This window comes from Actinosynnema sp. NPDC050801 (genome assembly GCF_040673975.1).
GTDB lineage: Bacteria > Actinomycetota > Actinomycetes > Mycobacteriales > Pseudonocardiaceae > Actinosynnema.
In genome coordinates, this window is sequence record NZ_JBFAQZ010000001.1 from 632,831 (window position 1) to 746,725 (window position 113,895).

Annotated in this window: 111 protein-coding genes, 1 tRNA gene, 1 pseudogene and 2 riboswitches (2 of these 115 only partly in view); of the genes and pseudogenes, 40 read left to right on the forward strand and 73 right to left on the reverse strand. The window is 71.5% G+C overall.

Going from position 1 to position 113,895, the window contains the following annotated elements; all coding sequences use genetic code 11:
* From AB0K14_RS03165 to AB0K14_RS03240, 16 genes are all read right to left on the reverse strand, one after another.
* On the reverse strand, positions 1-278 hold the 5' portion of the coding sequence (locus AB0K14_RS03165) for a peptidoglycan-binding domain-containing protein (RefSeq protein ID WP_360454137.1). The gene continues 418 nt to the left of window position 1, outside the view; 278 of the gene's 696 nt are visible here — the first part of the coding sequence; its start codon is at positions 276-278; its stop codon lies off the left edge, out of view.
* Between the two features lie 3 nt (positions 279-281).
* Entirely contained in the window at positions 282-425 is a 144-nt protein-coding gene (locus tag AB0K14_RS03170) for a hypothetical protein (RefSeq protein ID WP_360454135.1), read from the reverse strand.
* An 82-nt stretch (positions 426-507) separates the two neighbouring features.
* Positions 508-1,035, reverse strand: coding sequence for a hypothetical protein (locus AB0K14_RS03175; RefSeq protein ID WP_360454132.1), 528 nt, complete (start codon positions 1,033-1,035; stop codon positions 508-510).
* 1 nt (position 1,036) lies between these two features.
* Positions 1,037-4,312, reverse strand: a complete 3,276-nt coding sequence (locus AB0K14_RS03180) for a hypothetical protein (RefSeq protein WP_360454130.1) — start codon at positions 4,310-4,312, stop codon at positions 1,037-1,039.
* Positions 4,309-5,178: a hypothetical protein gene (locus AB0K14_RS03185; RefSeq protein ID WP_360454127.1), complete on the reverse strand. Its 870-nt coding sequence runs from the start codon at positions 5,176-5,178 to the stop codon at positions 4,309-4,311. The genes AB0K14_RS03180 and AB0K14_RS03185 overlap by 4 nt, the downstream gene beginning before the upstream one ends.
* The gene (locus AB0K14_RS03190; RefSeq protein ID WP_360454124.1) at positions 5,178-7,139 is read right to left on the reverse strand and encodes a hypothetical protein; all 1,962 of its coding nucleotides are present in this window, start codon (positions 7,137-7,139) and stop codon (positions 5,178-5,180) included. The genes AB0K14_RS03185 and AB0K14_RS03190 overlap by 1 nt, the downstream gene beginning before the upstream one ends.
* 526 nt (positions 7,140-7,665) lie before the next feature.
* Positions 7,666-8,160 (reverse strand): hypothetical protein, encoded by a 495-nt coding sequence (locus AB0K14_RS03195; protein WP_360454121.1) that lies wholly within the window; start codon positions 8,158-8,160, stop codon positions 7,666-7,668.
* On the reverse strand, positions 8,157-8,678 hold the full coding sequence (locus tag AB0K14_RS03200; protein ID WP_360454117.1) for a hypothetical protein: 522 nt from the start codon (positions 8,676-8,678) through the stop codon (positions 8,157-8,159). Before AB0K14_RS03200 ends, AB0K14_RS03195 begins: the two co-directional genes overlap by 4 nt.
* A 10-nt stretch (positions 8,679-8,688) precedes the next feature.
* Positions 8,689-9,270: a hypothetical protein gene (locus tag AB0K14_RS03205; protein WP_360454114.1), complete on the reverse strand. Its 582-nt coding sequence runs from the start codon at positions 9,268-9,270 to the stop codon at positions 8,689-8,691.
* An 18-nt stretch (positions 9,271-9,288) separates the two neighbouring features.
* Entirely contained in the window at positions 9,289-9,723 is a 435-nt protein-coding gene (locus AB0K14_RS03210; protein ID WP_360454111.1) for a minor capsid protein, read from the reverse strand.
* Entirely contained in the window at positions 9,720-10,088 is a 369-nt protein-coding gene (locus tag AB0K14_RS03215) for a hypothetical protein (protein ID WP_360454108.1), read from the reverse strand. The genes AB0K14_RS03210 and AB0K14_RS03215 overlap by 4 nt, the downstream gene beginning before the upstream one ends.
* 14 nt (positions 10,089-10,102) lie before the next feature.
* Entirely contained in the window at positions 10,103-10,426 is a 324-nt protein-coding gene (locus tag AB0K14_RS03220) for a hypothetical protein (RefSeq protein WP_360454105.1), read from the reverse strand.
* 106 nt (positions 10,427-10,532) lie between these two features.
* Positions 10,533-10,931 carry a hypothetical protein gene (locus AB0K14_RS03225; RefSeq protein ID WP_360454102.1) on the reverse strand — a complete coding sequence of 133 codons (399 nt, stop codon included), beginning with the start codon at positions 10,929-10,931 and terminating at the stop codon, positions 10,533-10,535.
* A 5-nt stretch (positions 10,932-10,936) separates the two neighbouring features.
* The gene (locus tag AB0K14_RS03230) at positions 10,937-11,206 is read right to left on the reverse strand and encodes a hypothetical protein (protein ID WP_360454099.1); all 270 of its coding nucleotides are present in this window, start codon (positions 11,204-11,206) and stop codon (positions 10,937-10,939) included.
* Positions 11,203-12,081, reverse strand: coding sequence for a P22 phage major capsid protein family protein (locus AB0K14_RS03235; RefSeq protein ID WP_360454096.1), 879 nt, complete (start codon positions 12,079-12,081; stop codon positions 11,203-11,205). Before AB0K14_RS03235 ends, AB0K14_RS03230 begins: the two co-directional genes overlap by 4 nt.
* Before the next feature lie 2 nt (positions 12,082-12,083).
* Positions 12,084-12,695, reverse strand: coding sequence for a hypothetical protein (locus AB0K14_RS03240; protein ID WP_360454093.1), 612 nt, complete (start codon positions 12,693-12,695; stop codon positions 12,084-12,086).
* A 142-nt stretch (positions 12,696-12,837) separates the two neighbouring features.
* On the opposite strand from AB0K14_RS03240, the gene AB0K14_RS03245 reads away from it, so the two are divergent.
* From AB0K14_RS03245 to AB0K14_RS03255, 3 genes are read left to right on the forward strand one after another with little or no spacing between them, the layout of a single operon-like run.
* Complete coding sequence (locus tag AB0K14_RS03245; RefSeq protein WP_360454090.1) at positions 12,838-13,086, forward strand: hypothetical protein; 249 nt, start codon at positions 12,838-12,840, stop codon at positions 13,084-13,086.
* The gene (locus AB0K14_RS03250; RefSeq protein WP_360454087.1) at positions 13,083-13,370 is read left to right on the forward strand and encodes a hypothetical protein; all 288 of its coding nucleotides are present in this window, start codon (positions 13,083-13,085) and stop codon (positions 13,368-13,370) included. Before AB0K14_RS03245 ends, AB0K14_RS03250 begins: the two co-directional genes overlap by 4 nt.
* 9 nt (positions 13,371-13,379) lie before the next feature.
* On the forward strand, positions 13,380-13,949 hold the full coding sequence (locus AB0K14_RS03255; RefSeq protein ID WP_360454084.1) for a hypothetical protein: 570 nt from the start codon (positions 13,380-13,382) through the stop codon (positions 13,947-13,949).
* Here AB0K14_RS03255 and AB0K14_RS03260 read toward each other — a convergent pair.
* The 19 genes from AB0K14_RS03260 to AB0K14_RS03350 form a co-directional block, all read right to left on the reverse strand.
* The gene (locus AB0K14_RS03260; protein WP_360454080.1) at positions 13,934-14,206 is read right to left on the reverse strand and encodes a hypothetical protein; all 273 of its coding nucleotides are present in this window, start codon (positions 14,204-14,206) and stop codon (positions 13,934-13,936) included. The two genes, AB0K14_RS03255 and AB0K14_RS03260, sit on opposite strands and share 16 nt — an antisense overlap.
* On the reverse strand, positions 14,203-16,095 hold the full coding sequence (locus AB0K14_RS03265) for a phage minor capsid protein (protein ID WP_360454077.1): 1,893 nt from the start codon (positions 16,093-16,095) through the stop codon (positions 14,203-14,205). The genes AB0K14_RS03260 and AB0K14_RS03265 overlap by 4 nt, the downstream gene beginning before the upstream one ends.
* 638 nt (positions 16,096-16,733) lie before the next feature.
* The gene (locus AB0K14_RS03270) at positions 16,734-18,269 is read right to left on the reverse strand and encodes a phage portal protein (protein ID WP_360454073.1); all 1,536 of its coding nucleotides are present in this window, start codon (positions 18,267-18,269) and stop codon (positions 16,734-16,736) included.
* Between the two features lie 18 nt (positions 18,270-18,287).
* Positions 18,288-19,544 carry a PBSX family phage terminase large subunit gene (locus tag AB0K14_RS03275; RefSeq protein ID WP_360454070.1) on the reverse strand — a complete coding sequence of 419 codons (1,257 nt, stop codon included), beginning with the start codon at positions 19,542-19,544 and terminating at the stop codon, positions 18,288-18,290.
* A complete protein-coding gene (locus AB0K14_RS03280) occupies positions 19,537-20,031 on the reverse strand; it encodes a hypothetical protein (RefSeq protein ID WP_360454068.1) in 495 nt (164 codons plus the stop codon). The genes AB0K14_RS03275 and AB0K14_RS03280 overlap by 8 nt, the downstream gene beginning before the upstream one ends.
* 113 nt (positions 20,032-20,144) lie before the next feature.
* Positions 20,145-21,005: a hypothetical protein gene (locus AB0K14_RS03285; protein ID WP_360454065.1), complete on the reverse strand. Its 861-nt coding sequence runs from the start codon at positions 21,003-21,005 to the stop codon at positions 20,145-20,147.
* A gap of 784 nt (positions 21,006-21,789) precedes the next feature.
* Positions 21,790-22,299, reverse strand: a complete 510-nt coding sequence (locus AB0K14_RS03290) for a WhiB family transcriptional regulator (protein ID WP_360454062.1) — start codon at positions 22,297-22,299, stop codon at positions 21,790-21,792.
* Positions 22,280-22,477 (reverse strand): hypothetical protein, encoded by a 198-nt coding sequence (locus AB0K14_RS03295; RefSeq protein ID WP_360454059.1) that lies wholly within the window; start codon positions 22,475-22,477, stop codon positions 22,280-22,282. The genes AB0K14_RS03290 and AB0K14_RS03295 overlap by 20 nt, the downstream gene beginning before the upstream one ends.
* Positions 22,474-23,727 carry a DNA (cytosine-5-)-methyltransferase gene (gene dcm, locus AB0K14_RS03300; RefSeq protein WP_360454056.1) on the reverse strand — a complete coding sequence of 418 codons (1,254 nt, stop codon included), beginning with the start codon at positions 23,725-23,727 and terminating at the stop codon, positions 22,474-22,476. Before dcm ends, AB0K14_RS03295 begins: the two co-directional genes overlap by 4 nt.
* Entirely contained in the window at positions 23,724-24,167 is a 444-nt protein-coding gene (locus AB0K14_RS03305) for a hypothetical protein (RefSeq protein WP_364337254.1), read from the reverse strand. The genes dcm and AB0K14_RS03305 overlap by 4 nt, the downstream gene beginning before the upstream one ends.
* Positions 24,164-24,697, reverse strand: a complete 534-nt coding sequence (locus AB0K14_RS03310) for a hypothetical protein (RefSeq protein WP_360454050.1) — start codon at positions 24,695-24,697, stop codon at positions 24,164-24,166. The genes AB0K14_RS03305 and AB0K14_RS03310 overlap by 4 nt, the downstream gene beginning before the upstream one ends.
* Complete coding sequence (locus AB0K14_RS03315) at positions 24,694-25,584, reverse strand: helix-turn-helix domain-containing protein (RefSeq protein ID WP_360454047.1); 891 nt, start codon at positions 25,582-25,584, stop codon at positions 24,694-24,696. Before AB0K14_RS03315 ends, AB0K14_RS03310 begins: the two co-directional genes overlap by 4 nt.
* Positions 25,581-25,823 (reverse strand): hypothetical protein, encoded by a 243-nt coding sequence (locus AB0K14_RS03320; protein ID WP_360454044.1) that lies wholly within the window; start codon positions 25,821-25,823, stop codon positions 25,581-25,583. Before AB0K14_RS03320 ends, AB0K14_RS03315 begins: the two co-directional genes overlap by 4 nt.
* A 93-nt stretch (positions 25,824-25,916) precedes the next feature.
* Positions 25,917-26,261 (reverse strand): hypothetical protein, encoded by a 345-nt coding sequence (locus AB0K14_RS03325; RefSeq protein ID WP_360454042.1) that lies wholly within the window; start codon positions 26,259-26,261, stop codon positions 25,917-25,919.
* On the reverse strand, positions 26,240-26,506 hold the full coding sequence (locus AB0K14_RS03330) for a hypothetical protein (protein WP_360454039.1): 267 nt from the start codon (positions 26,504-26,506) through the stop codon (positions 26,240-26,242). The genes AB0K14_RS03325 and AB0K14_RS03330 overlap by 22 nt, the downstream gene beginning before the upstream one ends.
* The gene (locus AB0K14_RS03335) at positions 26,503-26,889 is read right to left on the reverse strand and encodes a hypothetical protein (protein ID WP_360454036.1); all 387 of its coding nucleotides are present in this window, start codon (positions 26,887-26,889) and stop codon (positions 26,503-26,505) included. Before AB0K14_RS03335 ends, AB0K14_RS03330 begins: the two co-directional genes overlap by 4 nt.
* Positions 26,886-27,725 carry a recombinase RecT gene (locus tag AB0K14_RS03340; RefSeq protein ID WP_360454033.1) on the reverse strand — a complete coding sequence of 280 codons (840 nt, stop codon included), beginning with the start codon at positions 27,723-27,725 and terminating at the stop codon, positions 26,886-26,888. The genes AB0K14_RS03335 and AB0K14_RS03340 overlap by 4 nt, the downstream gene beginning before the upstream one ends.
* Positions 27,722-28,627, reverse strand: coding sequence for a lambda-exonuclease family protein (locus AB0K14_RS03345; protein ID WP_360454031.1), 906 nt, complete (start codon positions 28,625-28,627; stop codon positions 27,722-27,724). Before AB0K14_RS03345 ends, AB0K14_RS03340 begins: the two co-directional genes overlap by 4 nt.
* Positions 28,624-28,860 carry a helix-turn-helix domain-containing protein gene (locus AB0K14_RS03350; protein ID WP_360454029.1) on the reverse strand — a complete coding sequence of 79 codons (237 nt, stop codon included), beginning with the start codon at positions 28,858-28,860 and terminating at the stop codon, positions 28,624-28,626. The genes AB0K14_RS03345 and AB0K14_RS03350 overlap by 4 nt, the downstream gene beginning before the upstream one ends.
* A gap of 749 nt (positions 28,861-29,609) precedes the next feature.
* Between AB0K14_RS03350 and AB0K14_RS03355 the strand changes: the two genes are divergently transcribed.
* Positions 29,610-29,697 (forward strand) — tRNA-OTHER (locus AB0K14_RS03355).
* A gap of 806 nt (positions 29,698-30,503) precedes the next feature.
* Here AB0K14_RS03355 and AB0K14_RS03360 read toward each other — a convergent pair.
* Entirely contained in the window at positions 30,504-32,096 is a 1,593-nt protein-coding gene (locus AB0K14_RS03360; RefSeq protein WP_360454026.1) for a vWA domain-containing protein, read from the reverse strand.
* A 171-nt stretch (positions 32,097-32,267) separates the two neighbouring features.
* Between AB0K14_RS03360 and mgrA the strand changes: the two genes are divergently transcribed.
* Complete coding sequence (gene mgrA, locus AB0K14_RS03365) at positions 32,268-33,296, forward strand: L-glyceraldehyde 3-phosphate reductase (RefSeq protein WP_360454024.1); 1,029 nt, start codon at positions 32,268-32,270, stop codon at positions 33,294-33,296.
* Between the two features lie 43 nt (positions 33,297-33,339).
* Here mgrA and AB0K14_RS03370 read toward each other — a convergent pair whose 3' ends face one another.
* From AB0K14_RS03370 to AB0K14_RS03380, 3 genes are all read right to left on the reverse strand, one after another.
* A complete protein-coding gene (locus tag AB0K14_RS03370; protein WP_360454021.1) occupies positions 33,340-34,776 on the reverse strand; it encodes a HAMP domain-containing sensor histidine kinase in 1,437 nt (478 codons plus the stop codon).
* Positions 34,773-35,471, reverse strand: a complete 699-nt coding sequence (locus AB0K14_RS03375; RefSeq protein ID WP_360454018.1) for a response regulator transcription factor — start codon at positions 35,469-35,471, stop codon at positions 34,773-34,775. The genes AB0K14_RS03370 and AB0K14_RS03375 overlap by 4 nt, the downstream gene beginning before the upstream one ends.
* Positions 35,472-35,820: 349 nt before the next feature.
* Positions 35,821-36,861, reverse strand: coding sequence for an ADP-ribosylglycohydrolase family protein (locus tag AB0K14_RS03380; protein ID WP_360454015.1), 1,041 nt, complete (start codon positions 36,859-36,861; stop codon positions 35,821-35,823).
* 213 nt (positions 36,862-37,074) lie between these two features.
* Here AB0K14_RS03380 and AB0K14_RS03385 point away from each other — a divergent pair, with 213 nt between their 5' ends.
* Entirely contained in the window at positions 37,075-39,867 is a 2,793-nt protein-coding gene (locus tag AB0K14_RS03385; RefSeq protein ID WP_360454012.1) for a BTAD domain-containing putative transcriptional regulator, read from the forward strand.
* 284 nt (positions 39,868-40,151) lie between these two features.
* Here the strand turns inward: AB0K14_RS03385 and AB0K14_RS03390 are convergent, their stop codons facing one another.
* The 7 genes from AB0K14_RS03390 to AB0K14_RS03420 all read right to left on the reverse strand — a co-directional run bounded on the left by AB0K14_RS03390 (position 40,152) and on the right by AB0K14_RS03420 (position 47,796).
* Positions 40,152-40,916 (reverse strand): SGNH/GDSL hydrolase family protein, encoded by a 765-nt coding sequence (locus AB0K14_RS03390; RefSeq protein ID WP_360454009.1) that lies wholly within the window; start codon positions 40,914-40,916, stop codon positions 40,152-40,154.
* A 196-nt stretch (positions 40,917-41,112) separates the two neighbouring features.
* Entirely contained in the window at positions 41,113-42,135 is a 1,023-nt protein-coding gene (locus AB0K14_RS03395; protein ID WP_360454006.1) for a BadF/BadG/BcrA/BcrD ATPase family protein, read from the reverse strand.
* On the reverse strand, positions 42,132-43,409 hold the full coding sequence (locus AB0K14_RS03400; protein WP_360454003.1) for a 6-phospho-beta-glucosidase: 1,278 nt from the start codon (positions 43,407-43,409) through the stop codon (positions 42,132-42,134). Before AB0K14_RS03400 ends, AB0K14_RS03395 begins: the two co-directional genes overlap by 4 nt.
* Complete coding sequence (locus AB0K14_RS03405; RefSeq protein ID WP_360454000.1) at positions 43,406-44,263, reverse strand: carbohydrate ABC transporter permease; 858 nt, start codon at positions 44,261-44,263, stop codon at positions 43,406-43,408. Before AB0K14_RS03405 ends, AB0K14_RS03400 begins: the two co-directional genes overlap by 4 nt.
* Positions 44,260-45,240 carry a sugar ABC transporter permease gene (locus tag AB0K14_RS03410; RefSeq protein ID WP_360453997.1) on the reverse strand — a complete coding sequence of 327 codons (981 nt, stop codon included), beginning with the start codon at positions 45,238-45,240 and terminating at the stop codon, positions 44,260-44,262. The genes AB0K14_RS03405 and AB0K14_RS03410 overlap by 4 nt, the downstream gene beginning before the upstream one ends.
* A 2-nt stretch (positions 45,241-45,242) precedes the next feature.
* The gene (locus AB0K14_RS03415; RefSeq protein WP_360453994.1) at positions 45,243-46,571 is read right to left on the reverse strand and encodes an ABC transporter substrate-binding protein; all 1,329 of its coding nucleotides are present in this window, start codon (positions 46,569-46,571) and stop codon (positions 45,243-45,245) included.
* Between the two features lie 10 nt (positions 46,572-46,581).
* Positions 46,582-47,796, reverse strand: coding sequence for an ROK family transcriptional regulator (locus AB0K14_RS03420; RefSeq protein ID WP_360453991.1), 1,215 nt, complete (start codon positions 47,794-47,796; stop codon positions 46,582-46,584).
* 142 nt (positions 47,797-47,938) lie between these two features.
* Here AB0K14_RS03420 and AB0K14_RS03425 point away from each other — a divergent pair, with 142 nt between their 5' ends.
* Positions 47,939-48,571, forward strand: coding sequence for a DUF3159 domain-containing protein (locus AB0K14_RS03425; protein WP_360453988.1), 633 nt, complete (start codon positions 47,939-47,941; stop codon positions 48,569-48,571).
* 164 nt (positions 48,572-48,735) lie between these two features.
* Here AB0K14_RS03425 and AB0K14_RS03430 read toward each other — a convergent pair whose 3' ends face one another.
* Both AB0K14_RS03430 and AB0K14_RS03435 read right to left on the reverse strand, forming a co-directional pair.
* Positions 48,736-49,668, reverse strand: a complete 933-nt coding sequence (locus tag AB0K14_RS03430) for a BadF/BadG/BcrA/BcrD ATPase family protein (RefSeq protein WP_360453985.1) — start codon at positions 49,666-49,668, stop codon at positions 48,736-48,738.
* 116 nt (positions 49,669-49,784) lie between these two features.
* Positions 49,785-53,030 carry a S8 family serine peptidase gene (locus AB0K14_RS03435; protein ID WP_360453982.1) on the reverse strand — a complete coding sequence of 1,082 codons (3,246 nt, stop codon included), beginning with the start codon at positions 53,028-53,030 and terminating at the stop codon, positions 49,785-49,787.
* 115 nt (positions 53,031-53,145) lie between these two features.
* Between AB0K14_RS03435 and AB0K14_RS03440 the strand changes: the two genes are divergently transcribed.
* The 5 genes from AB0K14_RS03440 to AB0K14_RS03460 all read left to right on the forward strand — a co-directional run bounded on the left by AB0K14_RS03440 (position 53,146) and on the right by AB0K14_RS03460 (position 57,817).
* A complete protein-coding gene (locus AB0K14_RS03440) occupies positions 53,146-54,000 on the forward strand; it encodes a fumarylacetoacetate hydrolase family protein (RefSeq protein WP_360453979.1) in 855 nt (284 codons plus the stop codon).
* A gap of 62 nt (positions 54,001-54,062) precedes the next feature.
* Positions 54,063-55,397: an enolase C-terminal domain-like protein gene (locus AB0K14_RS03445; protein ID WP_360453976.1), complete on the forward strand. Its 1,335-nt coding sequence runs from the start codon at positions 54,063-54,065 to the stop codon at positions 55,395-55,397.
* Complete coding sequence (locus AB0K14_RS03450) at positions 55,394-56,143, forward strand: SDR family oxidoreductase (RefSeq protein WP_360453973.1); 750 nt, start codon at positions 55,394-55,396, stop codon at positions 56,141-56,143. The genes AB0K14_RS03445 and AB0K14_RS03450 overlap by 4 nt, the downstream gene beginning before the upstream one ends.
* A 9-nt stretch (positions 56,144-56,152) precedes the next feature.
* Complete coding sequence (locus AB0K14_RS03455) at positions 56,153-57,079, forward strand: aldo/keto reductase (RefSeq protein ID WP_360453970.1); 927 nt, start codon at positions 56,153-56,155, stop codon at positions 57,077-57,079.
* A 156-nt stretch (positions 57,080-57,235) separates the two neighbouring features.
* Complete coding sequence (locus AB0K14_RS03460) at positions 57,236-57,817, forward strand: L-2-amino-thiazoline-4-carboxylic acid hydrolase (protein ID WP_360453967.1); 582 nt, start codon at positions 57,236-57,238, stop codon at positions 57,815-57,817.
* Positions 57,818-57,991: 174 nt separating this feature from the next.
* On the opposite strand, the gene AB0K14_RS03465 is transcribed toward AB0K14_RS03460, so the two are convergent.
* Positions 57,992-58,666, reverse strand: a complete 675-nt coding sequence (locus tag AB0K14_RS03465) for a FadR/GntR family transcriptional regulator (protein WP_360453964.1) — start codon at positions 58,664-58,666, stop codon at positions 57,992-57,994.
* Positions 58,667-58,859: 193 nt separating this feature from the next.
* Here AB0K14_RS03465 and nagA point away from each other — a divergent pair, with 193 nt between their 5' ends.
* Positions 58,860-60,059: an N-acetylglucosamine-6-phosphate deacetylase gene (gene nagA / locus AB0K14_RS03470; RefSeq protein ID WP_360453961.1), complete on the forward strand. Its 1,200-nt coding sequence runs from the start codon at positions 58,860-58,862 to the stop codon at positions 60,057-60,059.
* A gap of 179 nt (positions 60,060-60,238) precedes the next feature.
* Here the strand turns inward: nagA and AB0K14_RS03475 are convergent, their stop codons facing one another.
* The 5 genes from AB0K14_RS03475 to AB0K14_RS03495 are packed head-to-tail and all read right to left on the reverse strand — an operon-like array spanning position 60,239 to position 65,894.
* Positions 60,239-61,282 (reverse strand): SIS domain-containing protein, encoded by a 1,044-nt coding sequence (locus AB0K14_RS03475; RefSeq protein ID WP_360453958.1) that lies wholly within the window; start codon positions 61,280-61,282, stop codon positions 60,239-60,241.
* A gap of 19 nt (positions 61,283-61,301) precedes the next feature.
* Positions 61,302-62,771 (reverse strand): glycoside hydrolase family 3 N-terminal domain-containing protein, encoded by a 1,470-nt coding sequence (locus tag AB0K14_RS03480; protein ID WP_360453955.1) that lies wholly within the window; start codon positions 62,769-62,771, stop codon positions 61,302-61,304.
* Positions 62,772-62,777: 6 nt separating this feature from the next.
* Positions 62,778-63,611, reverse strand: coding sequence for a carbohydrate ABC transporter permease (locus AB0K14_RS03485; protein ID WP_360454355.1), 834 nt, complete (start codon positions 63,609-63,611; stop codon positions 62,778-62,780).
* A 2-nt stretch (positions 63,612-63,613) separates the two neighbouring features.
* The gene (locus tag AB0K14_RS03490; protein WP_360453952.1) at positions 63,614-64,603 is read right to left on the reverse strand and encodes a sugar ABC transporter permease; all 990 of its coding nucleotides are present in this window, start codon (positions 64,601-64,603) and stop codon (positions 63,614-63,616) included.
* A gap of 7 nt (positions 64,604-64,610) precedes the next feature.
* Positions 64,611-65,894, reverse strand: a complete 1,284-nt coding sequence (locus AB0K14_RS03495; RefSeq protein ID WP_360453949.1) for a sugar ABC transporter substrate-binding protein — start codon at positions 65,892-65,894, stop codon at positions 64,611-64,613.
* 242 nt (positions 65,895-66,136) lie between these two features.
* On the opposite strand from AB0K14_RS03495, the gene AB0K14_RS03500 reads away from it, so the two are divergent.
* Together AB0K14_RS03500 and AB0K14_RS03505 are read left to right on the forward strand one after the other, a co-directional pair.
* Positions 66,137-66,895: a GntR family transcriptional regulator gene (locus AB0K14_RS03500; protein WP_360453946.1), complete on the forward strand. Its 759-nt coding sequence runs from the start codon at positions 66,137-66,139 to the stop codon at positions 66,893-66,895.
* Positions 66,896-67,837: 942 nt separating this feature from the next.
* Entirely contained in the window at positions 67,838-69,295 is a 1,458-nt protein-coding gene (locus AB0K14_RS03505) for an MFS transporter (protein WP_360453944.1), read from the forward strand.
* A gap of 5 nt (positions 69,296-69,300) precedes the next feature.
* Here the strand turns inward: AB0K14_RS03505 and AB0K14_RS03510 are convergent, their stop codons facing one another.
* On the reverse strand, positions 69,301-70,221 hold the full coding sequence (locus AB0K14_RS03510) for a threonine/serine dehydratase (protein ID WP_360453941.1): 921 nt from the start codon (positions 70,219-70,221) through the stop codon (positions 69,301-69,303).
* 531 nt (positions 70,222-70,752) lie between these two features.
* Between AB0K14_RS03510 and AB0K14_RS03515 the strand changes: the two genes are divergently transcribed.
* Complete coding sequence (locus AB0K14_RS03515) at positions 70,753-71,919, forward strand: S1 family peptidase (RefSeq protein ID WP_360453938.1); 1,167 nt, start codon at positions 70,753-70,755, stop codon at positions 71,917-71,919.
* A 97-nt stretch (positions 71,920-72,016) separates the two neighbouring features.
* Here AB0K14_RS03515 and AB0K14_RS03520 read toward each other — a convergent pair whose 3' ends face one another.
* Both AB0K14_RS03520 and thiE read right to left on the reverse strand, forming a co-directional pair.
* A complete protein-coding gene (locus AB0K14_RS03520) occupies positions 72,017-72,772 on the reverse strand; it encodes a class III extradiol ring-cleavage dioxygenase (RefSeq protein ID WP_360454352.1) in 756 nt (251 codons plus the stop codon).
* Complete coding sequence (gene thiE, locus AB0K14_RS03525) at positions 72,772-73,431, reverse strand: thiamine phosphate synthase (protein ID WP_360453936.1); 660 nt, start codon at positions 73,429-73,431, stop codon at positions 72,772-72,774. Before thiE ends, AB0K14_RS03520 begins: the two co-directional genes overlap by 1 nt.
* Positions 73,432-73,475: 44 nt before the next feature.
* Positions 73,476-73,587: riboswitch (TPP riboswitch) on the forward strand.
* Here thiE and thiO point away from each other — a divergent pair.
* From thiO to AB0K14_RS03545, 4 genes are all read left to right on the forward strand, one after another.
* Positions 73,573-74,580, forward strand: coding sequence for a glycine oxidase ThiO (gene thiO, locus AB0K14_RS03530; protein ID WP_360453933.1), 1,008 nt, complete (start codon positions 73,573-73,575; stop codon positions 74,578-74,580). Its footprint overlaps the riboswitch before it by 15 nt.
* Entirely contained in the window at positions 74,577-74,777 is a 201-nt protein-coding gene (gene thiS / locus AB0K14_RS03535) for a sulfur carrier protein ThiS (protein ID WP_360453930.1), read from the forward strand. The genes thiO and thiS overlap by 4 nt, the downstream gene beginning before the upstream one ends.
* A 1-nt stretch (position 74,778) precedes the next feature.
* Entirely contained in the window at positions 74,779-75,534 is a 756-nt protein-coding gene (locus tag AB0K14_RS03540; RefSeq protein ID WP_360453927.1) for a thiazole synthase, read from the forward strand.
* Positions 75,535-75,596: 62 nt separating this feature from the next.
* Positions 75,597-76,025 (forward strand): MarR family transcriptional regulator, encoded by a 429-nt coding sequence (locus AB0K14_RS03545; protein WP_360453924.1) that lies wholly within the window; start codon positions 75,597-75,599, stop codon positions 76,023-76,025.
* 8 nt (positions 76,026-76,033) lie between these two features.
* Here the strand turns inward: AB0K14_RS03545 and AB0K14_RS03550 are convergent, their stop codons facing one another.
* The 4 genes from AB0K14_RS03550 to thiC form a co-directional block, all read right to left on the reverse strand.
* On the reverse strand, positions 76,034-76,954 hold the full coding sequence (locus AB0K14_RS03550) for an LD-carboxypeptidase (protein WP_360453921.1): 921 nt from the start codon (positions 76,952-76,954) through the stop codon (positions 76,034-76,036).
* A 7-nt stretch (positions 76,955-76,961) separates the two neighbouring features.
* On the reverse strand, positions 76,962-77,585 hold the full coding sequence (locus AB0K14_RS03555; RefSeq protein WP_360453918.1) for a VanZ family protein: 624 nt from the start codon (positions 77,583-77,585) through the stop codon (positions 76,962-76,964).
* An 84-nt stretch (positions 77,586-77,669) separates the two neighbouring features.
* Positions 77,670-78,473 (reverse strand): bifunctional hydroxymethylpyrimidine kinase/phosphomethylpyrimidine kinase, encoded by an 804-nt coding sequence (thiD, locus tag AB0K14_RS03560; protein WP_360453915.1) that lies wholly within the window; start codon positions 78,471-78,473, stop codon positions 77,670-77,672.
* Between the two features lie 3 nt (positions 78,474-78,476).
* Entirely contained in the window at positions 78,477-80,126 is a 1,650-nt protein-coding gene (gene thiC, locus AB0K14_RS03565; protein ID WP_360453912.1) for a phosphomethylpyrimidine synthase ThiC, read from the reverse strand.
* Positions 80,118-80,244, reverse strand: a riboswitch (TPP riboswitch). It overlaps the preceding gene by 9 nt.
* A 101-nt stretch (positions 80,245-80,345) precedes the next feature.
* Between thiC and AB0K14_RS03570 the strand changes: the two genes are divergently transcribed.
* Positions 80,346-81,107, forward strand: coding sequence for a hypothetical protein (locus tag AB0K14_RS03570; RefSeq protein ID WP_360453909.1), 762 nt, complete (start codon positions 80,346-80,348; stop codon positions 81,105-81,107).
* A gap of 37 nt (positions 81,108-81,144) precedes the next feature.
* Here the strand turns inward: AB0K14_RS03570 and AB0K14_RS03575 are convergent, their stop codons facing one another.
* Entirely contained in the window at positions 81,145-81,687 is a 543-nt protein-coding gene (locus AB0K14_RS03575) for a DapH/DapD/GlmU-related protein (RefSeq protein WP_364337282.1), read from the reverse strand.
* Between the two features lie 33 nt (positions 81,688-81,720).
* Positions 81,721-82,305: a peptide deformylase gene (locus AB0K14_RS03580; RefSeq protein WP_360453903.1), complete on the reverse strand. Its 585-nt coding sequence runs from the start codon at positions 82,303-82,305 to the stop codon at positions 81,721-81,723.
* 111 nt (positions 82,306-82,416) lie between these two features.
* Here AB0K14_RS03580 and AB0K14_RS03585 point away from each other — a divergent pair, with 111 nt between their 5' ends.
* The gene (locus AB0K14_RS03585) at positions 82,417-82,713 is read left to right on the forward strand and encodes a DUF3263 domain-containing protein (RefSeq protein ID WP_360453901.1); all 297 of its coding nucleotides are present in this window, start codon (positions 82,417-82,419) and stop codon (positions 82,711-82,713) included.
* Complete coding sequence (locus AB0K14_RS03590; RefSeq protein WP_360453899.1) at positions 82,710-83,354, forward strand: LytR C-terminal domain-containing protein; 645 nt, start codon at positions 82,710-82,712, stop codon at positions 83,352-83,354. The genes AB0K14_RS03585 and AB0K14_RS03590 overlap by 4 nt, the downstream gene beginning before the upstream one ends.
* Before the next feature lie 78 nt (positions 83,355-83,432).
* On the opposite strand, the gene AB0K14_RS03595 is transcribed toward AB0K14_RS03590, so the two are convergent.
* From AB0K14_RS03595 to glp, 4 genes are all read right to left on the reverse strand, one after another.
* Positions 83,433-85,778, reverse strand: coding sequence for an AAA family ATPase (locus tag AB0K14_RS03595; RefSeq protein WP_360453896.1), 2,346 nt, complete (start codon positions 85,776-85,778; stop codon positions 83,433-83,435).
* A 602-nt stretch (positions 85,779-86,380) separates the two neighbouring features.
* Complete coding sequence (gene pssA, locus AB0K14_RS03600) at positions 86,381-87,352, reverse strand: CDP-diacylglycerol--serine O-phosphatidyltransferase (RefSeq protein ID WP_360453894.1); 972 nt, start codon at positions 87,350-87,352, stop codon at positions 86,381-86,383.
* A gap of 4 nt (positions 87,353-87,356) precedes the next feature.
* Positions 87,357-88,070, reverse strand: coding sequence for a phosphatidylserine decarboxylase (locus tag AB0K14_RS03605; RefSeq protein ID WP_360453891.1), 714 nt, complete (start codon positions 88,068-88,070; stop codon positions 87,357-87,359).
* A 176-nt stretch (positions 88,071-88,246) separates the two neighbouring features.
* The gene (glp, locus tag AB0K14_RS03610; RefSeq protein WP_360453889.1) at positions 88,247-89,461 is read right to left on the reverse strand and encodes a gephyrin-like molybdotransferase Glp; all 1,215 of its coding nucleotides are present in this window, start codon (positions 89,459-89,461) and stop codon (positions 88,247-88,249) included.
* Positions 89,462-89,515: 54 nt separating this feature from the next.
* Here glp and AB0K14_RS03615 point away from each other — a divergent pair, with 54 nt between their 5' ends.
* The 5 genes from AB0K14_RS03615 (at position 89,516) to AB0K14_RS03635 (ending at position 95,247) form a co-directional block, all read left to right on the forward strand.
* Complete coding sequence (locus tag AB0K14_RS03615; RefSeq protein ID WP_360453886.1) at positions 89,516-90,160, forward strand: AIM24 family protein; 645 nt, start codon at positions 89,516-89,518, stop codon at positions 90,158-90,160.
* A gap of 80 nt (positions 90,161-90,240) precedes the next feature.
* Complete coding sequence (locus tag AB0K14_RS03620) at positions 90,241-90,447, forward strand: cold-shock protein (RefSeq protein ID WP_033443686.1); 207 nt, start codon at positions 90,241-90,243, stop codon at positions 90,445-90,447.
* A 101-nt stretch (positions 90,448-90,548) separates the two neighbouring features.
* Positions 90,549-91,775 carry a serine/threonine-protein kinase gene (locus tag AB0K14_RS03625; protein WP_360453883.1) on the forward strand — a complete coding sequence of 409 codons (1,227 nt, stop codon included), beginning with the start codon at positions 90,549-90,551 and terminating at the stop codon, positions 91,773-91,775.
* Between the two features lie 216 nt (positions 91,776-91,991).
* Entirely contained in the window at positions 91,992-93,614 is a 1,623-nt protein-coding gene (gene groL, locus AB0K14_RS03630) for a chaperonin GroEL (RefSeq protein WP_360453880.1), read from the forward strand.
* Positions 93,615-94,467: 853 nt separating this feature from the next.
* Complete coding sequence (locus AB0K14_RS03635; protein WP_360453877.1) at positions 94,468-95,247, forward strand: phosphodiesterase; 780 nt, start codon at positions 94,468-94,470, stop codon at positions 95,245-95,247.
* Between the two features lie 115 nt (positions 95,248-95,362).
* Here AB0K14_RS03635 and AB0K14_RS03640 read toward each other — a convergent pair whose 3' ends face one another.
* The 4 genes from AB0K14_RS03640 to AB0K14_RS03655 form a co-directional block, all read right to left on the reverse strand.
* Complete coding sequence (locus tag AB0K14_RS03640; RefSeq protein ID WP_360453874.1) at positions 95,363-98,152, reverse strand: CHAT domain-containing tetratricopeptide repeat protein; 2,790 nt, start codon at positions 98,150-98,152, stop codon at positions 95,363-95,365.
* Between the two features lie 119 nt (positions 98,153-98,271).
* Positions 98,272-98,757 carry a carboxypeptidase regulatory-like domain-containing protein gene (locus AB0K14_RS03645; protein ID WP_360453871.1) on the reverse strand — a complete coding sequence of 162 codons (486 nt, stop codon included), beginning with the start codon at positions 98,755-98,757 and terminating at the stop codon, positions 98,272-98,274.
* A complete protein-coding gene (locus AB0K14_RS03650; RefSeq protein WP_360453868.1) occupies positions 98,754-99,359 on the reverse strand; it encodes a sigma-70 family RNA polymerase sigma factor in 606 nt (201 codons plus the stop codon). Before AB0K14_RS03650 ends, AB0K14_RS03645 begins: the two co-directional genes overlap by 4 nt.
* Positions 99,360-99,540: 181 nt before the next feature.
* Complete coding sequence (locus AB0K14_RS03655; RefSeq protein WP_360453865.1) at positions 99,541-99,753, reverse strand: hypothetical protein; 213 nt, start codon at positions 99,751-99,753, stop codon at positions 99,541-99,543.
* Between the two features lie 134 nt (positions 99,754-99,887).
* Here AB0K14_RS03655 and AB0K14_RS03660 point away from each other — a divergent pair, with 134 nt between their 5' ends.
* The 5 genes from AB0K14_RS03660 (at position 99,888) to AB0K14_RS03680 (ending at position 105,000) form a co-directional block, all read left to right on the forward strand.
* Entirely contained in the window at positions 99,888-100,541 is a 654-nt protein-coding gene (locus AB0K14_RS03660) for a copper homeostasis protein CutC (RefSeq protein WP_360453862.1), read from the forward strand.
* 106 nt (positions 100,542-100,647) lie between these two features.
* A complete protein-coding gene (locus tag AB0K14_RS03665; RefSeq protein ID WP_360453859.1) occupies positions 100,648-101,922 on the forward strand; it encodes an extracellular solute-binding protein in 1,275 nt (424 codons plus the stop codon).
* Positions 101,919-102,812: a sugar ABC transporter permease gene (locus AB0K14_RS03670; protein ID WP_360453856.1), complete on the forward strand. Its 894-nt coding sequence runs from the start codon at positions 101,919-101,921 to the stop codon at positions 102,810-102,812. Before AB0K14_RS03665 ends, AB0K14_RS03670 begins: the two co-directional genes overlap by 4 nt.
* Positions 102,809-103,654 carry a carbohydrate ABC transporter permease gene (locus AB0K14_RS03675; RefSeq protein WP_360453853.1) on the forward strand — a complete coding sequence of 282 codons (846 nt, stop codon included), beginning with the start codon at positions 102,809-102,811 and terminating at the stop codon, positions 103,652-103,654. Before AB0K14_RS03670 ends, AB0K14_RS03675 begins: the two co-directional genes overlap by 4 nt.
* Positions 103,655-103,695: 41 nt before the next feature.
* On the forward strand, positions 103,696-105,000 hold the full coding sequence (locus tag AB0K14_RS03680) for a beta-N-acetylhexosaminidase (protein ID WP_360454349.1): 1,305 nt from the start codon (positions 103,696-103,698) through the stop codon (positions 104,998-105,000).
* 21 nt (positions 105,001-105,021) lie between these two features.
* On the opposite strand, the gene AB0K14_RS03685 is transcribed toward AB0K14_RS03680, so the two are convergent.
* The gene (locus AB0K14_RS03685; protein ID WP_053718672.1) at positions 105,022-105,243 is read right to left on the reverse strand and encodes a PspC domain-containing protein; all 222 of its coding nucleotides are present in this window, start codon (positions 105,241-105,243) and stop codon (positions 105,022-105,024) included.
* A 79-nt stretch (positions 105,244-105,322) separates the two neighbouring features.
* Positions 105,323-106,132 carry an NADP-dependent oxidoreductase gene (locus tag AB0K14_RS03690; RefSeq protein WP_360453848.1) on the reverse strand — a complete coding sequence of 270 codons (810 nt, stop codon included), beginning with the start codon at positions 106,130-106,132 and terminating at the stop codon, positions 105,323-105,325.
* Positions 106,133-106,202: 70 nt separating this feature from the next.
* Between AB0K14_RS03690 and AB0K14_RS03695 the strand changes: the two genes are divergently transcribed.
* The 7 genes and pseudogenes from AB0K14_RS03695 to AB0K14_RS03725 form a co-directional block, all read left to right on the forward strand.
* Positions 106,203-107,114: an AraC family transcriptional regulator gene (locus tag AB0K14_RS03695; protein ID WP_360453845.1), complete on the forward strand. Its 912-nt coding sequence runs from the start codon at positions 106,203-106,205 to the stop codon at positions 107,112-107,114.
* A 110-nt stretch (positions 107,115-107,224) separates the two neighbouring features.
* Positions 107,225-108,139: a MoxR family ATPase gene (locus tag AB0K14_RS03700; RefSeq protein ID WP_360462416.1), complete on the forward strand. Its 915-nt coding sequence runs from the start codon at positions 107,225-107,227 to the stop codon at positions 108,137-108,139.
* Positions 108,136-109,221 carry a VWA domain-containing protein gene (locus AB0K14_RS03705; RefSeq protein WP_360462409.1) on the forward strand — a complete coding sequence of 362 codons (1,086 nt, stop codon included), beginning with the start codon at positions 108,136-108,138 and terminating at the stop codon, positions 109,219-109,221. The genes AB0K14_RS03700 and AB0K14_RS03705 overlap by 4 nt, the downstream gene beginning before the upstream one ends.
* A complete protein-coding gene (locus tag AB0K14_RS03710) occupies positions 109,214-110,320 on the forward strand; it encodes an XdhC/CoxI family protein (protein ID WP_360462407.1) in 1,107 nt (368 codons plus the stop codon). The genes AB0K14_RS03705 and AB0K14_RS03710 overlap by 8 nt, the downstream gene beginning before the upstream one ends.
* A 71-nt stretch (positions 110,321-110,391) precedes the next feature.
* The gene (locus AB0K14_RS03715; RefSeq protein ID WP_360462404.1) at positions 110,392-110,856 is read left to right on the forward strand and encodes a (2Fe-2S)-binding protein; all 465 of its coding nucleotides are present in this window, start codon (positions 110,392-110,394) and stop codon (positions 110,854-110,856) included.
* Positions 110,853-113,255, forward strand: a pseudogene (locus AB0K14_RS03720) (xanthine dehydrogenase family protein molybdopterin-binding subunit); the annotation flags it as partial. The gene AB0K14_RS03715 and the pseudogene AB0K14_RS03720, both read left to right, overlap by 4 nt.
* Before the next feature lie 215 nt (positions 113,256-113,470).
* A protein-coding gene (locus tag AB0K14_RS03725; protein ID WP_360462401.1) for a xanthine dehydrogenase family protein subunit M crosses the window boundary here: on the forward strand, positions 113,471-113,895 show its 5' portion. It continues 430 nt past the right edge of the window; only the first 425 of its 855 coding nucleotides appear in the window; it begins with the start codon at positions 113,471-113,473; the stop codon falls past the right edge of the window.

Genomic DNA, 113,895 nt, shown 5'->3' on the forward strand with positions numbered 1-113,895 from the left:
ACGCACTGCACGCCCAACTCGGCGGAGAGCGCGACGAGCCGGTCGGCGAGCACCTGCGCCCAGCCGGCGCCGACGGGCACGCCGAGGTCGGTCGCGCGTCCCTCGCCGTGCAGGCTGGTCGAAGTGCTGCCGGGGATCACGGCGCAGTTGTAGATCCCGAGGTTCCGGCCGCCCTGCGCGCTGTAGGCGCCGAGGAACCAGGACATGAGCGCGCGGGCGCCGGGCGTCGCCGAGCCGGTGCAGGAACGCGCGGGCTCGTATCCGGTGTAGATGCTCACGGGTCAGCCTTCCGGGTTGCTCGGCGTCGCGTCTGGGAACTGCTCGACGTAGTCGGGGTGTGTGGGATCGGTGATCTCCGGTCGCGTCGTGTCGGTCGCGGACGGGTCGACGACGTCGCCGGTGTCAGGGTTTTCGGGCGTGCTCATGCGGTCCTCTCATTCGTTGAAAACTGCGGGCGCGTCGCGTGTCGGGGGCGCGGAACCCGGCGAGCGGCCGGCGCGTGGTCGGTCAGGTGGTCATGGATTCGGCGAGCTGCTGCCGATAGCGCTGCCGGTCGGCGGTGATGTCGTCGACGTCGGCGAGCACCAGGGCGCGCAGCGCGGCGAGCCCGTCGTCGTCGGCGACGCGAACACCGGTCTTGATCGCGGTGACCTCGGCGTCGCGTAGGCGTCTCGCCTCGGCCTTGAGCCGCTGGGCTTGGTCGTCGACCTGGTCGACGTCGTCGGCGAGGCTGTGCGTGTCCTCGGCGGTGAGCCGTGTCCGCCCGTACTCGGCGATGGCTTGCACCTGCTGTGCCTCGGCGACCAGGCGCAGCGACGCCTCGGGTTCGGGAGCTCGGGCGCCGCGGTAGCCGTGCAGGCGCCAGTCGAGCACGTGCAGCGGGTCGTCAACGCCGTACATCTCCATGTCGGCTGCGACCGCCGAGCGCGGCAGGATGTAAAGCTCGATGCCCTGCGGTGAGCGCTGCACGATCCGGTAGCAGGGGCCGAGGCCCTGCTCGTCGGTGGTCTCGGCGCCGATGATCCTGATTTCCACGTCACGCGCTCCTGATGATCAGCCAGTGAATGTCGATCTCTGCGCCGCGTGACCAGTTGAATTGGAATCCCCGGTTGTCCCAGCGGGTGACGGCCCACGTGACGCCGTCTTGTGGTGCGCCGGTCACGAGGGTGCAGTGCGGCACAGGGGCGCCGAGGGTCACCGTCGCGCCGTGGTCGATTCGCACGGAGTAGGCGCCGGGGTTGATGTGGGTGATGCCGAACCCGAGCATCCGGGTGTTCGACATGCCTCGCGGCAGGATGCCGTCGATGAACAACTTGCCGTCACCGGGCGCGTTGAGTGATACCGAGGTGTTGACGTCGCCGAACGCTTTGCCGATCTTCCACGCGCCGCCGGGGTAGAGCAGGATCTCGGCGCGGCCGGAGCTGTTGAGCACCCGCTCGGCGCTGGAGAGCCACAGCGCGCCGACCTGTCCGCCGTCGTCGTCGGTGAAGATCGACGGTGGGTTTGGGTAGGTGGTGCTGCCGGTGTGGAACAGGATTCCGGGGCGTCCGACGGCGATGTTCGGGTCGATCACCACCCGGCGCCCGCTGGTGCCGGTCTGGAACGTGCCGGTGATCGTGGCCGTGCCGGTGCTCGACGAGACGTCGACCGTGCGTGTTCCGGCGCTGTTCCACGCGCGCAGCCCGGATGAGTCGAATTGCACGCGCGGGTCGGTCGCCGACGTGCGGATCGTGGCGCCGGTGATGGTCTTGCCGTCGATCGCGGTCGCCGAGAGTTTGTCGGCGGTGATGGCGTTCGCCCGGATCGCCGAGGCGGTGACCGAGCCGACCGCGAGCTGATCGGCCGTGATCGAGTTCGCGACGATCTTGTCGCCGTAGATCGGGCGTCCGACCAGGTCGGGCGGCACGAGCGGGCGGGTGCTGATCGTGGCCGAGGTCGATTCGGCCGAGGTGTTGCCGCTGCGGTCGGCTGCGGTGAAGTGGAACCGCCTGCCCTGGTTGTACGGCTGATCGGTGACCACGAGGGTTCCGGCGCCTTCCAACTGTCCGACCCGGCTCGCCGCGCCCGCTGCGGGTGGGTCGACGGTGAGCTGCCCGACCGTGGCGGACGGCCATTCGAGGTAGACCCCGGCGGCGGTGCCGACGAGTTCGGCGTGCTCGGATTCGGTGAGCGTGTCGGTGTGCACGACCGCGTCGTCGACGAGCACCTGCACCCTGCGGCCGAGGACGGACAGGCCGAGGGTGAGCCCGTCGACGGTCCGCCCGGCGGGCAGCGGGATCGGCGTGTTGCGCTTGCTGGTCGCGGCGTCGACGTAGAGCCCGAGGTCGCCGGTACTGCGGCGGGCGAGCACGTACACGGCGCGCTCGCTGTAGGGCCACGTCGACGACAGTCCGGGGAGGTATCGGGCGTAGACACCGGCGCGGTACTGCGTTCCGGGTGACAGGTTGCGCGCGGTGACGGTGTAGTCGCTGGCGCCGGTGTCGCGGGTGGCGAGCAGGTCGGAACCGCCGGTGATGGTCAACCGCCCACCGGTCACGGTGTAGGCAGGGGCGCCGCTCGACCCACTGACGGCCGACTGCAACACCGACCACACGTTCGGGTCGAGCCGGGCGGCGTCGGGCCAGGTCTCCGACCACAGCGTCGCCCCGGTGGCCTGCATCCACACGTCGACGTGCGAGAAGTCGCTCGGCATGGTCTCGCCCGCCGAGCCGCGCCCGTCCCACGTGACGTGGATCGTGCCGAGCCGGGTCGACAGGTTCGGCGTCGACGGGGTCGGGGGCGCGTCGGCGTCGGCGGCGATCGTGACCGCGTAGGGCGCCGACCACGAGCCGAGTACCCCGGCGCGGGAGATCGCGCGGACCTTGAACGCCCATTCGGTACCGACATCGTAGGGCGAGTTGCTCGCGGAGTTGTCCGGGTGGGTGGTCTCGGTGAGCTTCGACCACGGCAGCCCCACGACGTTGGGTCGCTGGTACAGCTCGTAGCGACTGACCTCGATGGCGGTGCCGTCGGTGGCCTTGTCGACCGTGCCCCACGTGGCGGTGACCTGCCCGCGTGCGGCGCCGTCGGAGTCCAGATAGGCCGCGGTGGCGACGATCAACCCCTGCGGCGCGGCGGGCGAGCGCGGGTCGGGTCCGTCTGGTGCCGGGCGGGCACCCGAACCACCGTCGGCGGTAGACCCTCCGACGATGCCGGCGGTTCGCTTGGCGAGCCTGATCTCACGTTCGAGGAACCGGTCGTTCAAGACCAGGTTGCCGCCGAGCGTGCCCGCCTGGTCGCGGGTGAGGGTGATCTGCCGGACGCGCAGCGGCACCAGGCCCCCGCCGTCGCCGGGGGCGCGCACGTAGTCGCCGGGCCGGTAGTGCAGGAAGGGCAACCACTTCGCAGCGGTGAACGCGAGCGCGCGGGTGACCTGCACCCGCTCACGGCCGGTGCGGTCGAGTTCGGCCTCGGCCAACAGCCGCATGGTTCCCTCGTCACGCACCCCGCCTTGGGTGATGAACGATTCCCAGCGTCCCCACGGCGCCGGTGCGTCGGGGTTGACCAGTTCCAGCCGCGCCGGTCCTTCGCCCTTGACGTAGACCGCCGAGGCGACGTCTTCCAACGTGGCGGTGTCCGGCGCGTCGACCACGTCGCGGCCGAGGCGCAGGTCGACCGGACTGTCGCCTGTGGCGAGATCGCGGGCGAGCGCGCCGTCGGCATTGAACACCCGCAGCGTGCGCCCGCGCATGGTCCAGTCGACGACGCCCTGCTCGGCAAGGTTGTCGAGCACGGCGAGCACGTCGATACCGGGCTCGTAGAAGATCGTGAGCACCTTCGCCCACGGCTGCCCCGCGCTATCGACGCTCGGCCCGAAGTCGATCGACAACCCCGGCAGGGCGCCGCGCCCGCGTGCCTCGACGAGCAGGGTCGCCAGGATCGTTCCGGCGGTCGCCGATAGGAACGGGCGCTTGCCCTCGGCGTTGTCGTGCGCCGAGGGCCACAACCGGGCCTTGCGCAGCAACCACGAGTAGGAGGGCAGCTCGAACGCGCGGGCGCCGGTGGGGTCGGTGAGGTTGCCCGAGCGCTTGATGCGCAGGAACCGCCCGCCGTCGACCTCGGCCCACTGCCCGCTGTCGGGGTCGTAGGTCTCGACGGCGACCTCGACCGGTGCGGCGAGCAGCTCGGCGCCGAGAGCGCCCAAGGCGTAGGACAGCCGCAGTGACGCGACATCGTCGAGCGGCACGCCGACCTCGACCGACAGCGGTGTCGGCAGGATGCCGAGCCGGTCGCCGTTCGGGGCGTGGGCGACGAGCCGCACGTCGAAACTCACAGGTACGCCCTCCTTGCCCGCAGCTCGACGAGCGTCGCGTCGGTGGTGTCGGTGCCCTCGACGAGCACCTGCACCCCACGGTCGTGGGCCGATGTCACCGCCCGAGGGGTGAGCGCCAGGAACCGGAACCCGGAGCCGAGTCCGCCGGTGGTGATGCGGCCGGTTGCGTTGGCGCTGGTGCCGTCCCACGCGATCGACGCGGCCTCGTGCGCGTCCATCCGGCCGCAGTGGATGCGCAGCGCCCGCCCGGCGGGCAACGTGCCCGGATGGGACACCCACCCGCCGGTGACGGTGTCGGTGATCCGCAGCCCGGTCACGGGTCCGGTGATGCGCAGCACGGCGTCGAGCACAGGCGCACTGGACCCGTCGAGGATGTTCACGCGCACGGGTGCGCCGAGGGTGGTCGTCGACCAGGTCGACGGCGCCGGATCGCGCCAGTAGGCGCCGGGGATGCGCAGCACCACGGCCAGGCGGGCGCGGGCGGCGCCGATCCACACCTGCGGTTCGGAAGCCGCGGTGACAGTGGCCTCGGCGGCAACCTCGGCCGCGCCCGGCGCCGGGGAGTACCGGACGTCGAGCAACCGGTGCCGCACCCCGAACAACCCGTAGAGCGCGGCGAGGTTGGCGTCGAGCCCGGCGGCGCCCTGGTCGACCCCGTCGGGGCTCACGCCGGTGATCCCGAGCGTGAGCCCGACGGTGGTCGCCTCGACGTCTGCGCCGACGAGCGGCAGCTCGCCCGGCCGACCGGGCACGGCCACCGACGCGGCACGCGCGCCCGGCAGCGGCCGGACCTGAGTCGCGGCGAGCAGCTTCCAGCACCCGGCGGGGTGGTCGAGCGGCACGCCGTCGACGGCGTAGGTCGCCACTAGATCACCCCCAGAGCCCCGGCGTACTGCAACGACCGGTTGACCGTCGTCGAGGTCGGCTCGGCCTGCGGGTAGTGGTTGGTCACGTGCACGACCGGCCCGCCGGCGCGGGTCGGGCCGAACGGCGCGAGGCTCGCCGCCCCGTCGCCTCCGGACGGTGCGAGCAGTCGCGGCGCGGGAATGACCACCTTCGGGATGGGTGGCAGCGCGGCCATGTCGAGGAACGCCCGGTCGACGGCGCCGGACATGCGACCGAGCCCGACGACGAGCCCCTCGCCGACGTAGCGGCCCGCTTCGGCGGCGAGCCTCGACGGCGAGCGGATGCCCAGGAACGACAGCACGGAGTCCCACGCGCTCTTGACCAGGCCGAGCAGCTTGTCACGGATGGCGCCGGCCATCGACGAAAAGCCGTTGATCAAGCCTCGGACGATGTTCGCGCCGGTGTCGTAGAGCAGCCGACCGAGGTCGCCGAGCGCATCGAGGATGCGCCCCGGCACACCTCGCACCCAGTCGACGGCCTCGGACCAGCGGGCCACCACGGCATCCTTGACCTGCACAAACCAGGCTCCAACGCGCCCCGGAAGCTGCGAGAGCCACCCGACGGCGTCGAGCACCCACTGCACGGCCGTTCGCACTCCGGCGACGATCGAATCCCAATGCTTGATGATCAAGCCGGGCAGCGACCAGTTGAGGAACAGGTCGACGAGGAACTCGGCCGCTGTCCGGACCGCGTCGACGATCCAGCCCCACGCCGCGCGCCCGGCCTCGACGAGCCACTGCCAGGCAGCGCCGACCGTCGCAACGATGGTGTCCCAGTTGGTGACGATCAGCGTGACCAGCGCAATCGTGGCCGCGATGATCAACACCCACGGGTTCAAGGCACTGATCACGTTCAGCACGCGCACGGCCGTCGACACCACGCCGAACGCCTGCGCAGCGGCGTAGAGCCCGATACCCAGCGGCCCTAGCCAACCGATGTTGCGCGCCAGGAAATCGGCTAGCCCCAAAAGAAGCGGCCCGGCGAGGGTCAGCGCAGTGACCAAAGTGGACCCGACTTGTGTTGCCAGTTGGGCAAAAGCGGGCGCCAGGGTGACGACCAGGGGCGCGAGTTGGCGCAGCGCGACCAGCAGGACCGAGGTCACGACCGACGACACGGTGCCGAGCAGCTCGCCGAGCGCGGCTAGGGCCTGCTGCCCCTCGAACGAATCGAGGAACTCGCGCACACCTCCGGTGACCCGCAGCAGCGTGTCGAGCAGCGAGGCGCCGCCGGTGTCGAGCGCACCGAACACGCTGCGCGCGATGGCGAACAGGTTGCCGAGCACCTTGCCCAGGTCGCCCAGCGTCGACAGCCCCGACGAGATCCACTCGCGTAGTTGCCCGCTCTCGCGTGCCGCGCGTACGAATTCGGCCGCGCGTTGTGCGGCGTCGCCGAACCCACCGGACAGGTTCGGCAGGAACTCCGAGCCGACGGCGACCAGGTCGAGCAGGATCGACACCAGCGCCGGAACCGCCGAGGTGGTCGCGCCGATCGACGCCCGGACCTGCTCGAAAATGCCGCTGACGGTCTGCACCTGCTGCGACTGCGACAGGAACCCGGCGGTACCGCGTGCGGCGCCGTTGAACTCCGTCGTGATGCCGGACAGCCCGGTTTTCAGCACGGGCAGGTACGCGCCGCCCAGCTCGCGCACCTCGTCGGCGACCCCGGCGAACAGCGCGTCTTGCGTGGCCTGCTGGACGTCCTTCCACGCGGGCGCCAGGTCGCGCACGGCGAGCGCGGTCTCGCGTGCCGCAGGGGAGAGCTTTTCGAGGCTCTCGGCGAACTTCGCCGGGTCGTCGATCGCGGCGAGCGCGTCGCCGAACCCGGCCATGCCGACCTTGGCGGCGACCATGCCGACCGCCACGGCGGCGCCGATCGCGGGCAGCAGCGCCAGGGCGCCGCCCATCGCGGCGACGATCGGCACGACGCCTTGCACGGTCGACGCGGCGGTCGTGACGTTGGTCAGCGACAGCGCCAGGCGCAGGAACGACGCGCCCGCCCGGTCGCCCGCCGAGGTCACCCGGTCGGCGAACCCGCCGAGGTCGCCGAGCCCGGCGGCGAACCCCTTGCCCGATGCCGCGCCAGCGGCGACGAACCGCCCATTGAGGTCACGCAACCGGCCGTTGGCGTCACGGCTGAACTCGTCGAGGTCGCGGCGGCCTCGGGTAAGCCCGCGGCGCCATCCCTCGCTGTCGAGCCGCAAGAACCCGACCAGTTCACCGATGGTGAGTGCCACGGGGGATCACCCCCGGCGCGCTGGTCAGGCGCCGATCAGTGGCGCGGCCGGTGTTGTTCGGGAGGGGCGAGCGCGCGGGCGAGTCGGGACTCGCAGGACAGCAACCCGACGATGCGGGTGCGCAGCCAGCGCCACGAGCGGGCGCGCAGGATGCCCGACTCGACGTCGACGCCGTAGACCTCGTGCAGGTCGGCCTCGACGAGTTGCCAGCGTTCTAGGACTTGCGCCCAGGTGTGGCCTTCGCCGTCTTCGGCGCTGTCTTGCGGGTGCGGGTCGTACCACTCGCGGATGCCGGTTGCCGGGTCGATCGGGCCGCCCGACGGCTCGCCCGATTCCCGGCCAACGCTTCCGGGGAGCCTGCCGCGTTCCAATACGCCTCGGCGGCCTCCCGCGACACCGCGGCGTCGAGCCACGCGGTAACCCCGGCGATCTTCAGCGCCGGCCAGGGCACCCGGTCGGCGATCATCTCGTCGTACGCGCTGCCGAGCGCGTCGCGGTAGAGGTCGACCTCGGCAGCGTCGTCGAGCACGATGCCGTCGAGCGACCCGCCGTTCTCAGTGGCGTCGGCTACCTGTGCGGCGACCTCGGCGAGCCGTTGCAGCTTGAGCCCGGTCTCGGCGTCGACTGGTGGAACGGTGTACGTCTTGCCGTTGATCGGCAGCGCGAGCCCGGCGTCGAGCAGCCCGCCCAAATCACGGAACGCCATCATGCACCCGCCTTCATGGTTTCAGCCGCAGCGGAGCCAGCGCCGCCGGCGTCGTTTACGGGGTTGGCGATCTCGACCGGGGCGCCCTGCCCGTTCAACGTGAAGTTGAACGGCTCCAACGCGGTCACGGCGCCGCCCTTGGTGAACCCGGACACGGTCGCCACACCTTCGTAGGCGTCCGGGGAACCGTCACGCCGGTACCAGCGCACGCGGATGTTGGCTGCGAATCCGACCACGCGTCCGGCCTTGCGGATGGCCTCTTGTCCGGGGTCCGGGGTGAACGCCTGCGCGTCGGTGCGCTTGCGCTTGCCCTCGGCCTCGATCGACCACGTGCGCTGAGTGACGACCGTGGAACCCCAGCCGTCGGAGTCGAAATCGCCGTCGTCCTCGGTGTTGTCGTCGGTGGTCTCGGTGAAGGATGTCAACCCGTTGACGCGCGTCCATTGGGGGACGGTGGCGCCCGCAGCGCGGGTATCCACCTCCAATGCCCAGTCTTTTGCGAGAAGTGACCTGAGTGCCACCCTTTACCTCTCATTCGTGCTTGGCCGGTTCGTTAACGGCGGTCGACTGAAGTCGGAGTTCTTTGCGAATCTGGTTCAGGATCTTTTCATGTAGTTCAGTGGTTTGCCGCTCCATGAGACGACGTTTTTCGACCGGCATAACCTCTTTTTTGACGAGGTCGAAGAACCAGGCGACCTGAAGGGCGTGCAACTGCCCCGCAAGATTGACCAGTTCTTCGGAGCCGTATATCTCGACGAGGGTGACGGCGTTGTTCAAGGAGGTATCTGCCTCTAGGAACCCTTCGTGTCCCCAGTCGCCCTGGGCCGTGTGATGCGAGGCGAGAGCTGCACCCTTTTGCCAAGCGCTTGATGCCTGCAAAAGCTCTGCGTATACGTCCGTCTTGCGGTCTAGCCAGTATTTGTCGAAGTCGTGATCTCGCGCCTTTTGATCCTTCTCGACTTCGCGTTGCCAGCGAAGGTCTTCCCGTTCCCTTTCTCGCTTCCACCGGATGTCTTCGCGCCTTGCGTTGATGAGTTGTCCTACGATGACGCCTGCAAGGCCGATAACTCCCACGACGATCGGCACCCAGATAGGCACTTGTCCGCTCTGCATAGCCAGAACTTAATGCATCTAACTCCGGTGGCGTGTCGGACGATGGGTCATGAGTTGGTAGGTGTCTGCATGTTCGTAGCGGCCGGACTGGTCGCGGCTGAGTGGCACCGACGCGGTGCGCTGCGCGAGGTGGACCAGGGCGCCGCCGAGGTTGAGGTGCGTCGCGCCTTGCAGCTCGTCGAACACGGCGTCGAGCAGGTCGAGCGCCGGGCGGGGATCGGGTCCGGCGCTGCGGGCTCGCAGCTGTAGGCCGAGCACGCTGTCGGCCTGGTCGACGTCGTCGGTGAGCGGATACGGGGTCAGCACGAGCACGCTCGGCGGCGCGGTGGGCACGATGCCGACGACGATGCCGACCTCGTCGTCGCGATAGACCCCGGTCGGCCGGTAGACGGCGACCCCGGCGTCGGCGAGCAGCTCGGCGAGCCCGTGCGCGAGCCGGGTTGTCCAGCTCACGAGCCGAGCGCCTTCCTGATCTGTGCCTGTATGAGCCGGGCGACGACGTCGCGTTCGGACGCGAGCGCGGACTCAAGGAACTTCGGCCCGCCGGTCCGGTGGTGCCAGGTCAGTTCTTCGTGTTGCCGTGCCGCGTATGGGGTGTCGTAGGAAACGGCAGCGGTCAGCGAGTCGGCGTCATGGCTTGCGGTGGCGCTGTCGCGCAGTGCTGCGGTGTCCAGTGGCGCCCGGTCGACCGACACCCCGCGCACGTGCTCGGCGCCCAACCCGAGCCCGCGCGCCGCACCCCGACGAGCGGCCTCGTCGATCTGGTCCCCGTTCCACTCGATCCGGACACCACCGTTGCCGCTGACCTCGAACGCCACGTCGCATCCCCTCGCTAGGTGAGCGAGACCTCGATGTGCGACCAGCTCGACGGGTGGTCGAACAGATTGGCCGTGATCACGTGGGCGGTGCGTTCGTGGGGTGTGCCTGCCCAGACGGTGACCAGTGATCCGACGGGGATGTGTTCGCGTGGGCGGGCGCGCACGGTGGTCTCGCTGATGACTTCCTCGCCGGTCGACGAGCGCACGAGTCGGCGCCGGTCCTCGACGAACGTGCGCCGGATGACGACCGGGTCGCCGTACACGTCGTCGTAGGGGCCGGTGCCGAGGTAGGGGCGCACGGTGATCGTGTGCGGCAGCAACACGGCGGGTATCTGCACTCGCCACCCCCTTCGACCGTCCACTCGGCTCACTGGTCGGCTGCGTAATCGGTGGCTAATCGGTGACCTAATCGGCCCTGAACAGCGGAAATAGGTCCGGCGCTTACTAGCGGGGTGCCTGGCGGTCCGGGGCGTGCGGTGCGTGCGCTAACAATCCGGCGGTGGCGAGTACGCGCACGGCGGTCGGTGCGATGTCCGGCGCCGAGCTGGTCTCGGCTCGTTTGAGCCGCAGCGTGCCGAGCGCGGCCTCGGTGAACTGCCCGCCGGCGCCGGTCGGGTCGCCGGTCTCGTGCCACCACTCGACCACCGCGCACGTCGCCCGGCGCAGTGCGTCGCGGGTCTGCTCGTCGAGCGGGTAGCCCTGCGCGTCGACGTCGTAGACGGCGGTGACGAGCAGGGAGTCGACCAGCTCGGACGCGCGGGCGAGCAGTCGGGGCGAGTCGTCGTCGACCAGGTGTTCACCGCCGTAGGCGGCAAGCTCGGCCGTGGTGGCGTAGTTGCGCACGGCGGCTACGCCTCGGCGTCCTCGTCGTCGAACAGCCGCGCCAGGTCGTCACGCGAGAGGCTCTCGGCGTCGGCGCGGGAGTGCCCGCGGCTTACGGCGAACTCGACCCACTCGGATTTGCGGGCCGCTCGTGCCGGTCGCGCCGGGGTGACGGTCTGCGCGGACTCGAACGGTTCCCACACGTCCGGCAGCGCGGCGAGCCGCTCGGCCATCCACGAGCCCGGTTCGGGCTCGTGCACTTCGCCGGTGCGGGTGTTGCGGTAGGCCACCATCACGCGCCCGCCTTGCGCTTGATCAACACGGCGCGCTTGGGGTCGAGGGTCTTCACGCCCATGAGGCAGTCAATCGACACGATGTCCTGCTTCTTGGTCATGTCGTAGCCGTAGATCACCCGCAGGCCCAAGCCCTTGTAGTTCACGATCGCGCCCTGTCCTGCGCCGATGCCTCGGGGCAGCGGCAGCGTCCGGGTTGCCAGGGCGAACGCCTCGCGCCGGAACGCGACCGACACGTCGTCCTTGATGTTCTGCGACATCACGTTGTTGAACCCGCGCTTGCGGCCGATGCTTGCCTCGCGCAGCGCCGTTCCGTCGTCGCCGACCTGGTCGGCCTGGCTGAACAGCGGGTCGGCCTGAAGCAGCTCCGTTAGCGCGGTGCTCTCGACCGCGCGCCGGTCGGCCATCGGCACGTTGGCGTCGTTGAGCACGCGGCCGGCGGCAAGCAGCACGTTGGACACGTTCGCGGCGGCGGGGTCGTACTCGACGGTCTGCGTGATGTCGGCGCGCAGGCCGAGCACGAGCCGGTCGGCATACTGCGCGATGGCCTCCATTGCCGGCTGTAGGAACTGCTCGGCGAAGTCCGAGATGCGCAACGACCAGTCCTCGGAGGTGACCGCGAACGACACGTCGGGGATCTTGTCCAGCGTGAGCGTGGCCGAGGTCTCGCGCGCTTCCTGCAATACGATCCCGGTCTGCCGGTTGAACTCGTTCACCTGGAAAATCGCCGGCTTGCGAATGGTGATCGTGTCGCCGCTGTTGCCGGTGAAGTCGCCTTCGTAGTCCCGGTGCACGAGCGCGGCCATGACGGTCTGTTCGTACAGGGTGGCGATTGCCTCGCGGGCGATCACGTCGACGGTCAAGAGCTGGTTGGGCATGATCAGTTACCCCGCTTTCGGGTGCGTGCGATGTAGTCCTCGACCGACAGCGAGCCGAGGTCGTCGGAACCGGTCGGCGAGCCACCGGTGATCTGTCCGCCGCTGCGCGGAGCGGCCGAGGGCGCGGCGGCGAGCCGAGGGTTTGCCTGCACGGTCGCGGTGATGGCGGCGGCGACCTTGTCGGCGAAGTCGGCGGCCGAGGGGTCGAGGTCGGCGACGCGCGTGCGGAAGCTCGCCGAGTCGAGCAGCGCGTCGGGGTCGGCGCCCGCAGTCGGAGCGGCGCGGTACACGGCCACGTCGACCGCGCGCTCGCGCGCCTCCCGTTGCGCGGCGGTGAGCTGCTCGGTGACCTGCTCGACGGTCGGCGCCTCACCCGCCTTGCCGAGACCGAGCGCAGCGGCGATCTTCTCGACGATGCCCTGCTGCGCACCCTCGAACCGGGTGCGCCACTCGGCGACCTCGGCGCGCAGTGCCTCGACGTCGGGTGAGCTGTCCGCCGAGCCCTGCTCGCCCTGCTCGCCGGGCGGTACGAGGTTCTCCTGTGGGCTCGGCGGCGCCGGTGGGGTGCCGGTCGGGTCGCCCGTTGGCGGCGGCGCGGGTACGGGTGCGGACATGGGCGGACCTCCTAGGACCGGTGATCACGGGAGGCGCTCGGCGGACTCGCGAGCGCACGACAAAAAGTCGTCTCGCTTCTGGACGACTTCCGACGTGGTGCCGTAAAGTTGTCGCCAACGGAGACGACTTAAGGGGTGTCAGGTGGGGGAACTGATCAGCTTGGTTGACCTGCTCGGCGAGCAGCCTGTGCAGCTCTCGATCGACGACCTGCCGATGCAGCTCACGATCGAGGACGCGCTCGACGAGATCGCGGCACCCGCTGCGGGTGATGTACTGGTCGAGGTCGACGTGCCGGTCGTGACCGATGGGGACCACGTGCGGCCAGCGGTGGAGTGGCGCGAGCCGCTCTTTATGGCACCGACCACGGCTCAGGAAGGGCTCGGCGAGTGACGCAGCACTACCTCGACATGGCGGGGTTGGGCCGGGCGCTGCGGCGCCCGGTCTCTCGTCATGCGGTCGTGAAGTGGCGCGAGCGGTACCCGAAGGGCTCCGATCACCCGTTCCCCGAACCCGACGTCGTTATCGGGTCGTATGACGTCGCCTCGGACGGCGAGCCCGTCGTCGACGATGACGACCGGGGCGTGCCCGGTTGGTTGCCTGCGCGTCTGCCCGAGGTCGAGGCGTGGCGCGACAACCTTCCGGGTCGAACGGGGCGCCCGCGCAAGTCGGTCTAGGTTGACCGCGTGGCTACTTCGGATGCCTTGGCGATCGTCGGCGCGATCACTGGCAGTGTGTCGCTCCTTTGGAATGTCTCGTCATACCTTCTGGCGGGCGGTCGCGCGTCGGTTGAAATGGGTATCGGCCTCTACAGCGGCACCGATCTTTTCACCGTGCCAACCCCCAAAGCGGGAATCAACGTCTACGACAACCCGCTCGATGCGTCGGTCGATCATGTACTCGTCATCCAGATTTTCGGCAAGGGGCGCCAGGGGTTGACGGTCGACGGGGTCAAGCTCGTCGACCGGTCGGGTGTTTCCTACCTGCCAACAAGGTTCCTGCGCGGTGGGCCACCCGCGCGCATGGACGTACACGCCTCGCACACGGTTGCTTTGCCGTTGAACGAAGTCAACGTGAACGTGCACCAAGTGCTACGGAAAACCGCGATGACTGAACTACGGTTGCGCGCTGCCGTTCGTTTCGGCAACGGCAAAGTAGTTCGGAGCAAGCCCGTTCGGTTCTACGCTGGTGATGACCCGCACCTCGTCGAACAGCCCGATGAGCCGGTCGGCTCCAACGATCACGCCGACGAGTAGTCAACCTGCGAGGCGAGTTCGAGCCCACGATCACGGGCGTAGGCGGCGAGCCCGTCGGAGTGGGCTCGCTGCCACACCCCGGCGAGGATGCGCGCGGGACGGTCGCGTTGTTCGTCGGCGCGCTGCTCGGCGGGTGTGCGCCGGTCCAGCCACACCGGCACGTGCGCAGGTGCGTAAGGGTTGGGCTGCGACGGGGCGAGCGCGTGCCCGGCGGCGTAGCCCTCGGCGTGCACCGCGCGCACTTGCTCGGCGGTCACTGGAGCCACGTCTCACCCCCTGTGCGGTAGCGCTGTTCGTTGCCGCCACTGAGAAGCGCGGCGCGGAACTCGTCGAAGGTGAGCCTACCGTTTGCGTCCCACCACTCTTTGAGTTCGTCCGACGCCCACCGACGGGCGTAAGCCTCGTTCTGCCTCCACAGGTTCCGGGGGTCGATCCCCTTGCGCTGCCCCTCTGCGGTGACCATGTAGCCGTTCGTCGCCGCCTCGGCGGCGAAATACTGTTCGTCGAGGGCCTTCGCGTAGGCGGCGCGGACCAACTCGTCGAACCCTCGGCCCTTGAACCCATCGGCGCGCAGACGGGCGATTGCGTCGTCGCGGCGTAGCCGCTCCGGATCGACCTCGAACACCTCGGCGTAAGCCTGTTCGTAGTCGTAGCCCTCGGCGACGAGCCGGTCGACCTCGGCCCACTGCTCGGCGTTTGGGTCGTCGCCCTCGACGCCGTCGGTGTCCTGCTCGTCGGTGTCCTGCTGGGCCTCGGCGTGGCGGCGATCCATCTCGGCGAGCACCGCCTCGACCGCGTCGTCGTTGTCGGCGACCTCGGCGAGCCGTTCGTCGAGTTCCTCGTCGGTCAAGGCGGTGAGGTCGACCGCGGCCTCGGCGGCGAGCCGTTCCCGTTCGCGTCGGGCGGCTTGTTCGGCGGGGACGGCGTCGAGGCGGGTCTGCTCGGCGGTGCCTTCGGCGACCTGCTCGGCGAGCGCGGCGCGGCGGCGCCGGGCGGCCGAGAGGGTGCCGTGCCCGAGGTTGAGCTGCTCGCGGTAGCTCTTGCGGTTGAGTCCGGTCGCGTCGACGTGCTCGCGGATCTCGGCTTGTAGTTCCCGGATGCGCTGCCCCGCCCGGCGACGACCGGCGGCGTCGAGCGCGCCGGCTTCCTTGCGCTTCTCCTTGCGCACCTTGCGTTCCAGCTCGCGCAGGTGCTCGCGTTCGTCCTCGGCAGCCTGGTCGTGCTCGACCGGCTCGGCGAGCCGGGTAACGCCGGGGATGAACGGTAGGAAGGTGTGCCGACAGTTCGGGTGCATGAGCCCGGCGGCGCGAGCCTCGTCGACGGTGCCGGCGACGTCGACGAGCATCGGCTCGCCGGTGAGTTCGTTCTCGACGGTGCGCTCTCCCGCGCTGCCGCTGCGGGAGAGGATGCGCCCCTGCCACACCGAGCACAGCTCGCACCCGTCGGCCGTGTTCGACACGGTGACCAGGTCGACGTTCAACTCGTCGAGGCGGGCGAGGTGCCCCTCGTTCCACGCTCGCGCGGTCGCCGTCCTGGTCGCCATCTCGACGTACGACGAGAGGTTCCACGCGCGCCCGGACCGGTCGACGAACCCGGTCACCCCGTCCGACACCAGCCGATCCCACGCGGCACGCTGCGCCGAGCGGGTCGTGCCGATGCCGAGCAGTTGAGCGGGCGCGGCAGCGGCTACCGCGACTTGGTAGGCATCCTGCGCCCACCGCAACACGCGCAGGTACAGCGCGTCGAGCCGACTGGTGAGGTCGGCCGCGAGCAGCGCGGCGGCACCCCAACCGGGGATAACGTCGCGCAGCGCGACGAGCTGCGACTCGTCGAGCGCGCCGAGGTCGGCGAGCTGCGCGAGCGCGGCGCCGCTGCCCGCCTGCCACGCGGCGAGCACGGCCTCGGCCGCGCTGGTGTCGACCTCGGCGCGTAGTTGGGTGAGCATCCGCTCGACGGCGAGCCGCAGCTCGCGCACGGCGGCGGCCTTCTGCGCCGCCCACTCGGGAATTTCGGCGCCGGCGCGGGCGCGGCGGGCGATGTCGGCGAGCAGCCGCGCCTCGGCCTGGGTGAACACGGCGAGGATGTCGCGGGCAAGCTGCTCGACGGCGCCGTTAACGGCAGTGTCAGTAAAAGTTCTCCAACCCACGGAGTTACCTCCGTGTACGGTTAGTTTATGACGCTAAAAGGTCTATATGAAACCCAATAGCGATAGAGAAAAATGCTGCCCAACGTGCTGGGTGTCCAGGTCTGTCTGCTTTGAATAACCATGCCGATACTGCCCAGGGCATGTATGCCACTCTGCGAAGCAGGTATGCGACAAACATGCTTATGATGAGCATCAACCCGGGTAGGATGAAACGTACGTTACGGGGGTTGCTGTAAAGCCAGTCTCGTGTGAAGTCGAATTTATGCACAAGTGCAAGCTGAAGGCCGCCAATGACTGCTAGATACATAGCGTAGATCACAGCTACTGTTGCATTTCCGAAAGGTAGCCAAAAAGAGTACCTTCGAGCTAGAAGCAGTATTGTACGAGGTCGCTTGGCAAATATGCGGGAGAACAGGCGCACTTTTCTCTCGGCGTTTTTTAAACGCTCGCTTCCGATGATGTCCAGTACTGCAATCAAACCTCCTGTAAATTGCATTATCTTTCCGCTTCGGCCCCACCATAGCATTGGGAAGCCCCACATTTGCAATCCGTCAACCTTCTGTCCGGACCACCAAAGCGTCCATGCTTCCCAGTATCCGATCGACTGCACGCGTATACCTCCCTAGAAGGATCGGATACTATGGTTGATCGTTACTGTTGAAGGAACGGCTTCGAAAGTTCGCTGGCTCGGGCACGCTGCGGCCGGTCTCGGCGTGGATGGCGGCGACCTCGGCGTCGACCTGATCGTCGTCCCACTCGGGGTGGACCATGCGCACCCGGACCTCGGTCGAGGCGGCCTCGGCTGCGAGCAGTGCTTGCGCGGTGCGGGCAAGCTCGGCCGGGTCCGGTTGGGCCTGGTCGCCGAAGTTCACGGCCGGTTCGGTGCCGCGTACGCCCGGCGTGCCGAACACGTGCGCGTCGACGTCGAGCAGGGCGCCGGTGATCGAGGCGAGCGCGGCCGACCAATAGCGCGACTTCTTGTCGCGGGTGGTCTCCGAGGACAGCCGGCGGTCGACGACCTCGGTCGCGGTGACCCCGGTCGCCGCGCCGTCGGTCTCGCCGAAGCTCGATGGTGAGTACCCGGCGGCGCGCAAGACGTCGTGCGTGATCTGCTCGACGGTCTCGCGGTGCTCGCGCACTCGGATCGCGAACTGCGAGGCGGTGATAGGCGGCGAGCCGTCCCCACGGCCGGTGAGCATGTTCAGCTCGTGGAAGACCTCTTGATCGTCGTCGAATGTCGCGCCCTGTCCGGGGCCGTTCGGTTGCAGGTAGCCGGTCGGCACGAGTAGTCGGGCCTTGGCGAGCCTGACGTCGCGCATCCACGACGAATAGGTCTCGTCGAGCGCGTCGAGCAGCGGCTCGACCCCGTCGAAGTCCGAGCGACCGAGCGGGCGCAGCGCCGGAATCGGCCGCCACTGCCGCGACGGTCGGATGTTCGGGGCGTAGGCGGCGGTGAGCCGGCGGGTGCCGGTGCCGATCGCGCCGTCGGCGTCGACCAACTCGGCGGCCCACGCGGTCGACGGGTGCTCGGTGAGCGGGATCGCGCGGCCGAGTTCGTCGTCGCTGCCCTCGTGCAGGGTGTGCACGATGCGGCCGGACTCGTGGCGTTCGAGGTGACGCAGCACGGTCGGCCCGTCGGCGGCGACGGTCTGCCAGAACGTCACCGCCGCGAGTTGCTTCCACCGCCATTCCGGCACGGCGGCGTCGGCGTCGACCGGGTCGAGCATCGGGTGCGAGCGCACGTCGGCATCCCAGACCACCCGCAGGTAGACCCCGCCGAGCGCGGCGGCGACCTCGGCGGCCTCCAGTAGCGAGCTGTGCACGTCCGGGGTGTTGATGACCTGATCGAGCCGGACCTGCGCCGAGTCGCTCTCGACGGTGATCCGGGGAGGCTCGGCGAACAGCAGGTCGGCGCTCGCGGTCGCGATGTCCGAGGCGAGCGGCACGTGCAACCGGGTCCGCTGCTGCCCCCGAGGGGAGACCGGGCGCCCCCAGAAGAACCGCGACACCGCGCCGACCAGCCCACCCCGGTACTGACCGGGGCGGGTGTGAACGACCGGGCCGGACCCGTACAGGGCGGCGAGCCGCTCGGGGCTGCCGGTGTACCAGGCATCCCACTCGCGCATCTTGGTCGCGGCCTGGTCGAACGGTTTCGTGGGCCACTGGTCGCCCATGCTCGCCCCCTTCGCAGGTCAGGCGGCAAGAGCCAGCGAGGAACGCCAGAGGTTTTCCGTGGTGGTGATCGCGTAGCGGGCGGCGTCGAGGCTGTGATCGGCGACCTTGACCGGGGCGTCGGTGCCCTTGGCGGTCGCCGAGTCGTTCCACGAGTAGCCGGGCGCCTCGCCGATGAAGCCGCGGCACCGATCGGCCACGAACAGCCGGCGCTCGGCCAGCAGCGACGACACGACACGGATGCCGTACGCGACGTCGTTGTCGGCGGCTTGCGTGGTCACGCCGTCGTTGTGGAGCTGCACCCGGAACGATGCGGCCGAGGGGTCGGCGACGACCCATTGCGGGCGCAGTCCGGTCGGGCTGGGAAGGTGTCCGGTGCCGAGCCAGTCGCGCAGCCCTGCCGAGAGCTGCGAGTCGGTGAGCCTCACCTGCGCGTGCGCGGGGTCGTGGCGCCACTCGTCGACCAGGTACAGCCGGTGGTCGACACCCTCGCCGAGCAGTAGGGCGGCGGTCGCGTTGGTCGTGCCGTAGTCAATCCCGACGGCGAGCAGCCGCGCCATGTCCGGGAGTTGGTCCCAGGGCAGCACGTGCTCGTCGGGCGACCACATGTCGAACACCGCGCCCTCGGCGGCGACCCACTCGCCGAGCACGAACCGTCGGAACCACAACCCGGTGTACTCGCGCCGGATGCTGTCCTTGTAGGACTGTTCAAGCGCCGGGTTGTCGTCGAGTACGAAGGAGAACGAGCGCCAGTCGGGCAGCTCGCCGAGCCGGTCGAGGTAGCGCCGTTTGAGCCAGTGGGCGGGCGAATCGGGGTTTGTCGTCGCGAAGCACTGCGCACCCGGAACGCTCATCCGGCCGAGCAACTGCGTAAAGAAGTCCTCGGCCACGACGGTCAGCTCGTCGACGTAGGCGCCGGCGACGGTCATGCCGCGCAGCACCTTCTCGGCCTTGGCATCTGAGGCGCCGAGCACGTACACGGTGCGGTCGAGAATCCGGGCGGTCGGCGCCCCGGCGGTGTAGTGCACCTGCGCGGCGAGCGGCCCGAACAGGCTCGGGTCTTGCAGCGGCGCGAACACGTTGCGCGCGACACTGTCGCGGGTGCGACCGACGACGACGAGCTGCCCGCCACGCGGCGCCGACGCGACGTAGATCAACCAGCGGAGCAGGCTCGCGATCGTCTTGCCCGACCTGATCGCGCCCGACCAGATCGATACGCGCGTCGACGACTCCCGCAGCGACTCGACCTGTTTCGGCGACAGCGGAAGATCAGCCATCGCCGAAACTGGTCTGAATCCCCAGCGCGACGGCGAGCCCGCCGAGCATCGACTTAGCGCCTTCGCTGCCCTTGTCCGCGTCGACGGCTTCGAGCCGCCCGGCAGCCGACAGGTGCGTCGACAACGCGCTCGCGAGCGCCTTCTCGTCCGGCGCCGGAACGTGGTCCAGCGTCTTGGACTCAATGCCGTTGATCGTCGTCGCGGTGAACACGTACCGGTCGGCTTCCAACCGGGCGAGCAGGTGCTCGGCACGGCCGTACAGCCGGCCGACGATCTCGGTGCGCCGCACCCGGTTGTCGATCTGTCGGGCAGCGGTCGCGGCGGCGGTCTTGCTGCGGTCGAACGACAGCCCCAGATCACGAGCGATGCCAGTCACCGTCGACGACGAGCGGCCGATCGCGCGGGCGATGTCGTTGCGGGTCTTGCCCTCGGCGTGCAGCTCCCGCACGCGGGCGCGGTCGGCGTCGGTGACCAGGTTGCGAGGCACGTCGACCACCTCGCCCTGCGCGATGTGCGACAGCCCCGAGACCAGGGGGGAGGGGTCTCGGGGCTGTCGGATTCGGCGGTGTGGGTACAGCTCACCCGCTGCGATTGAGCAGTTTAGGAAGACGCGGCACCGGCGCGGGTGACATGCGAGCGGGTCGGGGTGGCGAGCGCGACGTCGATCACCTCGCCGACCAGGTACCGGGGGCGACCGCGTTCGTCGGGCGTGCGGCGCGTGAGCTTGCCCGCGCGTGCCCACGTGCGGACGGTGTTCGCGGACAGGTCGCGGCCGAGCAGCCTCGGCAGGGCGCGGGCGACTTCGGCAGCGGTGGCGAGCTGGGCGCGGGCGGCGTCGAGCAGCGCGGCCCGAAGACCTTCGACATCATGCCGCGACTCGCACTCGCGGCAGCCGACCGTCACCCGGTCCGGGCGCGCGTACAGGTCGGCGCCGCAGTCCGGGCAAGGCCCGCAGTACAGCCGCGCCGGGGGAAGGTCGACGGCCCGGCGGGCGCGCTCGACAGCGTCGGTGATCTCGTCGACCAGCTCGCCGCCCGCCGGGTGGTACTCGACCCACGAAGGATGACGGCGTAGCCACGCGGCCATGTCCGGCAGGGTGTCGTCGACGTCGAGCGGGTCGAGTTCCGCGACCACGATCGGCGAACCGTCCGACGCGGTCTCGCCGGTGGGCACCTCGCGTCGCAAGCCGTGCGTCTCCCACAGCTCACGCACCCACGTCGACAACACGTTGCGCAGGTCGTCGCGCACCTCGGCCGCGCCGGCGTTGAACGGCAAGCCGATCTCGGTCGTACCTGAGCCGACCCGCTGACCGCTCCGGGTGAGCCGGGCGACCGTGTCGTCGAGTTCGTTGACCAACTCGTCGACCGTGACCAGGTCGCCAAGCAGGCGGCCGAGGCACAACCCGCAGACCTCACCACTAGAGGTCGGGTTGCCGCACGAGGGAACGCTGCACGTGATCACACACCCGAGCGTCTGACAGCCGCGTCACCGGGCAGGTTCGCCCGCCACTGTGTCGCATGTCATAGTCACTCAGGGTGAGTTGTGCAACTCCCCTACGCACCCCGGTACACCCTCCTACACCCCGGTGCACCCCGTAAGTCCGGCTGCTCGTGCTGATCGGTTTCATTCAGTTAGCGTGTTATATAGCGTTACATTGCGCCACGGCTCGACGTCGGCAACAATGAGGTCATTCAAGCCAGGTGGGCCAAGTGGTCCGTGGTCGGCATTTCCGCTGTCATGCCTTGCGTCCGGGGCCTCTGCGCGGCGCCGAGAAGGGAGGGTTATCGCATGATCCGTCGTCGTATACCGAAGGGGGAGCCCCCTCCGAGGCTGGCCGACCAGCTAGAGGGCCTTGCCTTGGTGGTCGACTGGCTCGGCATTTTGGCTGGTGAGCTGGGTGCAAGCGGCCTGGCGTGGTTCACCAGGCCGCTCGCCGGGCTACTCCGTCTAGCAGCGAAGATGATGCGTTAGGAGGTTGCCCAAGGCGGCGGCCGGGTCGGGTGTTGCAGCACCTGTGACTCGGTCGCCGTCTGCGTTGAGCGACATAGCGTCGGCTCAACTACAAGATACGACCTTCAATCTCTTCCTGCAATCCGCAACTTAGATCCGCGTCTCTAATCATGTTGAACATCGCGTTGTAGATTTGCGGATCAAGGTTCCTAAGTTCTTCTCGTTGGATTAGTCGTAGTTACATGTTGCGCCGTGTTGTGTGTCTAACTTCCTGCGCTGTTGCCGTTGCCGAGGTTCACGCAGCAGGGAGAGCCGATGCTGGTTCGACATCCGCCCTGGTAGGAAGCCCAGGGAGCGGAAGCAGGTACTGCCCTGTGCCTGCCCACCTACGTCCGACACGTAGCGGCTTGGCGAGCGCGAGAGGCCGCGCCCACGGGTCCGCCTGCCGCGCCCGGTTGCGCTCGCGGCGCTGCCGGTCGTAGGCGGTGTGCGCTTCCCGGCAGAGGTCGCAGCGGCACCCGTGCTTGGCGTAGCGGCTGTTCGTGCCGTGGGCGGGCTTGACCACCGGTGCGGGGTGGCCGGTCTCTTCGGCGAGCTGCTCGCGTTGGTCGGCGTCGAGTCCTCCCCAGATTCCCCACGCCTCGCCGTTGTCGAGGGCCTCGGCGAGGCACTGCTCGGCCACTGGGCAGCCGGCGCACAGCGCGCGGCACTCGGCGAGCTGCTCGGCGGGCGGGTCGATGAAGTCCAGATCGAACCGCCCTCGGCAGGCTGCCCGTGTTCGCCACTCAGGCAGACGCAGCGTCATCGAGCAGCCTCCGCAGGGTGTCGAGCGCCTCGTCGAGCGCGCGGGTGATCGGGGAGTAGGTCACGCGCGGGGAGCCGGTGAGGTCGGCGTCGTGTTCGTCGCGGCGGCGGTGGTGTGCGAGCACGCGCTCGACGGTCTCGACGACGAGCACCAGGGCGCCGCGGTGGTCGGCGGTCACGCGGCATCACCGATCGGAAGCGCGAGCGCGTCGAGCAACCACGGCACGGCGGCGCTCGCTTGCTGCGGCACGACCCCGTTGCCCAACAGCCTGAGCGCTGCGGTGCGTGAAATGCCGTCGACGCCTGTGACCCAACCCTCGGGTAGTCCCTGCATCCACTCGACAAAGGAGGGGTTCAGGACTCGTGCACCCCGGTACCCAGCGATGGTAGGGGTGGGCGCTGGCCGGTCGAGGACTCGCTCCCATCGCTGGATTGCGGGCTCGTAGCCGCCGAAATCCACGCGGCCGGCACGTCCTGCCACGTGTCGAACTCGTGCGGAAGAATCCCCTGCGCCAGTTCGAGAGCCTGCTCCAAGCTCGCCCCGGACGCCCCGCCCCGCTCGGCTGGTCGCTGTGCCCATCGCACGCTTGTGCGCTTGCGCCCCGTGCGCGGTGTCGGCAGCAGGGAGAACGCCGCCGAAGGGAGCGTGTCCCCACCCCTGCTGTCCCGGTAGTTCGCGCTGCCGCTGCGCCCGTCGGTCGCCCTCGGCGTGGGCAGTAGGTGCACCGTCGTCCGCAGGTCCGCGCCCCCGGTCCCGTGCTTGCCCGGCCCGAACCGGTCCGACGCGGTCGGGGTCGGCAGCAAGTCGACGGTCTGTTCCAGCGAGGCGCCCTTGCCGTTCGCGAGCGCTCCCTCGCTGGTCGGTCGGTTGCTCGCCGTCGGCGTGGGTAGCAGCGATGAAGATGCGGAACCGGAGGTGTGGGGCTCCCACGTCCGCAGCGTGTAGGCCACACCACGCCGTGTCGTACCCGAGGTCGGCCAGGTCGCCGAGTACGGCGCCGAGTGCCCGCAAAGCATGGTCTGCGTCGTCTCCCAGACACCACGGGCACGGTTCCACGTCGCTAGCGCCCGGTGCACTGAGCAACCCCCGAACGTTCTCGGCGATGACCAGCCGAGGACGTAGGACGCTCACGGCGTAGGCCATCTGTGACCACAACCCCGAGCGGGTGCCGGGGCGCAGGCCTGCCCGCCTGCCCGCGCTGCTGACGTCCTGGCAGGGAAACCCACCGGTGACCACGTCGACCGGCTCGACCTCCGACCAGTCCACGCCCGTGATGTCACCGAGGTTGGGCACGTCGGGCCAGTGGTGGGCGAGCACGCGAGAGGCGTCCGGGTCGACCTCGGCGTGCCAGGCGAGCGAACCGCCGAGTACGGCCTGCACCCCGAGGTCGAGACCACCAACCCCGCTGAACAGCGAGCCGACCCTCACCCCTCACCCCCGATGGGCAGCGGCTCGACGACGAGCACCAGGGCGCCACGCTCGCCGAGCACGATCTCGGGCATGTGCTTGACCATGAGCGCGGGCACGTCGTCGACGACGACCCCGGCGTCGACCAACCCGTCGGCGCACGCCTTCAACGTGGGCACGAGGTTGTCGGCGTCGCGGCGGCGCCGGTCGGTGACGGTCCACACCAGCCGTACCGAGCAGCGGCCGAGCGCGGGCACGCCGACCGAGCGGGCGAGCGTGGCGGTGGTGCGGCGTACACCGGCGGTCAGCCGAGCCCGGCGGCGCCAACCGTGACGCTGGTTGGCGGTGAGCGGCGGACGGTCGTAGGGCAGCGGCAGCAGGTAGGAGGTCGGCGCGTCGCCCGCGCGCACGCGCGGCGACGCTGCCGACCGGTCGCGACCGCTGGTGTCGAGGTTGGTCACTGGTCCCCTTGGTTGCTGGTGGCGGCGAGTGCGGCGTCGAGGCGCGCGGGGTGTGCCGGGGTCTTGGTGAGCGGGCGCCCGCCTGGTCCGGTGCACTGGTTGCCGGGGTAGGCGCGGCAGTACGGGCACGGCACGACGAGGTAGGCGCGTCGGGCGTCGGCTTCGGCCTCGGCGTACTCGGGGTCGACTCCACGGGCGACTGCGAGCGCGGCGGTGACGCGGGCGACGCCGGATCGGATGGCGCGCAGCCCGGCGTCGTCGAGCCGGCGGGTACGGGCGGTCAACTCGGCGCGGTGGCGCTGCTCGGCGGCGTCGCGGCGAACGGTGCGCCAGTGCTCGACGATGTCGGCGGGCATGATCGTCTCGGTTCGGCGCCGGTAGTGCTCGCGCATGGCGTCGGCGGCGACCTCGGCGGGCACGTCGTCGAGCACCGCGGCCCACATGTCGAGCACGTCGGCGTCGGGCGCAGGGATGCGCGGGTCGACGGCCGAGGCGGCGCCGAGCAGCGTCGCGACCTGGGCGCGGTTCACCGTGCCCCCTCGATGGCGAGCCGGTCGGGTTCGACGGCGTGGGCCTGGTCGTCGGCGAGCGCGAGCCAGCCACGTACCTTGTCGCCGCGAGTGGCTCGACCGGTCGGAGTCACCGCCTGTCGTCGGGGGCGGGCGGTGGCCTTGACCGCGTCGTCGTACAGGTGCGGCAGCAGACCGGGCCGCGCGTCGGGGCGCCGGTGCCACTCGTCGAGGGCGGCGCGCACTGCGGTCGGGTCGCCCCCGTCGCGCAACACGTCGTCGACGTGGCGGGCGAGTGCCCGCACGGTCTGCGGCCGGTAGGCGGCGCCGGTGTCGGTGCGCCACGCGGACACCAGCCGGTAGGCGTCGGGCCGGACGGCGTTCGCCGAGAGGTCGGCGAGCGTGGTCGAGCCTCGCGCGGGCGTGCGCGCGGTACGCGCGTGTGCGCTGGAGCGCGTACCCGCGTGCGCGAGGCGGCTTGGTTCCGTAGTTCGGTTCAGTAGTTCCGGTTCACCTTGGGGTGTCGCTGTGTCACCCGCGTGGGCTGTCGCTGTGACAGTCCGGGGGTGTCGCTGTGACACCGGGGGACTGTCGCTGTGACCACCGGGGGCGGGTGTCACCGTGTCCGGTCGCGGGTGGCTGTCGAGGGCGAGGCGGTACTCGTTCGACGTGTCGGCGCCGGTGCCGCGCTGGCGTCGGGCGCGGCCGATCAGACGACGCTCGGCGAGCGCGTCGAGGGCACGGCGCACGGTGCGCTCGGACGCTTCGGTTTCGCGGGCGAGGGTGGCGACCGAGGTCGTCGTGCGCCCGTCGCGGTTGGCGTGCTCGGCGAGCGCGTAGAGCACGAGTTTCGGCATGGGTCCGCCGGCGGTCTGCTCGGCGGCCCACCGCAGCGCGTGCACGCTCATCGCGCCCCCACGGCGGCGTACTGCTCGGCGATGACGTCCGGGTCGACGTCGAGCAGCTCGGCGACCTGGTCGAGCCGGTCGCGTCGACGGGCCAGGATGCGCAGCACCTCGACGGCCTCGGGCGCGGGCAGCTCGCGGAACGGGCGACGCCCGTGCAAGGCGGCCTCGACGGCGAGCGCGTCGAGCCGACGACTGGTCGACGGGCGTGCGTCGACGTGGTGTGAAGGATCGGTGATCACGATTTCCCCCGGTGGCTGCTGCGGGCGCGGGCGTGCGCCATCGCGCCCGCCGCAGAGCTGCGACGAACTTCGTCAGGTGGTGCTGTGTGGTGGTTAGGCGGCCGAGTCGGCGCTGCGGGCGATCCAGACGCGGTTACGGCTGGCCCGGCGCGAGCGGCGTCGGCTGCGGTACTCGCCGCAGGACACGATCACCCGGCGCGCGGCCCACGTGCCGAGCACGGACGGCAGCACGTTCGGCGAGTGCGCCTCGGCGGCGACCTCGTCGGGAATGGCCTTGCGCACGTCGTCGGCGGTGAACGGCTGCCCCTGGCGCACCAGCTCGGCGAGCACGGTCTCGACGGTCTCGCGGTAGCGCTTGTGCACCGCCGAGGCTGCGGCGAGGTTGTCCTGTTGGCCGGCGTGGCGGTCGGCGAACGCTAGGGCGAGCTGATCGGGCACGGCGGCGCCTCCCTTCGGATCGGGTGCGAGCGGATGTCGTTCGCCCACTCGGTGAGCGCGAGCAGCAGCTCGCGATGTGCGGCGGCGTCGGCCGCGCGCTGGTCGGGTGTGCGTGCCTGCACCACGGGGCAGGCGGGGCACTCCGGGCAGCACGGCGCGCAGTCCTCGGCGTCGCAGCAGCCGCCCGGAAGGTGTTCGCCGCAGCAGACGAGCACGCGGCCGGTGGGAACAAGCGCGGTCGTCACGACGCGACACCCCGCAGGGCGTTCCGCAGCGTCGACAGGGACCGCCCGGCACGCTCGGCGCGGCCCTTCCACCGGTCGCGGTCGACGACGAGCTGCTCGCGCTCGGCGAGCCGGGCGACGACCTCGGCGAGGGTGAGCCCGCCGAGGCTGCCGAGGTCGCCGAGCCCGCGCTCGCCGCGGTGCTTGTTCAGGTGCGGCCGGACCGACCGCATGTTCGGCGAGGTGTAGTCGCAGTGCGCACACCCGTAGACCGTCCGGCCGTCGGCAAGGCGCAGCGTGCGCGTCTGCTGCCACAGCACGGGGCTACCGGCGTTGTCGCGCATCGGCGCCGGGGTCGGCTCGTCGGCGACCACCCGCACACCGTCGACGCTGGTCGCGGTCACTGCGCACCACCCGCCGAGGTGTGGGCCTGGTCCTGCTCGCGCTGGGCCTGGTCGTCGACGATCTCGGCGTCGACGACGTCCTCGCCGCCACCATCGGGTGAACCGATCGGCACGGGCTGCTCGGCGGCGACGTCACGAGCGGCGCGCTGAGCCTCGCGCCGGTACTCCGACGACGTCGGCACCCACTTCTCAAGCTCGTGAACAGCCGACTTGAGCCACATCGACTCTTCCCACGTCTGCCACGGCGAGTCATCGCCGGTAGCGCCTCGGGCGACCGCCTTGCGCTTCATGACGTCGGCGCGGTTCATCATCACCACGCGCGAGGTGCCACCGTCGAGCATGACGGCGTAGGCGTAGACCCCGACCAGCTCGCCGCGCTCGGCGAACCAGTTCGGCCGGTGGCGCGGCCTCTCCATCACGTCGGGCTCGTAGGCGAACGGGTCGGCGGCCTTGACGACCTCGGCCTTGACCGACCGGATCGCGCCCGCCCGGTACATCCGCTCAATGACGCCCTGGTACTGCTCGATGCCGACGACCTCGACGGTGTTGTTCCTGCGGTCCTTGAACGGCACCAGGGCGTAGGCGTCGGTTCCGGGCTCGTGGCCCAACCGCGCGCACTCCAGCAGGGCGGCCAGGAACGACGCCGAGTTGCGCTCGGCGGCGTCGGCGAGCTTGCCGTTTCGCCTGAGCAAGCCCTGCGCCAGGCGCACGAACGTCTCGGCCTTGACGTGGTCGGGCAAGACCTGCGCAAAGTCGGCCCGGTACTGCTTGATCAGCGCTTGCGCGGAGGTCTCCCGCTTGGCGACGGCGCCGGTGATGGTCTGGGCGTTGCTCATGCTGCGGCGCTCACCTTCCGGGGCGTCGAACGGACAGGGGAGGGGCGAAGGGAGGGCGGCGCGTCACCGCGACCGGGCACCCGGATCGCGACCGACTCACCGTCGACCACGGCCCGGCGCCCGGTGCCGAGCGCGTCGAGCACCTCGACCGTCGCCCGCTGCTTGGCGGCCTCGGCGACCTTGTGCTCGGCGACCGCAGCCCGGTACCGCTCGGCGAGCGCCGGGTCGATCTCGACCTCGACGTCGTCGATATCCGGGTGCAGCTCGCGCACCGCCCGGTAGGTCGCCCCGTGCTCGTCGAGGTCGGGTCGCTCGTCGCGGTCGAGGCTGTCGAGGAACTCGCGCGCCTCGGTGCGCAGCACCTCGGCCTCGGCGGCGTTCCAGTCGACGACGTACTCGCGGAAGTCGAGCCGACTCGTGAGCACCGCGATGTAGGCACGCGACAGGCCCATCGTGTCGAGCTGCCACATCACCTGACACCGGTAGAAGATCGGCACCTCGTCGGTGCCCGGTGCACCCCACTCGTCGGGCTCGGTCGACGTCTTGATCTCCAACAGCGCGCGACCGGTACGGGCGTAGAGCACGCGGTCGGGCGTGGCGATCTGCCACGGTCGCCGGCGGTTCGCCCACGTGCCGGTACGGCGCACTCGGTACTCGGGGTGCTCGTCGGCGAACCATGACGCGACCACCGGTTCCAGCCGACGACCCCGGCTCATGGCGTCGTTGTCCCGCGTCGCGGGGATGATTCCCTTCTTGCGGTGCCACAGCGAGAAACGGCTCTCCCAGGGCGACAGACCAAGTACGGCGGCGATCTCCGAGCCCCCCAGCCCGGACGAACGCGCAGCGTTCCACTCAGCGGAACCGGGTTCCCAACTGCCCAACCGAGCGGCGGCGGCGGTCATGCGTCCGCCTTGACGTCGACGCACTCCGAATCGTGCTCGTAGTTCTCGACCGCGAACACGTCGTCAAAGCCGACACCGAGCGTGGCAATGGTGGCGGCGATGAACTCGTTACCCGGAAGCTGCTCGCACTTCAGTACACGGCCGACCGTCGACGGCGCCACGCCAAGCCGCTTGGCAAGCGCGTAGTTAGACCTCAGATCGTGGTCGGCCTTGATTCTCTCGAAAGCATCCACGCGGGCGTGAACACGTACAGACATCAAACCCCCCGTAGTACCTGTGCGGCGGCGGCAGCGCGCCCCACGAATCGGACACTACGACGGGAGTAGATGAGCCTTCAATGATTGCGTATGCGCAAGCACGGAGTAAATAGCCGGTCGCCCCGGCTGCACTATGTGCATGGGCGCAAGGATGGCGCCCGCCCGGCGGGACATGCGGCGCCGCGCGACCGACCAAGATCGTTGCGCAGAGTGACGCGCACGTCAGTTGCCCTATCAGTGCCTTCGGCGCACAACGCCGTTACGGGACCGTAAGATTGCGGACTCGAACACGTGGTCGACCGCTATCTGCAATGTCCGGCCTCAAGGTGTGACAGTAACGCAGCGTGTATTGCGCCCACGCAAAGCCTGTCGTAACCAAATGATCACCAAGGGTTGTCGCATGGTGAAAGTTCCGGCGTACGGGGTGATTATTCCCACTTCCGGGAATAATCCTGACCTCTCATGACAACTAGGCCGATCGGGTGACCACCGCCTGTGGTGTGCCGGTGGAGGTTTCGCAGGGTCACGTCAAATGGACTACCTGTTATTTAGATTAGCTAAGCGCTTGCTTTCGCGCAATGAAAACTTCGCGCGGGTTCCTTGGGTGAGCGGCGTCGGAATGTCCGCCGACGGGGTGTGCAGCTAGCGGCTTGAGCTGTCCATTGTGGACTTGAACCAAGATCGTTCTCTCATCCTTCAACTAGGCGATTTGCGCTCGCCGCTATGCTGGTGTTTGTCCTGGTAAGCACAGCGCTGCGCCTGGTACGCCTTGTAAGCGAAAGGTTAGGGGTTCAAGTCCCCTCACCGGCTCCACGACTACTACCCCCTGACCGGGAAAAATCCTGGTCAGGGGGTAGTTTCATGATCATAGCGGGTGCCGGTCGCCGGTCACGCCGGCATGGGGCGGGTGGGTCGAGCCGTCGGTGTCGCGCTCAGGCGGGCACGCACTGGGTCCGATAGGTCCGGTTCGGAGGCGACCCGAAGTTCCCCTCGAAGACCCATCCCGCTCCCCGTGGGCTACTCACGAACCACCAAAAGGTCCTGTAGTCGTTCTCCCTCCAGCAGTGCAGTTGGGCCAGCGTGGGCCCCCGGAAGACGACTGCGCAATGCGCGTAGATGCCGACCCGGGCGGCCTGCCCGTCGGCGACGTACCTCTCCGCATCGCTGATGGGCTGCCAATGACGAACGCCGCAGTCCACCGCGGCGTTCGCCGGCGCGGAGCCAGCGAAGGCGGTCGTCGCGACAATGGCCAAGGCCCCGAGTAACGAACCGATCGGCCGTAAACCGAATTTCATGTCTCCCCATTCGTCAATCATCGTTCGAACGAGTTGGACCCTACGGGAAGCATCCGGTTCCGACACTTCTTCCTCTGCGGGGAGCGACCGGGTATCCGTGCCCGCGCGGTACCCAATTGGTGCAGAGTGCCTACTTCGGTCACCTGAGCAGCGCAGTCGCCTCCCCGGATGCGGGTGATATTCCTAATTCCGGGGTCGGCAATCACGTCTGGCGCGTAGTTTGGAATCATTCGACCACCCGGCCGGCGGAGGTGGATGCGCCAATGAGGTGGAGTGCGGTCGCGGCCCGTGCCGAAGGGCACGGGCCGCGATCACTTCCGCTGGTTATCCGCGGTCGGTGATGACGTGGTAGGCCACGCCGCCGTGGTCCTCGCCCTCGACGAACTGGACGAGGTTCGTCAGGTACTCGCCCGGCGCCTCGGGCGTGAAGGTGAGCTCGGTGGTGAAGCGCTCACCGGGCAGCAGCGGCACGCCGAACAGCGCGGACCGCGCCGGGTCCAACTGGAACGCGGTCTCGCCGACCTGCTTCACGCCCTCGGCCTGGCCGCCGGCGGCGCGCCAGCGCTCGAACAGGCGCGGCCCGAGGTCGATCACCACGGTGCCCGCCACCGGCTTCTCACCGGTCAGCACGAGGTCGGTCTTGACCTCGCGCTCGGTCGCGTTGCCCAGGGTGAACCAGGACTTCACCGGCTGGAGCACCTTGCCGCGGACGGTCTGGAGGTTCTTCCACGCGATGTTGTTGTTGTTCTTGGTGTTCAGCGCGGTGTTCGAGCCCTCGGCGAACGTCATCGGGTCGGTCGCCGACACCCAGCGCGCCAGCAGGCAGAAGTGGCCCGGTCCCGGGATGCCGGTCCACGGGATCTTCGCCACGGTGCCGCCCACGGGCACCGAGAGCGACTGCTGGCCGATGAACACCCAGTCGCCGTTGGTGGCGTTGTTCCACGTCGTGCCGCCGCCGGCGGGCGTGCGGTAGACCTTGAGCGTGCCGGTGCTCGTGGCGGAGGCGTTGTGCATCCGCACGTGGACGTAGTTCGTCGCGCCGACGACGGGCTGGATGCCCGCGCAGTCCGCGGTGGTCGGGCAGACCTTGATGTCCGGGCTGTTCCAGACCGTGCCGTTCGGGTTGGGCTCGGCACCCGTGTCGGTCACCTGGTCGCGGATGACCACGTCGGTCTGCCGGCAGTCCGACAGCAGCTTGCGGATCGCGTCGGCCGTGCCCGCGCCCGTGGACGTCGTCTGCGTGAACACGCCGCCGGTCGTGGTGGCGTAGTTCTGCATGATCGGCGTGATCACCGAAGCGTAGGTGGACGACGTCGGGACGTACACGGGCGAGATCTTGATGCCCTTGCCGAGCGCGTCGTTCGCCCGCTGGGCGGCGTTGGCCACGTCCGCGGGCGCGTGCACGTTGTCGAACCCGCCGGGACGGGCGTCGGTCACCAGCACGACGAACTTCATCGCGTTGGACCGCCACGTGCCGCCGAAGTCGACGTTCTGCGGGCGGCCGGCCGCGGGCAGGTTGTTCACGACCGTGTTGAGGGCTTCGTCGGACGCCTCGGGCTCGCTGCCACCCGCGCCCGCGGCGAGGGTGTTGGTGACGTAGTTCGTCACCGCCGCCGCGTTGCCGGGCGCGAGGGTGTTGTGGACGGTGACGTCGTCCTTGAACGTGACCAGGCCGAGCCGGTAGTCGCCGCCCGACGCGGTGACGACGTCGCCGACGATGGAGTTGATGCCGGTCTTCAGGTTGGCGATGGCGCCGCCCATGCTGCCGGTGTCGTCGAGGACGAACGCGACGTCGAGGGGACCGCAGGGCGAGGCCGCGGGAGCGGGGGCGGCGACCGCGGGTGAGGTGAGCTGGACGGTCGAGGCGGCCAGGGCGGCGACCGCCAACAGCGTGCCGCGTCTGAGTGAGGGACTCATCTGATCTCTTTCCGCTCGCGCGTCCGGACGCAGGGGTCCGGGAGCTCGGACACCGATGTCCGGGCACACCTGGCGGATGATCGGGAGACCGGCTGAATACGGTCCGAGAAGAGCAACCCCGTCCCGGTTTCCTGCCCGGCAAACGGCAGCCGGGCGTGCCAGGGTGGGGAGGTGGCCTACCTCCCAGACGCCTCGCGGTACGACCGGATGACCTACCGACGGTGCGGGCGCAGCGGGCTCATGCTGCCCGCCGTGTCGCTCGGCCTCTGGCACAACTTCGGCGACGACCGGCCGTACGAGTCGGGCCGGGCGATCGTGCGCCGGGCGTTCGACCTCGGCGTGACGCACTTCGACCTGGCCAACAACTACGGCCCGCCCTACGGCTCGGCGGAGGTCAACTTCGGCCGGGTGGTGGCCGACGACCTGCGGCCGCACCGCGACGAGCTGGTGATCTCCACCAAGGCCGGCTACGACATGTGGCCGGGGCCGTACGGCGACCGGGGCTCGCGCAAGTACCTGCTGTCCTCGCTGGACCAGTCCCTGTCCCGGCTCGGCCTGGATTACGTCGACATCTTCTACTCGCACCGGTTCGACCCGGACACGCCGCTGGAGGAGACGGTCGGTGCGCTGGTCAGCGCCGTGCAGCAGGGCAAGGCGCTCTACGTCGGCATCTCGTCCTACTCGGCGACCAAGACCCGCGAGGCGGCGGAGCTGCTGCGCACGGCGGGCGTGCCGCTGCTGATCCACCAGCCCTCGTACTCGATGCTCAACCGCTGGATCGAGAACGACCTGCTGGACGCCCTGGGCGAGCTGGGCGTCGGCTGCATCGCGTTCTCGCCGCTCGCGCAGGGCATGTTGACCGACAAGTACCTCGACGGCGTGCCCGCGGGCTCGCGCGCCACGCAGGGCAAGTCGCTGTCCGAAGACCTGTTGACCGAGGCCAACCTGGCGCACGTGCGGGCGTTGGACGAGATCGCGGCGTCCCGGGGGCAGTCGTTGGCGCAGCTCGCGCTGACCTGGGCGTTGCGGGACGAGCGGGTCACGTCGGTGCTCATCGGTGCGAGCAGCGTGGGCCAGCTGGAGGCGAACGTGGCCGCGCTGGACGGGCCACCGCTGACCGACGACGAGATCGAGCAGATCGACGTGCACGCCGTCGACTCGGGCATCGACCTGTGGGCGGAGTCCTCCAACGCCGGCTAGCGGGCGTGCGTCACGGCCTGGAGGCTGACCTGCTGCGGCGATGTCACCGCGAGGCCGCGTCGGTAGCCGAGCCGCCGGGGCGGAGCCGCGGCAATGTGACCGTGAAGTCGGTGCGGCCCGGGCGGCTGGTCAGCTCGACCGTGCCGCCGTGGGCGGTGACCAGGGAGTGCACCACCGCCAGTCCCAGCCCGCTGCCCCCGCGATCGCGCGTGCGCGAATCGTCCACCCGGTAGAACCGGTCGAAGATGCGGCGCTGGTCGGCGGCCGCGATGCCCGGCCCCGTGTCGCTCACCCGCAGCACGGCCGATCCCGGCGCCGCGGACACCGACAGCGACACCGCGGTGCCCATCGGCGTGTGCACGGCGGCGTTGGCCAGCAGGTTGTCCACCACCTGCCGCAGCCGCAGCGGGTCGAACGCCAGCCGCACCGGCTCGTCCGGCACGGTCAGGGTCAGCGGGTGCGTCGGGCGGGCCGCGCGGAACGCGTCCGCCGCCTCCCGCGCCAACGCGGCCAGGTCGCCGTCGGCCGGCCGCAGCGGTGCCTCCACCTCCGCCGAGTCCAGCCGGGCGAGCAGCAGCAGGTCGTCCAGCAGCACGCTCATCCGCGCCGCCTCCGACCGCAACCTCTCCAGGTGGGCCTCGCGCTCCTCCGGCGCGTTCGCCGCCGCGTACCGGAACAGGTCCGCGTAACCCCGGATCGAGGTCAACGGCGTGCGCAGCTCGTGCGAGGCGTCCGCGATGAACCGCCGCAACCGCTGCTCGGCGGCGGTCCGGGCGGCCAGCGACACGTCGATGTGGTCCAACATCGTGTTGAACGCCGTGCGCAGCTCCTCGACCTCCACGCCGCCGTTGCCGCCTTCCGCGCGCACCGGCAGCCGGGCCGAGTCGGTCAGGTCGTGCGACGTGATGTCGTGCGCGGTCCGGGCCATGTCGCTCAACGGCTGCAACCCCCGCCGCAGCACCGCCCGCCCGATCACCACGAACGCGATCAGCGCGAGCAGGAACGTCGCCACCTCCACGAGCACCAGCTGCCGCACCGTGGTGGTGATGTCGTTCATCGGCGCCGCGCTGACCAGCACCACGCCGTCGGACACCGGGCAGCCGCGCAGCCGGTACGTGCCGTCGCCGTGCAGGTACTCGGTCCGGTACACCGGGTCCACGCCGTCGACGTCCAGCGCCGCGGCGGTCAGCTCGTCGGCGTCGGCGGGCAGGTCCTCCGGGTTGCGCGGCGTCGCCCGCCCGTCGCGCACGTCGTAGACGACCGAGTACCAGCCGTACGCCTTTCCCTTGAGTGCGCCGTTCTTGGCGAAGTCCTTCTTCAGCGAGGCCTGCGTGGTCTCCATCTGGGCGTCCAGCCGGTGTTCCAGGTAGTCCTGCATGCTGCGCGCCATCACCGTGCCGACGACCGCGAACACCGCCAGGGCCAGCGCGCCGAGACCGAGCGCGAGGCGCGTGCCCAGCCGCAGGCGGCGGCGCGTCACCGTGCGGCTCGACGCAGCACGTAGCCCACGCCGCGCACGGTGTGGATGAGCGGCTCGCCGCCGTCGTCCAGCTTGCGCCGCAGGTGCGACACGACCAGCTCCACCACGTTGGACCGGCCCCCGAAGTCGTACTCCCACACGTGGTCGAGGATCTGGGCCTTCGTCAGCACGGCCGGTGATCGGCGCATCAGGTAGCGCAGCAGCTCGTACTCGGTCGGCGTGAGCGTGATCAACCGGCCGCCCCGCCGCACCTCGCGGGTGTCCTCGTCCATCGCCAGGTCGGACACCTCCAGCACCGACCGCTTCCAGGTCGGCCCGGTCGACCGCCGCAGCACGGCCCGCAGCCGGGCCATCAGCTCCTCCACCGAGAACGGCTTGACCAGGTAGTCGTCACCGCCGCGGGTCAGGCCCGCGACCCGGTCGGCGGTGCCGTCACGGGCGGTCAGGAACACCACCGGCACCATCGCGCCCGCCGACCGCAGCCGGTCCAGCACGGTGAAGCCGTCCAGGTCGGGCAGCATCAGGTCGAGCACGACGATGTCCGGGTGGAAGTCGGCGGCGGTCCGCAGCGCGGCCTCGCCGCTGCCCGCCGTCACCGCCTGCCAGCCCTCGTACCGCGCCACCGTCGCCACGAGGTCCGCGATGTGCGGCTCGTCGTCCACCACGAGCAGTCGAACCGAAGCGCCCTTGTCCACGCGCCCATGGTGGGGCACCCCCACCCGGCGGGCGAGGGCATCGGCCCGGTGGGGCACCGGTCGACAGCGAGTCGACAGGATCGCGACAGGATCGCGACAGCCGAGCCGCGGCGCGCCCCGCCGCGGGTGTGGTGGTTCACAACGTTAAAGAGGTGGGCCGCCTGTGATCGCGCACACGCGCTCTGCTACGGTTCGGCCACGGGTTTCCCGCTCCACGGTCAGGTCAGCCGGGTTCCGCGCTCGGGGCGTGTCCCTGCGCAGATCGCGTGGAGAGCCGGCCTCGGTCGCACGCATTCGGGAACGTGCGTGCCGAGGCCGGCTACAACCCGTTCCACGACCGCCGGCCGGCTCACGAGTACCGGCTGTGATCGAACTCCTGCCCCGTCACCGAGCGGCCCAGGTCCGCGCCCAGCTGCGTGAGCAGGTCGACCAGTTCCAGGCCCGCCAGCCAGTCCCTCGGCAACGCGGCCGTGCCGTGCAGGGCGCCCAGCACGTTCCCGGTCAACGCGGCCGTGGCGTCGCTGCCGCCCGAGTGGTTGGCCGCCGCCCGCAGCGCGTCCACGAACTGCGACCGCTTCGGGAACACCAGGACCGTGTGCACGGCGATCGCCAGCGCCTCCGGTCCGGTCCAGCCGCTGCCCAGGCGGTCGACCCGCACCGAGTCGAAGCCGAGCGCCCGGTGCTCGTCGGCGAACACCACGGCCCGGTTCAGCGTGTTCGCCGTGTACGGGTCGTCGCGCAGCACCCGCCCGATCACCTGGTCGACGGCTTCGCGGATGGGCCGTCCTCGAACCGCCAGCAGGTGGATGAGCAGCGCGAACGCGCCGCCGGACACCCAGCCGCCGGTGCCGCCGTGGGTCAGCGCGGCGAACCTGCACCCGAGGTCGTAGGCGATCTCCGCGCTGGGCGCGAAGCCGGCGGGGGCGGTGCGGGTGACGCCGTTGCAGCCGGACGACTCGTTGTGCGGTTCCTCCGGTGTGGGCGGTGTGTCGGCGGCCAGTGCGCGCAGGCACGTCAGGCCGGGCGACCGGCTCGAGTACAGCCGCTCGTCGCCCACGAGGCCGACGGCGCCCACCTCGGGCGCGGCCACCTGCTGGGTGATCAACCACCGGCGGTAGCTCTGCCAGACGACCTCGACCGGGTCCCAGTCGCCGGTGGTCCGGCCGCGCACCCACGCCCGCAAGTAGCCGTCCGCGGTGAACAGCGTGAGCTGCGTGTCGTCGGTGACCAACGCGGGACGCGGCGGTTCCAGCACACCTTCCGGGCCGTGGTCCCGTTGGATGTCCGCCCACCCCAGGTACTGGATGGGCGCGCCGAGCGCATCGCCCAGCGCGCCCGCCAACAGGCAGGCGGCGCCACGGTCGACCACGTCCATCGGCTCGCGCGGCACTTGCCCTCCTGCACTCGCCCAGAACTCGGCCGGGACGTCCGGGGCCAAAACCCTAGCCGCCGCGCGCCCGTCCGGTCATGGGAGCACGACTAGTTGAGGAAGCAACATTTACCCACAGGTATCTAACGACGCGGTTGGCGCACCTGATCCAGTGACCAAGCCGTGAGGTCGACGGGCCCGGAAGGGCTGTAGCGCACGAGGCGGGGGAGGGGCATGGCTGACCGGAGCAAGAGCGGGCTGGAGTTCGGCATCCTCGGACCGTTGCAGGTGCTCGCGGACGGCCGCCAGCTCGTGATCGGCCGCAAGGGGATGCGCGGCCTGCTCGCGATGCTGGTGCTGGAGGCCAACCGGGTCGTCCCGATCGACGAGATCGTGGACAGCCTCTGGGCCGACGACCCGCCCGCCACGGCCAGGACGATCGTGCACGGCTACGTGTCGCGCCTGCGCCGGATGCTGGAACAGGCCGACCCGGCGGGCTCCGCGCGGATCCTCACCACCCCGCCCGGCTACCAGCTGTCGGTGGACCCGTGGCGGCTGGACTTCCACCGGGCCAGGCAGCTCGTGTCGAGCGCCCGCGGCAAGCCCGCGCCGATCCGGGCGCAGCTGCTGCGCGAATCGCTCGGCCTGTGGCGCGGTCAGGTGTTGGCGGACGTGCCGGGCGACCCGGTGACGACCGACCTGGAGGAGCTTCGGCTTGCCGCAGTGGAAGAGCGCATCGAGGCCGAGCTGGAACTGGGCCGCCACCTGGAACTGGTCGGCGAGCTGCGGCAGCTGGTGAACGAGTACCCGTTCCGGGAACGGCTCGTCGGCCACATGATGCGCGCGCTGTACCGGTCGGGTCAGCGGGCCGACGCGTTGGAGGCCTACCAGCGCTTTCACCGCCGCGTCGTGGACGAGCTCGGCATCGACCCCGGCCCCGGCCTGCGCGTGCTGCACGAACAGGTGTTGCGCGACGACCCGGCGCTGAGCTCGCCCGGCTTCGCCGAACCCGCCCTCGTGCCGCCCCGTCCCGGCGTGGTCGTGCCGGCCCAGTTGCCCGCCGCGGCCAGCGGTTTCATCGGTCGCGACGAGGAACTGGCCTGGTTGGACCGGCTGTGCGACGCGCGTGACCTGGCCGCCACCACCATCGCGGTGGTGAACGGGGCGGCGGGCATCGGCAAGAGCGAGCTGGCCGTCACGTGGGGGCACCGCCGGACCGAGCAGTTCCCCGACGGCTTGCTGTTCGCCTCCCTCAACGGTTTCGCGCCCGGCCGCGACCCGGTCGAGCCCGCCGAGGTGCTGGCCAGGTTCCTGCTGGCGCTGGGCGTGCCCGCCGACGGCGTGCCGCGCGACCTCGACGACCGGGTCGGCCTGTACCGGTCGGTGCTGGCCAAGCGGCGCGTGCTGGTCGTGCTGGACGACGCCTGGGACCCCGAGCACGTCCGACTGCTGTTGCCGCCCGGCGCGGGGTCGGTCGTCCTGGTGACCAGCCGTCGCCGCCTGGAGTCCCTGGTGGTCAGCAACGGCGCGCGGATGCTCACGCTGGACACGTTGTCCGAGGAGGAGGCCATCCGCCTGGTCGACGAGGTCGTCGGCAAACCGCTGTCCGACCAGGAACCCGCCGCCGTGCGGATGCTGGCCGAGCTGTGCGGCAACCTCCCGCTGGCGCTCCGGATCGCCGCCGCCAAGCTCGTCTTCAGTCCGGAGTGGACGGTCGAGGCGCTGGTCGCGCAGCTGTCCGACGACGCGGCCCGGCTGCGCACCCTGGACCTGGCCGACACCGGCGTGGGCGTCGAGCGGGCGCTGGCGGTGTCCTACCGCAACCTCCCGCCGGAACTGGCGGAGACGTTCCGCGCCGCGGGTCTCGTGCCGGGTCGGTGGGTGAGCCCGCACGCCATCGCCGCGGTCTGCGACATCGACCTGGGCACGGCCGCCGCCCGACTCGCCGACCTCGCCGACGCCCACCTGCTGGTGGAGCAGTGGCGCGGCGGGTTCGTCCTGCACGACCTGGTCCGCCTCTACGCCCGCGGCGTGGTGGAGGACCGCGAACGCGGCCTGCGCCGGCTGATGGAGCACTACCTGTGCGCGTGCGACCACGCCCGCCGCCTCATCCGCCCGGTGTCCGACGGTCTGGACTTCACCGGCGACTCCGCCGCACCCCGGCCCGCGACCGCCTCGCAGGCGCTGTCCTGGTTCGACAAGGAGTGGTCCAACCTCATCGCCCTCGTGCACGCCGGCGCGGAAGCCGGTCTGCACGAACAGGTCTGGCAACTCGTCCGCCTCGTGCACACCTACTGCGTGACCAGACTCGTCGGCCGAGAGTGGCGGGGCATCGCCGAGTTCGGCCTGGCCTCCGCCCGCGTCAGCGGCAACCGCCGGGGCGAGATGCTCGTCCTGCACGCGATGCACGACCTCAACAACCGGGCCGGCACCCTGCGCGGCACCCTCGACCAGGCACGATCGGCCCACCGGATAGCCGTGGAACTCGGCGAGGCCCGCTACCTCGTGATGACGCTGGACCAGCTCGCGCTGGCACTGGTGGCCGAAGGCCGGGTCGAGGAAGCCCTGGGGCACTACCGCGAAGCCGTCGACCTGGCCCGCCGGGACGGTGACGCGCTGGGCGAGGCCACCGTGCTCAACAACCTCGCCCAGGTGGAGCAACGCCTCGGTCAACGCCAATCCGCGGCCCAGCACCAGTTCGCGGCGATGGAGATCTACCACCGCCACGGTGACGAGCGCGCGTACGCGGTCGCGGTGAACAACCTGGCCGAGCTCTACGCCGAACTCGGGCTGTTACCCGAAGCGGAGGAACACGCCCGGCAGGGAGTGGAACTGGCCCGCGGCGGCTCCATGCAGTTCGAGGAGGCGTTCGGCCGCCAGGTGCTCGGATCGGTGCTGGCCAGACGGGGTGAACGCGTTGCCGCACAAGCGGAGCTGGCGGAATCGCTTCGGTTGTTCGAACGCCTCGGCTCACCCCGCGCCATGTTGGTCCGAACGGCTCTTGAAGCCTTGACCACCGAGGTTTAGCCGCTGTTTAGCAAGAGAGCACGAAGTCGTGGGAGTTTGGAGGCGCGCTGATCAAGCGAGTCGCGGTCGGCGCAGGGTGGCTCTTGGCAGGGGGACCAGGGGGGAAGCCACCCAACCGCTGGGCCGGCGTTCGGGGGAGAGCGCCGGCCCAGTGTCGCATTGCCGCTGTTCCACAGGTGGCGGGCTCGGTCGCCTGGAAGGTGCGACCTCGCGTGGTGGTCACCTGAGCGGCCACCGCCCACAACGGACCCACCACCACCGAGCCGGACCCCCGACCGCGGGGATCACTCGCGAACGGGCAGCAACTCCGGCCGCTTGGGTGCCAACCCGTCACCCATCGACTCACCCCGCAACTGCCGCCCCACCCACGGCACCACGTGCTCCCGCGCCCACTTCAGGTCACGCCGCCGCTGCGTCATCCAGTCCTCGTCGACCGACGGCGGCCAAGGGGTGTTCCACTCACCGTCCGTCTCGACGCCCAGCACCTGGGCCGCCCGCAGCGCCACGCGCCGGTGCCCCTCGGGCGACAGGTGCAACCGGTCGCCGCTCCACGCGCGCCGGTCGTGCAGGACGGACATCGACCACAGGTCGACCACCTTGCAGTGGTAGCGCTCGGCGACCGACCACAGGTGGTTGTTGTAGATCGCGATCTTCCCCCGCAGCGACCGCAGCAACGGCGTGTGCTTCGGGTCGAACCCCATGAAGATCAACACTTCCGCGCCGGCCGCCTTCAGGTCGGCCACCGCGATCTCGTAGACCTCGGCCAACGCGTCCGCGTCGCTGCCGGGCACCAGGATGTCGTTGCCGCCGCCGCACAGCGACACCAGCTTGGGTTTGAGCGCCGCCGCCAGCGGCACCTGCTCGTCCACGATCTCCTGGAGCATCTTGCCCCGGATCGCGAGGTTGGCGTACCGGAAGCCCTGCTGCCTGGCCGACATCATCGACGCGAGCCGGTCGGCCCACCCCACGTAGGTGCCGTTCGGCGCCGGGTCGTCCATCCCCTCGGTGAAGCTGTCCCCGACCGCGACGAAGCTGTCCAATCCCTCCATGCAACCCCTCCACTCCACACGGCACCCCCAGCACCGCGCAGACCAGCATGCAACGCCAAGACCGCCCTACGCCACCGTCGGTTGGCAACGCTGTTACCAAGGTGTCACTCGGTGGTGTGAACCAGTGTCGGCAATGGGTGATTCAGCAGCTTTCGACCACCCGGGTGCGTCGCAGATCACTCCGCACCCCGACACCTCACCCGGTAGCCGCGTCCGCCGACTCGTACGCCGCGCGCAGCCGCGGCTCCGCCGCCGGTGACGCGCCCAGCGCGTCCAACCCCAGCAACGCCGCCCCCACCACCGGCGGCACGTCCACCACCCGCACCCGGGCCGCCGGCGCCGACGTCCGCAGCCGCGCCGCGACCGCGTCCGCCACGACCCCGCCGGTCCCGGTCAGCACCCCGCCGCCGAGCACCACGTCCACCGGCTCCGCCAGCAGCTCCAGCCGCGTCAACGACACCCGCGCCAGCAGCTCGACCTCCTCCACGAGCCGGTCCACCACCGACCGCGCCACCGCGTCACCACCCGCCGCGACCTCGAACAACAGCGGGCACAGCGGGTGCGGGTCGAACTCGACCTCGCCGAGGTGCAGCCGCTGGACCACCTCGGCCAGCGTCGCCGTCCCGTAGTGCGCGATCAGCGCCTCCCGCAACGCCGTCGGCTCGCCACGACCGTCCTCGGCCCGCACCGCCAGCCACAACGCCTCCGACCCGATGTGACCACCGCCACCCCAGTCGCCCGAGATCCGCCCCAAGGCCGGGAACCGGTGCGTCCGCCCGTCCGGCGCGACCGCCACGCAGTTGATGCCCGCCCCGCACACCACGGCGACCCCGATGCCGTCCGCCGTGCCCGCCCTGAGCAGCGCGAACGTGTCGTTCCCGACCACCGTCGTGGTCGACCACCCGCGTGCCTCGACGGCCGCGCGCAGGTCGTCCTCCTCCTGGGGCAGGTCCGCGCCCGCCAGGTACGCCGCCGTGTGGGTGGCGATCAGCTCCCCGGCACCCGAGTCCCCGGCACCCGAGTCCCCGGAACCCAGCCCGGCACGCCGTGCCGCCTCGCGCACCAGCCCGTCGAACACCTCCAGGCTCCGCTCCAACCCCACGTTCTGCGGCGACGCGCCCGGCCCGCGCACCCTGGCGAGGACCCGACCCTCCACGTCCACCAGCGCCACGGCCGTCTTGCTGTTCCCGCCGTCGATGGCGAGCACCCGGTCGGTCACACCGTCCCCTTCACCCACGGCAGGAAGTCCGCGTTGCGCGCCACGAGCTCGTCGGCCAGCCGCTCGGCGACCGCGTGCTGCCCGATCAACGGGTGCGCCAGCAACGCTTCCGCCACCCGGTCGCGCCCGCCGCGCAGGGCCGCGTCCAACGCCAGCTGCTCGTAGCTCGTCACGTGCGAGATCAACCCCGCGATCGTCGCCGGTACGGGCGGCACGGGCAACGGCACCGCACCGCCGCCGTCCACCACCGCGGGCACCTCGACCACCGCGTCGGCGGGCAGGAACGGCAGCGTGCCGCCGTTGCGGACGTTCACCACGTGCTGCTGCGCGCCGCCGCCCCCACCACCGGTCAACGCGTGCACCAGCTGCACGGCCGCCTCCGAGTAGTACGCGCCCCCGCGCTGCGAGAGTTGCGCCGGCTTGGTCACGACCCCCACGTCCCCGTACAACCCGAGCAGCTCCTTCTCCACCGCCGCCACCACCTCGGCGCGCGGCGGTTCGACCTTCTGCGCGCGCACCACCTCGTCGTGGTCGTAGAAGTACTTCAGGTAGTACGACGGCACCATCCCCAACCGTCGCATCAACGACGCGGGCAACCCGATGTGCTCGCCCAGCGCGTCACCGTGCCGTTCCAGCAGCTCCGGCAGCCGGTCGACCCCGTCGACGAACACCCCGGTCTCCCAGCTCAGGTGGTTGAGCCCGACGTGCTCCAGCCGCACCGCCTCCGGGTCGACCCCGAGCAACGCCGACGTCCACCGCTGGAACGTGATCGCCACGTTGCACAGCCCGACCGCCCGGTGCCCCTCGGCCAGCAACGCCCGCGTCACGATCCCCACCGGGTTGGTGAAGTTCACGATCCAGGCGTCCCCGCCCGCCACCTCCCGCACCCGCCGGGCGATGTCGAGCACCACCGGCACCGTGCGCAGCGCCTTGGCCAGCCCGCCCGCGCCGGTCGTCTCCTGCCCGACGCAGTCGCAGACCAGCGGGAACGTCTCGTCCGACGCACGTGCCGCCTGTCCACCGACCCGCAGTTGCAGCAGCACGGCGTCCGCCCCGTCCGCCCCGGCCTCCAGGTCCGAGGTGGTCGTCACCCGGGCCGGGTGCCCGGCGTGCGCCAGCTGCCGCCGCGCGAACCCGCCCACCACCTCCAGCCGTGACATGTCCGGGTCGACCAGCGCGATCTCGTCCACGGCGAGGCTGGTCCGCCGCCCCGCGATCCCGTCGACCAGCTCCGGCGTGTAGGTCGACCCGCCACCGACAACGGTGAGCTTCACCCCTTGACCCCCGTGAACGTGATGCCCCGGACGAACGAGCGCTGCGCGAACGCGAACAGCACCACCGCCGGGAGCATGATCAGCAACGTGACGGCCATCGCCAGGTTCCACTGCACGTGGTGCATGCCCTTGAACGAGGACAGCGCCAACGACAGCGTCCACTGGTCCGGCTTCTCGCTCGTGTAGAGCAGCGGTCCGAAGTAGTCGTTCCACGTGTAGAGGAAGCAGAACAACGCGGTCGCCGCGATGCCCGGCCGCGCCATCGGCACGACGACCCGCACCAGCGCCTGGAACTCCGTGCAACCGTCCACCCGCGCCGCGTCCACATAGGACTGCGGGATGGTCAGGATGAACTGCCGCAGCAGGAAGATGCTGAACGCGTCGAACAGGAAGTAGGGCGCGATCAGCGGCCACAACGTCCCGGTCAGCCCCAGGCTCGACCACGTGTCGTACAGCGGCACCGCCACGACCTGCGGCGGCAGCATCATCGCGCCCACCACCAGCAGGAACACCACGTTCCGGCCACGCCACCGCAGCTTGGCCAACGCGTACGCGGCCGGGATCGAGCTGAGCAGCATCCCCGCCGTGGCCAGCAGCGAGTACACCATGCTGTTGCCCAGGTACTTCAGCAGCGGAGCCTGCTCGAACACCTCGACGAAGTTGCCCCAGTGCCACTCCCGGGGCCACAGGTCCTTGGTGAACGCCTGGCTGTCCGACATGACCGCGGTCAGGAAGACGAACGCGATGGGCAGCGTGAACATCAACCCCAGCGCCAGGCCGAGGCTGTGCACCGCGACCCAGTCCACCGTCCTCCGCCACGCGAACGGCCTCCGCGCGCCGACCGCCGCCGTCATGACTCCTCCTGGTGCGACGCCTTGCGCATCCGCTGCACCAACAACGCCGTCGCCGCGAACGAGACCACGAACAACACCGTCGCCATCGCCGCCGCGTAGCCCATGTCGAAGTACCGGAAGCCCTGCGTGTAGAGCCACACCGGGAACGTCAACGTCGAGTTCTCGGGGAACCCGAGCACCTTCGTCGACCCCGTCACGTCCGCCGACCCGCTCGCCGCCGAGCCCGCCACCACGGCCTGCGTGAACAGCTGCAACGCCAGGATGATCGAGTTCACCACCCCGAACGCCAGCACCGGCGAGATCGTCGGCAGCGTGACGTGCCACCACCGGCGCACCGGTCCCGCGCCGTCCAGCGCGGCGGCCTCGTACTGCTCCTGCGGCACGTCCAGGACCGCCGCCAGGAGGATGATCATCAAGTCGCCGGACACCCACAGCATCACCGCCGCGATGCCGGGCTTGGCCCACACCGGATCGGCGAACCACAGCGGCCCCTCGATCCCGAACCACCCCAGCAGCGAGTCCAGGGGCCCTTCATTCGGCCGCATGACCAGGAAGAACACCAACGTCGCCGCGACCGGCGGCGCCAACGAGGGCAGGTAGCACAACGTGCGCACCAACCCCACGCCCGACTTCAGCCGGGCGATCACCGACGCCACGCCCAACGCGAACACCACGCGTGCGACGGTCAGCACCACCACGAACCACAGCGTGTTCCGGACGGCGGTGTGGAACAGCTTGTCGGAGAACATGTAGGCGTAGTTCTCCCAGCCGACCCACTCCGGCGGGTTGATCAGGTCGTACCTGGTGAACGAGAACCCGATGGTGGCGATCAGCGGGTAGCCGAAGAACAGGGCGAACCCGAGGGTCGCGGGCGCCATGAACGCCAGCACGGTCAGGCGGTGACGGGCGCGGGCGCGGGACCGCCCCTTGGCCGGGGCGGCCCGCACCACGTCCACGCGCTCCAGCGTGGCCGTCATGCCTACTTGCCGCTCTTCGCGATCTGGTCGTCGATCTGCCGGTCGACTTCCTCCAGCCCCGCCATCAGGTCGGGCACCTTGCCCGCCTGCCACGACGTGGCGAAGTCGCCGATCGCCTTGATGTGCGCGTCACCGATGGGCGTCACCGGGTTACCCTGGAGCTTCCCGGACGTGGCCAGGTCGATGAACGTCCTGAAGTTCTCGTCCACCTCGAGCCGCGGGTCGGCCAGCGCGGCCTTCGTGCTCGGGATGTTCTTGATCCCGTTGGCCAGGCCGACGATCGTCTCGGTGTCGAACGACAGGTGCTTGATCAGCTCCCACGCCGCGCCGGGGTTCTTCGCGCCCTTCGGGACGCCCATGATGGTGCCGGTGGTGAAGCCGATGCCGTACAGCCCGGGCTCGACGGTCGGGAACGGCGCGGTGCCGAACCGCAGGTCCGGCGCCTGGTCCTCCAGGAACGCCGTGCGGTACTCGCCGTCCATCATCATCGCGATCTTGCGCTGGTGGAACGCGTGGTCGGTGGAGTACTCCTGGCCCAACCCCGCCCGGAACCGCTCCAGGTTCTCGTAGCCGTAGAAGTCGACGAGCTCCTTCTGGAACTCCAACATCCGCGCCCACTCCGGACTGGCCAGACCCGACTTGCCGTCGGCGGTCTCCCACTTCGCGCCGAAGTTCGGCGCCCAGATCGGCGGGCGGTTGGCGTAGAACAGCATGGTCGGCAGGAAGCCCGCGACCTCGATCGAGCCGTCCGGCGCCTTCCTGGTGGTGCGCTTGGCGAAGTCCAGCAGCTCGGCCGTGGTCTTCGGCGGCGCGGTGATGCCGGCCTCGGCGAGCATGTCCTTGTTGTAGTACAACCCGTACACGTCGCTGAGCAGGGGCATCGCACAGCGGTTGCCCTTGTACTCGGTGTAGGAGTGCACGGCGTCCGGGATCTGGCCGAGGTCGACGCCGTCGCGCTCGATGTAGGGCTTGAGCTCCTGGAACGAGCCGCTGGAGCAGAACTGGCCGATGTTGTCGGTGGTGAACGACATGGCCACGTCCGGCGGGTTGCCGCCGCGGATGCCCGCGGTGATCTTGTCGTCGTCCTGGCTGCCCTCGTGCTTGATCTCGGCGTTGGGGAACTTCTCCTTGAAGCTCTCCAGGGCCTTGGTCACCTCGGCCTGCTCGCGCCCGGAGTAGTTGCTCCAGACGGTCAGGGAGAACCTGTCCTCCTTGCCGGGAGCCGCCGCCGGCCCGGACTGCTCGGCGTTGCGGCCGGACCCCGCCGCGCAAGCGGTGAGGGACACCGCCGCGGCCACGCACAGCAACGCTGCGCGGTGCAGCTTGCGCATGTGCTCTCCTTCATCTCGACGTGCTCGGCGCGGTCCGGTTCGGACCGCGGAAGGGCTCGGTCGTGGCGGCGGGCAGACCGAACACCTGTTCCCTGACGACCGACAGCGCGGAGTGCAGTGCGCCGGAACGCACCGGTTTCCCGGTCACCAGGGCGAGTCGGACGGGGGTGCGTGGCACCACCAGGTGGCGCAGCTCGGCGGCGACGAGGTCGGCGAGCGCGGTGCCGCCCGCCTGCGCGATCCCGCCGGAGAGCAGCACCAGTTCGGGGTCGAGCACGGCGATCACGTTCGCCACGCCGGTGGCGATGCGGCGGGCCAGGTCCACCAGGAACTCGCGGCCGGCCGGTCCCTCGCTCAACGCCTTCTCCACGGCGGCCTGACCGGTGCGGGCGGACACGCCGTGCGCGCGGGCCAGGCGGGCGATGCCGGGGCTGTCCAGCAGCTCGCCGTAACGGCTGCCGGTGCGCTCGGTGCCCGTGTCGGCGTGCGCGTGATCGGGGACCTGCATGGCGTCGATCTCGCCCGCGCCGCCGGTCGCGCCGCGCAGCAGCACGCCGTTGACGACGACGGCCGCGCCCACCGCGTCGGCGGGCCAGAGGAGCACGAAGTCCTTCACCCCGACGGCCCGGCCGGCGATCATCTCCTCCAGCGCGACCAGGTTGACGTCGTTCTCGACCGTGACCGGGGTGTCGAGGAGGGTGGCCAGCTCCTCGGGGATGTTCTTGTTCTCCCAGCCCGGCATGTGCGGCGCGTAGTTGAGGCGGCCGGTCGCCGGGTCCACCGCGCCGGGGCTGCCGACGACCACGTGGTGCAGTGCGTCGGGGGTGAGGCCGGCCTGGGCCGCGGCCTTCGTGAGCGCGCTGTGGAACGCCTCCAGCACGCCGGTCTTCGGCATCGGGGCGCGGTGCTCGGTCAGCGTCGCGCCGGAGATGTCGGCGATGGCGATGTCGATCGCGTCGGGGGTGAGGTCGACGGCGGCGACGTGGGCCAGCGCGCCGTTGACCGTCCACAGCTGGGCCCGCGGGCCGCGTCCGCCGCCGCGCAGGCCGCTGCGCAGGACCGTGCCCTCGTCTTCGAGGCGGGTTAGGAGCTGGGCGGTCGCCGGTTTGGACAGGCCGATGATCCCTTCCAGTTCCGCCCTGGTCAGCGGGCCGTTGCGGAGCAACGCCTCGATCGCGGCGCGGTCGTTGATCTCGCGCAGCAGCCTCGGGCTCCCGGCTCGCATCGCCTCTCCTGCCTGTTCGGTGGTCCTGTCTGGTAACTTTCCAGACGATTTCGGGGTGACGGTAGTGACGAGGCTCACGGGGGTCAATGCCCCGAGACGGGTCCGTTACCTGGGTTAGGTTGGCCTAAGGCACCCTGGAGGCATGACCGACACGCGTCAGGAGTCGCTGGCCGCACTGCTGGGCGGGCGGGGCGGTGCGCTGGACGCCTCGTTGCCGCCGCTGGCGTTCGTGCTGGGGTGGCTGCTGAGCGGAAGTTCCATCGCCGTCGGTGCTCTGGCGGCCGTCGGTTGTGGCGTGGTCGTCGGTGTCGTCCGGGTCGTCCGGGGTGGTCGTCCCCGCGCGCTCCTGGTGTCCGTCGCCCTGGTGGTGCTGGCCGCGTACGTCGCGCTGCAGACCGGGCGGGCCGAGGACTTCTTCCTCGTGCAGATCTTCCTGAACGCGGCGTCGGCGCTGGTCTGGACGGCGTCGATCGCGGTCCGGTGGCCCCTGCTCGGCGTGGTCGTCGGCCTGGTCACCGGGCAGAAGTTCCGTTGGCGCCGCGACCCGGATCTGCTGCGCGCGTACCGCTACGCCTCGTGGCCGTGGGTGGGCCAGTACATCCTGCGGGTGCTCGTCTTCGGCGCCCTCTGGCTGGCCGGCGAGGTCGTGCTGCTGGGCATCATGCGCGTCGCCCTGACCTGGCCCCTCCAGGTCGCCTGCATCGCCGTGAGCTGGTGGATCCTCCGCCGCACCCTCCCCACCGACCACCCCGGCCTCCGCCACCCCCGCACCTGACCCCCGCGCGAGTCGAACGCTCAGGCCCCGCGAGTCGAACGCTCAGGCCCCCCGAGTTCACCACTCAGGGCACGGCGCGGCCGGTCCGGCTTGTCCTGAACGGTGAATTCGGGGGTCCTGGAGGTTCGACTCGCGGGACCTGAGGGTTCGACTCGCGCGGAGGGTCAGGTGGGGCGGGGGGCGGTGTTGCCCAGGATCTTGACGGCGGCCAGCCAGGCGGCGCCGGCGGCGCCCTCGGTGGCGACGGTGATCGGGGCTGAGGTGCGGGTGGTCAGTTCGTGCTTCAGGCGGGTGCCCAGGGGGTGGGCGTGGACCAGGCTGCCCATCAGGACGATCGGGGTGCGGTGGTCGGCCGGTCGGGCGGCTTCGGCCAGGTCGGCCAGCACGCGCACGGCGGCGGTGATGATGCGGTCCGCGGACGGCGCGGTGGCGTGAGTGGTCACTAAGGGCGCGTAGGTCGCCAGAGCGATCGGCCGGGCGCTGTTGGCCGCGGTGATCAGCTGTCGCCACTGGTCACGGCGGGGCAGGTCGGGGATCTCCGCACGCGCCAGCACGGCGGTCGACAGGTCGTCCACGGCGTCCTGCTCCAACGCCAGCAACGTGGCCCGCACCGCCTCGCGCCCCAGCCAGAACGCCGACCCCTCGTCGCCCAGCAGCCAGCCGTACCCGCCTGCGGTCGCCACCAGCTCGTGGTTCTCGATCCGGGCCGCGATCGAACCCGTGCCCGCCACCAGCACGGTGCCGTCCGGCGACGCCGTACCCGTGGCGAACGCCGCCTCGCAGTCCGTGATCACCCGCATCGCGCACCGCAGCCCCGCGCCGCTCCACGCCGCCTCGAACAACGCCGCCACCGCCGGATCGCTGAGCAGCTTGCTCGACCCGGCCATGCCGAGCACGCCCGACTCGACCTTCCCCGGGTCCAGCCCGTCCAACGCCGCCGTCAACGCCTGGCGGACGTGCGCGGCGGCCGTCTCCGGCGGGTGGGAGTTGGGGTTCGCGCCGCCCGCCACCCCCGCGCCCAGGCGGGTGCCGTCCAGGTCGAGCACCAACGCCCGGGTGCTCGTGCCGCCCGCGTCGAGACCTACCACGAAGCCCATTGGCCCGAGTATGCCCAGCACCACCGGGGGCCGGCACGCCCAACCGGGTTGACCGGACCTGGCGCAGCGTGACGACCTGCCGGAGGCGAACGTGCCGAAGGGGACGGGCCCAGGGTTCAGCGTGGCGTCAGCACCTGGGCCCGGTCGCCCGACGCGTTGTGGTGGTGCAGCAGGAGCAGGCTGTCGGCGCCGTCCGCCGCCGCCGACTCCGGATCGCGCCGCACCCGCAGCACCGCACCCGGCTCGGCGAAGAACAACACCCCGCCCTCCACCCCGAGCCCCGGCCGCAGCGGGTCGAACGACATCGGCGTGCCGATCCGGTCCACGAGCCCGTCCGCGTTGCCCGGCGCGGGGTAGTTCCCGGTCGTCCCTGCCGTGTAGGTCAGCCGGGCGCTGCCCGCCGCCGGGTCGATGCCCAGCGCCGTCAACGCCACCGGCAGCACCACCACGTCGCTGTCCATCACGTTGGTGTCCACGTCGCCGTACTGCCCGTTGAGCGGCTGCTCGTCCACCACCGCGCCGTCCGCCACCCGCACGGTCCGCGCCAGCCACACGTCCGCCGTCACCACGGCGCCCGAGGTCGGCTTCACCGCCTGCACGGCGTAGTCGTCCACGCCGTCGCCGGTGGTGTCGATCCGGATCACGGGGCTGGTCGCGACGCCCAACGTCACCCAGTTCCGCCAGGTCACGACCCCGAACGCGAGCATCCCGCCGGACGAGGCCGCGCCGACGTACCGCAGGTCACCGCCCCTGGCCGACGCGGTCACCGCGCAGTCGACCTGCACGCCGTCCGCGCAGTCGGGCAACTCCGGGCTGGCGCCCTGCAACTCGAACGCGCTGAGCAGCGACCGGTACGCCTCGTCACCCTCGCCCTGCTCCACCGTCCGCCCGGTCACCTCGACCGCGCCGTCGCCCCGGTCCACCGCCTCCACGTCCGCGACCGGTTTCGGCGCCGCGTACACCGGCACCCGCAGCGTGCGCTCGCCGCTGCGCACGAGCAGCCGCCCGGACGCCTCGGCCAGGAACTGCCTGGCCACGTCCGCCTGCCGCTTCTCCACCGTCGGGTCGGCCACCTTCCGCAGCTCGTCGGGCACGACCGTCAGCGTCACCTCGGTCGTGCCCGTGCCGCCCGGCGGTACGACGAACGTCCGCGGCCACACGTCGAACCGCGTGCCGGGCACGGTGGTGGCGGCCTCGTACGCGACCGTCACCGCACGCGGCCGGGACGACTTGTTCACCACCTCCACCGTCTTGGTCACCGACATCTCCGCCGCGGCCTCGACCGGCCCGAACGTCACGCCCACCGTGCCGGGGTCGTCCCGCACCATGGCCAGCAGTTCCGCGCCGACGGCGTCCACCGCGTCCACCCGTCCCGCGCCGACCCGCATCGGCGCCTCGGGCTTGCCGGTGGTGTGGTCGTCGCCGTCGGTCACGTCGCCGCGCGCCGTGTTCATGATCGCGGCCTTGACCTCCTCGACCGTCCACTCCGGACGCCTCTCGCGGACCAGCGCGGCGATGCCCGCCACGTGCGGCGCGGACATCGACGTGCCGCCCTGGCTCACCGCGTCGGAGCCCGTGCCGACCGCCGCGGACAGGATCGTGTCGCCGGGCGCGGCCACGTCGGGCTTGGCCGCCGAAGCGCTGCGCGCGCCCCGTGCCGACGTCGGCGTGATCGTGTCCGCGAGGGTCGGCGTCATCGTCGGCGCGGCGTTGCGCAGCGAGCCGAGCATCCGCACCTGGAGCGTCCCGTCGGCCAGCGCCGGCCGCAGCGCCTCGGTCGCGACCCGGGTGAACTGGAAGGCGGGGATGCCCGCGTTGCCCGCGATGGCCGCCTTGAAGTGGTCGTTGGTGGTGGTGAGCAGCACGCCCTCGGCGCCCGCCGCCTCGGCGTTGTCGGTCCGCGCGCCGGAGCCGCACTCGCGGCTCGCGTCGTCCTCGTCCCACTCCAGCCACACGAACCTGCCGTCGAGGTTCTCGCCGATGGGGGCGCAGCCGTCGAGGTTCGCGGCGTCGGACACCGGCACGACGGGCAGCGCCAGGTCCAGCCCCGCGTACCCGGCGTACTGCTTGCTGTACTGGCCGGCGTGCCGCGCGCCCGCCACCTCGACGCCGTCGAGCATGGTGAACGCGTCCCGCGTGTTGGCCACCGCCAGCGCCTCGGGCGTGTTCGCGGGCGAGCCGCCCACGTCGTAGAGGTCGCCGCCGTTGCCGGCGGACGCGACCACCACCACGCCGTGCTCCACGACCTTGCGCACGAACAGGCTGTCCGGGTCGTCCTGGCCGCCGTAGTCGCTGCCCAGGGACAGGTTGACCACGTCGAGGCGGTCGGCGAAGTCGCCGTCGCCGTTCGGGTCGAGCGACCAGTCGAGGGCGGGCCCGACGAGCTCGGTCGAGCCCGTGCAGCCGAACACCTTCAACGCGTACAGCGACGCCTTCGGCGCGGTGCCGGGGCCGATCCTCATGCCCGCCACGGCCTCGGGCGTCAACGTCCGGTAGTCGCCGGTGAACGGGGTGCCGTCGGCGTTCTCGCCGTACCCGGCGGCCGTGCCCGCGACGTGCGTGCCGTGGCTGTGGCAGTCGAGCGGGTTGGGGTCGGGGGCGGGCACGGCCTTCGCCGGGTCGTACGCGTCGTAGTCGTCGCCCGCGAAGTCGTGGCCGCCGACGACCTTCGCGGTCGGGGTCCACGGCGCGGTGCGGTCGACGGCGTCGTAGGCGGCGGTGGTGCCGGGGCCGCCGAAGTCGGCGTGGGTGTAGTCGATGCCGGTGTCGACGATGCCGATGCGCAGGCCTTCGCCGTAGCGGCCGGTGTCCCGCCACACCTGCGCCGCGCGCGTCAGCTCCACCGCGCCCGCGTTCCGCACGGACTTCGGCACGGTCAGCCGCACGGCCTTGACCTCGGGCACCGTGGCCAGGCGGCGCAGGCTCGCCGCGTCGGCCGTGACCACGACGCCGGGCACCGCGTTGCGGGTCTTGGCGACCTCGCGGGTGGTGGCGTCCTCGGCGCGCAGCGCCCGCACGACCCGGTCGGCCTGCGCGTCGGCCCGCCGCCGGGCGTCCCGGGCCGCTGCCGCCGGGTCGCCCGCGCCGCGCGCCTTCTCGTCGCGGTAGGCCCGCACCGCCGGGGTCGTGGTCAGCTCGACGAACGCCGTGACCGGTCCGGCGGCCCTGGCGAGCGCCGGGCCGACCCGTTCGGACGACCCGTTGCCCGCGTGGTCGGCGCGGTTCGGGGGCAGCGGTCGGGCGTCCTGGCCGGCCGCCGCGTTGCCGACCGGGAGCGAGCCGCCCGGGAGGGAACCGACCATCAGCGAGCCGAGCAGCGCGGCGGTGGCGGCGGCTGCCCACACCGGGCAGTGGTGTTTCATCGCGACCCTTCGTGATCGAGATTCATCGGACCAATAACCGGACAACCTCTAGACGGAGCGGATCGGGAGCGCTATACATCCGATCTGTCGACCCGGCTGTTGAGGAGGACTTGCCGTGCGGTTGTTGCGCCTGGGACCCGCGGGTTCGGAACGGCCCGCCGTCCGCGCCGACGACGGCGTCACGTACGACCTGAGCCCGCTGACCGACGACGTGACCGGCGCGTTCCTCGCCGCCGACGGCATCGCCCGCACCAGGGCCGCGCTCGCCGCCGGTGAACTCCACCCGATCGTGGACGACGGCGCGCGGATCGGACCGCCCGTCGCGGGCGTGGGCAAGATCGTCTGCATCGGCCTCAACTACCGCGACCACGCCGAGGAGACCGGGCTGCCGATCCCGGCCGAGCCGGTCATGTTCCTCAAGACCCCGGACACGATCGTCGGACCGAACGACGAGGTGCTCGTGCCGCGCCGCTCGGTCAAGACCGACTGGGAGGTCGAGCTCGCCGTGGTCATCGGGCGCACCGCCCGGTACCTGGAGTCCGCCGAAGAGGCCCTGACCTGCGTCGCCGGGTACGCGCTGTCCCACGACGTGAGCGAGCGCGAGTTCCAGCTCGAACGCGGCGGGCAGTGGGACAAGGGCAAGAACTGCGAGACGTTCAACCCGCTCGGCCCCTTCCTCCTGCCCGCGGACGAGGTCGGCGACCCGCAGGCGCTGGGCATGCGGCTGTGGGTCAACGGCGTTGCGCGGCAGGACTCCTCCACCAAGAACATGATCTTCCCGGTGGCCGAGCTGGTCCGCTACCTGAGCTGGTTCCTCGTCCTCCGACCGGGGGACGTCATCAACACCGGCACGCCCGCGGGCGTGGCGCTCGGCCAACCGGAGCCGAAGCCGTACCTGAGGGCGGGCGACGTGGTGGAGCTGGAGATCGACGGGCTCGGCCGCCAGCGGCAGACGCTGGGTCAGGCATGACGGCGCGGCGGGCGTGAGGGCGCGCACGAGGGTCGGGCGGGCGTGACGGCGGGGTGGGCGTGATGGCACCGGGGACGGACCGGGTCGTCGCGCTGGACGTGTTGGACATCCGGTTCCCGACCTCGCGCGAGCTGGACGGGTCGGACGCGATGAACCCCGACCCGGACTACTCCGCCGCCTACGTCGTGCTGCGCACGTCGGCCGGGCCGGACGGGTACGGGTTGGCGTTCACCATCGGCCGCGGCAACGACGTGCAGGCCGCCGCGATCCGGTCGCTGGCGCACCACGTCGTCGGCCGGCCGGTCCCGGAGACCGCCGCCGACCTGGCCGCGCTGTCCGCGGAGCTGGTCGACGACTCGCAGCTGCGGTGGCTCGGCCCGGAGAAGGGCGTCGCGCACATGGCGCTGGGCGCGGTGGTCAACGCCGCGTGGGACCTGGCGGCGCGGCGCGCGGATCTGCCGCTGTGGCGGTTCCTGTCGGGGATGACGCCGGAGGAGATCGTCGGCCTGGTCGACTTCCGTTACCTGTCCGACGCGCTCACGCCCGACGAGGCGTTGGAGATCCTGCGCCGCGCCGAGCCGGGACGCGCCGAACGTGCCGCCGCCCTGGTCCGCGACGGCTACCCCGCCTACACGACCTCGCCGGGCTGGCTCGGCTACACCGACGACAAGCTGGCGGGCCTGGCCCGGCAGGCGTTGGCCGACGGCTTCGACATGATCAAGCTGAAGGTCGGCGGCAGCCTGGACGACGACGTGCGGCGGATGAGGCTGGCCCGCGAGGTCGTCGGCGACGGCGTGCGGATCGCGGTGGACGCCAACCAGCGGTGGGACGTCGGCACGGCGATCGCGTGGATGCGCGAGCTCGCGCCGTTCGACCCGTACTGGATCGAGGAGCCCACCTCGCCCGACGACGTGCTGGCGCACGCCGCGATCGCCGGGGCGTTGAGCCCGATCAAGGTGGCCACCGGCGAGCACGTGCAGAACCGGGTGGTGTTCAAGCAGCTGCTGCAAGCAGGCGCGGCGGACGTGGTGCAGCTCGACGCCTGCCGGGTCGGCGGTGTCAACGAGAACGTGGCGATCCTGCTGCTGGCGGCCAAGTTCGGCGTGCCGGTGTGCCCGCACGCGGGCGGCGTCGGCCTGTGCGAGCTGGTGCGGCACCTGGCGATGGTCGACTTCGTCGCGGTGTCCGGCACCATGGACGGCCGGGTCATCGAGTGGGTCGACCACCTGCACGAGCACTTCACCGACCCGGCCGTGGTGCGCGACGGCCGTTACCTCGCACCCACCGAGCCGGGCTTCTCGGCCCGGCTGCACGAGCGGACCCTGGTCGACTACCGGTATCCCGGTGGTCCGGTCTGGACGGAGCTGTCGGCGATCGACGGGAGGGATGGCACGTGAGCGAGTTCGAGGGGCTGGTCGCGGTGGTGACCGGCGGTGCGTCGGGCATCGGCCTGGCCACCGCGCGGCTGCTGGCCGAGCGGGGCGCGACCGCGGTGGCGTTGGACCTGAACCCACAGGTGGACCCGCCGCTGCACGGGATCAGGGTGGACGTGGCCGACGACGCGTCGGTGCGGGCCGCGATCGACGAGGTGGTCGAGCGGTTCGGCCGGCTCGACGTGGTGGTGAACAACGCGGGCGTCGGCGCGCAGGGCGACGTGACCGCGAACCCGGACGACGAGTGGCTCCGGGTGCTGGACGTGAACGTGCTCGGCATGGCCCGGGTCGCCCGCGCCGCGCTGCCGCACCTGCGGCGCTCGCCCGCCGCGGCGATCGTGAACACCGGCTCCATCGCGGCGTGGGCCGGTCTGCCGCAGCGCGCGCTGTACTCGGCGAGCAAGGGCGCGGTGCACGCGTTGACGTTGGCCATGGCCGCGGACTACGTGCGTGAGGGCATCCGCGTGAACGCGGTGGCGCCCGGCACGGCGGACACCCCCTGGGTGAGCCGCCTGCTCGACTCGGCGCCGGACCCGGCCGCCGAACGGGCCGCGTTGGAGGCCAGGCAGCCGCACGGGCGGCTGGTCTCGGCGGACGAGGTCGCGGGCGCCATCGCCTACCTGGCCGGTCCGCTCTCCGGTTCCACCGCGGGCACCATCCTCGCGGTCGACGGAGGCATGCACGGGCTGCGGCTGCGCCCGAAGCCCTAGGAGGAACCCGTGATCTCCCTGTCCCGGTCGGGATTCGGCGGCGGTCCGATCGGCAACCTGTACGCGGAGGTGTCCGATGTGGACGCATTCGGCGCGTTGGAGGCCGCCTGGGACGCCGGGGTCCGCTACTTCGACACCGCGCCGCACTACGGGCTCGGGTTGTCGGAGCGGCGGATCGGTTCGTTCCTGGCCGGTCGGCCGCGTGACGCGTTCGTCGTCTCCACGAAGGTCGGCCGCGTGCTGGAGCCGCACGCGGGTGGCGGGGACGACCGGGCGAACGGGTTCGCGGTGCCGGCCACCGCGCGGCGGCGGTGGGACTTCAGCGCCGACGGCGTTCGGCGGTCGTTGGAGTCCTCTTTGGACCGTCTCGGGCTCGACCGGGTGGACGTGGTGTACCTGCACGACCCGGACGAGCACGAGGAGCAGGCGTTCGCGGAGGCCTTGCCCGCGTTGGCGCGGTTGCGGTCGGAGGGTGTCGTCGGGGCCATCGGGATCGGGATGAACCAGTGGGAGATGCCCGCGCGGTTCGTCCGCGAGACCGACCTGGACGTGGTGCTGCTGGCCGGGCGGTACACCGTGCTGGAGCAGACGGGGGCTCCGCTGCTGGACCTGTGCGCGTCACGTGGGGTGGCGGTGGTGGCGGCCGGGGTGTTCAACTCCGGGCTGCTGGCGCGGCCCGAGGTCGGGGCCACGTACGACTACCAGGCCGCGCCGCCGTCGTTGGTGGAACGCGCTCGTCGGCTCGCCGCGGTGTGCGCGCGGCACGGCGTGACGTTGCCGCAGGCGGCGGTGCGGTTCCCGTTGCGGCACCCGGCGGTGGTGTCGGTGCTGCTGGGCGTGCGTTCGGCGGCGGAGGTGCGGGCGAACGCGGCGTCGTTCGAGGCGCCGGTGCCGGACGCGTTGTGGGACGACCTGCGCACGGAGGCCCTGCTCTGATCGTGCTCTGGCGCGCGGAGATCTTCTCCGGCGCGGTGGCGCGGGTGTAGGTTCGGTGCGGTAATAGCAAACCCTGGTCAGCGCCAGGTTGGTGGTTGGAGCGTGCTGGCCGTCCCGCGCGTGCGCGGGTACGGACACCGTGAGGAACAACCACACATGAACGAAGAGCTCATCTCCCTGTTCCGCGAGCACATCGCGGCTGTCGTGCCGCTGCCCGAGGTGGACGCCGCGGCGTCCAGGATCGTCGCGGCGGTGGGCGGCTCCAGCCCGCACCTTCCCGTGACCGCCTTGATCGCCGGCGCGTACCAGTGCCTGCTGCCGCGCGTGCCGCAGCCGGAGGCCCTGCGCCTGGTGGCCCGCGCGTTCCACGAGCCGATCCGGCCTTACGTGTACGAGGGCACCAAGGCCGCCTTGGACGCCTCCGACGACCCGTTCACCGTCATCACCGACATGTCCAAGGACCGCGAGCGGAACTACTTCGGCGACGACTTCTCCTTCAGCCGCACCGAGTCTCCCGCCCACTACCACGTGGACGTGCACCGCTGCTTCTACGTGCACGTCCTCGCGGTCGCCGGCGTCCCCGAACTGGGCACGGTGTTCTGCGACTTCGACGCGGCCTGGATCGACGCCATCGACCCCGACCGCCACCACGTGGCCTTCCACCGCCCGACGACGATCGCGCGGGGCGGCTCCACCTGCCCGTTCCACTTCCACCGGGTGACCCCCGAGTCCCCCTGATCCGGAGCCCAAGGGCGCTGCCCGGACGGCCTCACCGCCTCCGGGCAGCACCTCGGCCCACATCCCCACCCCTCGCGTGTCCTACCTCCAGACCGCGCGTGTCCTACGTTCAGAACGCGCGTGTCCTACGTTCGGAACACCCGAGTTCAACGCCCGGAACACGGCCGGCGGGCGTCACGCCAGGTCGGACAGCCACTGCTCGACGCCGGCCACGTGCACCGTCGACCAGGAGCGGGCCAGTTCGGGTTGGTGGGCGGCCAGCGCGTCGACGATGGCACGGTGCTCGGCGACGGTCCGGTCGACCGCGCCGCCCTGCGTGATGCCGCGCCAGATGCGGACCCGGACGGTCGGCCCGGCGAGCGTGTCCAGCAGCTGGGCCAGGTAGGCGTTGCCGGAGCCCTGCGCGACCGCGCGGTGGAACTCCAGGTCGTGCTCGACCAGCTCCTCCACCGACCGGGCCGACTCGGCGGCGTCGCACAACGCGCGCAACGCCGCGACCTCTTCCGGCCCCACCCGCTGCGCCGCCATCGCCGCGGCGGCCGGTTCGAGGATCCGGCGCACCTGCAGCACCTCCAGCACGGAGTCCTCGCCGCGGTGCAGGTCCAGCACGAACGACAACGCGCCGAGCAGGTCGTCCGCACGCAGGCTGGACACGTAGGTGCCGTCGCCCTGCCGCACGTCCAGCACCCTGACCAGCGACAACGCCTTGACCGCCTCGCGCAGCGAGTTCCGCGACAGGCCCAGCCGCTCGGCGAGGTCCGCCTCGCGCGGCAGCCGGTCGCCGGGCTTCAGCTCGCCCGAGACGATCATCTCCTTGACGCGCAGGATGGCGTCGTCGGTCACTGCCACGGCGGCCCTCGACTCGTCAGCTAGACCTCGGATGTCTGGCGCCAAGTATGGGCCACGCCGAAGCGCCACGCGGCCGACCCCGCCGTGCGGCGAAACATTCACCCATACTCACTCTATTCGGTTATCTTATAACCACACGTGACGACGTCCGCCACTTCCGGCCATAATGGTCTGGACCATTTGAGGAGGGACCTTGGACACGGTTGTCGCAGCTCCGCGAGCACTGCTCGGTCGGACCATCACCGGTCCCGTCAGCCTGAGGTTGCGGGCGGGCCGGATCGTGGAAGTCGTCGCGGGCTCGCCGCCCGACGGCGCCGAGGTGCTGACCGACGGCCTGCTCACCCCGGGCCTGGTGGACGTGCAGGTCAACGGGGCGGTCGGGGTCGACTTCGCCGAGGTGGACCCCGCGGGCATGGCCGCAGTGGCGAGAGCGCTCCCGCAGACGGGGGTGACCCGTTTCCTACCGACCCTGATCACCGCACCGGTGCCGGTCGCGGTGCGCCAGGCGCACGCCGTGCTGGCGGCGTCGGCGACCCTGCCGCCGCACGCGGGCGCCAAGCCGCTCGGCGTGCACCTGGAGGGGCCGTTCCTGTCGCCGAAACGCGCGGGCGTGCACGACCCGGCGCTGATGGTGCCGCCCGGACCGGCCGAGATCGGCATGCTCCTGGACGACGAGGTGCTGCGCCGCGCGCTGCGCATGGTGACGCTCGCTCCCGAGCAGCCGGGCGGTCTGGACGCCGTGCGCAGGCTGGCGGCGGCGGGCGTGCTGGTCGCGGTCGGCCACAGCGACGCCACGGGGGAGCAGACCAGGGCCGCCGCCGAGGCGGGCGCGCGGATGGTGACGCACCTGTTCAACGCCCAGCGCCCGCTCGGCCACCGCGAGCCGGGCGTGCCGGGGGTGGCGCTGGTGGACGACCGGTTCACGTTGGGGCTGATCGCGGACCTGGCGCACGTCGGCCCGGACGTCTGCCGGCTGGTCTTCAACGCCGCCGGTCACCGGGTCGCCCTGGTCACCGACGCCGTGGCGGCGGCGGGCATGCCGCCCGGCCGCTACCAGCTCGGCGGCGCGGACGTGCTGCTGACCGAGGACGGCGTGCCGCGTTCGCCGGAGGGCACCATCGCGGGCAGCGCGCTCACGCTGGACCGGGCGGTGCGCAACATCGTGTCGGTGGGCGTGGACCCGGCGGCCGCCCTGGCGTCGGCGACCATCGTTCCGGCGGACGCGATCGGCGAGCCCACGCTGGGCCGCCTGGAGGCCGGCGCCGTGGCCGACCTGGTCTGGTGGGACGACGACCTCCGGCCGCGCAAGGTGTGGGTCGACGGCGAGGTCGTGTTCGACAGCACGGTGGCGTACGCGAACGCGCCGGTAGGCCTGGCCGCCGCGGGCCAGTAACCGCGCACGACGAGAGGCCCGGGGGGATGGGTTCCCCCGGGCCTCTCGTGTGTTCTGAGCGTTGAATTCGGGGGTCCTGAACGTAGGACACGCGCGACCTGAACGTAGGACACGCGCGACGCGAACGTAGGACACGCGCGTTCTGAACGTAGGACACGCGCGGGGTGGGGGAGCGGGGGTTAGCGGGTGCGGGTGACCTTGTTCAGGCCGCGGGGGTTGTCCGGGTCGCCGCCGCGGGCCAGGGCCAGGCCGTGGGCCAGGCGCTGGATCGGGAGGATCTCCAGGATCGGGGCGACCTCCTCGGCCGTCTCGGCGACCGGGATCCGCAGGGCGGCGGAGACCTTGTCGGAGGCGGAACCGACCGCCAGCACGTCCGCGCCACGCCCGTGCACGGCGTCCAGCACGTCGTGCAGCGCGTCACCGCCCTTGCCGCTGCTGGTCACCGCCAGGACCGCCGTCTCGGCATCCACCGCCGCCACCGGCCCGTGCAGCAGGTCGGCCCCGCTGTAGGCCCGCGCCGCCAGGTACGACGTCTCGGCCAGCTTCAACGCCGACTCCAACGCCGTGGGCAGCGAGTACCCGCGCCCCGTGGTCAGCACCCGGTCCACGAACCGGTACCGCTGCACGGCCTCGGCCACCGCGTCCGCCGACGAGTCCAGCGTCGACCGGGCCAGGTCGCCCAGGTTCGAGGCGGCTGCGCCGTCACCGCCCCGGATCGCGTCCACCAGCAGGTACAGCGCCAGCAACGTCGCCGAGTAGGTCTTCGTCGCCGCCACGGCCTGCTCCACGCCCGCGCCGACGTCCACCGACAGCTCGGCCGCCCCGTTCAGCGGCGACGAGGCGGTGTTCGTCACCGCGACCGTCAACGCCCCGCGCGCCCGCGCCGACTCGGTCACCTCCAGCAGGTCCGGCGACCCGCCCGACTGCGACACCGCGACCAGCAGCACGTCACGCAGGTCCGGCTGGGCCCCGTACAGCGTGGTCGTGGACGGCGACACCAGCCCGGCGGGCAGTTCCAGCAACACCTCGGTCAGGTACTTCGCGTACAGCGCCGCGTGGTCGCTGGACCCGCGGGCGGCCAGCAGCACGAACCGCGGCCGGCGCTCGGCGATCACCGAGGCGACCGACGCGATGGCGTCCCGCCGGGCGACGAGGTCCGCGAAGATCCCGGGCTGCTGGTCGATCTCGGCCGCCATGTGCCTGCCGGGCTGGTGGTCGGTCATCGGGAGTTCCCCTGTCGGTTCAGGTTCGGGTCTGGAGTGCGGCGGCGATGCGCTCGGCCGCGGCCCGCAGGCACACCCGCGCACCGCCGTGGGTGTCCACGCGGGCGCCGGCGCCCAGGTCAGGCCCCGGCACGCCGGTCTCGACGTGTACGAGGTCTAGACCAATAGTAGCGAGCGACGACACCAACTCGCGAGCCCACGCGTGGCGGTGTGCCTCACGCGTCACCACCACGACCGGACGCCCGGCGGCCAGCGCGGCGATCTCCTGCGCCCCGAGCTCCCGAGCGGACGTCGACGCCACCACGGAGGTACCCGGCACGAGCTCCGCCAAGTACGGCCCGAGCCCCCACGGCACGTCCCCGACCGCGATCGACGGCTCCACCGCCAGGTCCACGACCACCGGCGGCCCGGACAGCCGCAACGTGCCGCGCACCTCCAACGCCCGCCGTGCCGCGACCAGCCCCAACGACGGGTCGTGCGCCTGCACCGAGGCCGCCGGAGCACCCAGCGCGGCCGTCCGCCGTGCCGCCTCCTCCAACCGCTCCAGCGGCAACGCGCCCGACTCCACGGCCGCCACGATGCTGTCGACCAGCCACCGCAGCCCGTCGTCGTCCAACGGCTCGCCGCCCAGGCACAACGCGTCCACCCCGGCCGCCAGCGACCGCACGGACCCCTCCGCGAGGTCACCGCCCACGGCCTTCATGTCCAGCCCGTCGGTGATGACCGCCCCGGTGAACCCCAGCTCCTCCCGCAGCACGCGCACCGCCAGCGGGTTCAGCGTGGCGGGCGCGGAACCCCACTCCGGCACCACCAGGTGCCCGGTCATGATCGACCGCACCCCCGCCCGCACGGCCGCCCGGAACGGCACGAACTCGACCGCCGACAGCTCCGCCACCGACCGCGGCAGCACCGGCAGCGCCGCGTGCGAGTCCACGGTGGACGCGCCGTGGCCGGGGAAGTGCTTGGCGCACGCGGCCACCCCGACCGCCTGCATCCCCTCCACGAACGCCGCCACGTGCGGGCCGGCCGCCACCGGGTCCGACCCGAACGACCGCACGCCGATCACCGGGTCGTCCAACGTCAGCACGAGGTCCGCCGACGGCGCGAGGTTCAGGCTCACCCCGCACGCCGCCAGCCGTGCCCCGATCGACGCCGCCACCGCCCGCGTCAGCCCCAAGTCGTCCGCCGCGCCCAACGCGTGGTTGCCCGGCACCTCCGACCCGTGACCGGCGTCGAGCCGGGTGACGTCGCCGCCCTCCTCGTCGATGCCGATCACCACGTCCGCCCGCGCATCGCGCAACTGCGCGTTCAGGGCGGTGACCTGGGCGTCTCGGGCTGGATTGTCGTCTCCGTCGACGGTCACGACGTTGCGGCCGAACAGCACGACACCGCCGAGCCCGTCGGCCACCCGCTTCAGCAACCAGTCCGGGGCGGTGGTCCCGTGGAACCCCGGCAGCAGCACACCCGACGCGAGCCGGTGCAACGACATGCGGTCCTACCCCTTCACCGCACCGGCGGTGACACCGGTGACCATCTTGCGCTGCACGATCAGGAAGAACACCAGCACCGGCAGGGTGAACAGCGCCGAAGCGGCCATCGCGCCACCCCAGTCCGTGCCGAACGCGGTCTGGAACCCCGACAGCCACACCGGCAGGGTCTCCTTGGCCTGGTCCTTGACCAGCGACAACGCGAACAGGAACTCGTTCCACGCGGTCACGAACGCGAACACCGACGTGGCCACCAGACCCGGACCGAGCAGCGGCAGCGTGACCCGCCGGAACGCGCTCCAACGGCCGCAGCCGTCCACCATCGCCGCCTCTTCGAGCTCGATCGGGATCCCGTTGACGAACCCGCGCAGCGTCCACGCGCAGAACGGCAGCGTCACCGCGAAGTAGATCAGCGCCAACGCGGGCAGCCGGTCCAGCAGGTCCAGGTCGCGCATCATCAGGAACATCGGGATCAGCAACGCCTCGAACGGCGCCATCTGCGCCACCAGCAGCATCATCACGAAGCCCTTGCGCCCCCGGAACCGCATCCGGGACAGCGCCAGCGCCGCCAGCAGACCCACCACGATCGCCGCGACCACCGCGCTCAACGACACCAGCAGGCTGTTGCCCAGCGCGCCGAGGAAGCCCGGCTTGGCCCACGCGGTGGCGAAGTTCGAGCCCGTCACGGAGAACGGGATCAGGTCGTAGTCGTTGGACAGCAGGTCCTTGCGCGGCTTCAACGCCGTCGAGACCATCCAGTAGGTCGGGAACGCGAAGAACAGCGCGACGACCAGCGCGACGACGTTCCCCGTGACCTTCTTGGCCGAGGACACCTTGTTCACGGTCACAGCTCGCCCTCCTGGGAACGGACCAGCCTGCGCAGGTACTGGAAGGTCAGCAGCCCCAGCAGCGCGACCATCACCACGGACACCGCCGCGGCCACGCCGAAGTGGCTCTTGGAGATGCCCTCCAGGTACTGGTACACGGCCAACGTGGTGCTGCCGCCGTCCGGGCCGCCCTTGCGCATGGCCCAGATCTGGGCGAACACCTTGAAGTCCCACAGCAGCGACAGGAACGTCACCATCAGCAGCAACGGCCGCAGCTCCGGCCACGTCACCGCGCGGAACGTCTGCCACGCCGTCGCGCCGTCGATGCCCGCCGCCTCGTACTGGTCCTTCGGGATCCCGATCGCGCCCGCGTACAGCGAGAACGCCAGGAACGGCACCGCCTGCCACGTGATCAGCAGCCCGATCACGGCCAGCGTCGACGTGCCGGTGGAGAACCACGAGAACCCGGCGAACGAGTCGAACCCGATCTTGACCAGGGTCTTGTTCAGGATGCCGTACTGCTGGTCGAAGATCCACTGGTAGACGGTGGTGGCGGCGAGCAGCGGCATCGCCCACGCCAGCAGCATCGCCACCTGCAGCACGATCCGCACGACTGGGCTGATCTGGCGCATCAGCAGCGCGATCAGCAGGCCCGCGAGGACCGACACGACGACCACGAGCGCGGTGAACACCACGGTGCGCACCGCGATGCCCCAGAACGCCGGGTCGCCCAGGATCTCGGTGTAGTTGTCCAGACCGGTCCACACGACCTCGCCGCGGGTCAGCTCGCGCAGGTTCAGCTTGCGGAAGCTGGTCACCAGGACGGAGAGGACGGGCCAACCGATCAGCCAGAGGATGGCCACCACGGCGGGGGCCAGCAGCAGGTAGGGCAGCACCCGGTCCAAGGCGCTGCCCCGACGGCGCGGTGCGCCGTCCGGTGCGGCACGCCGCGGTGCCGACGAGGAGTTCGTCGGCACCGCGGCGTCGGTCGTGTGCACGGCCGTCATCCGATCGTCATCCGCCCAGGGTCTTCGACAAGGCGGTGTTCGCGTCGGCCGCGGCCTGGTCCAGCGGCTTCGCGCCGGTCAGGTACGCCGTCAGCATGTCCTTCAGCGGGTTCTGACCCGCCTCGACCGCGGCCCAGGCCGGCGTGGTCGGGGTGACCTTGCCGTTCGGGGCCGACTCGGCCAGCGCCTTGCCGATCGGGGTGGTGGCGAGCTTGGCGGTGTCGGTCGAGGTGCCCGGCACCGCGCCACCCTCGGCCAGCATGTCCTGGTACTTCTTCGAGCTCAGCAGCTTCAGGTACTCCTTGGCCAGGTCGGGGTTCTGGCTGCCGGCCGGGATGGCCAGGTTGGAGCCGCCCAGGAACACCGGGGCCGTCTTGCCCGAGGTCTTCGACGGGATCGGGAACGCGCTGGTCTTCGCCTTCAGGTCCGGGTTGGCCTTGACCGCGCCCGCCAGCTCCCACGGCAGACCGATCATCATGCCGACCTTGCCGGTGCCGAACACCTCCATCTGCTGCGGGGTGGCCTCGTCGGCGTCCTTGGGCGCCTTCGTGCCGGAGGTGTCGACCAGCTTCTTGTAGAACTCCAGGCCGGCCTTGGCCTGCGGGGTGTCCAGCGCGCCCGCCCAGGCGGAGCCCTGCGGCTTGGCCACGTCGCCGCCCTCGTCCCAGATGAACGACAGCAGCACGTACCACGACTGGCCAGGCAGGTAGAGCGGCTGGAAGTCGGGGTCGGCGGCGTTGGCGGCCTTCAGCTTCTCGATCGCGGTGACCCACTCGTCACGCGACTTCGGCGCGGCGGTGATGCCCGCCGCCTCGAACAGGTCGGTCCGGTAGATGACCGTGCGGTTCGCGGCGTAGAACGGCAGGCCGTACTGCTTGCCGTCCCAGGTCAGCGAGTCCTCCAGGCCGCCGAGCCACTGGTCGCCGTTGAGGCCGGAGACGTCGCCGCTCAGGTCGAGCAGCGTCTCCTCGGCGGCGAACTTCGCCGTCTGGGTGTTGCCGAGCTCGATGACGTCCGGCGGGTTGTTGCTGGTCAGAGCGGTGGTCAGCTTCTCCTGGATGCCGTTCCACTTCTGGATCTCGTACTTGACGGTGACGCCGGGGTGCGCGTCCTGGAACTCCTTGTTCAACGCGTCGGTCAGGGTGGTCGGCGCCGAGCCGTCCATCAACCACACCGTCAGCGTCTTCGGTTCTCCGGAGTTGCCGCTGCCGCCGTCGGAGCTCGTGCCACATCCGGCCACGGCCACCGCGAGTGCGGCGGCACCTACGGCCAGTCCTCTCCAGCCCTTCACGTTGTGCGCCCTTTCCCCATGCCCCGATCCCAACGACCGGAACGCCAAAGTGGTGTAGACCAATGCGGCCTAGAGTGTGCCTCGCCACAGGGCATGTCAAGGCCGTTGCTGGACCGTTGCAAAGTCATCCGACCAATTTCTCGACCGTTGTCGGGGGTTCGGGCGCACGATCGGACGAGGACAAGGCATCCTGTGTCTGGGAGCGCTGGCAATGTCGGCTGGCAAGGGGCGAGGAGGAAGGCATGCTCGAGACGAGCCCTGCGACTGGCGTGGACGCCAGGACTCGCGCGCAGCGCGAGCCGAAGTACTGGGGACTCAAGCGGCACCTGCTCGACCTGCTGCGCGCGCTGCCGCCCGGATCGCCGATCCCGACGGAGCGCTCGCTGGCGGCGGAGTTCGACGTGTCGCGCACCACGGTGAGGCAAGCGCTTGCCGAATTGACCGTGGAGGGTCGGTTGCTGCGCGTGCAGGGCAAGGGCACCTTCGCCGCGGAACCCAAGGTGGCACAACGGCTCCAGCTGTCCTCGTACACAGAGGACATGAAGGCCCAGGGGCGGCAGCCGTCGTCACGGCTGATCGAGGCGTCGGAGATGCCGGCCGAGGCCGAGCTGGCCAGGCTGCTGGGCGTGCGCGCGGGTGCCAAGGTGCTCCGACTGCACCGGCTGCGCCTGGCCGACGGCGAGCCGATGGCGATCGAGACCACGCACCTGGCACTGGGCCGGTTCCGCGGCCTGCGCCGCTACCTCGCGCCCGGCGCCTCGCTGTACCAGGTGCTGCGCGAGCGGTTCGGCGTCGAGATGGGGCACGCCGAGGAGACCATCGAGACGGCGCTCGCCTCGCCGGAGGAGGCCGAGCTGCTGGGCGCGGACATCGGCCTGCCGATGCTGCTGCTGTCGAGGCACTCGTTCGACACGGAGGGCAACCCCGTGGAGTGGGTGCGCTCGGTGTACCGGGGCGACCGCTACAAGTTCGTCGCCACCCTCAACCGCCCCACCGACTGACTGGTTGGCTGACTGGCTGACCGACCCGCCACAACAGCCCCGCACGAACGTCCCCACACGGACGGCCCGACACAGACCCGACAGGAACGGCCCAACAGGAACGGCCCGACACGAACGTCCCCCACGGACAGCCCGCGAGCCGCACCACCCGGCACTTGTCCACCGCCGCCCTTCCCTAAAAGGGAGGGCTTCGTGTCATCCCGCCGACCTGGCTCTGCCCTACCGCGCGTGTCAAGGGGGCGGTGTTCAGGTTTGCCCGTTCGTGCGTCCCTTGCCGCCCCCTTGACACGTGTGGTTGCCCATGGGGAGGTCGGCGGGATGGCACGAAGTCCGGACCCACGACGCAACGAGGGTGGACCGCCCAACCCCGTCATCCTGCTGATCTGCCCGTCCGGCGAGGACATGTTCTTGAGCTCTTGATGTGAAGATCAAGATCGAAAAGCAAGAGCAAGATCGAAAAGCAAGAGCAAAAGCAAAAGCGTCCTCGCCGGACGGGCAGATCAGCAGGATGACCGGGCCTCGCGGTCAACTCCCGTACCAGCGGCGTCCGGACTCCGTGTCATCCCACCGACCTCCCTCCGGGCTACCACACGCGTCAAGGGGGCGGCAAAGGACTCACTGGTGAGGCAGTGGTCAACCCCGCCCCCTTGACACGCGCGGTAGGGCAAAGCCAGGTCGGCGGGATGACACGAAGCCCTCCCTTTTGGGAAGGGCGGTGGTGGACTTGGGAAGGCCGGCGGTGGGCTCGGGAAGGGCGGCGGTGGGCTCGGGAAGGGCGGCGGTGGGCTCGGGAAGGGCGGCGGTGGTGGACCTCGGCGGTGCGACGACTTCGCAGGCGTCCCCCGGCCAGGGGGACCCCTGTTCTTGATACTGCCGGCAGGCACCGACGCTTTGCGCACTCCAGCGCAAGCCTGTGGACAACTCCGGGCGGAGAATGGGCCGGTGACGGAGACAGTGGTGTGGGGCACCGGGCGCGCGAGGGCCGTGTTGGCCACGACCATCCTCGGCTCGGGCATGGCGATGTTGGACAGCACCATCATCAACGTCGCCCTGCCCAGCATCGGCGCGGAGCTGGAGGCGTCCGTCGCGGGCCTGCAGTGGATCCTCGACGGCTACCTGTTGGCGCTGGCCTCGCTGATCCTGGTCGCGGGCTCGTTGGGTGACCGCTACGGCCGCCGCCGGGTGTTCACCTTCGGGGTGCTCTGGTTCGGCGGCGCCTCGTTGTTGTGCGGGTTGGCGCCGACGACCGAGCTGCTCGTCCTCGCCCGCGTGCTCCAGGGCGTCGGCGGCGCGCTGCTCACGCCCGGGTCGCTGGCCATCCTGCAATCGGTGTTCGTCCGCGCCGACCGGGGTCGGGCGATCGGCGCGTGGTCCGGCCTGTCCGGTGTCGCCACGGCGGTCGGACCGCTGCTCGGGGGCCTGCTGGTGCAGGCCTGGTCGTGGCGGCTGGCGTTCCTGGTCAACCTGCCGGTCGCGGCGGTCTGCGTGTGGCTGGCCCGCCGCCACGTGCCGGAGTCCCGCGACGAGGCCCTCACCGGCCGCCCCAACATCGGCGAGTCGGTCCTCGGCGCACTGGGGCTGGCGGGCATCACCGCCGCGCTGGTCGAGGCGCCGGTCCGGGGCGCCGACGTGCTGGTGGTGACGGCGGCGGTGGTCGGTGTCGGCTGCCTGGTGGCGTTCGTCGTGCTGCAACGCCGCGGCCGCGACCCGCTCGTGCCGCCCCAGCTGTTCGCGAACCGGACGTTCGTGCTGGCCAACGCCCTGACGTTCCTGGTCTACGCGGCCCTGGGCGGGGTGATGGTGCTCATGGTGCTGCAACTGCAGGTGTCGTTGCACTACTCGCCGACGGCCGCCGGGCTGGCCAGTGTGCCGATCACGATCCTGATGCTGGTGCTGTCCGCGCGGTCCGGGAACATCGCCCAGCGGCTCGGGCCGAGGGCCCAACTCGTCGGAGGTCCGATCCTGATCGGGGTCGGCATGCTGATGCTGCGGTGGGTCGAGCCGGGCGCGGGCTACTGGACGGGCGTGCTGCCCGGTCTGCTGGTGTTCGGCGTGGGTCTGGCGGCGGTGGTGGCGCCGGTGACGGCGACCGTGCTGGCCGCCGCGCCGGACCGGTACGCGGGGGTCGCCTCGGGCGTGAACAACGCGGTCGCCCGCACCGGCAGCCTGGTCGCGGTGGCCGTGCTGCCCGCCGTGGCGGGCCTGACCGGCGCCCAGTACGCCGACCCGACGGCGCTCACCGAGGGCTGGCAGACGGCCCTGCTGGTGTGCGCGGTCGCGTCGATCGTCGGCGGGTTGCTGGCCGTCGGCACGGACAACCGCGTGTTCAAGGCGACCCCGGAGGTCCCCGAGTGCCGCAGCTGCGGCGTCGACGGGCCGCCCGCGCGCGTGCGCGACTGAGCGCGTCAGAGGTACCGGGCGAACACCTCGGGGTCGAGGTTCCCGCCGGACAGCACGGCCACGGTGCGTTCCGCCGGGCGCGCGAGGTGGGCGGCGACGGTGACGGCGCCGCTGGGCTCCACGACCAGCCGCGCCCTGCGGGCCAGCAGGCCGACCGCCGCGCCGATCTGCTCCTCCGACACGGTCACGATGTCGTCCACGTAGGCGCGCATGTGCTCGAACGTCAGCTCGGACGGCTCGGCGCGCAGCCCGTCGGCGATCGTCCGGGCCCGGTCGGCGGCGGACCACCGGACGAGCGTGCCGGCCCGCAACGACTCGGCCGCGTCGCCCGCGAGCTCCGGCTCGACCCCGATCACCCTGGTGGACGGGCTGAGCGCCTTCACCGCGGCGGCCACCCCGGAGATCAACCCGCCGCCGCTGACGGGCACCAGCACCGCGGCCACGTCCGGCAGGTCGGCCACCACCTCCAGCCCGATGGTGCCCTGGCCGGCGATGACGTCGGGGTGGTCGAACGGCGGGATCAGCGTGGCGCCCCGCTCGGCCACGAGTTCGGCGGCCCGCGACTCGCGCTCGGCCATCGGCACCTGGACCACCTCGGCGCCGTGGGAGCGGGTCGCGTCGACCTTCACCCGCGGCGTGTCCTCCGGCACGACGATGACCGCCGGCACGCCGAACAGCTTCGCCGCGTACGCGACGGCCTGCGCGTGGTTGCCGCTGGAGTAGGCGACGACGCCGCGTGCCCGCACGTCCTCGGGCAGCCGCGCCAGGGCGTTGTACGCGCCGCGGATCTTGAACGCACCGACGGGCTGCAGGCTCTCCGGCTTGAGCCACAGCGCGTCGTCGAACCGCAGCAGGGGTGTGCGGACCGCCGCGCCACCGATGCGGTCGGCGGCGGCCTGGATGTCGGAGATGGTGACGAGTGCCATGGGGTCGATCCTCACCCCTGCGGCGGCGTGGTGACTACACGGGCCGTTACCGGAACTCCTCCTGTGTCACCTGCCCGGTCCAACAGCATTCACACGTACGTGGCTTGCTCTGCCGGATCACTTACATCTGGCAAATCCGCCCGAATCGGTGATCGTCTCACTACCTTGAGTGAGAGTTAACTGTCAAACGCTACACACCGCAGTCGGATCGGCGTGTCCTGTGACACACTTCGCCCTCAGATGGCCCGAACCGTAATAGGTAACAGGGTCATAACGTCGCTCGAACGGGCGAGTACTGGTCGGTAGCGACCGGGGAGGAGGGTCATGCGAGACGCGAGAACGGCGTCGTCGTCGTGCGCCTCACCCTGTGCGACCGCGACCTGGGACACCCGGACGACGACACGGGCGAGAAGTAAAGGGGTGGGGCGACCCCTGCCGCCGCCCCACCACCCGTCCCCCTAGAGCCCCCGAGAGCGGTCCCTGCAACCAGGCTCTCGGGTTCCCTGCACCCGAAGATGAGGGAGACGCCTAATGAACCGCACGAGTGCGGTCCGCCTTGCCACGGCCGTCCTGCTGGCCACCGGCACGGCTTCAGCTCTCAGCGTACCGGCCATCGCGGACACGGCAGCGCCCTATGGCGCAAGCCAGGCCGATACGGAGAGCTACCCCGCCGAGTTGCTCCAAGCGGCGCAACGCGACCTGGGCCTGAACGCCGAACAGGTCACCGCCCGTTTGGCGAGTGACACCCGGGCGGGTGAGGTCGAGTCCGCGGCGCGGTCCGCGGTCGGCAGCGCCTACGCGGGTTCGTGGATCAACGCCGCGACCGGCAAGCTGGTCGTCGCGGTGACCGACTCGGCGAAGGCGGGCGCGGCGCGTGCCGCGGGCGCCGACGCCAAGTACGTCGCCTTCTCGCACCGGCAGCTGACCGGTGCGAAGTCGGCGATCGACGGCCTGTCCGCACCGGCGTCGATCACCGGCTGGCGGGTCGACGAGCAGACGAACTCGGTCGTCGTCGAGGTCAACCGCTTCCAGCGGGACGCGGCGGCGGAGTCGTTCCTGGCCACGGCCAGGTCGGTCAGCCCGGCGGTCCGGGTGGTCGAGGTCGACCAGAGCCCGACCACCCTGTACGACACCCGCGGCGGCGACGCCTACTACATGGGCGGCGGGCGTTGCTCGGTCGGCTTCTCGGTCACCGCGGGTGGCTACGTGACGGCGGGCCACTGCGGCCGCACCGGCACCGCGACCCAGGGCTACAACCGCGTCACCTCGGGCTCGTTCGCGGGCTCGTCGTTCCCCGGCAACGACTACGCCTGGGTGCGCACGAACTCCAGCTGGACCTCGCGTCCGTGGGTCAACCGCTACAACGGCACCAACGTCGTGGTGAAGGGCTCCTCGGAGGCCGCCATCGGTGCGGCGATCTGCCGTTCCGGCTCCACCACCGGCTGGCGCTGCGGCACGGTCCAGGCCAAGAACCAGACGGTCAACTACTCGCAGGGCGCGGTCTACGGCATGACGCGGACCAACGCGTGCGCCGAGCCCGGTGACTCCGGCGGTTCGTGGGTGGCGGGCTCCGGCTACGGCCAGGCCCAGGGCGTGACCTCCGGCGGTTCGGGCAACTGCTCCTCCGGCGGCACGACCTTCTTCCAGCCGGTCAACGAGATCCTCAGCGTCTACGGCCTGAGGCTCGCGATCGGCTGACCGGGACCTACCGCGTGGTCCTCCCTCCGGACCGCGCACCGCTCGCAGAACGCCCCCGGGCTCCGGCCCGGGGGCGTTCCGCGTGTGCGGGCAGTGGTCAGGCGAACTGCACGGAACGCTTGGACAGCCCGTACCAGAAACCGTCCACGGTGGTCGTCGCCTCCGGTGCGGCGCTCGCGCCCAGCGACACGAACAGCGGGGCGAAGTGCTCGGTGCGCGGGTGCGCGACGCCGGCGGCGGGCGCCTTGAGCTGGAAGTCCAGCAACGCGTCCACGTCGCCGTCGGCCAGCGCCCGGCCCGCCCAGTCGTCGAACTCCGCCGACCACGACGGTGGCCGGTAGTCGGGCCCGGCGGACATGTCCACGCAGCTCAGGTTGTGCGTCATGAACCCGCTGCCGACGATCAGCACGCCCTGCTCGCGCAGCGGGGCGAGCCGGCGGCCCACGTCGAACAGCTCGCGCGGGTCGAGGCTGGGCATGGACATCTGCAGCACCGGCACGTCCGCCTCGGGGAACATCTCCTTCAGCGGCACGTACGCGCCGTGGTCCAGCCCGCGCCCCTCGTCGCGCGCCACCGGCCGGTCCACCAGCCGGGCGACCTCGCGGGCCAGGTCCGGCGCGCCCGGCGCGTCGTAGGTGACCTCGTAGTACCGCCGGGGGAAGCCCCGGAAGTCGTACGTGAGCGGCACGGTGGTGGTCGCGCCCAGCGTGAGCGGGTCGTTCTCCCAGTGCGCGGAGACGACCAGGATCGACGCCGGGCGCGGCAGCGTCGCCGACCACGACCTCAGCTCGCCGGTCCAGCGTTCGTCGTCGGCCAGCGGGGGTGCCCCGTGGCCCAGGTACAGCACAGGCATCACCCCGACGACTGTACGCCCTTTAGTTGAAGTTTCAACCAGGCCGCGGTGGCACGGGGGTCGTCGGCCTCGGTGATGGCGCGCACCACCACGACCCGCTCCGCGCCCGCGGCCAGCACCTCGGGCAGCCGGTCGGCGTCGATCCCGCCGATGGCGAACCACGGCCGGTCGGTCGTGCCCGCCGTCGCCCGCACCAGGTCCAGGCCCGGCGCGGGACGACCCGGCTTGGTCGGCGTCGGCCAGCACGGGCCGGTGCAGAAGTAGTCGACACCCGGCTCCACCGCCGCCGCGCGCGCCTGGTCGACGTCGTGCGTCGACCGGCCGATCACCACGTCGTCGCCGACGATCCGCCGGGCGTGCGGCACGGGCAGGTCGTCCTGGCCCAGGTGCAGCACGTCGGCGTCCACGGCGAGCGCCACGTCCGCCCGGTCGTTGACCGAGAGCAGCGCGCCGTGCCGCGCGCACGCCTCGGCGAGCACCTCCAGCGCGGCGATCTCCTGCTTGGCTTCGAGGCCCTTGTCCCGCAACTGCACCACGTCCACGCCACCGGCGAGCGCGGCGTCCGCGAACTCCGCGAGGTCCGGGCGCGCCGGTGTGCAGAGGTAGAGCCGTGCGTCGGCGAGCCGCCGCCTGATCCGCGTTCCGTCGAGTCCTGGCACGGGCCGCACGGTAACCGCCGGCCCGATCCGTGCGCTACGGTGGAACCGGTCCGCACGGGAGCCTGGAGAACACCGGGCTGAGAGGGAGCGTGGTTCGCTCCGACCGTCGAACCTGATCCGGGTCATGCCGGCGCAGGGAGCGTGAGTGCCTTGGCAGTGCGAGTGACCGTCCTCGGCGGTGGTGTCATCGGCCTGTCCGCGGCCTGGTACGCCGCCCGTGCCGGGTACGCGGTCGAAGTGGTCGACCACGGTTCGCCGCACGGCGGTTCCCGGGTCGCGGGCGGGATGCTCGCGCCGATCACCGAGGCGTGGCCGGGCGACGAGGACGTGCTCGCCCTGGGCGTCGAGTCGTTGGAGCTGTGGCCGGAGTTCGCGCGCTCGCTCGGCGTGGAGCTCAGCCCGGCGGGGACGTTGGCGGTGGCCGTCGACCGGGCCGATGTCGAGGTGCTGGACCAGTTGTGCGCCTACCTGGGCCGGATGGGACGGTCCGCGACCCGGTTGACGGGACGTGAGCTGCGCGCCCTGGAACCCGGTCTCGGCTCGGTCCGCAGTGGACTGTCGGTGCCGGGTGACGTCGCCGTGGACAACCGCGCGTTGCTGAGCGCGCTGCGGGACGCTTGTGCGGCCGAGGGTGTGGCGTTCGCCGCCGAGCCGAGCGCGGGCTCCGACGTGACGGTGATCGCGGCCGGCGCGTGGAGCCGTGACCTGCACCCGTTGCTGCGCGGCGTGATCCGGCCCGTGAAGGGGGAGATCCTGCGGCTGTCGGCACGACCCGGCGCGTTGCCGCCGCCCCGGCACACGATCCGCGCCCAGGTGTCCGGCCGGCCCGTCTACCTGGTGCCGCGCGACGGCGGGTTCGTGCTCGGCGCGACCCAGTACGAGGCCGGTTTCGACGGTGACGTGACCGTCGGCGGCGTGCGGGACCTGCTGCGCGACGCCGAGGTGGTGTGGCCGGGCATCGCCGAGTACGCGCTGGTCGAGGCCGCCGCCGGGTTCCGCGCGGGCAGCCCCGACAACGCACCGGTCATCCGGTGGCTCGAACCCGGCGTGCTGGCCGCCACCGGCCACCACCGCAACGGTCTGCTGCTCGCGCCCGTCACGGCGCGGCGGGTGCTCGCCCTGCTCCGCGAAGGAGGAAACAGTCGGTGAAGGCGAAGGTCAACGGTCTGGAGCGGGAACTGGCCGACGGGTCGACCGTCGCCACCGTGCTGGCGCTGCTCGACGCGCCGCCCAGCGGTGTCGCGGTCGCGCTGGACGGCGAAGTCGTGCCGCGGGCGGCGTGGGGTACGACGTTCGTGCCCGACGGGTCCGCGGTCGAGGTGCTGACCGCCGTGCAGGGAGGGTGACGTGGACGACCCGTTGGTGATCGCGGGCCGGGAGTTCGGCTCGCGCCTGGTGATGGGCACCGGTGGCGCGGCGAACCTGTCGGTGCTCGAACGCGCCCTGGTGGCGTCCGGCACGGAGTTGACGACCGTCGCGATGCGCCGGCTGGACACCTCCGGCGGCGGCGTGCTGGACCTGTTGGCCCGGCTGGGCATCGCCGCCCTGCCCAACACCGCCGGTTGCCGCACCGCCGCCGAAGCCGTGCTCACCGCGCGGCTGGCGCGGGAGGCGTTGGAGACGAACTGGGTGAAGCTGGAGGTCGTCGCCGACGACCAGACGCTGCTGCCCGACCCGGTGGAGTTGTTGGACGCGGCGGAGAAGCTGGTCGACGACGGGTTCGTGGTGCTGCCGTACACGTCGGACGACCCGGTGCTGGCGTTGCGGTTGGAGCAGGTCGGCTGCGCCGCCGTGATGCCGCTGGGGTCTCCCATCGGGACGGGGCTGGGCATCCGCAACCCGCACAACATCGAGCTGATCGTGTCCCGCGCGTCGGTGCCCGTAGTGCTGGACGCGGGCGTCGGCACGGCGTCGGATGCGGCGTTGGCGATGGAGTTGGGCTGTTCGGCCGTGCTGTTGGCGACCGCGGTGACCAGGGCGCAGGACCCCGAACGGATGGCGGCGGCGATGCGCGCGGGCGTGGAGGCCGGTCGGTTGGCGCGGTTGGCGGGTCGGATCCCGAAGCGATTCTGGGCGCACGCGTCGAGTCCGGCAATGAGGTGATTGCGTGGCACGGCATGATGGATGCTTCGTTGTGTCCGTCTGCCCCGAGGAGGAGTGCCGTGATGGCCGACCAGGTCGAGGACGCCACCGCCCGGCTGTACCTCGCGATCGGCAGGCTGTCCCGGCTGCTGCGCCGCACCGGGTCACCCGGCCTCGGCCCGGGTGCGGTGTCGGCGTTGGCGACGTTGGCGCAGTGCGGCCCGATGCGGCTGGGTGACCTCGCGGCGAAGGAGGGTGTCGCACCGCCGACGCTGTCGCGGATCGTGGCGGCCCTCGTGGAGGCCCGGTACGTGCGGCGGGAGCCGGACCCGCAGGACGGGCGGGCCTGGTTGGCGACGCCCACGCCGGAGGGCGTGACGATGGTGTCGGGTGTGCGGTCGGCGCGGGTGCGGGAGTTGCAGCGGCGCATCGAGCAGCTGACCCCGGAGCACCGCGACGCCCTGGTCAACGCCCTGCCCGCGTTGGAGGAACTGGTCGGCGAGACCAGCTGACGGCGACGTCAGTGGACCGCGGGCCCGACGGTGAGCGTGCCCGCGTCCACGTCCAGTTCCGCGACCGGTCCCAGTGGCACGGACAGCGGATCGTCGCCGTGGCCGACGTCGACGCCGCCGAGCACCGGGACGCCCAGCGCACCCAGGCGGTCCCGCAGCACGTCGATCACGTTCCAGCCCCGGTCGGTGTAGTCCTCGAAGCCGGGGAACCGGCCGAGCGCGACCCCGCGAAGGCCGCGCAGCGAGCCGGACCGCATGAGGTGCGTCAGGTGCCGATCGACCTGCCCCAGTCCGATGGTGCGCGGCGTTTCGAGGAACAGGATCGCGCCGTCCAGGCTGGGCAGTCCGGCGCCGATGAACCCGACGACAGAGCCGAGGTGCCCGCCGACGAGGTGTCCCGCGGCCGTGCCGGAGACCTCGACGGCCGCCGTGAGCGCTCCCGGATCCCGGTGCAGGACGGTGGGTTCACCGCTCAGCAAGAGCCTCCGCGTCGCCTCCGCGGAGCGGGGCCCGACCAGCCACCCGTGGATCCCGGCGATCCGGCAGTGCCGCCACAGGGCGAGGTGCAGGTTGGTGATGTCGCTGAACCCGACCAGCGGCTTCGGGTCGGCCCGCACGGCGGCGAAGTCGATGCCGTCGGCGATGCGGTACGCGCCCGCGCCACCACGCGTGGCGATCACCGCGCGCACCCCGGGATCACGGTAGGCGTCGTTGAGATCGGCCAGGCGGTCCTCGTCCCGGCCGGCCATGTAACCGTGACGGTCGAGCGCGTGCTCCCCGACTTCCGCGGTCAGCCCCCAGCCGACCAGCGTCCGCACGGCTTCCGCGAGCATCTCGTCACTGGGAAAACTGGCCGGCGAAACCAGCCGGACACGATCCCCGGGACGAATTCGCGGCGGCAGCACGACGGCTTGATCAACCTCGGACATGCGACGACTATCGCAGGTCGGAGGCAGGCGACGGCTGGTCCTGCGGTTCCGGCGGTCGGGCGTAACCGGCGTGGACCGGGCGTGCCGGCGGTGCGGTCGTCTGCTCCGCCAGCGGCGTGCTCGGCCTGCGCGGCGCGAGCGAGGTCAGCAGCGCGGCCACCACGACGGCCCCGAGCGCGCCGACGGTGTTGTTGTAGAAGTCCTGCGCCTCGCACACCCCGATCGCGGTCACCGCCTGCACGAACTCCACCGCCCCGCTGAACAGCCCCGACACGGCGAACACCGCGAACGGACGCCGGGTGGCCAGGGTGGCGAAGAACGCGAACGGCGCCAGCATCACCAGGTTCAGCCGCTCCAGCGACCCGGTGAGCGAGAACTCGTTGCCGACGCACATGCCGATCGGATCGGTCGTGGCGATCGACAGCGACCCGCCGGGTCTGGCCAGGGTCACCGCCAGCGCCAGCGCCAAGCCGCACCCGGCCAGCACGGCGGGCGCCACCGCCCAACCGCGCCGCCGCGCCACCACCAACCCGATCGCGCCCAGCAGCACCGAACCGCCGAACAACACCGCCACCGCCTCAGGTTGGCTCAACACCAACTCGGCGACGTACGCGTCCTGCCGTGCGCTCATGCCTTACAAGACGCACGAGTTCCACGCGGGTGCCTTAAAGCAACCTGAGAACCGGTGACGCGGCACCCGGCCGACGTCCCGCCGCTACCCCTCCAACCGCCACAACGGCGACACCGGACCGACACCGCCACCCAACGGGTACGCGGCCGCGACCGAGCGGACGATGAAGTCCTTGCCGAACCGCACCGCCGTCGGCACGTCCGCACCCCGCGCCAGCTGCGACGCGATCGCCGACGCCAACGTGTCACCGCTGCCGTGGGTGTGCTTGACGTCGTAACGCGGCCCGAGCAGCTCGATGAACTCCGCACCGTCGAACAGCACGTCCAGGCACTCCGGGTCGTCCCACAGGTGCCCGCCCTTCACCAGCACCCACCGCGGGCCCATCGCGTGCAGCGCCTCGGCGGCCTTGCGCTGGTCGGCACGGCTGCGCACCTCGATGCCGGTGAGCAGCCGTACCTCGTCCAGGTTCGGCGTCACCAGCGTCGCCCGCGGGAACAGCAACGCCCGCAACGCGTCCAGCGCGTCGTCGGCCAGCAGCTGGTGCCCGTGCATCGACGCCGCCACCGGGTCCACCACGAACGGCCCGACGTACACCCGGTCCAGCGCCGACGCGACCGCCTCGATGATCGCCGCCGACGCCAGCATCCCGGTCTTGGCCGCGTCCACCCCGATGTCGCCGGCCACCGCCTCGATCTGCGCCGCCACCACGTCCGGCGGCACCTCGGTGTACCCGGTCACGCCCAACGAGTTCTGCACGGTCACCGCCGTGACCGCCGTCATCCCGTGCACACCGCACGCGAACAACGTGCGCAGGTCGGCCTGCAGGCCCGCACCACCGCCGGAATCGGACCCGGCGATGGTGAGGACCCTCGGTGGCGTGGACGCCATCGGTCAGTCCACCACCGGCAGGTAGACCTTGTTGCCGTGGTCGGTGAACTCGTGCGACTTCTCCGACATCCCCGCCTCGATCGCCTCCACAGTGGACAGACCGCGCTCCTCCGCGTACCGCCGCACGTCCTGGGTGATCTTCATCGAGCAGAACTTCGGCCCGCACATCGAGCAGAAGTGCGCCGTCTTCGCCGGCGCCGCGGGCAACGTCTCGTCGTGGTAGGACCGCGCCGTGTCCGGGTCCAGCGACAGGTTGAACTGGTCCTCCCACCGGAACTCGAACCGCGCCTTCGACAGCGCGTCGTCCCAGTCCTGCACGCCCGGGTGGCCCTTGGCCAGGTCGGCCGAGTGCGCCGCGATCTTGTACGTGATCACGCCCGTCTTCACGTCATCCCGGTTGGGCAGGCCCAGGTGCTCCTTGGGCGTGACGTAGCAGAGCATCGCGGTGCCCAACCAGCCGATCTGCGCCGCCCCGATCGCCGACGTGATGTGGTCGTACGCGGGCGCGATGTCCGTGGCCAGCGGCCCGAGGGTGTAGAACGGCGCCTCGCCGCACCACTCCTCCTCCAACCGCACGTTCTCCGCGATCTTGTGCATCGGCACGTGACCCGGGCCCTCGATCATCACCTGCACGTCGTGCGCCCGGGCGATGTGGGTCAGCTCGCCCAACGTGCGCAGCTCGGCGAACTGGGCCTCGTCGTTGGCGTCCGCGATCGAACCCGGCCGCAGCCCGTCACCCAGCGAGAACGTGACGTCGTACTCGCGCAGGATCTCGCACAGCTCCTCGAAGTGCGTGTAGAGGAAGCTCTCCTGGTGGTGCGCCAGGCACCACGCCGCCATGATCGACCCGCCGCGGGACACGATGCCGGTCACCCGGCGCGCGGTCAGCGGCACGTACCGCAGCAGCACGCCCGCGTGCACCGTCATGTAGTCGACGCCCTGCTCGGCCTGCTCGACCACGGTGTCGCGGTAGACCTCCCACGACAGCTTCGCCGGATCGCCGTCCACCTTCTCCAGCGCCTGGTAGATCGGCACCGTGCCGATCGGCACCGGCGAGTTGCGCATGATCCACTCGCGCGTCTCGTGGATCCGCTTGCCCGTGGACAGGTCCATGATCGTGTCGGCGCCCCACCGCGACGCCCACACCATCTTCTCCACCTCGTCCTCGATCGAGGACGACACGGCCGAGTTGCCGATGTTCGCGTTGATCTTGACCAGGAACTTCTTGCCGATGATCATCGGCTCGGCCTCGGGGTGGTTGCGGTTGAGCGGGATGACCGCCCGGCCGATGGCCACCTCGTCGCGGACGAACTCCGGGCTCATGTTCTCGCGGGCCGCCACGAACCGCATCTCCGGCGTGATGATCCCGGCCTTGGCGTACGCCAGCTGGGTCACCGCCCCGTCGACCGGCTCGCGCCCCGCCACCCAGCCCGCGCGCAACGCCGGAAGTCCACTGTGGACGTCGATCGTCGCGTTGTCGTCGGTGTACGGACCGGAGGTGTCGTACAGGTCGACGTGCTCGCCGTTGGTCAGCTCCACCCTGCGGAACGGAACCCGCACACCCTCGTCCACCTCGCGGTAGACCTTGTGCGAACCCGAGATGGGCCCGGTGGTGACACTGGGCTTGACCGAACGGTCGTCGAGTGCCGTCACTGCATTCCTCCCTACGCCGGCATTACCCGGTCAGGTTCCGGCGGTCGGCGGCACCGGGACCTCGAAGTCCCAGCCGCCCTCTCAGCCCGCTGTGGCGCGAGCTCCCGCGTGTTGAGTTGTCGGTACGTGTCGAGCTACCGAGCTGACCATAGCCACGGCCCGGTGCCGATGCCAAGGTGCGGATGCCAAGCGCCACCTTTTGCGCGTACCTTTCTCCGCGTGGCTGATCACCAGCCGTTCCCGCCCGGCGCCCGGCGCGTGGCCCGCCCCGCCGTCGTCTCGCCGTGCCCGTCGTGCGGCGACCTGGCCGGCCGCGGCTACCCCGCGTGCCGGTACTGCGCCGAACTCGTGGACCAGTACTGGCTGCTCGACTGGCAGGAGCTGCTCGCCGCCGAACAGCTCGCCGAGGGCGGCGCGGGCGAACGCGAACTGGCCGAGCTCGTGCTCGCCGACGAGGTGGGACGACACCCCTGGACCTGCACCGACTGGGCGATGACCCTCCTCGCGTGCTCCCAGTGCGGCGAGGAACCCGCCACCGGGCCCGTCGACTGCGTCCGGTGCGCCATGGCCGACGGCCTGCGCTGGTCCTGGGACCACGCCGGGCACCCGTCGTCGATCACCGCGAGCGAGCACGCGCTGCGCGTGGCCCGGGCGACGCTGCGGGCACCGCACCGCGGCCGTGCCGCCACCGTCGGCGCGTGGCGGCTGCTGCTGCCGTTCCTGCTGGTGGGGGAGCTGCCGACGGTCGGCGAGGTGCGGCGCGTCCGAGCCGCCGTGCTCGCCGGCGCCTACGGCGAACTCGCCCGCTGCACCACCCACGTCGAACTGGTGACCTACCCCGAACTGCCCTGGCGGCGGCCCGAGCGCCCACCCCGCGCCGACCACCACCCGAAGCCCTCACGCGACCAGCGCACCACCGCGGAACCGCTCCAGAGCGCGGCGCACCCCGGCCCGGGCGAACCGGCCGCCGACCCGGTCTAGGACACCGACCGGCCCCGGGCACCGCGCCACGCCGCCGTCACCACTGGCGGCGGACGGCGGCCTTGACCCCGGTCACCAGGCTCGCCGGCGGAACGTCGTCCGCCACGACCGCGCCCGCCGCGATCACCGCGTCGCGCCCGATCGTGACACCCGGCAGGATCGTGGCACCGGCGCCGATCCACACGTTCTCCGCCACGTCGATGGGCCCACCGGTCAACCACCCCCGCCGCTCCTCGGGATCGACCGGGTGGCCGACGGTGATGAACGTGACCTTCGGCCCGACCATCACGCGCTCACCGAGCCGGATGCCCGCGTAGTCCAGGAACGTGCAGTTCTGGTTGACGAACACGCGGTCCGCCAGGTCCAGGCGCAGCCCGTGGTCGGTGTAGAAGGGCGGGTAGATCGTCACCTTCGGCGGCAACGGCCGGCCGAGGATCCGCTCCCACAGCTCCGCCTTGCCCACCTCGTCCTCGAAGGGCAGGACGTTGAGGCGGGAGGTGAGCTCGGTGGCCCGCAGGACCCGCTCGGACATCGCCCGGAACTCAGGGCTGTGGATGCGCACGAGTCGGTCATGGACCACGGCCGGCGCCTTCCTCACGTCGTCGGTCGGCGGTCAGTCGTCCTCGTCGTCCGCGAACGGGTCCTCCGAGGTCGCCGGGTCCCACGACAGACCCGGCACACCCCAACCGTTGGCTTTGAGCATCTTCCGCGCCGCCCGCTTGTGCCGCCCCACCAGCCGGTCCAGGTAGATGAACCCGTCCAGGTGATCGGTCTCGTGCTGCAGGCAGCGCGCGAAGAACCCGGTGCCCTCGACCTCCACTGGCTTGCCGTCACCGTCGAACCCGGTCACCTTCGCCCACGACGCCCGACCCGTCGGGTACGACTCGCCCGGCGCCGACAGGCAGCCCTCGAAATCGTCGTCCGGGTCCGGCATCCCCAGCGGCACCTCGGACGTCACCAGCGTCGGGTTCACCACCAGCCCCCGGTGCCGCACACCCTCGTCGTCCGGGCAGTCGTAGACGAACAACCGCAGGTCGACCCCGATCTGGTTGGCCGCGAGGCCGACACCGTGCGCCGCCGCCATCGTCTCGTACATGTCGTCGACCAGCGTGCGCAGCGTCTCGTCGAACACCTCGACCGGGCGGGTCGGGTTGTGGAGCACGGGATCTCCGGCGATCCGGATGGGGTGAACTGCCATGGCGTGCAGCCTAACGGCGCGTCGGATCGGACGCGCCGACCGATGAACCGCCCCGCGCGAAGATCACGTGATGTAATGGCACCCACGCACGGGACACGGCTGAGGAGCCAGATGGACGCCGCAGAGGCACTGGCGCCGGCGGAGGGGCCGGCCGACGGTTTGAACGACCGGGAGCGCGAGATCCTGGCGTTCGAACGCCAGTGGTGGAAGTACGCGGGTGCGAAGGAACAGGCCGTCAAGGAGCTGTTCGACATGTCCGCGACGCGCTACTACCAGCTGCTCAACGCGTTGATCGAGAAGGAAGAGGCGTTGGCCGCCGATCCGATGTTGATCAAGAGACTGCGCCGGTCCCGCTCCGGCAGGCAACGCGTCCGCGTGGCGAAGCGGCTGGGTGTCGAACGCCGATGACGAACCCGGAACAGCCGGCGGGCCCCGCGCACCCGGCACGCGCCGCGGGCTACGCGCTGCTCGGCGTCGCCGTCATCGCCCTGGTCATCGGCCTGGTCAGCCTGTTCACCGGCGGCCCGGACGACAACCCGCCCGCCGCCCAGTCGACCCCGCCCTCGGTCACCTCGGACACGCCGGACGGCTCGGGCTCGAACACCACGCCCGCGCCCGCGGAGCCGACGACCACCCCGCCCTCGGACACGTCACCGCCCGCCGCCACCACGACCGCGCCCGCGACGTCCGCGAACCCCGGCGGGACCACCGCCGCCCAGCCACCGCCGCCGCCCGTGAGCACGACACCCAAGCCGCCGGTGCGCGTCTACAACAACAGCACCACCCAGGGCCTGGCCTCCCGTGCCCAGGCCGACGTCGAACGAGCCGGGTGGCAGGTCGCCGAGAAGGGCAACTACTCGTCCGGCAACATCCCCACCACCACGGTCTACTTCCGACCCGGCACCGACGAGGAGACCTCGGCCCGCGACCTGGCCCGGATCCTCAACGCCCGCGTGGAACCCCGGTTCGACGGCATCCAGAGCGCCCACGCGGGCATCATCGTGATCGTCACCAACGACTACAAGGGCCCGTCGGGCAAGGTCTCCTAGCCCGCCCCGCCCGACCTGTCGGATCCACCGGACCCGTCCGGCCTGCCCGGCTTGTCGGACCCACCGGACCCGTCCGGCTCACCGCTCGCGCGACTCGGCGTAGGCCGCCAGGGCGGCGAGCTGCGCCGGGTCCAACGACGGCCGCACCCGCTCGCGCGCCGACGCCAGGTGAGCACCCGTCACCTCCGCCGCCGACAACGACTCGCGCATCGCGGTCAACGCGGCCTCCCGGATCAACGCCGCGCAGTCCGCCGCCGAGTACCCGTCCAACTCCTCCGCGACCGCGTCCAGGTCCACGTCCGACGCCAACGGCGTGTTCCGCGACGACGCCCGCAGGATCTCCGCCCGCGCCTCGGCGTCCGGCGGCGGCACGTACACCAACCGCTCCAACCGGCCGGGCCGCAACAACGCCGGGTCCACCAGCTCGGGCCGGTTCGTCGCACCCAGCACGATGACGTCCCGCAACGGCTCGACCCCGTCCAACTCCGTCAGCAGCGCCGCGACCACCCGGTCCGCCACGCCCGAGTCCGACGACTGGCCGCGCCGGGGCGCCAACGCGTCGACCTCGTCCAGGAACACCATCGCCGGCGCCGCCTCGGCCGCCCGCCGGAACAGCTCGCGGACCGCCCGCTCGGACTCGCCGACGAACTTGTCCATCAGCTCCGCGCCCTTGACCGACAGCACGTTCAGCCGCCCGGTGCCCGCCAACGCGCGCACCAGGAACGTCTTCCCGCACCCCGGCGGCCCGTACAGCAGAAGACCGCGCGGCGGGTCGATGCCGAGGCGGGCGAAGGAATCCGGGTACTGCAACGGCCACAGCGCCGCCTCGGTCAACGCCTGCTTCACCTCGGTCATGTCACCGACGTCGGCCAACGTCAGGCCGCCGGTCCGCAACGTGTCCGAAGTGGACATCGAGATCGGACGGACGCTCTCCAACGCACCCAGCAGGTCGGCCTGCGCCACCCGCGGCTCGTCCACGTCCAGCTGGCGCAGGGCGGCCCGCAACGCCGCCTCCCGGCGCAACGCCACCAGGTCCGCCGCGACGAACCCGGGCGTCCGGTCCGCGATCACGCCGAGGTCCACATCGGACTCGACCGGGACGTCGCGCAGCAGCACCCTCAGCAACTCGGTCCGCACCGGCCCGTCGGGCAGCGGCAGGACGAGCTCCCGGTCCACCAGCTCGGGCACGCGCAGCCGCGGGTCGATCGCCTCCGGGTGCGCGCTGGTCACCACCAGAGCGACCCCGTCGGGCCGTTCCCGCAACGCGTCCAGCACCACCGTCGCCACCGGCGGCGCCGAGGCGGCCGGCAACAGCGCTTCCACGTCGGTCAACAACAACACCGCGGGCGCCTGCCCCCGTGCCCGGTTCACCGCGTCGGCGACCCGCTGCGCCGCCGCGTTCGCCTCCAACACCGCGATGCTCGGGGCGGCCACCTCCACCACGGCCGCCTCGGCGCCCTGCGCCACGGCCCGCACGAACGTCGCCTTGCCGACCCCCTCGGGCCCGCTCACCAACGCCGCCAACCGGGTCGTCGCACCCAGCCGAGCCAACAGCTCAGGGTGGCTGAACGTCAGGTCGAACCACTCCGCCAACCGCTTGGCCGCCTCCTGCTGCCCCACCAGGTCCGCCACCGGCACCGCCGCGACCACAGCTTCGACCGCACCGTCGACGCCCCCCGCAACACCCGCCCCCACGTGCGATCCGACCCCACCGGCCGCCACCACACCAGCCGCCCCGACCCCGGCTGTCCCGGCCACGCCGCCCCCAGCCGACCCCGTTCCAGCCACTCCCACCCCGGCCGACCCACCCCCGGCCGACCCACCCCGACCGGCTCCCGACACGACCGCCGGCGCATCACCCGTCCGCGCCCCATCCCGCCACCCGACCACCGTCGACGGCTGCACGGCCACCGGCCCACCGGCGGGGTCCGCGGACGTGATGGTCAACAGCTCGTTGGTCCACGTCATCCCGATGGCGTTGGACAACTTGCGCCGCGTGGCGCTCACATCCGCCCCGGGCGGCGGCGCCAAGTCCTGCGGCAGCAGCGAGACCGCGTCCCCGACGGTCAGCACCTTGCCGGTCAGCGCCATGCGCAGCGTCTCGGGCGTGAGCGACGTCCCAGCCAACCTCGACCCGGCCACGGTGACCGACCGGGCGGCGGCGACGTCCACGGGCGCCACCACCACCTCCGCGCCTTCCACCACGCCGAGGTTCGACAGCGTCACGTCATCCACCAGCACCACACCGGGCGGCCCGTCGCCCGCGGTCGCCGCGGCGAGCGCGGCGCTCACCCGTGCGCCGGTCAGGCGCACCGCGTCCCACGCGCGCAGACCCAGCGCGTCCATCACCTCCGGGTGCAGACGAACCACCCCGCGGCGGGTGTCCAGGGCCGAGGGGGACAGGCGGGCGGTCAGCGTGATCACGAGGATGAGCGTAGTTGGGCCCGGTCGTCCGGGTCGGATGGTTGGCCGCAGCCGAACCTGCCCCGCTCGGGCCCGCTCGGCCGCGATCGACAGAGTCGCGCCGACCGGAGCCCGTCCGCCGAGCCACTCCGCCTGAGCCGCTCTGCCTGGGCCGCTCTGCCTGGGCCCATCCGGTGAGGGCGCCGCTCCGTCTGCGCCCGTCCGGGCCGTCTGCCCGAGCCTGTCCGGCCCGAGCCTGTCTGCCGCAGCCCGTCTTCCCAGGCCCGTCCGGCGCGAGCCCGTCTGGCCCTAGCCTGTCCGGCCCGTGCGCGTCTGCCGCAGCCCGTCTGCCCGGGCCCATCTGGCGCGAGCCCGTCCGGCGCGAGTCGGGGCCGTCCGGTCCGTCTCCATCCGTTCGGCCCGAGTGGCTCGGGGCCGAGGGGGCCAGGGCCGACGGTCCGAGTCCGGCTGTCGCGAGGCACGGGTTGGTTGCCGGCCTCGTTGTTTCAACCGACGTTTCAGGTTCTCAATAACGGCGTTTTGGTGCATGACCCGATCGAGGTTCACTCGATCGGGCACCGCCGAAACCGCCTGAAACAGCAGGTCAGACGCAGTATATCGACCTACGGCCGATCATGCCGGCGCAAGCCGATCTGTCGCCAACCCCGCCGCTTGCCCGGCCGCGCCTGGCCGTTGGTCTCCGCCGCCACCTGCGTCGGATCGGCCATCCGCCGGGGCCGCCGCACGGCACGCATCGCCGCACCCGCCACCCGACCGCCCAACGGCTGCCGCAAGCCCAACCTCCGCGCCGCGACCCCGTGCGCCCGCTTGATCGCCCGCCGATCGGCCGCCGGCACCGACCACGCCTCCGGGTGCTTGGCCAACCACCGGTACCGCCGCACCGAGTACGGCAGGTGCCCGAGGTACACCAGCATCGCCGCGCTCAACGCCGCCAGCGGGAACGTGATGACCGCCGCCGCCAGCAACCCGACCAGCACCAGCAGCGGTGCGACGTACCGCGGTGACACCTTGATCGTCTTCACCGACAGCGTCGGGATGCGGCTGACCAGCAGCAACGCGACCGCGACCGTCCACACCGCGACGACCACGGGCCCGGACCACCACCCGGACCGCCCCAGCTGCTCGTCCAGGATCAGCGGCAGCAGCAGCAACAACCCGCCGGCCGGCGCGGGCACGCCGACGAAGAACTCCTTCGCGAACGGCGGCTGCTCGACCTCCAGCAGCGTGTTGAACCGCGCCAACCGCAGCACCATGCACACCGCGAAGATCAACGCCACGACCCAGCCCTCGCGGCTCAGGTCGAACTTCCACACGTAGATCACCAACGCGGGCGCCACGCCGAACGAGATGGCGTCGGCCAACGAGTCCAGCTCCGCGCCCATCTTGCTGGTCGCGTCGAGCAGCCGGGCGATCCGCCCGTCCAACCCGTCGAACACGGCCGCCGCGGCGATCGAGCCGATCGCCGCCCCGTACATGCCGGTGATCGCGAAGTGCACGGCCGACAACCCGGCGCACATCGCGAGGACGGTGATGGCGTTGGGCAGCAGCCTGATCCCCGGCCCGCTGGGAGCCATCCGCTCAGCCCTCCGAGGGGAGTTCGGCGAGCACGGTCTCGCCGCCGATGGTGCGCTGCCCGGCCTCCACCAGCACGCGGCTGCCGGTCGGCACGTACAGGTCGACCCGCGAGCCGAACCGGATCAGGCCGTAGGTCTGCCCGACCGCCACCTTGTCGCCCTCGGCGACCTCGCACACGATCCGCCGCGCCACCAGGCCCGCGATCTGCACGACCACCACGTCCTGACCGGCCGGGGTGCTCAGCCACACGGTGTTGCGCTCGTTGTCGTCGCTGGCCTTGTCCAGGTCCGCGGACAGGAACTTGCCGGGCCGGTACGACACCTGCCGCACGAGGCCCGCCACGGGCACGCGCTGCACGTGCACGTCGAACACCGACAGGAACACGCTGATCCGGGTCATCGGCGCGGAGCCGAGCCCGAGTTCGGCGGGCGGCACGGCCTCGACGACGTGCGACACCGTGCCGTCGGCCGGTGCGACCGCGACGTCGGGCCGGGTGGGCGTGGTGCGCTTGGGCTCGCGGAAGAACCAGGCGACCCACGCGGTCAGCAGCGCGCCGACGACGCCGGCGCGCTTGGAGTACCGGCGCAGCAGCAGCGTGACGACGGCGGCGCCCGCTACGAAGGGGCGGCCCGCGGGGTGCATCGGGGGGACGATCCCCCGGGCGAGCTGGAGGAAGTGGGAGACGGCACCACTGTGCTTGTCGCGATCGACGGTCATGGCTCTTCCGTGTCAGGGCGGTGCTTCCGGGCCCGCCACACGCTACGCGGCTTCGCCGGCCCTCGTCCGGCCCGCCCGTGCGTCCCCCGACGAACGCACGGACCGACCGGAACTCCGATCACCACGAGTGTAAGCCGCGTCACACCGATGATCAACGCCGGACGGTCAGGTCGACGTCACTCTCCGTGCAGGAGGCGGACGGTGACCTCGGCTCCCGCCGCCAGCTCCGTGACGTCCTCCGGCACCTCGATCAGGCAGTTGCTGATCGCCAACGCCGACAGCAGGTGCGACCCCGGCCCGCCGACGGGTGTCACCACGCGTCCCGACTCCGGGTCGTACGCGCCGCGCCGGAACTGGGTGCGCCCCGCCGGCGAGGTGACCGGCGCGCTCAACCGGGCCACCGCGCCCGGTCGCTCCACGCGCGAGAACCCCATCGCGGCCCGCAGCGCCGGCCGGATGAACACCTCGAACGACACCTGCGCGCTCACCGGGTTCCCGGGCAGCGTCGCCACCGCCACACCCTGGTAGCGCCCCGCGCCCTGCGGCCCGCCCGGCTGCATCGCGACCTTCGTGAACTCCACGCCGCGCCCCGTGAACGCGTCCTTCACCACCTCGTACGCCCCCGCGCTCACCCCGCCCGACGTGAGCAGCAGGTCGAACGACGCCAACCTCGGCCCGATCGCCGCGTGGAACCGCGCCACGTCGTCCGGCACGAACCGCAGCAGCTCCGCCTCGCCGCCCGCCTCGCGCACCGCCGCGGCCAGCATCACGCCGTTCGACTCGTAGATCTGCCCCGGCGCCAACGCCACACCGGGCCCCACCAGCTCCGACCCGGTCGACAGCACCAGCACCCGCGGCCGCCGGCGCACCGGCAGCGCGCCGAACCCCAGCGCCGCCACCAACCCCAGCTGCGCCGGACCGAGCGTGACGCCCGCGCGCAGCACCGTCGTGCCCGCGGCCACGTCGTCCGCCATCCGCCGCACGTTCGCGCCGACCGCCACCCCGCGGTCGACCCGCACCACCGACGTGCCGCCGTCGGTCCACTCCACCTGCACCACGGCGTCCGCACCGGGCGGCATCGGCGCGCCCGTCATGATCCGGTGCGCGGTGCCCGCCGCCAGCGGCGCCGACGACGTCCGGCCCGCCGGGATGTCCTCCGCCACCGGCAGCTCCACCGGGACCGACGCCACGTCGGCCGCCCGCACCGCGTAACCGTCCATCGCCGAGTTGTCGAACGGCGGCAGCGGCACCGACGCGACCACGTCCTCGGCGAGCACCAGGCCCAGGCAGTCGGCGACCGGCAACGCCACCACCGGCATCCGCCCGACGAGCCCGGCGACACGGGCCTTGTGATCAGCGACTCGGGTCAGCGTGTTCGACACGCGCCCCATCCTGCCGCGCCCGTGGCAGACTGCTCCAACCGGCTGATCACGACAGGGGGAAAGTTGCAGGTCCGGACCCGCCACACTCCCACCTTCGGGGTCGCCCGACTCGTCCTGGCACCCGGTGAACCGGTGGTGGTCGAGCGCTCCTCCGTGCTCGCGACCAGCTACGGCATCGTCGTCGACGCCCGGACCAAGTCACCCGGCGTCAGCGCCGCGCTGTGCACCGCGGGCCCCGAGGGCGGCTGGGTCGACGTCGCCCCGCCCCTGCCCGGCGACCTGCACGTGCTCGAACTGGAGGGCACGACCGGCTGGTGCGTGGCCCGCGACAGCTGGCTCGCCTGCGCCGCCACCGCCCACCTCGACCCCACCGCGCCGCCCGTGCGCGCCCTCCACGGCACCGACCACGGGTTCCTCACCTACGCCTTCGGCACCGGACCCGTCGTGCTCAGCTGCTACGGCACGCTCGACGTGGTCACCCTCGAACCCGGCGAACTGGTCACCGTCGCCGGCGGTCACGTGGTCGCGTTCACCGACACCGTGCAGTGCCGGCTGCGCGCCGTTTCCCCCGGTGCGCCCCAATCCGTGCGGAATGGCGAAGGACTGGTCCTCGACTTCGCCGGTCCCGGACTCGTGCTCACCCGGACCCGCAGCCCGCGCGGACTCGTCAGTTGGTTGCGCGACAACGGATTCAGCGCGCGGTCATGACTCCATAAGGAGGTATCGGCGAACCCCCTCGTGCCTCTAGCGTGACGGTTTGCTCAAGGTATTTCTCGAAGGAGGACGTCTTGGCTGTCGGCACGGTCAAGTGGTTCAACTCGGAGAAGGGCTACGGATTCATCGCGGCGGACGGCGGCCCCGATGTCTTCGTGCACTACTCGGCGATCCAGATGGAAGGCTTCCGGACGCTGGCCGAGGGCGACCGCGTGGAGTTCGAGATCCAAGCGGGGCGCGACGGCCGCAGCCAGGCATCGGATGTGCGCAAGGCGCCGTGACCTCCGCCCGACCCGCCGTCGCGGCGGGTCGGGCCGCACGCCCGGCGTCCGTTTGCCGGAACCCCGCGCAAGGCCCTGTACGCGGACGTTAGGCTCCGTGCGTGTCGGAGGACCTGAGCGGGCGACGGTTGGGCCACTACCGGATCGACGGGGTGCTCGGCCGCGGTGGCATGAGCGTGACCTACAAGGCCACGGACGTCAGGCTCGGTCGCAAGGTCGCCCTGAAGGTCATCGGCGAACACCTCACCGCGGACGCCGAGTTCCGGGAGCGGTTCGTCGACGAGGCGCGCAACACCTCGGCGATCGACCACGCCAACATCGTGCCGCTCTACGACTTCGACGAGGTCGACGGCCTGCTCTACATCGCCATGCGGCTGGTCGACGGCCAGGACCTCGCGTCGCACATCAAGGACGGCCCGCTCTCGCCCGCGCGCACCCTGTCGCTGCTCGGCCAGGTCGCCGAGGCGCTCGACATGCTGCACGGCAAGGGCCTGGTCCACCTGGACGTGAAACCGGCCAACGTGCTGGTCACCACCAAGGAAGCCGCGGGCGAGCACGTCTACCTGGCCGACTTCGGCCTCACCAGGCGCGGCGCCACCGGGCACCGGACCCGCACCGGCGACTTCCTCGGCTCACCCACCTACGCCGCGCCCGAGCACCTGCGCGGCGAACCCCTCGACGGCCGCACCGACCAGTACGCGCTCGCGTGCATGGTGTTCGCGTGCCTGTCCGGTCGGCCGCCGTTCCAGGGCGGTGTGCAGGACGTCATCCAAGGTCACCTCGGCGCGGAGATCCCGTCGTTGAGCGCCGTGGTCTCCCTGCCGCCCGCCATCGACGACGTGCTGCGCAAGGGCACCGCCAAGGACCCGTCGAAGCGCTACGGCTCGTGCGCCGAGCTGGTCGCGGCCGCGCGGGCCGCGTTGTCCGCCGCGCCGCAGGGTGCGCCGCCCCACCGCCGGACCGACTCCGGCGCGGTGCCGATGGGTCCGCAGACCGGCGGCGTGCCCGTGGCGCAGCAGGGCCAGTACCGCACCCCCTACCAGCAGCAGCCGGGGTTCCTCCAGGAGCCGGTGCGGCTGCGGCCGCCCGCGCAGGTCGGCGCCAGCGCGTTCACCACCACCGCCAAGACGCGGCCGGCGTGGGTCGCGCCCGTGCTCGTGGGTGCGATCGCGATCGTGCTCGTCGTCATCCTCGTGGTGATCCTCACGCCGAAGGATGAACCTCCGCGCCAGGGCGGCAACACCGGCACCAGCCAATCCATCGAGGTCGGGGGCACGACCAGCAGCAAACCGCTGCCCACCAGCGTGCCCGTCCGCTCGTCCCGCTGACCACGTCTTCTTGCACTCTCCTCCGTCGAGTGCTAAACACGTAATTGGCACTCGGAACACCTGAGTGCCAACACGCAGGCTGGGACGGTGAGGCCCGTCCCCTCCAGGGGGCTGGTCGTCCGTCGCGGGCACCGAGCCTGGCCGAAGCACCGTGTTCCGCTGCGGGCGAGCGTCCGCAGTGGCCCCATTCGTAATCAGGCGGAGGAACACACCGCAATGGCCAAGATGATCGCGTTCGACGAGGATGCCCGCCGCGGTCTCGAGCGTGGGATGAACATTCTCGCCGACGCCGTCAAGGTGACGCTCGGCCCCAAGGGTCGCAACGTCGTGCTCGAGAAGAAGTGGGGCGCGCCGACCATCACCAACGACGGCGTCTCCATCGCCAAGGAGATCGAGCTCGAAGACCCGTGGGAGAAGATCGGGGCCGAGCTCGTCAAGGAAGTGGCGAAGAAGACCGACGACGTCGCGGGTGACGGCACCACGACCGCCACCGTGCTCGCCCAGGCCCTGGTCCGCGAGGGACTGCGCAACGTGGCCGCGGGCGCCAACCCGCTGGGCCTCAAGCGCGGCATCGAGAAGGCCGTCGAGGCCGTGACCGAGCAGCTGCTGAAGACCGCGCGCGAGGTCGAGACCAAGGAGCAGATCGCCGCCACGGCGTCCATCTCCGCGGGCGACTCGACCATCGGCGAGCTCATCGCCGAGGCGATGGACAAGGTCGGCAAGGAAGGCGTCATCACCGTCGAGGAGAGCAACGCTCTCGGGCTCGAGCTCGAGCTCACCGAGGGCATGCGCTTCGACAAGGGTTACATCTCCGGTTACTTCGTGACCGACCCCGAGCGCCAGGAAGCGATCCTGGAAGACCCGTACATCCTCCTGTACGGCTCGAAGATCGCGTCCGTGAAGGACCTGCTCCCGTTGCTGGAGAAGGTCATGCAGGGCGGCAAGCCGCTGCTGATCATCTCCGAGGACGTCGAGGGCGAGGCCCTGGCCACGCTGGTCGTCAACAAGATCCGCGGCACGTTCAAGTCCGTCGCCGTCAAGGCGCCCGGCTTCGGCGACCGCCGCAAGGCGATCCTGCAGGACATCGCGATCCTCACCGGTGGCCAGGTCATCACCGAGGACGTCGGCCTCAAGCTGGAGAACGCCGACCTGTCGCTGCTGGGCAAGGCCCGCAAGGTCGTCGTGACCAAGGACGAGACCACGGTCGTCGAGGGTGCGGGTGACCCCGAGCAGATCCAGGGTCGCGTCAACCAGATCCGCGCGGAGATCGAGAAGTCGGACTCCGACTACGACCGCGAGAAGCTGCAGGAGCGCCTGGCGAAGCTGGCCGGCGGTGTCGCGGTGATCAAGGCCGGCGCCGCCACCGAGGTGGAGCTGAAGGAGCGCAAGCACCGCATCGAGGACGCCGTTCGCAACGCGAAGGCCGCCGTCGAGGAGGGCATCGTCGCCGGTGGTGGCGTCGCGCTGCTGCAGGCCGCCGAGATCGCGTTCAAGGGCCTGAACCTCGAAGGTGACGAGGCGACCGGTGCGAACATCGTTCGGGTCGCCGTCGAGGCGCCGCTGAAGCAGATCGCCATCAACGCCGGCCTTGAGGGCGGTGTCGTCGTGGAGAAGGTCAAGGGCCTGCCCGTCGGCCACGGCCTCAACGCCGCGACCGGTGTGTACGAGGACCTGCTCGCGGCCGGCGTGCCGGACCCGACGAAGGTCACCCGTTCGGCGCTGCAGAACGCCGCGTCGATCGCCGCGCTGTTCCTCACCACGGAGGCCGTGGTGGCGGACAAGCCGGAGAAGGCGGGCGCTGCCCCGGCCATGCCCGAGGGCGGCGGCATGGACTTCTGATCGACCAGGTCACTTGACCGCGGTTCGATCGGATGAAGTCTCGAAGGGCCCGGTTCGCTCCCAGCGAACCGGGCCCTTCGCCATCCGCCACCTGCGGTGGACGGGACCACGGGCCACACGATCGGGTGAGATCGGCCCGGAAATGTACGGAAACACTGTTACCACCCCTCGGTTAAATCGAGACGGAACCCCGACCACCCCACCTGCCCAACCCCAGCCCCCGCCCCGGCCATCCACCCCTCACCACTGCCACCGCCCACCCACCGCAGCCCACCCGCTCCGCCCGCCTCGGCCCGCGCGCCTCGCCCAGCCCCGCCCGCCTCAGCCAGCCCTCTCAGCCCATACCCGGCCCTGTCCGCCTCGCCATCCGTGCCCGGCCTTGCCTGCCGCGTCCAACGCGCTACGCCCCACCACGCCTGACCCCGCTGGCCTGACCCCGCGGATCCGACACCGCCGGTTGGACACCGCTGATCCGACACGCCGGCCCGATCGGATCGGGCGTGCCCGACCAGCTCGCCTGACACGCCCAGGCAGACCCGCCTGCTCCGCTCGTCCAGCGTCCCGCTCCGTCCGATCCGCCCTGGGCCGCGCGAATCCGCGTGGACGGCCTGCCGGAATCGCGCAGGTCCGACTGAACGACCTGCCGGAACCTGGAGATTTTGCGTGGACGGCCGGTCCGGGCGCCCGAACCGCGCGAATTCGCCTGAGCCGGCCGGCGGTCGGGTGGAATTGGCCGGATCCGCGCTGCCGACGCCGGACTGTTGTCCTGGGCTTGGCCTGAACCCGTGATTTGCCTGATCCTGGCGTTGCCCGACCCGGCTTGCCCGGTCGCCGAAAACCTGGAGTTGACCACGTGCTCATCGCGCACCTGAGTGACCCGCACCTGCGGACCGATGTCCTGGCCGGTGAGCCCGCCGCCTCGCTGAGCCGTGCGTTGGGGCGGGTGCTGGCGGTGGATCCTCGGCCGGATTGCGTGGTGATCACCGGTGACCTCACGGAATTCGGGCAGGTTGACGCCTACGTGCAGTTGCGTGACCTGATCGGGGATTTTCCGGTGCCCCTGCACTTGACCACCGGTAACCACGACGACCCGGCGGCGTTGCTGGAAGTGTTCGGTGGGACGCCGTTCCTCGGCGGCGGGGTGTCGGCGCACTACGCCGTTGCCCACCCCGGGTTCACCATCGTCGCGCTGGACTCGTGGCGGCCGGACGGGCCGGCCGGGCGCCTGGGGGACGAGCAGTTGTCGTGGCTGGACGACGTGCTCGCCCAGCGGCCTGACGTGCCGACCTTCGTGTGCCTGCACCACCCGCCGGTCGCCGTCGGCATCCCGTACCTCGACGGCATGCGACTGGAGGACGGCCCGGCGTTGGGCGACGTCCTCGCCCGCCACGGCAACGTCGCCCGCGTCCTGGCCGGGCACGTGCACCGGGCGATCAGCGTGCCGTTCGCGGGCACGGCGGTGTCCGTCGCGCCCAGCACCTACCGGCAGACCTCGCTGACGCTGCGCGCCGACCGGCAGGTCGGGTACCTCGCCGAGCCGACGGGGTTCCTGCTGCACGTCGCCACCGGGTCCGGGTTCGCCACGCACACCGTGCCGGTCAGTGACGCGGGTGGGTTGATCGGCGCGTTCTGATCGCCCAGTGCCCACGAGTCGCCGAGTGCCGGCGCATTGCCCCAGTGCCCACGAAATTGCCCAGTGCCCACGAAATTGCCTAGAGCCCCCGAGCTGCCGAGCGCCCGCGAACGGGTCAGGCGCCGAAGCACACGAACGGGCGGCGCAGGGGGTCGGCGGCGGTCGCTTCGGCCAGGGCGTGGGACAGCGGTTTGCCGTCGGCCAGGAGTTTGTGGAACGTCCCCATGGTCATCGCGGCGGCGCGGTCGCCCACCTGGTTGACGGCGGCGACGACCGTGCGCGAACCGCCGGCCAGCAGCGCGCCCGCGAAGCCCAGTGCCTCGTCACCCGGTCTGATGTGGCTCAACGCCAAGGAACAGGCGGCGAGGATCACCTGTTCAGGTGCGGTGTGGAGGCGGGCCGTGTCGTGGGCGAACAGCGGGCCGTCGATCAGCTCCAGGCGTGAGAACAAGGCGTTGTCGGCCACGTGCCGGCCGTGCGCCGCGATGTGCGCCAACCGGGCGCCGTCCAGTGCGGCCAGCACGTCGCCCACCGTCTCCGCCATCACCGCGTCGGGGTAGGTGCCGCGCAGGTCGCTCACCTCGCCGACGACCTCCGGCAGGTTCGGCCCACCCACCAGCACGACCCGCGACGCCGCAGTCCGGCCCGACATCGCGTTCAGCCACGCCGTCGCCGACGGGGTGACCACGATCGGACGGCCGCGGAGCGACGGCAGGGCGTTCCACGGCACCGCGTACAGGTCACCGGTCGGCACGACGACCAGCTCGCGCTCGCCGACCAGCCCGGCCAACGGCCCGATCAACGCCTCGTCCAACCGCTCCGCCCGCCGCCCGGCCGACGCCGCCACGGCCGCGGCGGACAGCGGTGACAGGTGGTCGGGCGCGAGCACGTCCACGTCGGCGTGCAACTGCCGGGCCGACTCGAACACGGTCCCGGTCGCGCCCAGCCGCACCAGAGCCGCGTCACCCGCCACCAGCACCACGGCCGACAGCACGCCACCGTGCGTCACGAAGCTCACCATCGCGCGATCACCCAATGCGGTCCGCACGTCGGCGACCCGGCACACCGGTCGCGGCCGGCCCCACACGCTCGTGTGCCAACCGAGCCGCGCCACCTCGCGCTGCAACGCGTCCAGCCGATCCTCCAGCTCGGACACCGGCCGACCGTCCAACCGCGCCTGCTGCACCGCCCGCGCCAACGACCGCGCCTGCGCCACCCGCCGCGCCAGCACCGGGTCGTCGATCGCGGGCAACGGCTCGTACCGGTACACCTGCGCCCGCGTCCGCTCCAGCCAGTCGAACGCCGCCTCCGCGTCACCGCCGTGGTCCAGCACCAGGCCGATGGCGAGTTCGCCCAGCTCACGGCCGTGCACGGCGGTGCCGCACAGCAGGTCGAGGCCACCCATCCGGTCGCGGACGCGACCCAGCTCGGTGAGCCCCTCCTCGGCCTCGCGCAACGCCGCAGCCGGGTCGCCGACCGCCACCGCCAGCTCGGCACGGCACAGCCGCCGCAGCATCCGGTGGTCGATCGGCGTGATCGGACCGGGCGCCGGGACCTGCTCCAGCAGCGCGCGGGCGGCCGTCAGGTGGCCGCGGCGGACCGCCATCCGCACGGCGAGCAGCCGCGCGACGGCGGCCTCGTCGGTCAACCCCACGTCGGTCAACCGCTCGGCCAGCCTGGTCGCGCGAGCAGGGGTGATCCGGGTCGGCGCATGCCTCGCAACGGCCACCAAGGCGACGTCCGAGCGCGATTGGGCGGGGACGAACAGCCCTCCGACGGTCGCAGCACCGGACTCCACGCTGACGGCAGGAACGGGCACGACGTCGGGCGACGGCGAAGCGGCAGTGGGGGAGACGGCAGCGGGCGAAGCGGCAGTGGGGGAGACGGCAGGAAGCGGGGTAGCAGGAGGCGGGGTGGTGGCGGTGGCGATGGCGAATTCGGCTCTCATGCGCATCAACGCCGCCAGTTCGGCCCACGACTTGCTGCCCCGCCGCCGGAAGCGGCGTTGGGCCTGGGTGGACAGCTGTCGCGCGGTGGTCGGGTCGCCCTGCAGCAACGCCGCCGCGGCGCGCGCCAGCTCCGCCTCCGCCAAGTCCTGCCCCACCCGGCGCCGCCGCAGCACGACCAGCGCCTCGTCCAGGTGCTTGGCCGCCTCGTCCGCCAACCCGCCGGCCAGCATCACCCGCGCCCGGTCGATGCGGGTGCGCGCCACCAGGTCCGGCGCGAGCACCCGGAACGCCCGTTCCGCCTGCTCGTGGAAGGCCAACGACCGGGGCACGTCACCGGTCAGGTGGGCGATGTCGCCGAGGTTCCCCAGCGCCTTCGCCTTCAGCAGCGGCAGGTCCTCGGCCTCGGCCAGGTCGATCGCGCGCCGCACGTCCCGCTCCGCCGCCTCGGGCAGGCCGAACGCGATGGTGGTCAGGCCGCGGTTCATCAGCGCGGTCGCCAGCGTGGCCGCGCCGACCACCCCGGCCGCCCGCCCGGCCTCCAACTGGCGCACCGACTCGTCGTACAGGGCGATGGCCTCGGCGGTCCGCCCGGCCCGGTGCAGGATGAGGGCCTGCTGGTCCTTCACGATGGCCCTCAGCCCCACCGCGTCCGGCCCGTCGGGCAGCGTGGTGATCAGCTCGCCCGCCGTCAGCAGCCGCGCCAGGCCGTCCTCGACCGACTCGGTCTCCGCCTCGCCGTACGACAGGGTGATCAGGATACGAATGCGGACAGTGGTCGATTCGACGCTCGGCGGTGTCACCGGCAGTACCCGCAACGCCCGCCGCAGCAGGGTCACCGCATCCGCCGGACGGCCGCCCGACGCCGCCCGGAACGCCTTTTTGTGCAGGTCGACGGCCACGTCGAGTTCACGGGGAGCTGGCGGGGAGACCGGCAAGGCGGCACGAGGCGCGGACACACCCTTAATGCCAGCACACAGAACGTGTCCGAGGAGCCGTCTTGTGGATGCTATGTGTGCGCCGAACGGGTTACTCTCCGTGAGTGTGTGGTCGGTCGACCCACGGTGACGCCGTGCGGCTACAACATGATCGTCGGTGTCACGACCGTCCGCCCCGGCTCACCCCGTGAGTTCACCAGGTGCACCACGATCTGCGTGGTGCCCGCGGGCACGTCGGACAGCACGAACCGGCCGCCGTCGTCGGCCTTGGTGGTGCTCGACTCGTGCTCGGCCACCCTCACCTCGACGGTGTGCTCACCCGCGGGTACGAGCCAGCCGTCGATGCGGTGCCGTGCGCCGGTCGACGTGAAGTTCACCATCAACGTCAGGTTGTCCACCGTGAACGTGATGGTGCCGGGGCTGCCACCCCGCACCCCCGCGAACGAGCCCGCGCGTTCCCAGCGGGCCACCTCGACGTCCAGGTTCTCCAAAGCCACCGCGAACTGGATGCGTTCGACGAGCCCCGCCGGGGGCGCGTCCAACTCGTACACCAGGCGGTTCAGTTCCGTGAGGACAGCGGTGTCCTCTTGGCCTCTGCGGTCATCGCGCGGGTCGATGTCGTTCACCGCGATCCTCCTTCCGCGTCGAGATGTGTGCGCAACGTGGTCAGGCACCGACCCCGGGTGGGGCCGATGCTGCCGCGCGGCATGGACAGTGCTTCGGCGACCGCGCGGTACTCCGCCCGGCCGGCCAGCACGGTGAGTCGCAGGAGTTCCTGGCACTTCTGCGACAAGCGGCCGAAGGCCCGCCACAGCCGGTGGTCCCGGTCGTCGACCAGGGCGGCGTCCTCGGGCAGGCCGTACTCGCTCTCCAGTTGGTCCGCCAGCTCGTCGCTCAGCGCCGCTTCGCGACGGGCCGGTGTCCAGGTCCGTTGGGCCTCGCGGCGCGTCGCGACGACGAGCCACGCGGCCAGGGCGCGGGGTTCGACCAGCCGGTCGAGGTGCCGCAGCAGCGCGAGCCAGACCGTCTGCACCACGTCCTCGGCGGTGCTGCGGTCCAGTCCGTGCCCGCGCGCCACGTGCCACACCAGTGGCGTCAAGTCGGCGACCAGCACGTCCAGTGCGCGCCGGTCGCCGTCGCGTGCGGCGACGACGCAAGCCGCGTGCCGGTCCGTCCCGTCGAGCCCCTCCCACGGTGGGCGCTCACCGGCCGTGCGCAGTTCTCCCACGTCGTCACCTCCTCCTCGACATCCCCCAGCCGGAGCTGATCGTCACACACCGCTGCCGTCATCGGCGCGGCGGCGGTCCGCGATGCCCCCCTCGCACCGCGGACCGCCTCCCCCAACCTCGATGACACCCGGTCGGCACCCCTCGAAGCCGACCGACCGCCACCTCCCTCCCCCCAGAGGTTCAGTTGCCGGTCACGGACGTGCTGTCGGTGCCCACCGGGGCGCCGTGCGTCTGGTGGTGACCCTCCGGCGTGGCCGGTGGCGGGTCCTGCGGGTCGTCCTCCTGGTCGGACTCGACGGTCGCCCCCTCGACGGCGGCGAACCGCTTCTCCAGCTCGTCGGTGTCGAGGTCGGCGGGGTCCAGCTCTTCGACGCCGGGCGGAGTGGCGCTCATGTGGCCTCCTCAGTCGGGGTTGAGGATCGGTCACTAGGTAAGGAGTGAGTAGTTCTACGGTGGATACGTGCCGCCGTTTTAACAGTTCACGGTTGAGGCGCGGGGGCTCACCGAGCGTGGGTATGGTCTAGACCATGCTTGAGGTCATCGCACTGGACGCCACCGACGCCGAGGCCGCGCAGGCCGGCGGCGCGGACCGGCTGGAACTCACCGTCGACATGGCCGCGGACGGGCTGACGCCGCCGGTCACCGTGCTGCGCGACGTGCTGTCCGCGACCGACCTGCCGGTCCGGGTCATGCTGCGCGACGCGCGCGGCTTCGCGCCCGGCGACCTCGACGGCCTGCGGCGCGACGCCGCGGCGCTGCGCGAGGCGGGGGCGTCGGAGTTCGTGTTCGGCTTCCTCGACGCCCACGGGTGGGTGGACGAGGTGGCGTGCGCGGCGCTGATCGCGGAGTTGGACGGGTGCGCGTGGACGTTCCACCGCGCGCTGGACAACTCGGCGGACCCCGAGGCGGCGTGGACGGTGGTCGGCGGGCTCGGCTGCGACACGGTGCTCGCGGCCGGCAGCCCGCGCGGTGTCGCCGACGGGATCGGCGTGCTGGAGCGGCTGGCCGCGCGCCAGGGCGCGGTGCGGCTGCTGGTCGGCGGCGGGCTCGAGGTCGGGCAGGTGGCGCCGTTGCGGGCCGTCGGCGTCACCGGGTTCCACGTCGGGAGCGCGGTGCGGCCAGGCGGGTGGGACGCCCCGCTCTCCGCCGACGCGGTCCGGACCTGGGCGAATTTGGTCTAGACCGCTCGCCGATGCGGACATTAGCATCGCCGTTGCTTCCCGTGAAATAGCCGTTGCGTATGACGCAACGGCCCCAGGGGTGTGACACACCTGAAGGGTGGGCGAGATGCGGTTCGCAGCAGCAGCGGTCGTCGGCGCCGTCGTGCTGGCCGGGTGCGCCCCGGTCCAGTCCGGCTCGGCGCCCGTCGGTGGTGACGAGCAGACCGGGCAACTCCGGGTCTGGCTGTTCGACGAGGTCAACCGGGGCCCGAAGGAGGCGGTCGTCGAGGAGGCGGTCGCCGAGTTCGAGCAGGCACACCAGGGCGTCACGGTCGACGTCCAGTACATCCAGGTGCAGACCCGCGCCGAGCGGTTCAAGGCCGCGTTCAGCGATCCCCAGAGCGCCCCCGACGTGGCCGAGTTCGGCAACACCGACCTGGCCGGCTACGTCGCGGGCGGCGGGTTCGCCGAACTCGACCTCGGCGGCTGGTCGGAGGCGAAGGACCTGCTGCCCGCCGTCCTCGACACCGGCAAGGTGGACGGCAAGGTCTACGGCGTGCCCTGGTACGTCGGCGTGCGCGCGCTCTACTACCGCACCGACATCTTCCAGGAGCTGAACATCAAGCCACCGGCCACGTTGGACGAGATCGCGCCGCTCGCCCGCCGGATCCGCGCCGCCAGGCCGGACCTGCTCGGCATCTCCGCGGGCGGCAAGTACACCTACGGCGCGATGCCGTTCGTGTGGGCCAACGGCGGCGACATCGCCCGCGAGGACGGCGGCGCGTACGTGTCCACGATCGACAGCGCCGAGTCCAAGGCGGGCCTGCGCCAGTACACCGAGCTGATCGCGGACGACATCTGCCCGCCCGCCCAGTGCGCGGGCAACGGCGGCGACGCCAGCGTCGAGGCGTTCCGCGCGGGCAAGGCGGCGATGGTCGTGGGCGGTGACTTCAACCGCAAGTCGGTCGACGCCTCCACCGCCGCGGGCAAGTACGCGGTCGTGCCGCTGCCCGGCAAGAAGGCCGGCGAGATCGCGCCGGCGTTCGCGGGCGGCAACCTGCTCGGGGTGCTGAAGGGCAGCGAGCGCAAGACGCTGGCCAACCAATTCGTGCAGCTGCTGGGCGGCAAGGAGTACCAGCGCAAGATGTTCGACGCGATGGGCAACCTGCCGACGTTCGGCGACGTGCAGGACGAGGTGGCGAAGGCCAACCCGGTGCTGGAGCCGTTCATCGAGACGCTGGAGGCGGGCACGCGGTTCGTGCCGGTCACCCCGAACTGGGCCAAGATCGACGCCCAGGCGGTGCTGCCGACGTTGTTGCAGCAGGTCGCCGCCGGTGGTGAGGACCTCGACAAGGCCGCCAAGGACGCCGCCGACCAGATGAACGCCGCCTTCGGCTCATGACGATGCGGACGTCCAAGGGCGACGGGCGGATCGCGTTCGCCTACCTCGCCCCCGCGCTGCTGGTGCTGGTCGGGTTGATGGGCTACCCGATCTACCAGCTCGTGCTGATCTCCCTGTTCGACTACGGCCAGGAGCAGGTCAGCGGTGGCGCGCCGCTGACGTTCCTGGGCCTGGGGAACTACACGACGCTGCTGGCCGACGCGCGGTTCTGGGCCGTGCTCGGCCAGACGGTCGGGTTCGCCGCGGTCTGCGTGGTGGGCACCCTGCTGGTCGGCGCCGCGCTGGCGGTGCTGGCCACCAGGGTGCGCACGTGGGCGCGGATGACGTTGTTCCTGGCCGCGCTGGGCGCGTGGGCGACGCCCGCGGTGGCCGGGTCGACCATCTGGCTGTTCCTGTTCGACGCCAACTTCGGGTTCGTCAACGAGGTGCTGGGCACCACCGGGTTCTCCTGGACCTACGACAAGTGGGTGGCGTTCGGGCTGGTCGCGGCGCAGGTGGTCTGGTGCTCGTTCCCGTTCGTCATGGTCACCCTGTACGCGGGGATCAAGTCGATCCCGGGCGAGGTGCTGGAGGCCGCCGCGCTGGACGGCGCGAGCACGACGAGGACCGCGACCAGCGTGATCCTGCCGCTGCTGCGGCCGTTGCTGGTCGTGGTGACGATCCAGTCGATCATCTGGGACTTCAAGGTGTTCACCCAGGTCTACATCATGACCAACGGCGGCGGCATCGCCGGCCGCAACCTGGTGCTCAACGTCTACGCCTACCAGCAGGCGTTCGCCGCCTCCGAGTACGGGCTCGGCGCGACCATCGGCGTGGTGATGACCGTGTTGCTGCTGCTCGTCACCGCCGGCTACCTGCGGGCGTTGCGGCGGGGCGGGGAGGCGCTGTGAACCGGCGGGTGTCGCGGGGTGTCGCCGAAGCGGTCACGGTCGGCATCGCGGCCGTGGTGGCGTTCCCCCTGTACTGGATGGTGCTGACGGCGGTGAAGCCGCAGGCGGAGGTCATCTCGGCCGACCCGCGGCCGTGGACGCTCGCGCCGACGGTCGACAGCTTCGTGCGCGCGCTGACCGTGCAGAGCTTCGGCCGCTACCTGCTCAACAGCGTGGTGGTGGCGGTCGCGGTGGTGGCGCTGAGCCTGCTCATCTCGTTCCTGGCGGCCACCGCGCTGACCCGGTTCCGGTTCCGCAGCCGCACCACGCTGCTGGTCATGCTGCTCGTGGTGCAGATGGTGCCGGTCGAGGCGTTGACCATCCCGCTGTTCTTCCTCATGCAGTCGGTGCGGGACGTGGCGCCGGTGTTCGGGCTCAACCACCTCGGCTCGCTGGTGCTGGTGCACCTCGCGTTCAGCCTGCCGTTCGCGATCTGGATGCTGCGCGGTTTCGTCGCGGCCGTGCCGGTGGAGCTGGAGGAGGCGGCGACGCTGGACGGCGCGTCCCGCTTCCGGTTCCTGTGGCAGGTGCTGTTCCCGCTGGTGGCGCCCGGTCTGGTGGCGACGAGCGTGCTGTCGTTCATCCACGCCTGGAACGACTTCCTGTTCGCCAAGACGTTCATCATCTCCGCGGCGGAGAACCAGACGCTGCCGCTGGCGTTGCAGGTGTTCGTGAAACCCGACCAGAACGACTGGGGCGCGATCATGGCAGGATCGACGTTGATGACGATCCCGGTGCTGATCTTCTTCATCCTGGTGCAGCGGCGACTGGTCGCGGGCCTGGCCGGGGCGGTGAAGTCGTGATCCTGCCCCGTCCGGTGTCGTTCACCCGAGGTGACGGCGAGGTGCCGTTCGACGGCACGTTCCAGGTCGAGCGCGTGGCCGGGCCCGCCGAGGGCTACCGGCTGTCGGTGTCGGCCGACGGCGTGCGGGTCCAGGCGTCCGACGACGCGGGTGAGTTCTACGCGCGGCAGACGTTGCGGCAGTTGAGCGGGCCCGCGGCGTTCCGGGCGGTGCCGCCGGGGGCGGTGACGCTGCCGGTGTGCACGGTCGAGGACCACCCGCGGTTCGCGTGGCGCGGCGTGATGATCGACGTGGCGCGGCACTTCCTGCCCAAGCACGACCTGCTGCGGTACGTCGACCTGCTGGCCGTGCACAAGCTGAACGTGCTGCACCTGCACCTGACCGACGACCAGGGCTGGCGGTTCGAGTCCCGCACGTTCCCCCGGCTGCACGAGGTCGGCGGGTGGCGGCCCGACTCGCGGTTCGGCGACCGGCGTTCCGGCGGTATGGCCGGCCGACCGCACGGCGGCTACTACACCCAGGACGACCTGCGGGAAGTCGTGGCGTACGCGGCCGGGCGGCACATCACGGTGGTGCCGGAGATCGACGTGCCGGGGCACAGCCAGGCGGCCATCGCGGCGTACCCGGAACTCGGTGCGTCCGGCGGCGGCGTGTGGACGGACTGGGGGATCAACCCGAACGTGCTGCGGGCCGACGAGTCCACCGTGGACTTCTACCGGCAGGTGTTCGACGAGCTGCTGGACGTGTTCCCGTCCGAGGTGATCGGGCTGGGCGGTGACGAGGCGGAGGGCGGCGACGGCCGGTTCGTCCGCCGCATCGCCCAACACCTGCACCGACGCGGGCGGCGGCCGTTCGGGTGGGACGAGGTGCTCGGCGTCGGACCGCTGCCGACCCGCACGATCGTCGCGTCGTGGCGCGGCGAGGACGCCGGCCTGACCGCGCTGGACCGCGGCCACGACGTGGTGATGTGCCCGGAGGAGCACGTGTACCTGGACTACCGGCAGTCCGACCACCCCGACGAGCCGATCCCGGTCGGGACGGTCACGACGCTGGCGGACGTGTACCGGTACGAGCCCGCGGCGGCGGACCGGGTGCTCGGCGCGCAGGCGAACCTGTGGACCGAACACCTCGACTCGCCCAGGCGGCTCGACTACGCCGCCTTCCCCAGGTTGAGCGCGTTCGCCGAGGTCGTGTGGAGCCCCGCCGAACGCGACGAGGCGGAGTTCCTGACCCGGCTGGCCGAGCACCACCTGCCGCGGCTCGACGCGCTCGGCGTCGAGTACCGCCCCCTCGACGGTCCCCGGCCGTGGCAGCTGTTGCCGGGCGTGCCCGGCTTCCCCCGGTAGGTCGTCAGGCCCGCTCGGGCATCAGGCCTCTTCGGGCATGAGGATCCAGCAGGCCAGGTAGAGGATCGCGCCGGCGCCGAACCCGAAGAGGGTGGCGGCGACCAGCAGGATGCGGACCAGCGCCGCGTCCACGCCGAGCAGCTTGGCGACGCCGCCGCACACACCCGCGACCATCTTGTCGGTCCGGCTGCGACGGAGCTTCTTGACCTTGTCGGTGGCTTGGTTGAGCACGTCGTTCGTCATGCCTCAAGAGTGCTCCGCCAGGGCTTTCGGGACATCGGGGACGCACCCTGACTTCCCCCGGAGCGCCGTTCTCAGGGTTTCACGGCACCACGAGGACCTTGCCCCTGAGGTCCCCGGCCTCGGCGCGGCGGTGGAGCTCCGGCAGGGCGGCGAGGTCGTGCCGCTCGGACACGTCGACCACGACCACGCCCCGGTCCACCAGGTCGACCAGCGCGGTGAGCCGGGCGGCGTCGAAGCGGGTGACGAAGTGGGCGGCGGGTGCGTCGCTCAGGGTGGCCGAGACGACGACGCCGCCGAGCCGTGCCACCGGGGCGTCCGGGACGAGGTTGAGCACGACGTCGAACCGCCCGGTGGGGTCGTAGCCGACGACGTCGTCCGCGCCCAGCGCCCGGACCGCGCCGGCGCTGCGGGGGGACGCGGTGGCGGTGACGTGGGCGCCCGCGTGCTTGGCCAGTTGCACGGCGAACCCGCCGATGCCGCCGCCCGCGCCGTTGACCAGGACCCGGTGGCCCGGTCGGACCTGGCCGTGCTCGAACACCATCTGCCACGCGCTGAGACCGGCCAGGGGCAGGGCGGCGGCGTCGGCCAACGGGATCCGCCGGGGCGCCGGGACCAGCCGTCCGGCCGGTGCGACGGCGTACTCGGCCGCCGCGCCGTCGATCCAGCCGACCACCGGGTCACCGTCGACCGTGCCGGCCACGTCCCAGCCCAACGTGTGCGGCAGGGGCAGGTCGAACAGGCCCGACCGCACCGCCACCTCCGTCGGGTTGAACGACGTGGCCGCCACCTCGACCAGCACCTCGCCCGGTCCGGGTACCGGGATCGGGACGTCGTCCGCGATCTCGATGACAGACGGTCGACCGTATACAAAAATCCGCGCGGCTCTCACCTGGCGAATGTATGCAGTGTGCAAAAGACGATCCATGCGTGTGGATCCTGCATACATGTTTAATCGTCTCGTGGACTTGCTGAGCGACGTGGTCGCGGCGATGCGCACCGGACGGCCCGTCGCCGCACGGGTGGCGTGGCAGGAGCCCTGGGGTCAGCGGTTCGCACCGGTGCCGGGCGCGTCCGGGTTCCAGGTGGTGCTGGAGGGCACGTGCTGGTTCATCCGCGACCACGCCGACCCGGTCGAGCTGCGCGAGGGCGACGTCGTGTTCCTGCCCGACGGCCGGGGCCACGCGCTGGCCGACAGCCCCACCACCCCGTTGACGAGCCAGGCGTGCGACCCGAACGACCCGGCCTTCGCCGCCGACCACCCCGCGCCCGAGCACCCGACCACCGTCACGCTGTGCGGCGCCTACGAGCTGGAGCACGTCCACCCGCTGCTGCGCGACCTGCCGGACGTCGTGCTCGCCTCCGGCCCGGAACTGCGCTCCGCCGTCACCCTCCTGGCAGGCGAACTCGAACACCCGCGCCTCGGCTCCGACGCCCTCGTGCCCGCCCTGCTCGACACGCTCCTGCTGTACCTGCTGCGCACCTGGTTCACCGGGTCCGATCGCGCCGCGGGCTGGTCCGCCGCGCTCAACGACCCGGTCACGGCCACCGCCCTGCACCACATGCACCGCGACCCCGCGCACCCGTGGACGGTGGCGAGCCTGGCCACGACCACCGGCCTGTCCCGCGCGCCGTTCGCCAAGCGCTTCACCGCCCTGGTCGGCCGCCCACCGCTGACCTACCTGACCTGGTGGCGGATGACCACCGCCGCCCGCCTCCTGCGCGACACCGACGCGCCACTGGCCACCATCGCCACCCGGGTCGGCTACACCTCGGAATTCGCCTTCGCCGCCGCCTTCAAGCGCACCCACCACACCGCCCCCGGCCACTACCGCCGCACCCTCCGCAACCCCGCACCGACCACCCGCGCCTGATCCGCCGGCGCCGACCCCGCGAGATCGCGTCGGTCGTTCGTGACTCATTTCCCGCCGATCACGCTTTTCGATCGGCGGGAAATGAGTCACGAACGACCGACTTCCCGGCGATCGAGCCGCCGCCTGCGGAGCAGCGGCAAACTAACCCAGTGATCGAAGAGCTCGCCGCCGGCTTGGACCGGGTCGGCTACCTGCCCGACCGGGGTATCGCGACGGCCGCCTACCTGGCCCTGCACATGCGCCGCCCGCTGTTCTGCGAGGGTGAGCCCGGCACCGGCAAGACGTCCCTGGCCGTGGCGCTCGCCCAAGCCCTCGACCTGCCCCTGATCCGGCTCCAGTGCCACGAGGGCATCGACGTCACCCAGGCCCTCTACGACTGGGACTTCCCCCGCCAGCTGCTGCACCTGCGCGCGCTCGAAGCCGCGGGCCCGGTCGACGCCGAGCAGGCCGAGGCCTCCCTCTACACCCGCCGCTTCCTGCTCGCCCGCCCGTTGCTGCAAGCCCTGGAGAACGCGCCGTGCGTCCTGCTGGTCGACGAGGTGGACCGGGCGGACGACGAGTTCGAGGCGTTCCTGCTCGAAGTGCTGGGCGAGAACTCGGTGACGATCCCCGAACTGGGCCGCATCACCGCGAAGACCCCGCCGCTGGTCGTGCTCACCTCCAACCGCACCCGCGAGGTGCACGACGCCCTCAAGCGCCGCTGCCTCTACCACTGGCTGGAACACCCCGACCTGGCCCGCGAGGTCGCCATCCTCCGCCGCAGGCTGCCCGGCGTCACCGAACGCCTCGCCCACCAGGTCGCGTCAGCCGTGCGGCGGTTGCGCGACCTGGACCTGATCAAACCGCCGGGCGTGGCGGAGTCGCTCGACTGGGCCGAAGCCCTGCTCACCCTGGGGCGCACCGAACTGGACGCGGACACGGCGGCGATCACGCTCGGTGCCGTCCTCAAGTACCACGAGGACGCCCAGCGCGCCCTTTCTGCCGGTGTGCTGACGGGGCTGCCCGAGAGCACAATCGGGGGATGACCGCAGCCGGCGCGTCGACCGGGCTCGTGGGGTTCGCCCGCGCGCTGCGGCACGGCGGCGTCGCGTGCGGGCCCGAGCGGGTGCACGCGTTCGTCGCGGCGGTCGACCGGCTGGGCCCGGGGCGGCGCGAGGACGTGTACTGGGCCGGGCGGTTGACGTTGTGCGGGGAGCCGGACGACCTGCCCCGCTACGACGCGGCGTTCGCGGCCTGGTTCGGCGGGGTGCCGCCGACGCCGCCCGGCAGGCGCGCCCGGCAGACCAGTCACCTGGCCGCGCTCGGCGACGGCGGGCCGGGGCGCGACGGGCGGGCGTCGACGCTCAAGGTCGCCGCCAGCGACGTGGAGGTGCTGCGGCGCAAGGACATCGCCACGCTCAGCCCGGCCGAGAAGCGGCACCTGGACGACCTGCTGGCCGTGCTCCGGCCGGTGCCGCCCCTGCGGCGCACCCGGCGCCGGGCACCCGCGCGCAGAGGCGCGATCGACCCGCGCGCCACGCTCAAGGACATGCTCGCCACCGGTGAACCGGTGCGGCCACGCCGCCGCCGCCGCACCACCCGCCCGCGCAAGGTCGTGCTGCTGGTCGACGTCTCCGGCTCGATGAAGCCCTACGCCGACGCGCTCCTCCGGTTCGCGCACGTCCTCACCCGCCACATGCCGGTCGAGGTCTGCACGCTCGGCACCCGGCTGACCCGCGTCACCCGCGAACTCCGCCACCGCGACCCCGTGCAGGCCTTGGCCGCCGCCGCGCGCGCCGTGCCCGACTACGAGGGCGGCACGCGGCTGGGCGAGACGCTCAAGGTCTTCCTGGACCGCTGGGGACGACGCGGTGCCGCGCGCGGGGCCGTGGTGGTCATCTGCTCCGACGGCTGGGAACGCGGCGACCCGGCCCTGCTCGCCGAGCAGACCCGGCGCCTGAGCCGACTCGCGCACAAGGTCGTCTGGGTCAACCCGCACGCGGGCCACGACGGGTACCGGCCGGTGCAGTCCGGGATCGTCGCCGCCCTGCCGCACCTGGACCGGCTGCTCGCCGGGCACAGCCTCGCCACCCTGCACGCCCTGCTGGAGGAGGTACGACTTGCGTGACGTTCTCGCCGACCTGGCCCACCGCGTCGACCGGGGGGAAACCGTCGGTGTCGGCACGGTGGTCGCCACGTTCAGCTCCGCGCCCCGACCGCCCGGCGCGGCGATGCTGGTCGGCGCGGACGGCGCCGTCGTGGGCAGCGTGTCCGGCGGCTGCGTGGAGGGCGCGGTCTACGAGCTGGCGCAGGAAGTGGTGCGCAGCGGCCAACCGGTGCTCCAGCGGTACGGCGTGAGCGACGACGACGCGTTCGCGGTGGGCCTGACCTGCGGCGGGATCATCGACGTCTACGTGGAGCCGGTCGACAAGGCCCGCTTCCCCGAGCTGCCCGAGGTCCTGGAGGCGGTCCGGGCGCAGGAGCCGGTGGCCATCGCCACGGTCGTGGAACACCCCGAGTGGGTCGGCCGGCGGGTGATCGTCCGGCCCGACCGCGCCACCGGCGACATCCCGTCCGCCCGGGCCGTGGACGCGATCACCGACGACGCGCGCGGCCTGCTCGCCGCCGGGCGCAGCGGCACCCTGCACTACGGGCCCGACGGCCAGCGGCGCGGCGAGGGCATGGCGGTGTTCGTGAACTCGTTCGAGCCGCCGCCCCGGATGCTGGTGTTCGGCGCGATCGACTTCGCGGCGGCCTTGGCGAGGCTCGGCGCGTTCCTCGGCTACCGCGTCACGGTGTGCGACGCGCGCCCGGTGTTCGCCACCGGCAGTCGGTTCCCCGAAGCCGACGAGGTGGTCGTGGACTGGCCGCACCGCTACCTCGCCGCGCAGGCCGACGAGGGCCGGGTGGACGAGCGGACGGTGGTCGCCGTGCTCACCCACGACCCCAAGTTCGACGTGCCGCTGCTGGAGGTCGCGCTGCGGCTCAAGGTCGGCTACGTCGGCGCCATGGGCTCCCGCCGCACGCACGACGACCGGCTGCGCAGGCTGCGCGAAGCGGGCGTGACCGAGGACGAGCTGGCGAAGCTCGCGTCCCCGATCGGCCTGGACCTCGGCGCCCGCACCCCCGAGGAGACGGCGGTGTCGATCGCCGCCGAGATCATCGCCCTGCGGTGGGGCGGGCAGGGCAGGCGCCTGGCCGGCACGGAGGGCGCCATCCACAAGTGAGGGGGTTGTCCACCAGGACAACCAAGAGCAGGCTCGGTGTGACCCCCATCACCACCACTTCTGGAGGGTTCATGCGGATAACGGTCACCGTCGACGGGGTGGACTACAGCGACGAAGTGGAACCGCGCACGCTCTTGGTGCACCACCTGCGCGAACGGCTCGGGAAGACCGGCACGGTCGTGGGCTGCGACACCAGCAACTGCGGCGCGTGCACGGTCCACCTCGACGGCCGCAGCGTGAAGTCCTGCGCCGTGCTCGCGGTGCAGGCCGACGGCCGCGAGGTCACCACCGTCGAAGGACTGGCCCGGAACGGGCGATTGCACCCGGTGCAGCAGGCGTTCCACGCCAACCACGCGTTGCAGTGCGGGTTCTGCACCCCCGGCATGATCATGCAGACCATCGACCTGCTCGCGGAGAACCCCGACCCCGACGAGGACGAGGTGCGGCACGGCCTGGAGGGCAACCTCTGCCGCTGCACCGGCTACCAGAACATCGTGCGCGCCGTCCGTGACGCCGCCCGCGGGGGTGCGGGATGACCGCCACCGCCGACCCCGCAGCCGCCACCGCCGACCCCGGAGCCGTCGACCCCGAGGCCGGCACCAGGGAGATCGGCCGGGCACGGAGGCGCAAGGAGGACGCCCGGCTGATCACCGGCGCGACCCGCTGGACCGACAACATGCAGCTCACCGGGATGCTGCACATGGCGTTGCTGCGCAGTCCCGCGGCGCACGCCCGGATCACCTCGATCGACGTCACCGGAGCCGCGCGGATGCCCGGCGTGCTGCTCGTGCTCACCGGCCGGGACCTGGCCGCCGAGCAGGGCAGCCTGCCGTGCGCGTGGCCGATCACCGAGGACATGGTGGCGCCGACCGCGCCGTCGCTGGCCGTGGACCGGGTGAACTTCGCCGGCGAGGCGGTCGCCCTGGTGGTGGCCCGCACCGCGGCCGAGGCGCACGACGCGCTGCCCCTGATCGACGTCGACTACGAGGACCTGCCGGTCGTGCTCGACATGGCGCGCGCGATCGAGGACGGCGCCGACCTCGTGCACCCCGACCTGGGCACGAACAAGAGCGCCACCTGGGTGTACGACTCCGCCGAGGCGGGCAGCGGGTCCGATGTGGACCGCGCGATCGCCGAGGCGGACGTGGTGGTCGAGCGCACGTTCCGCCAGCAGCGGCTGATCCCGGCGTTCATGGAGCCGCGCTCGGTCGTGGTCGACGCGTCGCCGGACTCGGTGACCATGTGGTCGTCCACGCAGGTGCCGCACATCCTGCGGTGGATGCTGGCGGCCGTGCTCGGCATCCCCGAGCAGCGGATCCGGGTCATCGCGCCGGACGTCGGCGGCGGCTTCGGCGGCAAGCTCCAGGTCACGCCCGAGGAGGTGCTGACCCTGCTGGCCGCGCGCCGGCTCGGCAAGCCGGTCAAGTGGACCGAGACCCGCACCGAGTCGATGCTGTCCGGCCACCACGGCCGCGACCAGGTGCAGCGGATCACCATCGCGGCCCGCCGTGACGGCACGGTCACCGGCCTCAAGGTGGACCTGCTCGCCGACATGGGCGCCTACCTGCGCCTGATCACGCCGGGCGTGCCGATCCTGGGCGCGTTCATGTACAACGGGATCTACAAGTTCCAGGCCTACCGGTTCACCTGCACGAACGTGTTCACCAACAAGGTGCCGACCGACGCCTACCGGGGCGCCGGGCGGCCCGAGGCCACGTTCGCCATCGAGCGGATCATGGACGAGCTGGCCGCCGAACTGGGCGTCGACCCGCTGGAGCTGCGCGAGCGGAACTGGATCAGGCACGAGGAGTTCCCGTTCACCACGGTCGCGGGCCTCACCTACGACTCCGGCCACTACGAGGCCGCCACCGCCCGTGCCACCGAGCTGTTCGGCTACCAGGAACTGCGGCGTGAGCAGGCCGAACGCCGCGCCAACGGCGACGCGGTGCAGCTGGGCATCGGCATCTCCACCTACACCGAGATGTGCGGGCTCGCGCCGTCACGCGTGCTCGGCGCGCTGCGGTACGCGGCCGGCGGCTGGGAGCACGCGGCGATCCGGATGCTGCCCACCGGCAAGGTCGAGCTGATCACCGGCACCTCGCCGCACGGCCAGGGCCACGTGACGGCGTGGAGCCAGATCGTGGCCGACCGGCTCGGCGTGCCGTTCGAGGACGTCGAAGTGCTGCACGGCGACACGCGCGTCTCGCACCGCGGCATGGACAGTTACGGCTCCCGGTCGCTGGCCGTGGGCGGCGTGGCCGTGGTGGTGGCGGCCGACAAGGTGCTCGCCAAGGCCCGCACGGTCGCCGCGCACCTCATGGAGGTCGCCGAGGACGACGTCGAGTTCACCGCCGGCACGTTCACCGTGCGCGGCACCTCCACCACCATGGCGCTCGGCGACGTCGTGGTCGCCGCGCACGTCGCGCACAACCTGCCCGACGGCGTGGAACCCGGCCTGGACGCCGAGGCCACCTTCGACCCGGAGAACTTCTCCTACCCGCACGGCACGCACCTGTGCGCGACCGAGGTCGACACGCGCACCGGCGCGGTGAAGATCCGCTCGTACGTCTGCGTCGACGACGTCGGCACGGTGGTCAACCCCCTGATCGTGGAGGGTCAGGTGCACGGCGGCCTGGCGCAGGGCATCGCGCAGGCCCTGTACGAGGAGGCCGTGCACGACGAGAGCGGCACGCTCACCACCGCCACCCTCGCCGACTACCTGCTGCCGTCGGCGGTCGACCTGCCGCACTTCACCACCGACCGCACCGAGACACCCGCCACCAGCAACCCGCTCGGCGTGAAGGGCGTCGGCGAGGCGGGCACGATCGCCTCCACACCCGCCGTGGTCAACTCGGTCGTGGACGCCGTGCGGCACATGGGCGTCTCCGACGTGGAGATGCCGTGCACGCCGATGCGGGTGTGGAGGGCCATCAACCGCGGGACGACCGCAGGCGGAGCCGGCAATCGGACGACAGCAGGCGGAGCCGGCAATCGGACGACAGCAGGCGGAGCCGGCAATCGGACGACAGCAGGCGGAGCCGGCAATCGGACGACCGCGGGCGGAGCCGGCGATCGGACGACAGCGGACGTGCCGACCACGCCGGGGGCCGGTGGCGGTCTCGGCTCCCTCGACCCGCGGGAAGGTGGCGAGTGATCCCCGCCGCGTTCGACTACGTCGCACCCACCTCCGTGGACGAGGCGGTGCGCGCCCTGGCCGCGGGCGGCGAGGACGCCAAGGTGATGGCCGGCGGGCAGAGCCTCATCCCGGTGCTGCGGATGCGGCTGGCCGTGCCGACCCTGGTGGTCGACCTGTCCGGGCTGACCGAGCTGACCGGCGTGCACGACGACGGCGACTCGCTCCGCATCGGGGCCATGTCCACGCACCACGAGGTGCAGCGCGACCCGCTGGTGCGCGAGCACGCCCGGCTGCTGCGCCTGGCCACCGACACCGTCGCCGACCCGCAGGTGCGGCACCGGGGCACGTTCGGCGGCGCCCTCGCCCACGCCGACCCGGCGGGCGACCTGCTCGCGTCCGCGTTGGCGCTGGACGCGGTGATGGTGTGCACGGGGCCGGG

What these genes read in the sequence shown, in the direction of transcription:
- AB0K14_RS03435 (WP_360453982.1), bottom strand. Translation starts at nt 53,030, where the DNA reads ATGAAACACCACTGCCCGGTGTGGGCAGCCGCCGCCACCGCCGCGCTG.
- AB0K14_RS03705 (WP_360462409.1), top strand. Translation starts at nt 108,136, where the DNA reads ATGACCGCAGCCGGCGCGTCGACCGGGCTCGTGGGGTTCGCCCGCGCG.
- AB0K14_RS03340 (WP_360454033.1), bottom strand. Translation starts at nt 27,725, where the DNA reads ATGAGCAACGCCCAGACCATCACCGGCGCCGTCGCCAAGCGGGAGACC.
- AB0K14_RS03430 (WP_360453985.1), bottom strand. Translation starts at nt 49,668, where the DNA reads ATGGGCTTCGTGGTAGGTCTCGACGCGGGCGGCACGAGCACCCGGGCG.
- AB0K14_RS03345 (WP_360454031.1), bottom strand. Translation starts at nt 28,627, where the DNA reads ATGACCGCCGCCGCCGCTCGGTTGGGCAGTTGGGAACCCGGTTCCGCT.
- AB0K14_RS03290 (WP_360454062.1), bottom strand. Translation starts at nt 22,299, where the DNA reads ATGACGCTGCGTCTGCCTGAGTGGCGAACACGGGCAGCCTGCCGAGGG.
- glp (WP_360453889.1), bottom strand. Translation starts at nt 89,461, where the DNA reads ATGGGGCGCGTGTCGAACACGCTGACCCGAGTCGCTGATCACAAGGCC.
- AB0K14_RS03415 (WP_360453994.1), bottom strand. Translation starts at nt 46,571, where the DNA reads ATGCGCAAGCTGCACCGCGCAGCGTTGCTGTGCGTGGCCGCGGCGGTG.
- AB0K14_RS03480 (WP_360453955.1), bottom strand. Translation starts at nt 62,771, where the DNA reads ATGTCGTTGCACCGGCTCGCGTCGGGTGTGCTGCTGCCGGGGTTCCAC.
- AB0K14_RS03275 (WP_360454070.1), bottom strand. Translation starts at nt 19,544, where the DNA reads ATGGCTGATCTTCCGCTGTCGCCGAAACAGGTCGAGTCGCTGCGGGAG.
- AB0K14_RS03270 (WP_360454073.1), bottom strand. Translation starts at nt 18,269, where the DNA reads ATGGGCGACCAGTGGCCCACGAAACCGTTCGACCAGGCCGCGACCAAG.
- AB0K14_RS03665 (WP_360453859.1), top strand. Translation starts at nt 100,648, where the DNA reads ATGCGGTTCGCAGCAGCAGCGGTCGTCGGCGCCGTCGTGCTGGCCGGG.
- AB0K14_RS03315 (WP_360454047.1), bottom strand. Translation starts at nt 25,584, where the DNA reads ATGAGCGTGCACGCGCTGCGGTGGGCCGCCGAGCAGACCGCCGGCGGA.
- AB0K14_RS03405 (WP_360454000.1), bottom strand. Translation starts at nt 44,263, where the DNA reads ATGACGGCGGCGGTCGGCGCGCGGAGGCCGTTCGCGTGGCGGAGGACG.
- groL (WP_360453880.1), top strand. Translation starts at nt 91,992, where the DNA reads ATGGCCAAGATGATCGCGTTCGACGAGGATGCCCGCCGCGGTCTCGAG.
- AB0K14_RS03205 (WP_360454114.1), bottom strand. Translation starts at nt 9,270, where the DNA reads ATGCAGAGCGGACAAGTGCCTATCTGGGTGCCGATCGTCGTGGGAGTT.
- AB0K14_RS03670 (WP_360453856.1), top strand. Translation starts at nt 101,919, where the DNA reads ATGACGATGCGGACGTCCAAGGGCGACGGGCGGATCGCGTTCGCCTAC.
- AB0K14_RS03390 (WP_360454009.1), bottom strand. Translation starts at nt 40,916, where the DNA reads ATGGAGGGATTGGACAGCTTCGTCGCGGTCGGGGACAGCTTCACCGAG.
- AB0K14_RS03585 (WP_360453901.1), top strand. Translation starts at nt 82,417, where the DNA reads ATGGACGCCGCAGAGGCACTGGCGCCGGCGGAGGGGCCGGCCGACGGT.
- AB0K14_RS03420 (WP_360453991.1), bottom strand. Translation starts at nt 47,796, where the DNA reads ATGCGAGCCGGGAGCCCGAGGCTGCTGCGCGAGATCAACGACCGCGCC.
- AB0K14_RS03555 (WP_360453918.1), bottom strand. Translation starts at nt 77,585, where the DNA reads ATGAGCGCACGGCAGGACGCGTACGTCGCCGAGTTGGTGTTGAGCCAA.
- AB0K14_RS03550 (WP_360453921.1), bottom strand. Translation starts at nt 76,954, where the DNA reads ATGTCCGAGGTTGATCAAGCCGTCGTGCTGCCGCCGCGAATTCGTCCC.
- AB0K14_RS03240 (WP_360454093.1), bottom strand. Translation starts at nt 12,695, where the DNA reads ATGTCCGCACCCGTACCCGCGCCGCCGCCAACGGGCGACCCGACCGGC.
- AB0K14_RS03510 (WP_360453941.1), bottom strand. Translation starts at nt 70,221, where the DNA reads ATGGCACTCGTCACCATCTCCGACATCCAGGCCGCCGCCGACCGCATC.
- AB0K14_RS03410 (WP_360453997.1), bottom strand. Translation starts at nt 45,240, where the DNA reads ATGACGGCCACGCTGGAGCGCGTGGACGTGGTGCGGGCCGCCCCGGCC.
- AB0K14_RS03515 (WP_360453938.1), top strand. Translation starts at nt 70,753, where the DNA reads ATGAACCGCACGAGTGCGGTCCGCCTTGCCACGGCCGTCCTGCTGGCC.
- AB0K14_RS03445 (WP_360453976.1), top strand. Translation starts at nt 54,063, where the DNA reads ATGGCACCGGGGACGGACCGGGTCGTCGCGCTGGACGTGTTGGACATC.
- AB0K14_RS03655 (WP_360453865.1), bottom strand. Translation starts at nt 99,753, where the DNA reads ATGAGCGCCACTCCGCCCGGCGTCGAAGAGCTGGACCCCGCCGACCTC.
- AB0K14_RS03170 (WP_360454135.1), bottom strand. Translation starts at nt 425, where the DNA reads ATGAGCACGCCCGAAAACCCTGACACCGGCGACGTCGTCGACCCGTCC.
- AB0K14_RS03385 (WP_360454012.1), top strand. Translation starts at nt 37,075, where the DNA reads ATGGCTGACCGGAGCAAGAGCGGGCTGGAGTTCGGCATCCTCGGACCG.
- AB0K14_RS03360 (WP_360454026.1), bottom strand. Translation starts at nt 32,096, where the DNA reads ATGAGTCCCTCACTCAGACGCGGCACGCTGTTGGCGGTCGCCGCCCTG.
- pssA (WP_360453894.1), bottom strand. Translation starts at nt 87,352, where the DNA reads ATGGCTCCCAGCGGGCCGGGGATCAGGCTGCTGCCCAACGCCATCACC.
- AB0K14_RS03715 (WP_360462404.1), top strand. Translation starts at nt 110,392, where the DNA reads ATGCGGATAACGGTCACCGTCGACGGGGTGGACTACAGCGACGAAGTG.
- AB0K14_RS03425 (WP_360453988.1), top strand. Translation starts at nt 47,939, where the DNA reads ATGACCGACACGCGTCAGGAGTCGCTGGCCGCACTGCTGGGCGGGCGG.
- AB0K14_RS03235 (WP_360454096.1), bottom strand. Translation starts at nt 12,081, where the DNA reads ATGCCCAACCAGCTCTTGACCGTCGACGTGATCGCCCGCGAGGCAATC.
- thiD (WP_360453915.1), bottom strand. Translation starts at nt 78,473, where the DNA reads ATGGCGTCCACGCCACCGAGGGTCCTCACCATCGCCGGGTCCGATTCC.
- AB0K14_RS03545 (WP_360453924.1), top strand. Translation starts at nt 75,597, where the DNA reads ATGGCCGACCAGGTCGAGGACGCCACCGCCCGGCTGTACCTCGCGATC.
- AB0K14_RS03605 (WP_360453891.1), bottom strand. Translation starts at nt 88,070, where the DNA reads ATGACCGTCGATCGCGACAAGCACAGTGGTGCCGTCTCCCACTTCCTC.
- AB0K14_RS03195 (WP_360454121.1), bottom strand. Translation starts at nt 8,160, where the DNA reads ATGATGGCGTTCCGTGATTTGGGCGGGCTGCTCGACGCCGGGCTCGCG.
- AB0K14_RS03490 (WP_360453952.1), bottom strand. Translation starts at nt 64,603, where the DNA reads ATGACGGCCGTGCACACGACCGACGCCGCGGTGCCGACGAACTCCTCG.
- AB0K14_RS03520 (WP_360454352.1), bottom strand. Translation starts at nt 72,772, where the DNA reads ATGCCTGTGCTGTACCTGGGCCACGGGGCACCCCCGCTGGCCGACGAC.
- AB0K14_RS03590 (WP_360453899.1), top strand. Translation starts at nt 82,710, where the DNA reads ATGACGAACCCGGAACAGCCGGCGGGCCCCGCGCACCCGGCACGCGCC.
- AB0K14_RS03475 (WP_360453958.1), bottom strand. Translation starts at nt 61,282, where the DNA reads ATGACCGACCACCAGCCCGGCAGGCACATGGCGGCCGAGATCGACCAG.
- AB0K14_RS03580 (WP_360453903.1), bottom strand. Translation starts at nt 82,305, where the DNA reads ATGGCAGTTCACCCCATCCGGATCGCCGGAGATCCCGTGCTCCACAAC.
- AB0K14_RS03685 (WP_053718672.1), bottom strand. Translation starts at nt 105,243, where the DNA reads ATGACGAACGACGTGCTCAACCAAGCCACCGACAAGGTCAAGAAGCTC.
- AB0K14_RS03460 (WP_360453967.1), top strand. Translation starts at nt 57,236, where the DNA reads ATGAACGAAGAGCTCATCTCCCTGTTCCGCGAGCACATCGCGGCTGTC.
- AB0K14_RS03500 (WP_360453946.1), top strand. Translation starts at nt 66,137, where the DNA reads ATGCTCGAGACGAGCCCTGCGACTGGCGTGGACGCCAGGACTCGCGCG.
- AB0K14_RS03660 (WP_360453862.1), top strand. Translation starts at nt 99,888, where the DNA reads ATGCTTGAGGTCATCGCACTGGACGCCACCGACGCCGAGGCCGCGCAG.